Raw genomic sequence first — 115343 nt, forward strand, 5'->3', positions numbered from 1 at the left:
AGGCCCCTCTCGCGCCAGATGCGGGTGAGTTCGTCGTGCAGGACGTCGCGGGTGATGGCGTCCAGGGCGGCGAAGGGTTCGTCCATCAGCAGCAGTCGGCTGTCCTGGGCCAGGGCGCGGGCCATGGCGACGCGTTGGCGCATGCCGCCGGACAGTTCGTGGACCCGCTTGCCGTGGGCGCCGCCCAGGCGGACCAGCTCCAGCAGCTCCTCGGCCCGCACATGCCGCTCTGCCTTGGCCACACCGCGGAGTTTGAGGGCGAGTTCGATGTTCTTGCCGGCGGTGAGCCAGGGGAACAGGGCGTGTTCCTGGAACATCAGGGCGGGGCGGCCGTCGGTGGTGATGTGTCCGGTGGTGGGTTTGTCGAGGCCGGCGACGAGGTTGAGCAGGGTGGACTTGCCGCAGCCGGAGGCGCCCAGGAGGGTGACGAACTCACCCTGGGCGACATCGAGGGAGATGTCGTCGAGCACGAGCTGCTGTCCGGCCGGACCGGCGAAGGACTTCGAGACATGCTCAATATGAGCGGCGTGCTCCACCGACACATCCGTGTCGGCGGCCTTGGCGAGGGCGGTTGCCATGGTCGTCACCTCCTGGATACTCATCGGGACTCGTGCCTTACTTCACGCCGAGGCCGGCGTCGTCGGCCTCGGGTTCGCCCTCGGCCTTGAGGACCTTGTTGAGCAGGGTCAGGTCGTAGATGCCGGACAGGTCGGGCTCCTCCAGCAGCCCCGCCTTCACCGCGTGCCGCGCCTCGGTGTCGAGGCTGGCCGCGAGCGGATCGTCGAGGAACCGGATCGACGGCCATGCCGCGTCGACGACCTCGGCCGGGAGCGCCTTGCCGGTGTCCGTCCGCAGCTGCGCGTTGGCGGCGGTCTTCGCCTCCGCCGGGTTGGCGTTGATGTAGGCGTTGGTCTTCACCGAGCCGCGCAGCACCGCCTCGACGACGTCCGGGTGCTCCTTGAGGAAGTCCTGCCGGACGATGACGTTTGTGATCACGAACTTCTTGTCCGGCCACAGGTCGGCCTCGTCCAGCAGCACCTTCGCGCCCTCGGCGACCAGCTTCGACGCGGTCGGCTCCGGCACCCAGGCGCCGTCGACGGAACCGGACCGGTAGAGGTCGGGGGTGACCTTGTTGTCGGAGCGGACGACGGAGACGTCACCCTTGCCGCTCTGCGCGTCGACCTTCCAGCCCTGCTCGGCGACCCAGTTGAGGAACGCCACGTCCTGCGTGTTGCCCAGCTGAGGGGTGGCGATCCGCTTGCCCTTGACGTCCTTCAGGGACCTGATCTTCTCCGGGTCGACCACCAGCTTCACCCCGCCGGAGGCCGAACCGCTGATGATCCGCAGGTTCGTGCCGTTCGCCCTGACGTACCCGTTGACGGCCGGGGAGGGCCCGATCCAGCCGATGTCGATCGAGCCCGAGTTGAGGGCCTCGATCTCCGACGGCCCGGCGTTGAAGGCGGCGTACTCCGCCTTCGTACCGCCCAACTCCCGCTGGAAGATGCCCTCGTGGCGGCCCACCAGCGCGGTGGCGTGGGTGAGGTTCCCGAAGTAGCCGATCCGCACCGAGTCGAGGCCGCCGACCTTCGCCGCCCCGGGTATCGCCTGCTCGCTGTTCTCCACGGCCTGGGAGCCGTAGCCGCAGGCCGCGAGCGCGAGCAGCGGCAGCGCGGCCAGTACCGCGAGGGTACGGCGCAGGGCGGGGGTGGCAGGCACGGGAGGTGTTCCTCTCGGTGGCCCGGCACTCACGCCCTGCTCAGGCGCGGCCGGGGGGTCGGCAGACGGACGGGGGGCTGGTCAGCCGGCACATCGCGCGACCCCGCCCTGCCCGCTGCCGAGGGCGCCGCTGCCCACTCGGCCGCCCTCCTTGGCGAACGTCACGTAGTAATCGGTGGAGTTCATGGTCAGAAGTCCCAACCGTCGTCCTCGGCCTCGTCCTTGACGGGCTCCGGGGAGGCGAAGGACTCGCCGACCATGCCGGCGGTGAGCGTGGTGCCGTCGTTCGGGTCGATCAGGATGAACGAACCGGTGCGCCGCGAGTCGGCGTAGGAGTCGACGGGCAGCGGCTCGGCGGTACGGACCTTCACACGGCCGATGTCGTTGGCGACGAGCTGTCCCGGGTGCGGGTGCAGGGACAGGTCGTCGAGCGTGAGCCGGGACGGGATGTCCTTGACGATCGCCTTGACGGTGCGGGTGCCGTGCTTGAGCAGGACCCGGTGGCCGACGGTGAGCGGGGCATCGGCGACGTGGCACACGGTCGCCTCGATGTCCTGCGTGGTCGGCGGCGCGTCCTTGCTGGGCACGATCAGGTCGCCGCGCGAGATGTCGATGTCGTCCTCCAGCAGGACGGTCACCGACTGGGTGGTCCAGGCGACGTTGACCGGCTCGCCGAGCAGGTCGATGCCGGAGATCTTCGTGGAGCGGCCCGACGGCAGCACGGTGATCTGCTCGCCGACGCGGAACGAACCGGCCGCGATCTGACCGGCGTAGCCGCGGTAGTCGGGGTGCTCGGCGGTCTGCGGGCGGATGACGTACTGCACGGGCAGCCGCGCGTGGCAGTGGCTGAGGTCGTGGGTGACCGGGACGGTCTCCAGGTGCTCCAGCACGGTCGGGCCGCCGTACCAGTCCATGTGGGCGGACGGCTCCACCACGTTGTCACCGGCGAGTGCCGAGATCGGGATCGCGGTGACCTCGGGGACGCCCAGCTCGGTCGCGTACGCCGTGAACTCCTCGGCGATCGCGGCGAACACGGACTCCTGGTAGTCGACGAGGTCCATCTTGTTGACGGCGAGGACCACGTGCGGCACCCGCAGCAGGGCGGCCAGCGCGGCGTGCCGGCGGGTCTGCTCGACGACACCGTTGCGGGCGTCGATCAGGATCACCGTCAGCTCGGCGGTCGAGGCGCCGGTGACCATGTTCCGGGTGTACTGCACATGCCCGGGGGTGTCGGCGAGGATGAACCGCCTGCGCGGGGTGGCGAAGTAGCGGTAGGCCACGTCGATGGTGATGCCCTGCTCGCGCTCGGCGCGCAGACCGTCCGTCAGAAGGGCCAGGTCGGGGGCCTCCTGGCCACGGTTGCGGGAGGCGTGCTCGACGGCCTCCAGCTGGTCGGCCAGCACCGACTTGGAGTCGTGCAGCAGCCGGCCGACGAGGGTGGACTTGCCGTCGTCGACGGACCCGGCCGTGGCGAACCGCAGCAGGGTCGTCTCGGAGAGTTCCGTGGTCGTGCTCATGGTTAGAAGTACCCCTCGCGCTTGCGGTCTTCCATCGCGGCCTCGGACAGCTTGTCGTCGGCGCGCGTGGCGCCCCGCTCGGTGAGCCGGGACGCGGCGATCTCGGTGATGACCTGCTCAAGCGTCACGGCGTCCGAGTCGACGGCACCGGTGCAGGACATGTCGCCGACCGTGCGGTAGCGGATGAGCCGCTTCTCGACGGTCTCGCCGTCCTTCGGGCCGCCCCACTCGCCCGCGGTCAGCCACATGCCGCTGCGCTTGAACACGTCGCGCTCGTGCGCGAAGTAGATCTCCGGCAGCGCGATGCCCTCGCGGGCGATGTACTGCCAGACGTCCAGCTCGGTCCAGTTGGACAGCGGGAAGACCCGGACGTGTTCACCGGCCGCGTGGCGGCCGTTGTACAGGTTCCACAGCTCGGGGCGCTGGCGGCGCGGGTCCCACTGGGAGAACTCGTCGCGCAGCGAGAACACCCGCTCCTTGGCGCGCGCCTTCTCCTCGTCCCGGCGGCCACCGCCGAACACCGCGTCGAACCGCTCGCTCTGGATCTTCTCCGTCAGCGGCACCGTCTGCAACGGGTTACGGGTGCCGTCCGGGCGCTCCTTGAGCACCCCGCGGTCGATGTAGTCCTGCACGGACGCGACGTGCAGCCGCAGCCCGTGCTTCTCGACCGCGCGGTCGCGGTAGTCGAGCACCTCGGGGAAGTTGTGCCCGGTGTCCACGTGCAGCAGCGAGAAGGGGATCGCCGCCGGGGCGAACGCCTTCAGCGCCAGATGCAGCATGACGATGGAGTCCTTGCCGCCGGAGAACAGGATCACCGGCCGCTCGAACTCGCCCGCCACCTCGCGGAAGATGTGCACCGCCTCGGACTCCAGCGAGTCCAGGTGGGAGAGGGCGTGCGGGGTGTCCGTGCCCTCCTCGATCGAGGAGACGGTCGTCGTCATGCCAGGCCCCTTTCGCTGAGCAGGGCGTACACGGCCGCCGCGGACTCCTGCACGGTCTGGTTCTGCGACTCGATGCGCAGGTCGGGCGTCTCGGGCTCCTCGTACGGGTCGTCGACCCCGGTCAGCCCTGACAGCTCACCGGCGGCCTGCTTGGCGTACAGCCCCTTCACATCGCGTACGGAGCACACGTCGACCGGAGTGGCCACGTGCACCTCGATGTACGCCGCCCCGCTGTCCTGGTGGCGCTTGCGCACCGCCTCGCGGCTGTCGGCGTACGGCGCGATCACCGGCACCAGCGCCTTGACGCCGTTGCGGGCGAGCAGGTCGGCGAGGAAGCCGATGCGCTGCACATTGGTGTGCCGGTCCTCGCGGCTGAAGCCGAGGCCCGCGGAGATGAACTCGCGGATCTCGTCGCCGTCGAGCACCTCGACGCTGTGGCCCTCTTCGCGCAGCCGGCCGGCCAGCTCGTACGCGATCGTGGTCTTGCCGGCGCTCGGCAGACCCGTGAGCCAGACGGTGGCTCCGGTCGTCACGTGGTTCTCCTGAATCTCCGGAAACGGGGTCGTGGTCACAGGTGCAGCCCGCACTCGGTCTTGGCGCGGCCGGCCCAGCGGCCGGCACGCGCGTCCTCGCCCTCCAGGACGCGGCGGGTGCAGGGGGCGCAGCCGACGGAGGTGTAGCCGTCCATCAGCAGCGGGTTGGTGAGGACACCGTGCTCGGCGACGTAGGCGTCCACGTCGTCCTGGGTCCACTTGGCGATCGGCGAGATCTTGACCTTCTGCCGCTTCTCGTCCCAGCCGACGACCGGGGTGTTCGCCCGGGTCTCGGACTCGTCGCGGCGCAGGCCGGTCGCCCAGGCCGAGTAGCCCTTCAGGCCCCTCTCCAGCGGCTCGACCTTGCGCAGCTTGCAGCACAGGTCCGGGTCGCGGTCGTGCAGCTTCGGGCCGTACTGGGCGTCCTGCTCGGCCACCGACTGGCGCGGGGTGAGCGTGATGACGTTGACGTCCATCACCGCCTCCACCGCGTCCCGCGTACCGATCGTCTCGGGGAAGTGGTAGCCGGTGTCGAGGAACACGACGTCAACGCCGGGCAACGCGCGGGAGGCGAGATGGGCGACCACCGCGTCCTCCATCGAGGACGTCACACAGAAGCGCCGGCCGAAGGTGTCCGCGGCCCACTGGAGGATCTCCAGCGCGGAGGCGTCCTCAAGATCGCGGCCCGCCTGCTCGGCGAGCGCCTTGAGATCCTCGGTGGTGCGGTCTTCCTGAGTGGTCGTCATATCGCGTCTCCCCCTGCTTCGGTCTGCCGAACGCCCCGGGCCAGCAGGCCGAGGAACTTCAGCTGGAAAGCCCGGTTGCACGCCGCGCATTCCCACGCGCCGTGGCCCTGCTCGGACGGACGAAGGTCCTCGTCACCGCAGTAGGGGCAGTAGAAGGGGGCGGCCCGCTCGCTCATGACAGGGCCTCCTCGGAGGCACGAGCGGCCCACGTCGCGAAACGCTCGCCTTCCTCGCGCTCGGCCTGGAACCGCTTCAGGACCCGCTCGACGTAGTCGGGCAGCTCCTCCGAGGTCACCTTCAGACCGCGCACCTTGCGGCCGAAGCCGGCCTCAAGACCGAGGGCGCCGCCCAGGTGCACCTGGAAGCCCTCGACCTGCTCGCCCTGCTCGTTCAGGACCAGCTGGCCCTTGAGACCGATGTCCGCGACCTGGATACGGGCGCAGGCGTTCGGGCAGCCGTTGATGTTGATGGTGATCGGCTCGTCGAACTCCGGGATACGGCGCTCCAACTCGTCGATCAGGGAGGCGCCGCGCGCCTTGGTCTCGACGATGGCGAGCTTGCAGTACTCGATGCCGGTGCAGGCCATCGTGCCGCGCCGGAACGGGGAGGGCTTGGCGGTCAGGTCCAGCGCCTCCAGGGCTTCGACCAGCGACTCGACCTGCGTCTCCTCGACATCGAGGACGATCATCTTCTGTTCGACGGTGGTACGCACCCGGCCCGAGCCGTGCGCCTCGGCGAGCTCGGCGATCTTCGTCAGGGTGGCGCCGTCCACGCGGCCGACGCGCGGGGCGAAACCGACGTAGAACCGGCCGTCCTTCTGCCGGTGCACACCGACGTGGTCGCGCCAGCGCTCCACCGGCTGGGCGGGCGCGGGACCGTCGGCCAGCTTGCGCCCCAGGTACTCGTCCTCCAGGACCTGGCGGAACTTCTCCGCGCCCCAGTCGGCGACGAGGAACTTCAGGCGGGCGCGGGTGCGCAGGCGCCGGTAGCCGTAGTCGCGGAAGATCGAGATGACGCCCTCGTAGACGTCGGGGACCTCGTCGAGCGGGACCCAGGTGCCGAGCCGGACACCGATCTTGGGGTTGGTGGACAGACCGCCGCCGACCCACAGGTCGAAGCCGGGTCCGTGCTCGGGGTGGTGCACGCCGACGAAGGCGATGTCGTTGATCTCGTGCGCCACGTCCAGCAGCGGCGAGCCGGAGATCGCGGACTTGAACTTGCGGGGCAGGTTCGAGAACGCCTTGTTGCCGATGATCCGGCGCTGGATCTCGTCGATGGCCGGGCTGCCGTCGATGATCTCGTCCTCGGCGATGCCGGCCACCGGCGAGCCGATGACGACGCGGGGCGTGTCACCGCAGGCCTCGGTGGTGGACAGGCCGACCGCCTCCAGGCGGTTCCAGATCTCGGGCACGTCCTCGATGCGGATCCAGTGGTACTGGACGTTCTGCCGGTCGGTGATGTCGGCGGTGCCGCGCGCGAACTCCTGCGAGATCTCGCCGATGACACGCAGCTGCTCGGTGGTGAGCCGGCCGCCGTCGATGCGGACGCGCAGCATGAAGTACTCGTCGTCCAGCTCCTCCGGCTCCAGGATCGCGGTCTTGCCGCCGTCGATCCCGGGCTTGCGCTGGGTGTAGAGGCCCCACCAGCGCATGCGGCCGCGCAGGTCGTTGGGGTCGATCGAGTCGAAACCGCGCTTGGAGTAAATCGTCTCAATGCGTGTCCGCACATTGAGACCGTCGTCGTCCTTCTTGAACTGCTCGTTGCCGTTCAGCGGGGTGAAGTGCCCCGCGGCCCACTGGCCCTCACCGCGGTGACGGCTCACCTTGCGGCGGGGAGTCGCGGCAGCGGGCTTCTGCGGGGTGGCGGCCATGGTTGATACGTCCTTCGGGACAGGCGGGAAAGCGGCTCTGACCTGCGCATGTGGGCGCACGGCAGACGTGCGCGTCTTTGCGCAGGAAAGCAGGCAAAGGGGGAGGTGTCGGGCGAAGCTGAACGAGCTCTCAGCGCGCCGGACAGATGGCGCTGGACATGCGGCCGAGGTCGACGTGCCGCCGACTCACCAAGGCAATTCCAGTTCCAGACATGACGGAAGCGTGTCACGGCGATCTGGACACAGTCCAGCTTCGTCCATCATGCGGACACCCTTGTCCCGAAGAGCGAGACAAGGGTGTCCTTGGTCACACGGCGGGACCGATCCGCCTCGTGCAGGTCAGGCCGGGTACGCCCCGGGCCAGGGGCCGGTCACCGGCCGCTCCGGCTCCTCCTCGACCTTGGTGTCGAAGAGCTTGAAGCCCCGGCGCTGGTAGTTGGCCACGGCGTGCTCGCCGTCCAGGGTGCAGGTGTGCAGCCACACCCGCTTCGTCTGCGGCAGGCCCGGCCAGCGGTCCGCGAGGTCCCAGGCGCGGGCCGTGCCGTACGCCAGCAGATGGCCGCCGAGCCGCCGGCCGCGGAAGGCGGGGATCAGCCCGAACTGGAGGATCTCCACCGCGCCGTCCTCCTGCGGCACGAACTCCAGGTATCCGGCGGGAGTGCCCCGGTCGTACGCCACCCAGGTCTCCACGCCCGGCCGGTCCAGGTACTCCTGCCACTGCGCGTACGTCCAGCCGAGCCGGTCGGTCCAGCGGATGTCGCCGCCGACGGCGGCGTACAGGAAGCGGCTGAACTCGGGGGAGGGCACCTCGGCGCGGACGATCCGCACGTCGCCGTCCGGCGCGGCGGCCGGAAGGGCGTCGGTCGGCGAGGTCTGCTCCAGGGACCAGATGGTCACGGGGATGTTGCTCATGCCGTCAGGCAATCATCTATCCCAGCGATCTGTCGATCGTGTTCAGCGACAGCGAAAACAGCGTCCGCCCCGACTGCGACCAGACCTCGCCGGTCTCCTCCCAGTACGACAGGGAGGCCGAACGGGCGCTCCAGCAGCGGTGCGTGTCGTAGGAACCGCACCGGGCGGTCTCGGCGCCGCTCGCGCTCTGCCGCCACAGAGTGCCGCGCTCCTCGGCCGCCTGGGTCACGTACCAGCGGGAGCCGTACGACAGCACGCCGCCGAGCCGGTCCGCCCCCGTCTCGTACGCCTCGCTCGCGCTGCCGTCGGCGAGCAGCCCGGTGCGGTCCGGGTCCTTGCTGAACGCATAGCGCCACAGCCGGTCGCCGCCGCCGGCCACCAGGCTGTCGGGGGCGGTGCTGCGGTCGAGGGAGAGGGTGACGGGGTGGACCCCCCGGTAGGAGCCGACGGCCGGCAGCACGAAACGGGAGCCGTGCGCCGCCGTGCCCTCGCCGGCCGTGCGCTGGATGCGGTGCAGGTCGTAGACGTACAGCCCCTCGGCGGCGGTGACCAGCAGCTTGTCCTGGTACCAGACCATGCCGGAGACCGGCGAGGAAAGCGCGCGGTAGTCACGGCCGTCGTTCGTGGGGACGGCGAGGAGGGCCCAGGTGTAGCGGAGGCGGTCGGGGTCGGTCGCGTCGACGAAGGCGACCCGCGAGACGTCGTCGCGGGACCAGGCGGACAGGATCACACGGTGCTCGCCCCAGTGGCCGTCGTCATCGGCGTCCCCGGAGGTGGTGACCGCTCCGGCCCGCCAGGAGCGGGTGTCGGCGGCGTCGAAGCAGTACGCGCGGGTGGCGGCCGGGGCGACCGGCAGCGCCGTGCGCTCGGCCGTCGTGCAGCCGGCCGCGGTCCGCAGGGTGCGGTCGGCGGTGTCGAGCACGGCCTCCACACCGACGGGGCGGCCCATCGCCGCGGTCAGCCGGTCCAGGGAACGGTCCGGCGCGAGGTCCTCGTGCAGCCGCAGGGTGTCGAGCTCGGCGGCGGAGGTGATCCGGTCCAGCGCTCCGGGATCGTCGTCGACCGTGGCCTGCGAGGCGCTGATCATGGTGGCGGCGGCGGTGAGCGCGAGGGCGGTTCCGGCCAGCACACCGCGCAGCGCACGGCCCCGCTTGCGCCGTCGATGTCTCCCGCGATGCTTCATAAGGTCCTCCCGAGGCGGGCCAACTGCGCCTGATGATCCGTGCGTTGACCGAGGAGCAGGTGGGGTGGCCCGTAGGGGATGCTACGGCAGTACGGTGCGGCCGCGGACGAAGACCCCGCAAATACGTGGACGAAGACCCCGCACATACGCGGAAGATGCCACGGGGGAGCGTCAGGAAGCGCCCCGGTGGGCCGCAATTCCCGGCGCCGTGGAGTGCGGCAGCAGCTGCCGGGGGTCGTCCGGGAGCAGGAGCTCGATCTCCGCGTTCTCGCAGAAACGATACGGCCGGTGTTCCAGCAGCCCTCCGAGGTAACGCCGTACCCGGGACATCTCCGCCCGGACCGTCACCGTGCGGCCGGGATCGCCGAACATGTCCTCGGCCAGGGCCGCCGCACTGCGCCCGGAGCGGTGCAGGGCCAGCAGACAGAGCAACTCGGCGTGCCGGGGACTGAGTTCATGACTCCAGCTGCCCGCCGCCCCCGACACCGTCACCGACCAGCGGCGCGGCTGCGACAGATCCAGCACGATCCGCCGCTCCCCGCCGCCGGGCACCGGCTCGTCGTCCGGCCGCAGCAGCCAGCCGCCCGCCAGCGGCTCCACCGCGCACACTCCGAGCGGCGGCAGCCACCGACGGCCCGGCGACAGCGACTTGGGCAGCGCGATCCGGTTCGTGTACGGCATCCCGGTCACCGCGGCGGTCCAGCCGTCCCGGTCCACCACCAGCGCCCGGCCGGAGAACCGGGACAGCACCGGCGCCGCCACCGCGCGCAACCGCTCCAGCGAGCCCAGATGCAGCTCGCGCAGCCGGGCCTCGGCGAGCTTGGCCACCGAGTCCACCCAGGCGAGGGTGGCCGGATGCATGGTCTCCAGCGGCCCGCTGACGTCCACCACACCCAGCAGCCGCCCGTCCCGCGGATCCGTGATGGGGGCACCCGCGCAGGTCCAGCTGGTGTGCGTGCGCACGAAGTGCTCGGCGCCGAAGACCTGCACCGGCCGCCGCACCGCGGCCGGCGTGCCCACGCCGTTGGTGCCGACGACGTCCTCCCGCCAGTCGGCGCCGAGTTCGAACCCGAACCCGTCGGCCTTGCGCAGCACCGGCGCGCTGCCCTCCCGCCACAGCACCCGGCCGTCCTCGTCGGCCACCACCATGATGTGGTGCGTGACGTCCGCGACGGACAGCAGTCCCTCGCGCAGCACGGGCAGGACATGGCGCAGCGGGGTCGCCTCCCGGCGCCGCTGCACCTCCTCGCGGGAGAGCAGCCCCGATCTGAAGTCGTGGTCGGGGTCCACCCCGCCGCGCAGCATCCGCCCCCAGGACTCCTCGATCACCGGACGCGGGGCGACCGGCCCGCGCTGACCGGAGAGCGTGGCGTTGCGCACGTCGTTGAGCACCCGTGCGGCACGTGCCGCGTCGACGGCGGCCAGCTGCGTCACGTTCATCGGTGACAGCGCCACTGGTCCTCCCGGAGATGTGCTGTGTACTGACCGGTCGTCTCATAGTGCCGCCCGACCGCGGCGGAGGGGCACAATCCGCCCACAGGGGCGAACAAGTTGCAACCCCCTGCAACCCTGGTGGTCCGGCTTGGCCTGATTGAAACTTGAGCAATACCGCCCAGGCGGTGTTCGAGGCCTCGAACGGGCCAGTGCGGGGGATGGTGCCGTGTCGGCGCAGCATCATCCCCCGCCATCCGATGCGTTGGCGTCTGCGGGGCTGTCGGGGCTTGTCGCGCCCCACGCGGCGGAGCCGCACATCGACACAGCCCCGCGCCCCTGGGGCTCAGGCCTGCGGCCTGGCCCGATCCACCACCGACGCGAGATTCAGGGTGGACGGCAATGTGCCGAAGGCCGCGCCGCCGTCGCCTCCCAGACGCGACGCGCAGAACGCGTCAGCCACCTCCGGCGGGGCGAAGCGGACCAGCAACGAACCTTGGAGGACCAGGGCCAACCGTTCTGTCAGGCGCCTTGCCCGGGCCTCGATGCCGTCCAAATCGGCCAGTTCGGTGAGCAGGTCCTTGATGGCTCCGTCCAGGCGGTGGTCGGCGCCGCGGGCCCGGCCGACCTCCTGGAGGTAGGCGTTCAGGGCCTGCGGCTCGCGTTGCAGCACCCGCAGGACGTCCAGGGCCTGGACGTTGCCGGCGCCCTCCCAGATCGAGTTCAGCGGGGACTCCCGGACCAGCCGGGGCATGCCGGACTCCTCGACGTACCCGTTGCCGCCCAGGCACTCGGCCGCCTCCACCGCCACCGGCGCACAGCGCTTGGTCACCCAGTACTTGGCGGCCGGCACCGCGATCCGCAGCAGCGCCCGCTCCTGCTCGCCGCCGTCGTCGTAGGCCGCCGCGAGCCGCAGCGCGAGCGTGGTCGCCGCCTCGGACTCCAGCGCCAGGTCCGCCAGCACATTGCGCATCAGCGGCTTGTCGACCAGCTTCCCGCCGAACGCCTCGCGGTAGGTGCAGTGGTGGACCGCCTGGGCGACGGCCTGCCGCATCAGCCCCGCCGAGCCCAGCACACAGTCCAGCCGGGTCGCCGCCACCATCTCGATGATGGTGCGCACCCCGCGCCCCTCCTCGCCGACCCGGCGCGCCCAGGTCCCGGCGAACTCGACCTCGGCCGAGGCGTTCGACCGGTTGCCGAGCTTGTCCTTCAGGCGCTGGATGCGAAAGACATTGCGCGAGCCGTCGTGGAGCACTCGCGGCACCAGGAAACAGGTCAGGCCCTCCGGAGCCTGGGCCAGCACCAGGAACCCGTCGGACATGGGCGCCGAGCAGAACCACTTGTGCCCGGTCAGCTCGTAGGACTCGCCGTCGGGAAGGGGCCGCGCGGCCGTCGTGTTCGCGCGTACGTCGCTGCCGCCCTGCTTCTCCGTCATGGCCATCCCGAGCAGCGCCCCCGCCTTCAGGCCCGCGGGCCTGAGCTCCCGGTCGTAGACCGTGGAGGTCAGCCGGGGCTCCCACTCGGCGGCGAGATCCGGGTCGGTGCGCAGCGCGGGCACGGCGGCGTGGGTCATCGACAGCGGACAGCCGTTGCCCGCCTCGACCTGCGTCCACACCAGGAACCCGGCCGCCCGCCGCACATGCCCGCCCGGCCGCGTCCAGGCCGAGGTCAGTCCCGCGGCGACGCCCTTGCCGAGCAGCCGGTGCCAGGCCGGATGGAAGTCGACCTCGTCGACCCGGTTGCCGTAGCGGTCGTGCGTGCGCAGCCGCGGCGGGTTCTCGTTGGCCTGCACCGCCCAGTCCTGGAGCTGCGCCGAGCCGGCCGACCGCCCCAGCGCCGACAGATCGCCGTGCGCCTCCGGAAGCAGGTCCGGATCGAGGTGCCGTTCGACCGCCTCGGTCAGTGTCCGGTCGGCGCCGTAGACGTCGTATCCGACCAGCGGCGGGGGCTGGTTCGGCACGGTGTGGGGGTTGCCTGCCATGACTGTGAACCTACCCCTCCGTATGGGGGTGGTCACGTCGCCGACGCGGCGCCCCACGGGGCGGGACAGGAGCAGGCCGAACGGCGGATACCGTTAGGACGTGCAGCCAGCAAGTGAAACCCCCCACGGGCCCTCGGGCCGTCTCCATCGGGCGCGTGCCCTCTACCGGAACGTCTCGAAGCGCAGGACCGCCTGGCTGTTGCTCAAGGACACCGTCAACTCGTGCATCGAGTACCGGATCCTGGGTCTGGCCGCGGAGGCGGCCTTCTTCACCCTGCTGTCCGTGCCGCCGCTCCTGCTGAGCATGATCGGCCTGCTCGGCTACGTCGACGACTGGACCGGCACCGACACCATCAGCAGCCTGGAGGCCAACCTTCTGGAGGCCTCCCGCACCGTCCTGTCGGACAAGGGCGTCAGACAGATCGCGCAGCCGATCCTCGACGACGTGATGAAGGGCGGCCGCCCCGACGTCATCTCCATCGGCTTCCTGTTCGCCCTGTGGTCGGGCTCGCGCGCGGTGAACGTCTTCATAGACACCATCACCGTGATGTACGGCCTCGACGGCGTCCGCGGCATCGTCAAGACCCGGCTGGTCGCCTTCGTGCTCTTCCTGGTGGCCCTGGTGATCGGCTCGATCGCGCTGCCGCTGATGGTGGCGGGACCGGACGCGGTCCTCAACGTCCTGCCCTGGTCGGAGACGCTCGTCCAGGTCCTGTACTGGCCCGTCGTCATCCTGCTGTCCGTCGCCTTCCTGACGACGCTCTACCACGTCTCCGTGCCGGTGCGCTCGCCCTGGATCGAGGACGTGCCCGGCGCCCTGGTCGCCCTCGGCATGTGGGTACTGGGCAGCTTCCTGCTGCGCATCTACCTGACCAACACGGTCGAGGGCGCCACGATCTACGGCTCGCTGGCCGCCGCCGTCGCCGTCCTGCTGTGGATCGGTGTGTCCGCGTTCGCCGTCCTCGTCGGGGCCGCGGTCAACGCCGCGATCGACCGGGTGTGGCCGGCCGCCTCGACGGCCGCGGCCCGCGCCGCCAACGAGCGGCTGCGCGAGGCGCAGGTCGCCGAGTACGTGGCCCGGGCGGCCGCCCACCGCGAGGCCGCCCACGACGACCCGGACGACCCGGACATGCCCTCGGAGTTCCCCGAACGCTGGTCCCGCTTCCTGCCGCCGGAGGATGTGACGTCCCGGCTGCGGACCCATGTGAAGAGCACTCACCCACCGCACAAGCACGACGACTCCTGAGAGCCCCTACGCCTTCCAGGCCCCCGCCGCCGCGGCCTCCCGCACGAAGTCCGAGAAGTCGCGCGGCTCGCGTCCCAGCACCTCGCGGACCCCGTCGGTGAGACGGGCGTTCCGCCCGTCGAGCAGCCCCTCGAACACCTCCACCAGGAACTCCGCCTCCTCCTGAGGCACACCGAACCCGGTCAGCGCCTCGCCGTACGCCCGCGCCGGCACCGGCGTGTACGTCAGCCCGGTGCCCGTGGCCGCCGCGACCTCCGCGACCGCCTGCCGGAAGGACAGCAGCCGCGGCCCGGTGACCTCCAGCGTCCGTCCCACGTACCGTTCCCCGGACGCCAGGGCCGCCACCACGACATCCGCGATGTCCCGCACGTCGATGAACGGCTCCTGCACCTCGCCCGCCGGGAACACCAGCTCCCCGTCGCGCAACCCCTCCACCAGCGGCCCCTCACTGAAGTTCTGCGAGAACCACGCGGCCTGTACGACCGTCCAGTCCGCGCCCGACGACTTCAGCGCCTCCTCCGTCGGCAGCGCCTGCTCCTCGCCGCGCGCCGACAGCAGCACCAGCCGCCGTACGCCGATCCCCACGGCCTCCCTGGCCAGCGCCCCGACCCCCTCGGTCGCCGCCGGGGCGCCGACGTCGGACGGGTACATGAGGTACGCCGCGTCCGCACCCCGCAGGGTCTCGGCCCAGGTCGTCGGGTCCTCCCAGTCGAAGCCCGTGGACCGGGAGGCCTCCCGTACGTCCATCCCCGCCGCCCGCGCCGCCTCGGCCACCCGGCTGCCGGTACGGCCCGAGGCGCCGGTCACCACCACTGTCGTCTTCGCTGCGTTGTCCGTCATGCCTTCAGTCAACGGCCCCGCGCGCCAAGACCCCATCGCCGAAAGGCTCGTTCCCATGCGTGAGCGTCTACGCTGGCGGCATGGACGCGCTCACAGGGCTGCTGGAAGGCCCCCGCGCGCGCGGTGCCTTCATGATCCGTGCGTGCTTCGACCCGCCGTGGTCCGTGCGGATCGAGGACCGCGCCCCGCTGACGGTGATGCTCATGGTCCGCGGCGAGGCGTGGATCACGCCGGACGCGGGGGAGCCGGTCCGGCTCGGCGCCGGGGATCTCGCCATCGCGCGTGGTCCGGACCCGTACACCTGCGCCGACGACCCGGAGACCGCGCCGCAGGCCGTGATCCTGCCGGGCGGTGAGTGCTCCTACCCCGACGGCCGTCCCCTCAACGGCTCCATGGATCTCGGCGTGCGCTCCTGGGGCGACCGGCTCGACGGCTCGGCCGTGATGCTGATCGGCACCTATCTGTGGCAGGGGGAGGTCAGCGGGCGGCTGCTGGACGCGCTGCCGCCGCTGCTGACGCTCACGGCCGAGGTGTGGGACTGCCCGCTCACGCCGTACCTCATGGAGGAGATCGTCCGCGACGAGCCGGGCCAGGAGGTCGTCCTGGACCGGCTGCTCGACCTGCTGGTCATCGCCGCGCTCAGGGCCTGGTTCTCCCGGCCCGAGGCAGCGGCGCCGGCCTGGTACCGGGCGCTCGCCGATCCCGTGGTCGGGCGGGTGCTGCGGCTCGTCCAGGACGATCCGGCCCATCCCTGGACGGTGGCGTCCCTCGCGGCGAAGGCGGGGGTTTCGCGGGCGGCGCTGGCCCGGCGGTTCACGGAACTGGTGGGGGAGCCGCCGATGACGTATCTGACGGGGTGGCGGCTCGCGCTGGCGGCGGACGCGCTGCGCGACACCGACGACACGCTTGAGGCGATCGCCCGTCAGGTGGGGTACGGGAGCGCGTTCGCTCTGTCCAGCGCGTTCAAGAGGGTGTACGGGGTGAGTCCGCAGGCGCACCGGGGGAGGGGGGCGTAGGGCTTCGGCGGGTGCGGGTTCGTCGTGGTTGCTCGCGCCCACGCGGCGGAGCCGCATATCGATACAGCCCCGCGCCCCTGAAGGGGCGCGTTCCTCTTACCCTGGTCGTGTGTACACGGAGAGGACGTCCCGGCTGGTCGGTGCCGTCGCCTGGGCCAGCAGCTCGTCGGGGCTGGTGCTGCCCGATGGCTGCATGGACTTGATGTGGCATGCGGGGCGGCTGGTTGTCGCCGGACCTGACACTCGTGCGTACGTCGCCGGAGGTGACGGCGGCGCGTGGCTCGGCGTGCGTTTCCACCCCGGTGACGCGCCTGCCTTCCTGGGCGTTCCCGCGCATGAGCTGCGCGACCAGTGCGTCGACCTCGCGGAGCTGTGGCCCGCCTCGCAGGTACGACGACTCCGTGGCCGTATCGAAGGCGCAGCAGATCCCCTCACCGCGCTCGAAGACGTCGTACTGGAACGGGCCGCGCCGCCCGACCCGCTGCTACGACGACTTGTCACCGCCCTCGGCTCGGGCCGCCCCGTCGCCACCACCGCCGACGAACTCGGCCTCGGCGCACGTCAGTTGCACCGGCGCAGCCTGGCCGCCTTCGGCTACGGGCCCAAGACGCTGGCCCGGATCCTGCGGATGCGGCGGGCGCTTGAGCTGGCCCGGACCGGCGTTCCGTTCGCGGACACGGCGGTCCGCGCCGGATTCGCCGACCAGGCCCATCTGGCGCGGGACGTCAAGGAGTTGGCGGGGGTTCCGCTGGGGGAGCTACTGGGACGCCGGTAGCGGGGCGAACAGATCGACGCCGTTGCCGTCCGGGTCGTGGACGATTGCGTACCGCTGTCCCCACACCGCGTCCCACGGCTTGAGCTCGCCGTGGTGGCCGGCGCCCACCAGCTCCTCGTACACCGCGTCCACTTCGGCGGGCCCTTCGCACAGCAGGGCGAGCGAGGTCCGGCCTCCGCCGGTCGGTGCCTGCCAGCCGGGCAGGAAGGAGCGGACGGTCTCCTCGGTGTCGAGCAACAATCGCATGCCGCCCGGCAGTTCGGCCTCGACGTGCGGCTGCTCCTCTGAGCCCTCGGGGAACGTGAATCCGAGGCGACGGTAGAAGGCGAGGGTGGCGGTCATGTCGGAGACCACCAGGGCGATGGCATTGAGTCGTGGAGTCATGCGGCCACCGTAGGCAGGCGCCGGGCGGTGGGTCTTGAAGGAAACGGACACCTTCGGCGGGCTCAGCCGAACGTCACCGGACCCTTCGGTGTGTCCACCGTGAACGTGAGGGCCACCGGCCCCTCGGTCAGGTCGAGGGCGGTGCCCAGCGCGGCCAGCAGGGGCCTGATCTCGTCCGGGTCGGGGGCGCCGGCGGACAGGGACAACAGGGGAGTGACCGGCAGGCCGGACGCCGTCGGGTGGACCGAGGTGCCCCAGTCGATGAGGAACGGCACGAGACCGGAGGGGTGGGCCGTGTCGCCGTCGGTCAGGCGCCATTCCAGGAGCGTTCCGTCGGGCCTGCGGCGGCTCATCGCATGCGGTGGACCGGGGTCGTAGCCGCGGGCCCGGGCCGCCGCGACCGTCGCGTCGATGTCCGGCGTACTGATCGCCCAGGTCACGGTGCGCGGGACGGTCAGCCCGTCGACACCGAAGGGACGCGCATGGCCCGGAGCGGACTGTTCCGGGTCCGGGCCGACGATCTCCAGGTAGCTGGTGCCGCCCAGGGAGACCAGGTGGTTGCGGGTGCCCAGGCCGACATGAGCGCCGCCGGGAGCGGGGGTGACACCGGTACGCCGGGCGAAGTCGGCGACCGTTGCCGCCAGGTCCGGGGTCGCGAGGACGAGGTGGTCAAGGTGGGCCGGAATCGTGTTCATCGCTGAGGAGGCTACGCAGAATCCCGGCCGTAATGGAACAGGTGCGCGACCGGTCGCCGCCTTCACACGGCAGCCGTGCTGCCCCGCTCGACCAGCCGCGTCGACAACTCCGTCCGCGTACTCTCGGGCCGGTCCCCGTCCATCATCCGCACCAGCAGGCGCAGCGCCGTCGCCGCCATCTCCGCCAGCGGCTGCCGCACGGTCGTCAACGCCGGACTGAGCCACCGCGCCTCCGGCAGATCGTCGAACCCGACCACACTGACCTCGTCCGGCACCTTCAGCCCCCGTTCCGCAATCGCCTCGTACACCTCGAGCGCCATACGGTCCGAGCAGACGAAAACCGCGGTCGGCGGGGTCGGCAACTCCAGCAGCTCCCGCACACGACGCCGTGCGACCCCCTCGTCGAACCCGGCATGGCGCACGTACTCGGGCCGGTGCCGCACCCCCGCCGAGGCGAGCGCGGAACGGTACCCGGCCACCCGCGCGCTGCTGGACATCGTGCGCTGGGGACCGGCGATCACCGCGATCCGCTCGTGGCCGAGCGACAGCAGGTACTCCGTCGCCGTCACGCCGCCCTGCCAGTTCGCCGCGCCCACCGACACCACGCCCGGCGGTGGTTCGAGGACCGGGTCGATCATCACGAACGGGATGCGGTGCGCTTCCAGCCACCCGTACTGCGAGGGGGTGAGCTCGGCCAGGTTGAACAGCACTCCGGAGGAGCCGCGGGCGGTGAGCTTGTCCAGCCAGCCGCGCTCGTGGCGGCCGCCGGCGGTCCGGGTCAGCCCGGCCGAGACGACCACGTCGAGACCGGCGTCGTGCGCGGCCGACTCCACGCCGTGCAGCACCGCTCCGGACCAGGACGTGTCCAGCGAGTGCACCACGAGGTCGACGAGGCCGGGTGTTCTGACCGCGTCGAAGCGGGGTCTGCGGACGTAGCCGAGCCGGTCCAGCGCCTCGGTGACACGCCGGCGTGTCTCGGGGGCGACGTCCTCGCGGCCGTTGACGACCTTGGAGGCGGTCGGCACGGACACCCCCGCCTCGCGTGCGACGACCGCAAGGGTCGGCCCGGCCGTCATGTTCGCACTCCCCGTGCGGACCATCGGGAACCACCTCTCCGGCCCGCCCGAGGGCCATCGAAAGTTTCGACCAGCGCTGCTTGTCGCGGTCGGGGCACCGACCGGATAGTAAGCGCTCTCTACCCTAGGTTCGTCGCAAGACCTCGGGAAGAGGCCGGAGTTCGCAGGACCCCACGAGCTCCGGCTTTCGAAACCCCGAACAGGCGGGGAGGGGCTATCCGCAGGTGAGGCGGAACCCCATGAAGTCGGCCGTGAACGCCGCGTCGACGAGGTCCACGGCGTGGATGCCGGCCATCGCCCCGGTGAACCGCAGCCTGGACCCGTAGTCGTCGGAGAGCCTGGAGAAGTCCAGCGCGGGCCCGACAAGCGTCCGTGCCCCGTCCCTGACGTACCAGAACCGCGCCTCGGCGCCGTCGACCGTCACCCCGAGGGTCAGCGGTCCGCCCGCGTCGACGTCGACCACGGCGGCCGTCCGGGTGCCGAACTCCTCGCGCTCCACGAGCCGGAGAACCGTACGGCCCGCCTCCCGCCACTGCTGCCCGCGCTGCTCCTCCCCCTCGGGCTCCGCCCAGGTCAGATCAAGGGCCAGATACGCCTCCGTGCCGTACCAGAGCACCAGCCCCGCCGCCTGGGTGAACGTACGCGGACACGCCTCGACGGTGACCTCCGCCTCCGCCCGGTGCTCGGTGATCCGCTGCGCGAGCAGGCTGTGCGCCCACCGCGACTCCGGCCCGTGCCGCCCGCGCAGCCGGATCCGACCGGGCTCCGCCGCCGTGTCGACCCAGGACGGGTCGGGGGCACCGCGAAGAGTGCTCCAGGGCCAGGCCAAGGGGGCGGTGGGGTGGGGGTCTGGTGGGGTGGGAGATGTCGCCGCGTCCCGCCCCGGCCGGGCGGAAGGTGTCGGCACCTCCGGCTCCGCCCGGGCGGAAGGCGTTGGTACGTCCACCTCGACCGCCGGATGCGAACCCCCGTGCCGCATCCTCGGCCAGCCCTCCGCGTCCCAGGTCACCGTCTGGATTGCCGTCTCCCGGCCGAGCGGGCAGCGTGGGCCGTTCGGCGTTGCCAGCGGCCGGGCCGCCAGGTGGCTCAACACCCAGTTGCCGTCCGGCAATTGGACCAGCTCGCCGTGACCCGCCTTCTGCAGCGGAAGCGACGGGTCGTCCCGGGAGGTCAGCAGCGGCCGGTCGTCGAGCTCGTACGGCCCGGTCAGCTCGCGGCTGCGTGCCACCAGTACCCCGTGCTCGAACCCTGTGCCGCCCTCGGCCAGCACGAGGTAGTACCAGCCGTTCCGGCGCACCAGCTTCGGTCCCTCGACGAGTCGCTCGTGCTGGAGGAGCAGTCGGGTCTCACCGACCGGACTCAGCGTCTCGCGGTCCAGCTCGGTCATGACGATCCCGGCGAACCGCCTGCCTTCCGGGCGGTGGTCGTTCTGCAGATTGAGCAGCCACAGCCGGCCCTCGTCGTGGAAGAGCGCGGGATCGAAACCGTGGCTCGCGATCCGGCGCGGTGCCGTCCACTTGCCGCCCGCCTCCGTGGCCGTACTCACGTAGGTGTCCACGTCGAAGTACGGCGTCCCCACCGAGCGCACGATCGAGTACGTCACCCAGAACCGCTCCCCGTCCCAGCTCAGCGACGGCGCCCAGACGCCGCCGGAGTCGGGCACCCCGGCGAGGGAGCCGCCGGGGACCGCGCCCTCGACGTGGCCCGCGTACTCCCAGTGCGCCAGGTCGCGGGAGCGGTGGACGGGGATCGTCGGGAACCACTCGAAGGAACTGGTCGCCAGGTAGTACCAGTCGTCGACGCGCACCATCGAGGGGTCGGGGGCGAAGCCGCGCAGAACGGGGTTGTGCAGCCGGGTCACTTCAGCGCCCCCAGCGTCACGCCCGTGCGCCAGTAGCGGCGCATCGCGACCATCATGATCGCCATCGGGACGATGGAGAGCAGGGCACCGGTCAGGACCAGGCTCGTCAGGTCGACGCCGGACTCCAGACGCTTGCCGGACCAGTTGTACAGGCCCAGGTTGAGGGTCCAGTTCTCCTCGCCGCGCAACACCGTGAGAGGGAGGAAGAAGGCGTTCCACGTGTTCACGAATGCCAGCAGGAACACGGTCGCCCCACCCGTCGTCATCATCCGCAGCACGATGCTGAAGAAGATGCGCAGTTCGCCGGCGCCGTCGATACGGGCGGCCTCCAGCAGCTCGTACGGGACCGTGGCCTCGGTGTACACCTTCGCCAGGTAGACGCTGAACGGGTTGATCAGGCAGGGGATCAGCATCGCCCAGGGCGTGTCGACCAGCCCGATCTCCGAGAACAGCAGGTAGAGCGGCAGCGTGAGCAGCGCGATCGGGATCAGGAACGAGCCGACCACGCACGCGAACACCAGATTGCGGCCGGGGAACTGGAAGCGCGCGAGGCCGTAGCCCGTCGCAAGGGCGAGCAGCGTGCCGCCGAGGGAGCCGACACCCGCGTACAGGAACGAGTTGGCGGTCCAGCGCAGGAAGATGCCGTCCTCGTAGGTGAACAGCTGCTCCAGGTTGTCCCACAGGTGCCAGCCGGAGAACCACAGGCCGTTGGACTGGTACAGGCCCGTGCGGTCCTTGGTCGAGGCGACGATCAGCCACCACACCGGGAACAGGCTGTACATGCTGGCCAGCACCAGCCCGACGAGCAGGAAACGCTGGCCGCCGCGCGAACGGGCCGCCGGGTCCGGGCGGCCCAGGCGATGCACCGTGCGTGCCTTGACGCCGCGCTCTTCGGTGAGCGTCATCAGTCGGCCTCCCTCGAAGTGAGCCGGTAGAAGAGGAAGGAGGCGACACCGAGGATGAGGGCGAGCAGCACCGACAGGGTCGCGGCGTAGTGGTAATTCCCGGCGTTGAACGCCTGGTTGTAGATGATCATGATCGGGGTGAAGCTGTCGTCGACCGTCTGCGGGGTGACGTTCCGGAACAGCGCCGGCTCGTTGAAGATCTGGAGCATCTGGATGATCGAGAGCATGCCGGTCAGCACCAACGCGCCCCGCACGAACGGGATCTTGATACTGAGCGCGACACGCCACTCGGAGGCGCCGTCAAGACGCGCGGCCTCGAACAGCTCGCGCGGCACACCTTGCAGCGCCGAGTAGATGATCACCATGTTGTAGCCGATGCCGTGCCAGGTCAGCAGGTTGCCGATGGAGGGCCACACCATCGACGGCGCGAAGAAGTTCCAGTCAAAACCGAAGAACTCGCCGAGCGGGGTGAGCGGGCCCACGTCCGGGCTGTAGAGGTTCAGCCAGACGATCGCCGCGACCACGCCGGGGATCATGTACGGCACCAGCAGCAGGATCCGGAACCGGCTCGCCGCCTTCGAGGTCAGCGCGTCCAGCAAGAGCGCCAGCACCAGGCTGACGGCCAGCATCACGGGGATCTGCACACAGGCGAACAGCACCACGCGCAGGACCGAGCCCATGAACTTCGAGTCCGTCAGGCCCTGTTGGTAGTTGTCGAACCCGACGAACTCCTCGGTGGCACCGCCGAGCCCGAGCCCGGACTGCTGCTCGTGGTAGAGCGACTGGTAGACGGCGTAACCGATGGGGAGCAGATACAGAAAGACGAAACCGAGCTGGAAGGGCACCGTGAACGCGGCACCCTTCCAGCGCAGGGAGCGAATCATCGGGATCTGCCTCAGCCCTTGACGCTGATGCCGCGGGACTTCAGGTCGTTGACCGTCCACTCCTGCATGTGCGCCAGCAGCTCGGTCACGGTCTGCTCCTTGCTGACCACCTTGGCCCACCCGGCCTGCATCTCGGTGAACATGGCGGTCCAGTTGGGTCCGAAGGTCCAGTCCGTGGTGACCGTGCCCAGGCTGTCCTTCACCACGGTCTGCGCCGCGTCGTAGTTCTTCCCGAGCAGCTTCTCCGAGGTCGCCTCGGCGACGTACGCGTCACTGTCCTTGAGCGCCGGCATCACGCCGTTGCCGGTCTCCGGGCTGGCCATGGTCTTCACCGCACCGGTGTCGGTGGACATCCACAGCGCCGCCTCGGCGGCCTGCTCCTGGCTCTTGCAGTCCTTGGTCACCAGGGTCACGCTGCCGGTCAGGTTGGTGGGGGCCGGAGTCTTTGCCGCCTCGCCCGCGAACGTCGGCCAGGGCGAGAGCGCCCACTTGCCGAAGGACTTGGTGAAGTTCTGCACCATGCCGGCCTGCTGCCAGGTGGAGATCTGCCGGGTCGCGGTGCCGCCGTTGTCGTAGTTGCGCTGCACGGCCGCGTAGTCGGCGAAGGACAGCTTGGAGTTCAGGTCGTTGTCGATGATCTCCTGGATCACCTTGGCGGCCTTCAGCGTGCCCTCGTCCTGGAAGTCCACCTTCCAGGAGTCGCCGTCGATGGCGTACCAGTGCGCGCCGGCCTGCATGGCGAGCACCTCCAGGGTGCTCGGGTCCTCGCCGGCGTAGTTGGTGATCTTGATGTCGTGCTTCTTCAGCACCTTGCCCGCGGCGATGAAGTCGTCCCAGGTCTTCGGAGGTTCGATGCCGTACTTCTCGAAGAGGTCCGTGCGGTAGATCGTGAAGTTGGGCGCCGAGCTGGTGGGAACGCCGTACAGCTTGTCCTGGACCTGCGCGGTCGCCCAGGAACCGGCGTTGAACTCGTCCTTGCTGCCCTCGACGTACTGGGTGATGTCGGCGAGCGCGCCCTGCGAGACCCAGCTCGTCACGTACTCACCGGTGTTCTGCACGAGGCAGGGCGCGTTGCCCGCCTTGACGGCGTTGGTCAGCTGCTTCTGCATCGTCAGCTGGTCCGTGACCTTCGTGTACTTCAGCTGGATGTCCTTGTGGGAGGCGTTGAACGCCTTGACGACCGCCTCCTGGCCGTTGGCCCACCCCCAGAAGTCGAGGGTGACCGGACCGGACGAGTCCGAGGCGTCGTCCTCGGAGTCGGATCCGCCGCAGGCGGTGAGCAGACCTGTCAGCGCGATGCCCGCAACGGCGGCGGAAGCGAACCTTCTCCGGGGGCTGGTGAAGTTCATCTGACCGTGATCCTTCGGAATGGGAGGCGTTCTTGCGGAACGGCGGCGGCTCGGAGGGGGTGCCGGCCAGGAACGGCGGCCGGAGAACATCGGCTCGCGGTTGCGGGGGGTTGGCCAAGCAGAAGCTGTAGTAAGCGGTTGCAGGGACGGTAGGCCGACGCCTCTGCTCATAGCAAGAGGCAGGGGGCAAATTTGTTACGGCGGCTTGTCCGGCGGGTTAGCGCGGAGCGGGGGTCGACAGGACCCGCCATCGATTGCATATACGCAGCTCAGACATGCTGGAGCGGAGCTGCGTCCGGGCTCCGGGAACGCTCGCTACGGGTGTCCCGCAGTCGTGAAATTCCTTCGGAAAACGCTTACGTAACGATCGCTCACGACGTTTCCCAGGGTGGGTGCGAGGCCGCCGGAGGACGGCCCGCCCGGCTCAGCCGCGCCGCACGGGCGGCCGCACGGAGTTCCGTACGACGACATGGGTGCCCAGCACCAGATGCTCGCCGTCGCTGCCCTTGCGGCGTGCTCCGCCGCCCTCGCGCCGGTCCGCCACCGCACGCAGCGCGACCCGGCCCATCTCCTCGTACGGCACGTGCACGGTGGTCAGTTGGGGCGTCAGCTGCGAGGCCAGCGGAATGTCGTCGTAGCCCACGATCGACACGTCCTCGGGCACCCGCAGCCCGGCCGCACGCAGCGCCTGCATGGCACCGGCGGCGACCACGTCCGTCCCGGCGAGCACGGCCGTGAAGTCCGGTGTCTCGCGCAGGGCGGCCTCCACGGCCTCGTACCCGTGCTCGTAGTCATAGGGGCCATGCCGGACCAGCCCCGGTTCGAAGGGCACGCCGTACGCCTCGAAGGCGCGCTGCGCCCCCCTCAACCGGCCCTGTGCGGTGGTCAGTTCGGAATGCCCGGGCAGCACCAGCACTCTGCGGTGCCCGGCCGACAGCAGATGGCTGGCCATGGCATAGGCGCCGCCCTCGTTGTCGTAGTCCACCGTCGTGGCCGGCACATCACCCTCCAGCGGGGGGCGGCCCACCAGTACGAGATGGGAGCCGGCCGCGTCCAGGGAACGGGCGAAACGGGCCATGCGCAGCTGGTACTCGTCGTAGTCGTAGGCGCCACCGAGCAGCACCACGGCCGCCACGCCCTGCTGGCGCATCATGTTGACGAGCGCGAGTTCCCGCTCCGGGTCGTCGCCGGTCGTCCCCACCAGCGACAGCCAGCCCCGCAGCGTGGCGGCGCCCTCGACGCCCTTCGCGACATGGGCGAACGCCGCACCGGTGATGTTGTTGATCAGGATCGCCACCGTGGGCGTGCCGCCGCCGGCCAGCGACCGGGCGTGGGCGTTGGTGACGTAGTCCAGGTCCCGGACGACCTTCATCACCTTGCGGCGCAGGTCCTCCGACACCGGGTAGTTGCCGGACAGCACGCGCGACACACTCGCCACGGACACGCCCGCCCGCTCCGCCACATCCCGGATGGTGGCCCGACCGACGTCACCGGACGCCTTGCGCTGACTCACGCCTTACTTGCTCCTTCTTGATGGTCGGTCGCCTGCGGGGCGCTGTGTGCCGGTGTCGAGCGCACGACCGTGCTCAGCGCTGCGCGCCTGCGCGCGCTCGTGCGCTCGACACCGGCGCGCCCCTTCGGCTCCCTCCCGGCCGGTGGCCTGGGGACAGTGGCTGTTGGTGGGCCTGTGCCCTTGGTCGGTCGGCATGCGCCCATGTGGGTCAGGCCACTCTAGCCATGTCCGCGTGTCTCACCTCATGTGCCAGGGGTGCACCTGTCCTCAGGCGGTCCAGTTCCTCCACCACGATCCGGCCGAGTCGCTCCAGCTCGTTGCCGAGCGACCCCGCGATGTGCGGGGTGAGGAAGACGTTGGGCAGGTGGTAGAGGGGGGATCCGGCCGGCAGCGGTTCGGGCTCGGTGACGTCCAGGACCGCGTGCAGGCGCCCCGACACCAGCTCGTCGGTCAGGGCGTCCGGGTCGACCAGGGCCCCTCGGGAGGTGTTGATCAGCACGCCTCCGTCCCGGATGAGGGCGAGTTTCCCGCCGTCCAGCATCCGATAGGTCTCGGGGATGTCGGGGGCGTGCAGGCTCACGATGTCGCTGTTGCCCAACAGGTCCTCCAGGGAGGCGAGTTGCGCCCCGAGCGACGCGGCCTCGGCGGCGCTGACATAGGGGTCGTGCAGCAGCACCGTGAAGTCGAACGGCCGCAGCAGCTCCAGCACCCGTCGCCCGACCCGGGACGCCCCGATGATGCCGACCCGCCGGCCGACGTTCCCGGTGCGGGCCGTCTCCGCGGGTGAGGGATACGCATGCGTGCTGCGGAACCGCTCGCGATGGCTGAACGCGTCCTTCCCGGCGAGCAGGATCATCGCGAGCGTGTACTCCGCGACGGGCAGCGCGTTGCCGGTGACCGCGCTGGAAACGGTGATCCCGCGCTCCCACAGGGCCTCGCCGACCAGGGAGCGCACGGAGCCCGCGGCATGCAGGACGGTGCGCAGCCGGGGGACCGCGGCGAGGGTGCCGGTGTCCAGGTGCGGGCAGCCCCAGCCGGTGATCAGCACCTCGGCCCCAGCGAGCGCGTCGGCCGCCGCCGGATCGGTGAAGTCCCTTACGACGAGGGCCGGATCGAGGTCGGCCGCCTGGCGCAGCCGGGCCATGAGCGGCGGGGGGAACAGCAGGGGGAGGTGCACCGGATCCAACGCGAACACGGCCCGCGGCAGCTGGGGGCTGGGCATGAGTCTCCTGACATGCTGAGTGAGGATGAGGAAACATTTTCAGAAAGCGCCTTCTACCGTAGATCTGCCGGGAAGCGGCGGTCAATCGGTATGGCGGAGCCGGTGCTGAGGGGGTGGTCCATCTCCCGGGCGAAATCGGTTACCGGGTTTTCTCGCCGCGATGTCCCGGCACCGCCTCGCCCGCCGGCGGCACCGCGAGGGCGTCCGGGTCGTAGACGGGAGCGCTGCCAGGTCGATCCCGCCTACGGCGTCGGCATCGACGGCAACCGGTTCCCCCACTCCCTGTGTAGAAACCCTTTTCGAAAATCTGCCAAGACTCTTGACGTGCTCTGCTGACAGGAAGAAGCTCTGCCCCACTGCATGACAACCGGTTGCCGAACGCCGGTCACGGTCGCTCTCTCGATCCACGACCGACATGCCGAACGGATCGTCCAGCACACAGAGCAGGAGGTGGTGCGTCCATGCGCCCACATGCCGGGGCCCCGCTGAGCCGCCGCCGATTCCTCAGCCTCTCCGCGGGCGGTGCCGCGGCCGGCGCGGCGGCGCTGAGCGGCTGTGCCCTGCGGGTCGCCGGTGCCGCGACCGGCGGAGGCGAGAGCATCACCGTGATGGCCGAGCTCAACGACATCGGCCCGGAACTGGTCCAGCAGGCTCAGAAGGAGCTCGGCATCAGGATCACCGTGGTGAAGTACGACATCACCCGGCTGATCGCGATGCTCACCAGTGGCAACGCCCCGGACCTGATCCGCGGCATCGGCGCCCTCGACACGCCCTACTTCGTCGCCCGGGGTGTCGCCGAGAACCTCGACCCGTACTTCGCCAAGTCCACGATCCTCAAGGCCGACGACCTGGACCCGGCCAACGACCTGTGGCGCTACGACGGCACGACCCAGGGCAGAGGCCCCCGCTACGGCATGGCGAAGGACTTCTCCCAGGACTCCATGTTCTGGTTCAACACCGCGCACTTCGACAAGGCGGGCCTCGCCTACCCGTCCGAGACCGAGCCGATCACCTACGAGGAGTGGCTGGACAACGCCGAGCAGCTGGTCCAGCGCAAGAACGGTCAGACCACCGTCTACGGCGGCAGCTACAACGGCCTCGGCCTCGGCCCCCTCCTGGCCAACCTGACGGTCTCCGCCGGAGGCAGCCTCTTCACCGAGGACTTCGGCCGCGTCGACTTCACCAGCCCCGAGGCCCGCAAGGCCCTGGCCTGGTACATCGACTACGCCAGGACCAGGGTCGGGCCGAGCCTGATCCAGCCCAACCCCGACGCCTGGGACGGGCCCACCTATGTGGCCAACCGGATGGCCATGTCCGGCGCCGGTTACTGGCTCGGCGGCATGATCTACGCCGAACCCAAGGTGGCGGACATCTCCCGGCTCGCCCCCGCCCCCGTCTTCGAGGGCAGCCCGCGGGTCAGCTCCTGCCAGGGCGCCACCGGCTTCTGGATGCCGGCCAAGGCCCGCAACAAGGACGCCGCCTGGCGGGTCTTCGAGTGGTTCTTCGGCGAGGGGCCGGCCAAGGCACGTGCGGAGGGCGGCTGGGGCATCCCGAGCCTGAAGTCGCTCCAGCCGCTGATGCCGCACAAGGAGGAGTACCAGCAACGCGTCCTCAACGCGCAGCGGGCCGAACTCGAACACTTCTCGGTGACCCCGTTCACCCCCTACATCACCTGGAACGCGCTGGAAGCCCTCATCAACCAGGTCATCCCGGCGGCGATGAGGGGCGAGATGTCCCTCGACACCCTCGCGGGACGCCTCAACTCGACCGTCAACGAACAGATGAAGCACGGTAAGGAGCAGGTGGGATGACAGTCGGCCACATATCCGAGGCCGCCGATCGGCCCCGTACCGCCGCACGCTCCGGCACCGCACACCCCGCGCAGCGGCGGCCCCGCATCTCCATGACGGCCCGTCGACACCGGGCGTTCTACCGGTTCACCGCGCCCTGGATCATCGGCTTCCTGCTGTTGACCGTCGGCCCCATGGCGTATGCGCTGTGGCTGAGCTTCACCACCTTCGACGGCATCTCGCCCAACTGGCGCTACGTCGGCCTCGACAACTACCGCGAGCTGCTGAACGACCCGGTGACCTGGGACTCGCTGGGCCGTGCCGGCGTCTTCGCCATCACCTCCGTACCGTTGTCGATCGTCGCGGGACTCGGCCTCGCCGTCCTGGTCAACCGCCCGCTGAAAGCACGCGGGTTGTTCCGCACCCTGCTCTATCTCCCGGCCGTCGTACCGCCGGTGGGCGCGGGCCTCATCTTCAAGCAGCTCTTCAACCGGGACTCGGGCGCCACCAACGGCGTACTGAACATCTTCGGCATCGACGCCGTGGCCTGGCTCGACGACCCGTACGCCCGCTATGTGATCCTGATGGCGGTGCTGTGGGGCGCCGGAAACGTCATGATCATCTCGCTGGCCGGGCTCCAGGACGTACCCCGCGAACTCCACGAGGCGGCCCGCCTCGACGGCGCGAGCTCCTGGCGGACCTTCCGCAGCATCACCGTGCCGCTGCTCTCTCCGGTCCTGCTCTTCCAGGCCGTCACCGGGATGATCGCCTCGGTGCAGACGCTCCTGCCGCTGCTGATCGCCGCCGAACCCACACCCAAGGGCGTCACCGCGATCCCGCAGACCAACTACATGTACATGATGCACGTGTTCGCCGAGTACTTCGCGCTCGGCCGCTACGGCTACGCCTCCGCGCTGCTGTGGGTGCTCTTCGTCCTGATCCTCGCCGTGACCGGACTCATCTTCAAGGCCACGTCCGGAGTGGTGTTCTACAACGTCGACCCGGAGGCGAAGAAGTGACCGCCCTCACCCCGAAGAGCTTCGACGCCACGGCCCGGGTGCGGGTGCGCGCCTCCCGCCTCGTCCTCTACACCGTCCTCGTCGTCATCACCGGCCTGATGCTCGGCCCCTTCGGCTGGCTGGTCATCACCGGTCTCAAGACCACTCCCGAACTCGCCGCCTCCCCGGTGCACTGGCTGCCCGACTCCATCCAGTGGCACAACTTCGCCGACGCGTTCAACCAGATCGACTTCCTCGGCTACGCCCGCAACTCCCTGATCATCTCCCTGATCTACGCCACCCTCGTCACCCTCAGCTCCGCCTGGGTCGGCTTCGGCTTCGCCCGCCTCAACGCCCCCGGAAAGAAGCCCCTGTTCGGGATCCTGCTCGGCTCGATGATGCTGCCGCAGATGATCACGCTCTTCCCGACGTACCTCATCTTCGCCAAGCTCGGCATGGTCGACACCTACTGGCCGTGGGTGCTGTGGGGCCTGGCCGGTGCGCCCTATCTGGTCTTCCTCTTCCGGCAGTTCTTCGCCGGGATGCCGCGAGAGCTGGAGGAGGCCGCGATCGTCGACGGCTGCGGCTGGACCGGGATCTTCTGGCGGATCTTCCTGCCGCAGTCCGGGCCCGTGCTGGCCGCGAGCTTCGTGATCGCCTTCACCTGGAGCTGGGGCGACTTCCTCGCCCCGATGCTGCTGCTGTCCAGCGACCGCACCACGCTCTCCGTCGCCATCATGACCTCCTACGTCACCCCGGGCGGCCTGCCCGTGAACAACCTCCTGGCCGCCGGCTCCGTGATGTATGTCGTCCCCATCCTGCTGATCTTCCTGGTCGCCCAGCGCGGATTCGTCGCCGGGATGTCCACCACCGGACTCAAGTGACGTCCTGTCCGGTCGTAAGTGACGCCCAGTCAAACTCCTTTTTCTCCTAAGGACTTCTCCATGAACGACACCCAGAGCTCCGGCCTGTCCCGGCGCACGGTCATCCAGGCCGCGGGCGCCGCCGCTGCCGCCTACTCCCTGGTCGGCACGGCGGCCGGCACCGCCAGAGCCGACGACAGACCGGAGGCCGCCGACCGGCTGGTGGTCCACTCCGTGCCGGGCACCCTGCCGATCAACACCGCCTATGTCGTCAAGGCCCGTACCCCCGGCGGCCAGTGGAAGCCGGTGCCGGTCCTGCGCGCCACCACCAAGACCATCAACGAGAACACCGGCGGCGGCATCGTCCGCCCCACCTCGGTCGCCTCCCTCGACTTCACCGGCACCGTCGAGATAGAGGTCAAGTCCGCCAAGGGCACCATCGGCAGCGCCCGGATCCGCCCGCTGTCGTACGACATCCCGCACGAGGTGGCCGGCGACACCATCACCTTCAGCCTCTCCGAGCCGCGCAACCTCTCCATCGAGCTCGACGGCGACATCTACGGCAACCTCCAACTGCACGCCAACCCCGTCGAGAAGACCCGTCCCGAGGCGGACGACCCCGACGTCCTCTACTACGGCCCCGGTCTGCACACCCCCACGGGCGGCGTCGTGAAGGTGCCCAGCGGCAAGACGATGTACCTGGCCGGCGGCGCGGTGCTCAAGGCCCGCGTGGAGTTCGTCAACGTGGAGAACGCCCGCCTGCTCGGCCGGGGCATCATCTGGGACTCCGACGCCGCCACGCTGGTGCAGTACTCGAAGAACATCGAGATCGACGGCATCCTCGTCCTCAACCCCAAGTCCGGCTACTCCTGCACCATCGGCCAGTCCAAGCAGGTCACCGTCCGCAACCTGCACTCCTACAGCTCCGGCCAGTGGGGCGACGGCATCGACGTGTTCTGCAGCGAGGACGTCCTCATCGAGGGCGTGTGGATGCGCAACAGCGACGACTGCATCGCCCTGTACGCCCACCGCTGGGACTACTACGGCGACTGCCGCAACATCACCGTCCGCAACTCCACCCTCTGGGCCGACATCGCCCACCCCGTGAACATGGGCACCCACGGCAACCCCGAGAAGCCCGAGACCATCGAGAACATCGTCTTCAGCAACATCGACATCCTCCAGCACCGCGAACCCCAGGTCCTCTACCAGGGCTGCTTCGCCCTCAACCCCGGCGACAGCAACCTCATCCGGAACGTGCGCATCCAGGACGTCCGGGTCGAGGACTTCACCTGGGGCCAGCTGTTCAACATGCGCGTCATGGCCAACCGCTACAACGCCACACCCGGCCGCGGCATCCACGACGTGTACGTCCGCGGCCTGACGTACAACGGCAAGAACGAGCACATGCCGATCGTCGTCGGCTACGACGCGGACCGCGCGGTCAAGAACGTCACCTTCCAGAACCTCGCGATCAACGGCACCGTCATCCACCAGAAGATGCGCAAGCCGGGCTGGTACCTGATGACCGACATGGTGCCGATGTTCGCCAACGAGCATGTGCAGAACCTCCGCTTCCTGGACGCCGCCACCGAGGCCGGCGCCGCGGCCCCGGAGATCACCAGCGCTGCCACGGGCACCGCCACTGCACGGCAGGTCTTCAACCACCTCGTCACCGCCACCGAGTTGCCCGGCTCGTACGACGCCGCGGGCCTGCCCGACGGCCTGACGGTCGACAAGGCCACGGGCCTGATCTCCGGCATCCCGCAGGTGCCCGGCACCTACGAGGTCACCGTCTCGGCCACCAACGGCCTGGGCACCGCGACCAAGTCCCTCACGCTCACCGTGCAGCACCCGTAAGCCAGGAGTCACCTCTCGTGCATGCCCTCAGCCGACGGACGTTCCTCGGCGCGGCGGGACTCGCGGGCGTGGCCGGGAGCGGACTGCTGTCCGCCCTCGCCGCCACGCCCGCGTGGGCCCGGGCCGCCGACGCGACGTCCGCCTTCGCCCACCCCGGCCTCCTCCACTCCCGCGCCGACCTGGCCCGTATGGAGTCCGCGGTCGCGGCCGGCCGCGAGCCCGTCGCCGCAGGCTTTGCCGCGCTCGCCGCCGACTCCCGCTCCCAGCACACCTACGCCGTCCGCAACACCGGACAGATCACCACCTGGGGCCGCGGCCCCACCAACTGGACGAGCCAGGCCGCCGGCGACGCGGCCGCCGCCTACCAGAACGCCCTCATGTGGGCCGTCACCGGCGACGTACGCCACGCCGACAAGGCCCGCGACATCCTCGACGTCTGGGCCGCCTCCCTCACCGGCATCACCGGCGCCGACGGCCAACTCGGCGCCGGAATCCAGGGGTTCAAGCTGGTCAACGCCGCCGAGATCCTCCGGCACACCGGCTACGACGGCTGGCCCGAGGAGTCGGTCCGATGCTGCGAACGCTCCTTCACCGACGTCTGGTACCCGGCTCTGTCCGGCTACTGCCTCTACGCCAACGGCAACTGGGACCTCGCCGCCCTGCGCACGATCCTCGCCATCGCCGTCTTCACCGACAACCACGTGATGTTCGAGGACGCGCTGCGCTTCGCGGCCGCCGGCTCAGGCAACGGCTCGGTGCTGCACCGCATCGTCACCGCCGCCGGCCAGGGCCAGGAATCCGGCCGCGACCAGGCCCACGAACAACTCGCGCTCGGCCTCCTCGCGGACGCCGCCGAGGTCGCCTGGCAGCAGGGCGTGGACCTGTACGGCTTCGCCGACGACCGCATCCTCGCCAACTTCGAGTACTTCGCCCGCTACAACCTCGGCGACGACTCCGTACCGTTCACCCCCGACCTCGACCGCACCGGCAAGTACCTCAAGTCGGCCGTGTCCGACCGGCAGCGCGCGGTCTACCGCCCGCTGTGGGAGATGACGTACGCCCACTACACGGGCCGCCTCGGCAAACCCGCCCCCTACACACAGAAGATCGTCTTCCGGGGCACGGACGGAGCACGCGTCGTGGAGGGCTACCAGGAGGACCACCCGGGCTACGGCACCCTCACCTACGCCGGTACGGCAACGGCCGAGCCCACCGCACCGACGGCCCCGGCCGGAATCACCTCGGCGGGCGACGACCGTGCCGTCACCGTGTCCTGGCTGCCCTCCGCCTGGGCGACCGGCTACACGGTCCGGCGGTCCACCGGCCCCGACGGCGCGTACGAGCCGATCGCGACCGGCGTCGAGGCGCCGAGGTTCACCGACCACGACGTCCGCCCCGGCCGCACCTACTACTACACGGTCACCGCCGCCAACTCCCTGGGCAGCAGCGGGAGTTCCGCCTGGACCGCGGCCGCCGCCGGCCTGCCCGAACCCTGGTCGACCCAGGACCTCGGAGAGGTGAAGCGCCCCGGCTCCGCCGCCTTCGACGGCGAACGCTTCCTGCTGGAGGCGAGCGGCACCGCGCACACCTACCGGCTGGCACACCTGCCGCTGTACGGCGACGGTGTTGTCACCGCGCGTGTCGTGTGGCCGCTCAGCTCCCAGTACTCCAAGATCGGCGTCACCGTCCGCGACTCCCTCGACCCGGCCGCCCCGCACGCCGCCATGCTGATCCAGGGGCTGCCGCTGCACACCTGGAGCGGAGTGTGGAGCGTCCGCCCGTCGGCCGGCTCCAGGATCTCCGCCACGGGCAGCACCCCCGTGCCGCCCGCCCAGCAGAAGTCCATCACCAGCGACGCCTCGTTCCCCCTCTCCGACCTCGGCGAACTGCCCGAGTCGGCGACCCCGCTCGAAGCGCCGTACGTCGAGGGCGCGGGCGACGGCTACCGGCTGCGGGCCCCCTACTGGGTGCGCGTGGAACGCAAGGGCCGCCGCTGCACCGGCTCCATCTCCCCGGACGGCATCCACTGGACCGAAGTAGGCTCCACCGAGGTCGAGTTGGGCCGCGCGACGTACGCGGGCCTGATCCTCACCTCCTGCCTCGGCGTCGACCAGGAGTACGCCGAGACCGGCACCGGCGCCTTCGACAACGTCAGCGTGCGTTCCTCCACCGGCGAGGTCTGGCGCACCCAGCGCCCCACCCGCACCGCCACCGGCCTGCGGGCCGTCACCGGAGCCGACGCCGTAGAGCTGAGCTGGGCCGACCCCGACCTCTCGGCCACGTACACCGTGCTGCGGGCCACCGACCCGGCCGGCCCCTACGTCACCCTCGCGGGAGGCATCGCCCCGGTCGGCTTCGGCACCCGCCTGCGGTACGCGGACGCCACCGGCACACCGGGCGCGACCTACCACTACAGCGTCGTCAAGACCAACACCGACGGCCGCGGCCCGCGTTCGGCACTCGCCCATGCGGTGATGCCCACCCCCGCGAAGCCGGAGTTCACCTCCCCGGACACCGCGTTCGCGAACCGCGGCATCGAGTTCGGCCACCTCCTCACGGCCTCGCACGAGCCCACGAGGTTCACCGCCCAGGGCCTGCCCGAGGGCCTGCGCCTCGACCCCCGCACCGGCCTTGTCTCCGGAACCCCCTCCGAGACAGGCAGGTTCACCGTCACCACCACCGCCGCCAACGCATCCGGCACGGCCACCGCCGACCTCACCCTCACCGTCGCCACCCCGCCGCCCGCCCCCTGGACGTACGGCGACCTCGGCGACGTGGTCCTCGACGAACGCACCCTCGGCGCCTACGGCGTCGCCTACGTCGCCACCCCCGGCAGCACCGCCCACGAGGACGGGACCTTCGTGGTGCGCGGCGCCGGAACCGACCTGAGCGTCAACAACCAAGGAATGACAGGCCAGTTCGTACGACGCCCGGTGACCGGCGACTGCGAGATCACCGCCCGGCTGGTCTCCCGCACCGGCGCCACGGCCGACCGCGTGGGCCTGCTGATGACGAAGTCGCTGTCGCCCTTCGACCAGGCCGCCGGGACGATCGTCAGCGGCGGCACCACCGCCCAGCTGATGCTCCGCACGAAGGTCGCGGGACGATCGGCCTTCACCGGCAACGGCACGGCCCGACTCCCCGGCCTGCTGCGGCTGAAGCGCACCGGGACCGCCTTCACCGCCTCCTTCTCCACCGACGACGGCGCCACCTGGACCGCCCTCGCCTCCGGCGAGATCCCGGACTTCGGCGACGCCCCCTACTACGTGGGCCTCGTGGTCTGCTCACGCGACCCCCTGGCCCGCTGCACCACCGAGTTCGACGAGGTGAGCATCACTCCCCACTAGATCCCCCCAGGGATTGGAGATGCACGAATGAGCCGCACTTCCCCCCACCAGCATGTCCACGCACCAGAGTTGAGCCGCCGCGGTCTGCTCAAGGCCGCGGGCGGACTCACCGCCGCCGTCGCCCTGAGCACTGTGTCTGCCGTCACTACGGCGATCACCGCCACCCCGGCGGGCGCGGCACCCGCGACCTTCACCCACCCCGGCATGCTGCACAACTGGGGTGACATCAACCGTGCCCGGGTCAGGGTCGCCGCGGGCAACGACCCCTGGCTGTCCGGCTGGAACCGGCTGACCGCCAACGCCCACTCCCAGTCCACCTGGACGCACCGCGCCACCGACACGATCATCCGCGGCGGCGACGGCCAGAACTACCCGCAGCTCTACAACGACATCGCCGCCGCCTACCAGAACGCCCTGCGCTGGCACATCGGCGGCACCGAGGCCAACGCCCAGTGCGCGGCCAACATCCTCAACGCATGGTCGTCGACACTGACCACCGTCACCGGCAACGCCGACCGGTTCCTCGCCGCCGGCATCTACGGCTGGCAGTTCGCCAACGCCGCCGAACTCATGCGCGACTACGGCGGATTCGACCTGGCCCGCTTCCAGGAGATGATGGTCCGGGTCTTCTACCCCCTCAACAACCAGTTCCTCACCGGACACAACGACGCCTGCATCACCAACTACTGGGCCAACTGGGACCTGTGCAACATGGCCTCGATCATGGCCATCGGCATCCTCAACAACGACGCCGCCAAGTACGACCAGGCCGTCGACTACTTCAAGAACGGCGCGGGCAACGGCTCCCTCCGCAACGCGGTGCCGTTCCTGTACGGCAACGTGGACGGCTACGACCTCGGCCAGTGGCAGGAGTCCGGCCGCGACCAGGGCCACACGATCATGGGCATGGGCCAGATGGGCGCGATCTGCGAGATGGCCTGGAACCAGGGCGAGGACCTCTACTCCTACGACGGCCGCCGCTTCATGAAGGCCGCCCAGTACGTCGCCAAGTACAACCTCGGCAACGACGTCCCCTACACCACCTACACCTGGGGCAGCGGCCAGAACTGCGCCCAGCAGTCCCAGACGGTGATCGGCTCCGGCTCCCGCGGGCAGGTCCGCCCCGTCTGGGCGATGCTGCACTACCACTACAACCGGCGCCTGTACCTCGACGACAAGTACATCTCCCAGATGTGCTTCTCCGTCGCCCCGGAGGGCGGGGGAGGTGACTACGGCTCCACCAGCGGCGGCTACGACCAGCTGGGCTTCGGCACGCTCATGTACGCCAAGTAGCCGAACGCCGACGCCCTGCACCGGAATACATCGGCGGACTGTGGTGCTCTGATGTGAACGGTGCAGGAGCGTGGCGAAGGGCTGGTGGTCGCATGCCGGCGGACCGGACGAACCCCGTGGTCACAACGCCCCACGGGGCCGTACGCGGCAGGTACGAGCAGGGCATCGCGGTGTTCCGGGGCATCCCGTACGCGGCACCCCCCTTCGGACCCCGCCGGTTCCGCCCGCCGCTGCCGCCGGAACCCTGGGACGGTGTGCGCGACGCGGGGGCCTTCGGGCCCACGGCGCCGAAACCGCCGTACTCCGAGGTCTTCGCGCAGTATCTGTCCGACCCGGTCGTGCCCGGTGACGACTGTCTGAACCTCAATGTGTGGACGCCCGACCCGGACCCCGCAGCCCGGCTCCCGGTCCTGCTGTGGCTGCACGGGGGCGCCCTGACCAGGGGCTCCTCGGCCGTGCCCGTGTACGACGGGCGGGCCTTCGCCCGGGACGGGATCGTGCTGGTCTCCGTGAACTACCGGCTGGGGGTCGAGGGCTACGGGCTGTTCCCGGACGCCCCGGCCAACCCGGGACTGCGCGACCAGCTCGCCGCTCTGGAGTGGGTGCACTCCGCCATCGAGGCCTTCGGCGGTGACCCCGGCCGGATCACGCTGGCCGGGCAGTCCGCCGGGGCCATCAGCGCCGGGGCGCTGCTGGCCGCCCCGCAGGCCCAGGGCCTGGTGCGGCGCGCGATCCTGCAGAGCGGGCCGCCCGAGGCCGCCGACCGGGACAAGGTGCGGCGCATGGTGCGCCGTATGGCGACCCGGCTGAAGGTCCCCGCCACGGCCGCGGCCTTCGCCGACGTCGACCGTGAGCTGCTGCTGCGCACCCAGGCCGAGGTGGGCAGGCTCAGCAGCCCGGTGCTCGGCGGGCCGGCCTTCGGCATCGTCGAGGACGGCGATCTCGTACCGCGTGACCCCCTCGCGGCCCTGGTCGAGGGCGGGGCCGCCCGCGGCGTCGACCTGATGACGGGCTGGACCCGCGACGAGTACCGGCTGTGGCTGGTGCCCGGTGGCCTCCTGGAGCGCGTCGACCGGCTCGGCCCGGTCGCGCTGGCCGGCGCCATGGCCCGCTGCCACTGCGGCCACGAGGTGCCCCGCGGCTACCGCGCCCTGCACCCGGACGCCGGCACCGCCGAGCTCGTCGGCCAGATGGTCACCGACCACCTGCTGCGCCTGCCTCTGCACCGCCTGGCCGACGCCCGCCCCGACTCCTCGTACGTCTACGAGTTCGCCTGGCCGTCCAACCTGCCCGACCTCGGCTCCTGCCACGCCCTGGAGCTCGGCTTCGTCTTCGACACCGGCGACGCCCCCGAGTCGGCGAAGCTCGCCGGGCAGGGCTCGCCGAAGGAACTGTCCGAGGCGATGCACGGGGCGTGGGTGCGCTTCGTCCGGGACGGCGACCCCGGCTGGGCGCACTGGGACGCCACCCACCCGGTGCGGATCTTCGGCGAGGGCGCGCCGTACACCGCGCCCGGCCCCCGGGACCGGGAACTGGCCCTGTGGGCGGCGGACGAGGTCACTCCCGCGGAACCCACACGCGCATCGGCCCCGGCCGACGGTTCGCCCATGCGTAGTACGGAACTGCGGTCAGCCGTACGACGGCTCCGTCTGCCCGGCGTCGTCCGTCGGCGCTGATCACATCGACCCCGCCCAGCAGACCGGGTTCCTGCCGCACGGACAGCGGGGAGCCGGGCGGGAGGGTGAGCTCGTCGAAGGGCACGCCCGGTTCCTGGTCGACGCCCTCCAGGCAGTGCACGAGCGGCCCGCGTTCGATCGCCACGCAGCCGCGTACGGCGTCCACCCTCGGGTCGGGCGGGGTCAGCCGGGGGCTCAGGTCCAAGTCGACGACGAGCGTGTCCCCGGCCGCCCAGCGGCGGCGCACCCTCAGCCAGCCGGGGCCGGTCTCGGCCGGTGCCTCCCCGTCCGGGGCCGCGGCCGTGAAGTCCGTGCACCAGGACGGGATCCGCACCGACAGCGTCCACTCGGCCCGCGGCGCCTCCTCCACGGTGACCGCGATCCGCCCGTCCCACGGGTAGCCGGTCTCCACCCGGACCCGGCCGCCGCCCGCCTCGTACACACCCGTCGCGAACTGGTGCAGCTGCAGGCCCTGCGCGTCCCCGCTGACCAGGTAGTGGGGGAGCGAGGCCAGCAGGCGCATCACGTTCGGCGGGCAGCAGGCACAGCGGAACCACGGGGTGCGGCGGGCCGTCTTGTCGGCCTCGTTCGCGCCCTCGTACTCCTCGCGCACCTGGAGCGGATTGACGTACAGCCAGCTGTCGCCGTCGAGGCCGACGCCTGACAGGAAGCCGTTGTAGAGGGTGCGTTCGATCAGGTCGGAGTACTTCGCCTCGCCGGTCAGCAGGGCCATCCGCCACGACCACTGGATCGACGCGATGGCCGCGCAGGTCTCGGCGTACGCCCGGTCCGACGGCAGCTCGTACGGCTCCCCGAAGGCCTCGCCCTCGTGACGTGCGCCGACGCCGCCGGTGAGATACGTCTTCGCGGCCACCATGGAGTCCCACAGCCGCTCGGCCGTCGCGCGCAGCTCCGCGTCCCCGGTCTCCGCGGCCAGGTCCGCGACGGCCGCCAGCAGATACAGCTGCCGTACGGCGTGACCGGCGACCGCGTCGGCCTCGCGGACCGGCGTGTGGTCCTGCCAGTAGGCGCGGCCCAGGTGGGGGTTGAGGTCGGGGTCGAGCAGACCGTGGCCGCGGCGGTCGACGAAGTGGGCGGCGAGGTCCAGCCAGCGGCGCTCGCCGGTCTCGCGGTACAGCTCGACGAGTGCGGTCTCGACCTCGGGGTGGCCGCAGACGCCGTCGATCCGCCCGCCGGGGCCGAAGACCTCGTCGATGTGAACGGCGAACCGCTCGGCCACGTCAAGGAGTTCACGCCCGCCGGTCGCGCGGTGGTGGGCCACGGCGGCCTGGATGAGATGGCCCGCGCAGTACATCTCGTGGCCCCAGCCGAGTTCCTGCCAGCGGCGGTCGGGGCGGGCGACCTGGTAGTACGTCTGGAGGTAGCCGTCGGTGTCCTGGGCGGCGGCGAGCAGGTCGGTCAACTCGCTTATGTGCGCCGCCAGTTCCTTGTCGTCCGACCGGTCGGCGAGCTGCCAGGACGCCGCCTCAAGCCACTTGTGCACGTCGGAGTCCTGGAACGGAAAGTCCCCGACGAACTCCCCCGAACCGGCAGCGGCGGCACGGAGGTTGGTCAGATTCCCGGCCGACTCCAGCCGGGCCGGGCCCTGCGGGATGCTCACCTCGGCGTTTGTTCTGCGGCGGGCGGCCCAGAATCCGTCGGTGATGCGGGCGGCCGACGCGGGGCGCAGGGCGGTGTGCGCGCGGTCGGTGGGGCGGATCGGACCACTGCGCATGCTGGACGCTCCGGGGAATCGCCGACGGTAAACGCTTTCTACGGCCGTGAGCATAGGAAACAGAGCGAGCCGCGACAAGATCCCGGCGGCCCCGGAGTGCCCGGAGCGCTCAGGCCGGCGCCGCCACCGAGTCCCGTACCACCACGTGCGTGCCCAGCAGCAGATGCTCGTCCGGGTTCTCCGGGGTGCGGCCCAGCGCCGTGCGCACGGCCAGGCGGCCCAGCTCCTCGTAGGGGACGTGGACCGTCGTCAGTGCCGGGTGCAGATCGCGGGCGAACGGGATGTCGTCGTAGCCGGCCAGCGACACGTCGCCCGGCACGTCCAGGCCCGCCTCGTGCAGCGCGGTGAGCGCGCCGGCCGCGACCATGTCGGTGGCCGCGACCACGGCCGTGAACTCCAGCCCGTCCTTCAGCGCCTCGCGCATCAGCCGGTGGCCCGCGTCGCGGGTGAAGTCGCCGTGCAGTACGAGCGCCGGGTCGGGCTCCAGGCCTCGGGCCCGGTGGGCGGCGAGATAGCCCCGCTCACGGCCCTGCGCCGTGCTGTGGTCCGGCTTGCCGCCGAGGAACAGCACCCGGCGGTGGCCCTGGGCCAGGACGTACGCGACCAGGGCGTAGGCGCCGCCCTCGTTGTCGTACTCGATGACCGTGACCGGCGCGCCCGGGCCGAGCGGCGGCCGTCCGCACAGCACCAGCCGCGATCCGGCCGAGGCCAGTGAGTCGGCCATGCGGCGGGTGCGGTCGCGGTACTCGGGGGTGTCCGCCGAGCCGCCGACCAGGATCACGGCGGCGGCCCGCTGGGCGCGCATCATCTCCACGAACTCCAGCTCGTGCCGGACATCGCCCTCCGTGCTGCACACCAGGCACAGATGACCGAGCCGGGTCGCCTCCCGCTCCACACCGTGCGCCATGTGCGCGAACGACGGCCCGGTGATGTCCTCCAGCACGAACGCCAGCGTGGGCGTGCCCACGCCCGCGATCGCCTTGGCGCGCGCGTCCGCCACGTAGTCCAGGTCCCGCACGGCCCGCATCACACGGGTCCGGGTCGCCGAGCTCACCGGATACTCCCCGCCCAGCACCCGGGACACCGTCGACGCGGACACCCCCGCGCGGGCCGCAACGTCCCGGATCGTGCTGCGGCTCGCGCCCTCGCTCTTCCTCGTCACGCCTGCCTCGCCCCTCTCGCCCACCCCACGGGAACTGTGGCAACACGGATGACAACCGGTTCCCAGGAAGGGGAGGCTAGCAGGGGGGTGGGGCGTGAGCGAGGGGTGCGCCGGGCGGCGTACGGGGTGCGCTACGCCGCCGTAAGCGTCCGCGCGATCGACGTGATCGCCTCCGGGCCCACCCGGCAGCAGCCCCCGATGAGCCGCGCCCCGGCGTCCCGCCAGCCGCGGACTTCGTCGGCGGCGAAGCTGGAGCGGCCCCGCCAGGCGCGGGCCTCGGCGTCCCAGGCCTCACCGCTGTTCGGGTAGACGACCACCGGCTTGCCGGTGACACGGGCCGCGGTCTCGATCGCCCCTGCCACATCCTCGGGAGCGCAGCAGTTCACCCCGACCGCGATCACCTCGTCCACGCCGGCGGCCAGGCCGAACGCCTCCTCCAGCGGCTGACCGGCGCGCGTACGGTCGCCGGAGACCGAGTACGACAGCCAGGCCGGGACACCGAGTCCCCGCACCGCCCGCAGCAGTGCCGCGGCCTCGTCGGCGTCGGGCACCGTTTCCAGCGCCAGAACGTCGGGACCGGCCCCGGCCAGCACCTCCAGCCGGGGCCGGTGGAAACGCTCCAGCTCGGCCACGCTCAGTCCGTACCGGCCCCGGTACTCGGAGCCGTCGGCGAGCATCGCCCCGTACGGACCGACCGACGCCGCCACCCACAGCGGCCGCTCCGCCTTCGCCCGGCGCGCGGCCTCACGGGCCAGCTCCACGCTCAGGGCGAGCAGCCCGGCCGCCCCCTCACGGTCGATCCCGCGCTTCGCGAACCCCTCGAACGTGGCCTGGTAGCTGGCGGTGATGGCGACATCCGCTCCCGCCTCGAAATAGGCGAGATGAGCCTCGACGATCGCCTCGGGCCGCTCGGCAAGCAGCCGCGCCGACCACAGCTCGTCACTCAGATCGTGCCCGGCGGACTCCAGCTGGTTGGACATGCCGCCGTCGAGGACGACGGGACGGGTGGCGAGGGCTTCGGCGAGGGGGGTTGTGCTGGTCATGGGGTCGACGGTAGTCGAGGCGGGGCGGGGGCCCGGCATACGAGAGCTCCGCGCACTTTCCCCGTACGAAAGCACGGTGCGAGGATCGATCGCTGGACCCACACCTGACCGGGGGACGTAGTTGGACGTGCTGATCAGGCCTGCCAGGGCGACGGAAGCCGCGGCACTCAGCGACCTGGCACTGCGCTCCAAGGCGCATTGGGGCTATGACGCCGATTTCCTGGAAGCGTGCCGGGACGAGCTCACCGTCCACGCGAACGACGTCGTACGCCGACGCACCACGGTGGCCGACCGGGACGGTCACATCCTGGGCTTCACGAATCTCGTGGGAGACCCACCTGCGGGCGAGCTGGGCATGATGTTCGTCGATCCGCAGGCCATCGGCCAGGGGATCGGCCGCCTGCTGTTCGAGCACACCATCGCTGCCGGACGAGACCTGGGGTTCACCTGGCTCACGATCGACGCGGACCCGAATGCCGAACCCTTCTACCGCGCGATGGGCGCGGTACGCATAGGCAGCGTCCCGTCGGGCTCCATCGCCGGCAGAGTGCTGCCGCAAATGATCGTCACCATCCAGCCCTGAAGCGGCGCCGCTCGACGACCGTCCCGTCAGCCCGCCGAGTGTCGTCCTCCCCGGCGCCGGCCGGTGCCGCGGCCTCGTCTCACCGCCGGTACGACGAGGCCGATGAGCAGCCCGAGGGCGAGCACGTAGGGCCACCAACCCAGGCCGCTGCTACCGGTGTTCGCGGTGGGAGTGGCGGCGGCCGGGGCGCCGGACCTCGGCCGGTCGGTGGCGCTGGGGGAGGAGCTGGGGGCGGTGGCCGCGGTCAGGACGACGTCGTTGCCGTCGCCGCCGCGGTAGCTGATCCGGTACGTGGTGTCGGCCAGCTTCAGCTTCGTGCCCTGCTTGAGGCCGCGGAACGCGCCCTCGGTCCTGGCCCGACCCCGGTGGTCGAGGACGGTGATCCTCTTCGCGGACGGCCGCGAACCGGCGGCCGCGAGATCCAGGTCTCCGGCCAGCCGGACCGCGCCGCTCACCTTCAACGGCCGTCCCCCCAGCACCAGTTCACCCTTCGCGGTCTGCGTGTAGCCACCGGAGAGCGTCAGACCCCCCGCCACCACACCGTCGTTGGTCACGGACCCCCGCACCGTGCCCTTGCCGCTCAGCGTCGTCGCCACCCGAAGCCCCGAAGTGCCCGCGTCCAGGCGGGACTTGGCCGAGGTCAGCCGGACGGCCCTGCTTCGGGTGAGCGTCGCCCCGTCCCGCAGCGCGAGGGTGCCCTGCTCGACCGTCGTCGTACCGGTGTACGTCACCGCCGCGCCCGTCAGTGTCGTCGTCGCCGGGCCTGCCTGCACCAGCGATCCCGATCCGCCGACCTGGGACAGCGACACGGGCGTCGACCGGTTCTGCACGAACAGCGTGCCGTCGTTCACCACTTGGCGCCGGGCACCGCCCATCAGCAGCGAGCCGTCGCCCTGGCTCGACCCGAGCCGCAGCACCGCCCCCTTCTCCACGGTCGTGGAGCCGTCGTAGTACTGCTTCGCCGCGAAGGTCACGTCGTTCCCGGGCGTCCCGGCGATGACGACGTCCCCGGCGCCCGGCGCGGACAGCGTGTCGTGGAAGACGCCGCCGCCGATGGGGGCGCCGAGGGTGACGGGGCCGTTGTAGTCGAACGTCAGCCTTGAACGCTCGCGAGCCGCCAGCACGTTGATGTACACCGTCTCGGCCGTGCCCGGCATGAAGATCTTGTTCGTCGTCCCGTCGCCCCACTGCACGTTCGCGCCCTTGATGTTGGTGCCGCGCTTGTTGACGTTCTTGCGGGCGGGCGTCCAGTTCAGGGCGGGGTCGCTGAGCGAGGGGTCGGTGTCGCCGCCCTGGTCGGACCAGCTGTACTGGCCGGTGAGGACGACCTTGCTGCCGGGCCGCGACTGGATGTTGATGTCGCTGCCGTACTCCCGCTGGTAGAAGTCCATGCCCATGGTGACGGTCTGCCCGAGCGGGGTGTCGACGGTCCAGGTGCCCTGGTTGAGCACCTTGCGGACCTGAGGCAGGGAGGTGGCGTACTCGGGCCGCCCGGCGTTGACCTGAGTGCCGTTGTCGATGGTGCCGGAGAAGGAGTGGACGCCCGACAGATCCCAGGTGCCCCAGAGGAAACGCGGCTGCGTGATCAGACCACTGCCGCTGATGGTGCCGAGGTTGTAGGCGCTCTTCAGGGACAGCCGCAGGGTGCCGTCGACCCGGATGTTGTCCTGGTTGAGCCGGAACGCCGGGGTGTCGTAGGGGAAGTGGCCGATCAGCCCGGTCGTCCCGCCGTCGCCGTACTGAAGCGTCGCCCCCCGCTCGACGGTGACCGCGGGCGGGTCGGGGTTCGTCGTGGTGACGTACGGGTGGTTGCCGCCCTGCGTCGTCACCCGCTGCCGCTGCCGGGACTTCGGGAGCGTGAAGTCGCTGTCCCTGGTCAGCACCAGAGTCCCGGTGCCGCGCACGGTGAGCGTGCCCTCGCCGCGGAACACCCCGTCGTACGTCGTCGTCCCCGCGGGGACCGTGACGACCGTGTCGCCGGTGAGGGTCACGTCCCGGTCCGCGAGGACGGCGGCGGTGACGTCCCGGGGGCCGGCGGCCACGGCGGGGGGAGCGGTGATAGTCAGGGCGACCGCGGCGACGGCGGCTGCTGTCGTAAGGATGAGGCTGCGCACGTACTTGGAGACGCAAGCGGGCGGCGGCCGATAACAGAAATTCGGCGCGCCGCCCGTGCGGGACTCAGGAGCCGCGCGGGAACACCTCGAACGGTGTGCCGCCGGTCCACGTCAATAATGCGGCCGTCTTCGCGGAGGAACTCGTGGGCGCCGCGGAGCCTGGTCCGCAACCGCTCCTGCGTTGCGCGGCTGTCGAGGCGTACGTCGAGGGCCCCGGGCAGGCTGGTATCGGCTCGTCGCCCGGCCGGCAACTGCGCACCGTCAAGCCCTTGATGCCGGGCGATGAGCACGCCGAGGTCATAACGGCTCAGGGCATCCGGCCCAGCGAGGTGGAACACCCCGGCCGCCTCCGACAACGCGAGCTCCCACAAAGGCGGCGGCCAGGTCTTCGGCATGGACCGGGCAACGGATGTCGTCGGTGAACAGAACCCCGTCGCGGGTGCCGGCCACCAGGGCATGCACCGTGCGCTCGTGCCCGGACTGGCCGTGGCCGAGGATCAGCGAGGTACGGGCGACGACGGCACCGTTCACCAGCAGCCGTACCGCCGTCTCGGCGGCGGCTTTTGCGGCGCCGTACGGGGTGACCGGATCGGGCAGGCTGCTCTCGGCGTAGCGGACATGCGCGCCGGAGAACACCGCGTCGCTGGAGACATGGACCAGGCGGCAGCCTTGCTCGGCGGCAGCCAGCGCCACGCGGACCGCGCCGTCGGCGGTGACCGCCCAGTCGGACTGGCCGCTGGACGCGTTGACGACGACCGACGGGGCAATTTCGGCGATCAACCTGGCGACACACGCCGGATCCCGGACGTCGAGCTGATGCCAGGCGACCCCCGAGGCACTGCCGGGCCGGGAGGCGAACGTCGCGGCCGTGTCGTGCCCCGTCGCGGCGGCCTGGCGGACCAGTTCAGTTCCCAGAAAGCCACTGCCACCGATAATCAGGACTGCCATGGGCTGCCACGGTAGCGGAGGGGATCGGTGCTGGGTTGGCCTCGTGCGTCGGGGCCCGGCATCGCCTATCCCGGCCGAGGCAGAGCGACGGCCGTGCCATTCGCGTGCCAGATCGTGCGGGGAACCACGGGGGAGCGGCGGGGACTGGCAACGGGCGAGGTCATAGCCCGATCATCCGGACCTTGCTGCCGCACAGCCGGGTCATGTCATCGACATCCGACGTGAGGATGGCGACCGGGCCAGGCTGACGCAAGGCCGCTTCGGCGACGGTGGCGTCGATCGCGTACTTGTGTCCGTGCAGACCGGCGCCCTTGAGCAGTTGTGCCGCCGCCTTGGCCGCTGTCTCCGTGACCGGCTCCACCTTGACCCGGGAGAGAGCCCATTGCAGTCGGGGCAGGTTCACCCTGGCGTGACTCACCTCCACGATGGTGTTGGCGCTGACGACAAGGTCCGCTCCCATGCCGTGGAACACCTGGAACATCGCCAGAACCTTCCGGTCCTGCGCCATCCAGGCCGACAGCCCTTCGCTGTCCAGGACGACAGTCTCAATGTGCCCGCTCACGCGGCGCTCGCGCCGCCGGCGGCCTGCGTGGTACCGAAGATCCGCGCCCGCGCCTCGGCCAGCTCTTCCTCACTGAAGGCCCCGTGCTCGTCTGTGTGGCTGCGCAGGTCTGCCCCCAGAAGCTGGTGCCGGATCTGTCTGGCGACCGCTTCGGCCACGTAGCCGGAGATGTTGTCCGTGATCTTCTTCAGCTCCGCCACCTGCTCGGTGGGGAGTGTCACCGTGATGCGTGTGGTGTCAGCCATAGCGACAAGCATACTGCGGTATGCGCGCTACGTGCTCTCTGTTTCCCGCAGTCGGTCCAGTCAGCGGCAGTCGGGGCGACTGCCCGTTCGAGCAGGGGCTCGGCTGGACAGTTGTGCGACGCGCCGGTTCAGCGGGCCAGGTAGCGGTACGCCTCGATCCACTGCGAGCCCTCGGGGGCGGGTTCCGGCAGCGGCAGGTCCAGAATTCCGATGCCCTGTCGGACCGACCCCCGGGCGCAGCGTGCGACCACATGCCCGTCCTCGGCCGGATCGACACCGACCACGCTCACCTCGACGCCGAGAACAGTCGTAGTGAACGGCACGGCGAGGCCCTCCTCGATCATCGTGAAGAAGCCGGTGAGCTGCTCATCCTGGCCGTAGGCGTCGACGGTGGCCTCTTCGATCAACGCCTCCAGCGCGGCTGGGTCCCAGGTGCTCATGGCCTCACCGTAGCGCTGCACCGTACGGCTGAGGACCGGTGTGTTCAGCAGCGGCATATCCGCCGTGGCGCCATCGCCAGCAGTCAAGCCAAGGCCCGCGGTTGCCGGCGCGTGACGTTGCCTGGTGGGGTTCTGTAGTGAGCGGGCCAGGGGAGGGTCCGGCAAGCGACAGGGCGGAAGAGAGTGGCACGAGTCGTCGTACGAGAGCCGAGTACGGGCGCGAGGAGCGCACCGCCGCTCGCCCGGCAGGAAACATCCGCCTTCGGGAGGGAGCTGCTCGGCGCCGGCTGGGCGGCGGTGTTCCTGCCCGGTGAGCCCGCCCGCCTTGGGCGGCTGCTGCTGTGGAAGCCGCCCGGGGCAGCAGCCGGAGACCGTATGGCGCCCACCGGCCTTGAGACCGAGGTGGTGGAGCTGGTCCTGCCGCACAGCCGCTCGGTCAGGCGACGCAGGGTCGAGGGTTACGCGCTGCCTGTCGCCGTCGCTGTCTCCGCCCTGGCTGATGCGGAGCCGACGCATCCCTCCGGCGCCGCCTGGCAGGCCGCCACTCGCTTCGCGCTGCGGCTGCTCGCCGACGGCCGCCTCCACCCGGCCCTCACCCCCGCCGGTTACGACACCTGGCAGGTGGGTCCTTTTACCGCCGTCCAGCGCCAGACGCTGGACGCCCTGGCCGCCGCCTTCCCGCCGCACGCCCACTGTCTGCCCGAGCCAGGCCCTGCGCCCGTACGGATCACCGAACCGGGCGCGCTGGTACGCCAGTTCTGCGACGCGGTCGCCGATGATCTGGTCCGTACGCCGGCCGCGCCGCTCGCCATGGGAGCCCTGCCGTACGCCTGGCGCGAGGCCCGTGCCGTGCCCACCTTGCGTGAATGGGCCGAGGAAACCCAGGCGGCGCTCACCGCCGAGGTCGGTGTCTCCCTGCGCGTCGACGTACCCGAAGGACACCGACGGCAGTTCCGGGCCGTCCTGCAACTGCACACCGCGGCGGACCCGGCGCTCGTCGTCGAGGCCGCGCGGCTGTGGAGCGAGCCGGCCGAAGTGGAGCGGCTGCTCGGCCCGCGCGCCGAGACCGAGACCCTGCTCGCCCTGCGTCGCGGCGCCCGCGCCTGGCCCCCGCTGCGGAGGCTGCTCAACGATGCCGCTCCCGATCAGCTCCGGTTGACCGACGACGAAGCCTTCGAACTCCTCGGGGACGCCACGGACGCGCTGCGCGCGGCCGGTGTCGACGTGCACTGGCCGCGCGAACTGGTCAAGGCGCTCACCGCGACTGCGGAGATCGGGCAGCGCACCGCCCCCGGTTCCACCGCGGGCGGCCTGCTGGACACCGAGGCCCTCCTCGACTTCCGCTGGCAGGTCTCCCTTGGCGGCGAGCCGCTCACCGAGGCCGAGATGGATGCCCTCGCGGAGTCACGCCGTCCCCTCGTCCGGCTTCGCGACCAGTGGGTGGTCGCCGACCCGAAGCTGGTGGCCCGCGCCAGGCGCCGCCGGATGGAACCGCTCACCCCCATGGAGGCGTTGAACGCGGCGCTGACCGGTGAGGCCGAGCGAAGCGAGATGGGGGTCCCCCCGGCCGGAGGCTGGGGGAGGGACGGTGACCGGGTCCCCTGTGCGGCGGTCGGTGCGCTCGGCGACTTGGTCGCTCGTATCCGCGACCCCGAGTCCCGCACCCCCGTGCCCCAGCCCGCCGCCCTCAAGGCCACGTTGCGCGAGTACCAGAAGCGGGGCCTGGCCTGGCTGGCCGAGATGTGCGCACTCGGCCTCGGCGGCTGTCTCGCCGACGACATGGGCCTGGGCAAGACCATCACGTTGCTCGCTCTGCACCTGCACCGCCAGAGCGACCCCACCACCGCGGGCCCCACCCTTGTCGTCTGCCCGGCCTCCCTGCTCGGCAACTGGCAGCGCGAGGCCGCCAGGTTCGCACCGTCCACCCCCGTACGCCGTTACCACGGCGGTGACCGCCACCTGGGGGACCTGGCCGGCGACGAGATCGTCCTGGTCACCTACGGGGTGCTGCGCCGCGACCGCGAAGTGCTTGCCGAGACAGCCTGGTCGCTGGTGGCCGCCGACGAGGCCCAGCACGTCAAGAACCCCTACGCCGTCACCGCCCGCGAACTGCGCGCCCTGCCCGCCCGCGCCCGCGTCGCTCTCACCGGCACCCCCGTGGAGAACAACCTCTCCGAGCTGTGGGCCCTGCTCGACTGGACCACCCCCGGGTTGCTCGGCACCCTCACCGCCTTCCGTGACCGGCATGCCCGCGCCATCGAGGCGGGCGAGGATCCCGAGGCGGCCGAGCGCCTGTCCCGTCTCGTACGTCCTTTCCTGCTCCGCCGCAAGAAGTCCGACCCCGGCATCGCGCCCGAACTGCCGCCCAAGACCGAGACCGACCACGTCGTCCCGCTGACGGCCGAGCAGACCAGTCTGTACGAGGCACAGGTCCGCGAGACCATGGCGAAGATCGCGGAGTCGGAAGGCATCGCGCGGCGGGGTCTGGTGCTCAAGCTGCTCACCGCGCTGAAGCAGATCTGCAACCACCCCGCCCAGTATTTGAAAGAGCACAGCCTGCGCCAGTCCACCCCTCTGCGGGGCCGCTCCGGCAAGCTCGACCTGCTCGACGAACTTCTCGACACCATCACCGCCGAAGGCGAATCCGTGCTGGTCTTCACGCAGTACAAACAGATGGCGGCACTACTGGAGAGGCATCTCGCCGAGCGCGGCGTCCCCACTCTCTTCCTGCACGGCGGTACCCCCGTCGCGCGGCGCGAGGAGATGGTGGACCGCTTCCAGCGCGGTGAAGTGCCGGTGTTCCTGCTGTCGTTGAAGGCGGCGGGCACCGGACTCAATCTCACCCGCGCCGCTCACGTCGTGCACTACGACCGCTGGTGGAACCCGGCTGTCGAGGAACAGGCCACCGACCGCGCCTACCGCATCGGCCAGGACAAACCCGTCCAGGTACACAAGCTCCTCGCGGAGGGAACTGTGGAGGACAAGGTAGCGAAGCTGCTCGAAGCCAAGCGCGCCCTCGCCGACGCCGTGGTCGGCTCCGGCGAGGCAGCCCTCACCGAACTGTCCGACGCCGACCTCGCCGAACTCGTCGCCCTGGGAAGGCAGTCATGAGCCCCGCCGTCCCTGGCCCGCGCCGTGCGCCCGCCCGCGGTAAGCGAGCCTTCACCGCGACATGGTGGGGCCAGGCATGGGTGGCCGCCCTGGAGGGCTCCACCCTGGACGCCGGACGGCTCTCGCGCGGACGCACCTACGCCCGCCAGGGCATGGTCGGGCCGGTCACCATCGCCCCGGGCCAGGTCAAAGCCGCTGTCCAGGGCAGCCGCCCGCGCCCGTACCGCTCCTCGGTCCACCTGCCCGTCCTCACCGACGCCCAGTGGGACACCCTGCTCGACACGATCGCGGCCCGCGCCGGGCATCTCGCGGCACTTCTCGACGGCGAGATGCCCGGCGAACTCGTGGACGACGCCCGGCACGCGGGCGTCCCGCTGCTCCCACTGCCCACCGAGCTCGATCCGGAGTGCTCCTGCCCCGACTGGGGATATCCCTGCAAGCACGCTGCCGCGCTCTGCTACGCCGTCGCCGCCACCATCGACGCCGACCCATTCGTGCTCTTCGCGCTGCGCGGCCGCGGTCCCGAGGAGGTCTTCGCCCGACTGCGCGCACTCCGTACGGCAGCACAGGAGACTGCCGCCCCACCGGCACCGGCCGGCATCCCGGCTGCCGCCGCGTACGCCCGCTGGGCCGAAGAGCCCCCCGAACTGCCCGAACTTCCGGAGCCCGCCGTCCACACCACAGCCCTGCCCGTCCCCCCGCCACCCGGCACCGGCCTGGCCGCCGCGGACCTGGAACGCCTCATGGCCGACGCCACCGCGCGCGCCGCCCGGCTCCTCGCGGGCGACACCGCCGACCTGCACCTGACCCAGCACCAGGACGCCGTGCGCATCGCCGCGAGCAACCCCGGACCCGAGTGGTTCCACCACCTGATCCAGAACACCGGCGCCAAACCCACTGTCTTCGCGCGCCTCACCCGCGCCTGGCGCCACGGCGGCCCCACGGGCATCGCCGTCGCCGAACAGCCCCACACCCCCGACCCGACGGTGATGAAGGCCACCCGCACCGCCCTGGACGCGGCCCTCGCCGAGATGACCGACTCCCCCGCACACCTCAGAACCTGGCGCAACCGCCTCACCCTCACCCACCACGGCATCCAGCTGCGTCTGGGCCCCGACGCCCGCTGGTACCCCTACCTCCAGGACGACGACGGCGAATGGTGGCCCGCGGCACCAGCCGACACCGACCCGGTCACCGCGCTCACCGCGGCCTGGTCGCAGAATGGGGAGTAAGGGAGGCGATTCCCCGCTGACCAGGAACCACGAGCAGAAGCTGGACACACTCACGCTGCTCCACTTCCGTGATTGCAGTTCTGGTTGCATTCACCGGCGTACAGCACCGTGCAAAACCCCCGCCGGGACCAGCTGCACCGCAGGTCAGGACGTTGCCGTACGCCCCAGAACCCCCAGACGAACATTTGGAAAGCGTGCGTCATCGAGCCCGGCTCCGACGTGAGGCGTTGTCAGAGGCTGGTGACATCGTGCCGACATGGACACACTCGGCCGGCGTACGTCGTATTGCGACGGGGGAGCCGGGAGACGGAGTCCCGAGTGGAGCTGTGATGCGGTACAGCTGCAGAGCCCTATGACCACGGTGAGTTGATTCAGCGCGGCCACGGATCAGGTGAGGGTAGGAGTCCAAGCGGGCGGCGGCCGATAACAGAAATTCGGCGCGCCGCCCGTGCGGGACTCAGGAGCCGCGCGGGAACACCTCGAACGGTGTGTCGCCGGTCCACTGGAACTCGCCCGCGGGCAGGCAGTTCTGCTCGGGGTCCGTGCCGAGGCCGTCGCAGTGGTCCTCGCTCAGGCGCAGGAAGGTGACGACGGTGTGCTCGCCGAGGCTTCGCGGGGGGAGGGAGGGGGAGGCCGGGATGGAGAACGGCCGGCCGCTCGGCTCGGTGAAGCCGGTCCGCAGGACCTCCCGGCCGAAGACGAAGGTCCGCTCCTGGGGCGTTCCGCGGTCCACGACGTAGCGTGCGCCCTCGAACTTCGCGTTGAAGTCCTCGATCGGGGCCTCCTCGCGCGGCTCGTACCCGTCCGGGTACACGGCGTCCTCCGGTCCGCTCGCCGTCGCCCAGCTTGGGCCGACCCGGGACCAGCGCTCACCGGCCAGCGCCTCACGGCAGGGCGGCGGGCCGATGACCCGCTCCCGGATGCCGAGGAGCTCGTTGATGTTGATCTCCTCGTACACGCAGTTGTGGTCCGGCGAGGGCTGCGCCTGGGCGGTGCCGGCGCCGGCCAGGGTCGTCGCCAGCGCGGCGGACACCGCGGCCGCCAGGAACCGGGCTCGTCTCATGGGGGGCTCACCTTTCGGTGCGGGGGTCGGACAGTGGTTCCAGCCGACCACGTCCACCGGGCCCCGGCTTCTTTCAGCTGACCGATCGAGTGAGGGCCCGACAGTAACCGCTTGCTTTTGCTCCGTCCGACCCGTTGACCTCCCCGCGGCGCGCCCGTAGCTTTCAGCCGTTCGTAATGACAGATGTCGTTCGTTATCTCGAACAGATCCCCCTGAGAGGCAGTACGCATGAGCCGCGATCACGATCTGCCCCAAGTCCCCAGCCGCCGACTGCTGCTGAAGGGCGCCGCGGCCGCCGGCGCCCTCGCCGCCGTTCCGGCCCTCCCCGGCGTCGCCCACGCCGCCGCACCAGCCGCACCGTCCCCTAAGGCAGCCCCGTACGTGAACCCGCTCGTCCCCAACCGCGCCGACCCGCACATCCACCGTCACTCCGACGGCTTCTACTACTTCACGGCCACCGCGCCGGAGTACGACCGCATCATCCTGCGCCGCTCGCGCACCCTCGCCGGACTCACCACCGCCGCCGAGTCGGTCATCTGGCGCAAGCACGCGACCGGCAACATGGGTGCGCACATCTGGGCGCCGGAGATCCACCGCATCGGCGGCAAGTGGTACATCTACTTCGCCGCGGCGCCCGCCGAGAGCGTGTGGGACATCCGGATCTGGGTGCTGGAGAACGCCAACCCCAATCCGTTCCAGGGCACTTGGGTGGAGCGCGGGCAGCTGAAGACGCAGTGGGAGACCTTCTCCCTGGACGCCACCACCTTCACCCACCGCGGCACCCGCTATCTCTCCTGGGCCCAGCACGAGCCCGGCATGGCCAACAACACCGCGCTGTGGCTGTCGAAGATGGCCGACCCGTGGACACTGACGGGGCCTCAGGTGCGGCTCTCCACACCGGAGTACGACTGGGAGTGCATCGGCTACAAGGTCAACGAGGGCCCGTCGGTCATCGCCCGCAACGGGCGGCTGTTCATGTCGTACTCGGCCAGCGCCACCGACTTCAACTACTGCATGGGCCTGCTCACCGTCGACGCGGACGCCGACCTGATGAACCCCGCCAACTGGTCCAAGTCCCCGACGCCGGTGTTCACCAGCAATGACACGACCCAGCAGTACGGCCCCGGCCACAACTCCTTCACGGTCGCCGAGGACGGCCGCACCGACGTCCTCGTCTACCACGCCCGCCAGTACAAGGAGATCGTCGGCGACCCGCTGAACGACCCTAACCGGCACACCCGTGTCCAGCCCCTCGGCTGGAACCCCGACGGCACCCCGGACTTCGGCATACCCGTGGCCGACACGGCGAAGGAGAGTGCGTGACATGAGACGTGCGTACGCGGTTCTGCTCGCCCTCTGTCTGGCCCTCGTCGGCGCCCTGGTCATCGCCGGGCCCGCCCAGGCCGCACCGCAGACGATCACCAACGGCACGCAGTTCACCGACACTTCGGGCAACCCCGTGCACGCCCACGGCGGCGGTGTCCTCAAGGTCGGCTCCTACTACTACTGGTTCGGCGAGCACCGCAACGCCGACAACACCTTCCGCTACGTCGACGCCTACCGTTCCAGCGACCTGAAGAACTGGGAGTTCAGGAACCACGTCCTGACCGAGGCCAGCGATCCCGAGCTGGCCACCGCCAACATCGAGCGGCCCAAGGTCATGTACAACGCGTCCACCGGCAAGTTCGTGATGTGGATGCACAAGGAGAACGGCGTCGACTACGGCGAGGCCCGCGCCGCCGTCGCCGTCTCCGACACCGTTGACGGCAACTACACCTGGCAGGGCAGCTTCCGTCCGCTCGGCACGCACATGTCCCGGGACATCACCGTCTTCGTCGACACCGACGGCACCGGGTACATGGTCTCGGCCGCCCGGGAGAACTACGACCTGCACATCTACCGGCTGACCGCCGACTACACCGGCATCGCCGCCCTGGTCGCCGACCCCTGGCACGGCGGCCACCGCGAGGCCCCCGCGCTGTTCAAGCGGAACGGCGTGTACTTCATGCTCACCTCGGGCGCCACCGGCTGGAGCCCCAACCAGCAGCAGTACTCGACCGCGACCTCCCTGTCCGGCCCGTGGACCGCCATGGCCAACGTCGGCGACTCCACGGCCTACGGCTCACAGACCGCGTACGTCCTTCCTGTGCAGGGGACTTCGGCCACCTCCTACCTGTACCTGGGCGACCGCTGGGGCAACTCCTTCGGCGGGACCGTCAACGACTCCCGGTACGTGTGGCTGCCGCTGACCTTCCCGACCTCCACCACGATGTCTATGTCCTGGTCGCCGGAGATCACCGCCGACACGGCCACCGGCTCGGTCAGCGGCACGAGCGCCACGTACAACACGCTGATCGCCCGGCACTCGGGCCGGTGCGCGGACGTGATCAACCAGTCGCAGTGGCCGGGCGGCCAGATCAAGCAGTACGACTGCAACGGCGGCAGCAACCAGAAGTACTGGTTCAAGTCGCTCGGCGGCGGCTACTACCAGCTGATGGCCCGGCACAGCTCCCTGTGCGTCCAGGAGAACGCCGGCACGGTGACGCAGGAGACCTGCAACGCCTCCGCGACGAACCAGCAGTGGTCGCTGACCACCACCGGCTCCTACGTGGGCGTCGTCTCCCGCGCCACCGGCGAGTGCCTGGACGTGAACGGCGCGTCCACCGCCAACTCCGCCGCGATCATCACGTACACCTGCAACGGAGGGACCAACCAGCAGTGGACGCGCGGGACCTGATGTCGGGTCAGGAGAGCAGGTCGATCGCGTCGATCGACGTGCCCGCGCTGAGATAGGACGTCGTCCCCGAACCGCTCACCACGTAGATCTTCAGCGTGTTGTAGGCGCTGGTGTCCGTCAGCCAGGCGGACGCCGGCACGCTGTAGCTGAAGGTGTTGTTGTTGCCGCGGTACGAGCCGTTGGTCAGCGACCGCGTGTTCGGCTGGGTGGGCGGCGAGGGGATGGCGGAGGTCCAGGTGTCGTTGACGACGACCTGCGGCCGGCCGTTGGCGTAGGCCGTCGTCACGCCGATCCGCAGGGTGTGCGCGGCGGCGGCCTGCGCGGCGGTCAGCTTGAAGTACACGATGATGCCGCTGTTGACGTCCTTCCACAGGTAGCAGGGGAAGGCGGAGGTCTCGGTCCCGCTGCCGATGACGACGTTGCCGGTCCAGGCCGCGGCGCGGACGTCCGACGGGTGCGCGTACGTCATCAGGTCGGCGTTCTTGAAGCCCTTCGGCGTGCCGTTCCAGTCGCCGATCCGCCAGATCGCGCTCGCGTTGGACGGGTCGTTCGAGGACGGGATCGCGATCGTGTTCAGGGTGGTCGTGCCGCCCGCGGTGACCGTCACCGAGGTGGTGTACACGGCGAGTTCGTCCTTGAAGACGGTCAGCGTGTACGTGCCCGGCAGCACTCCGGTGATGGAGAAGTAGCCGTCCGAGGCGCGCGCCGAACCCCAGTACTGCGCCGAGGAGTTGGCAAGGCCCACGGTGTACGCGTAGGCCGTGTTCCGCCCGCTGATGCCGACGCCGGCCACCCGGCCCCGGCCGCTCGCGGAGACGTATCCGGACAGGCCGAGCGAGTCGGCCCACGAGGTGGTGAGGGTGCCCGGGTACAGGGCGGAGGAGGGGGCGCCCCCGTCCGTGAGGGCGATGACGTAGGGGCCCTGGAGGCCGAAGCGCTCGGCCTCGGTCTGGTTCTGGCCGTAGTAGAGGATCTCGTACAGGCCGCCGCCGTCCGCGCTCTGGTGGCGCAGCAGGGAGCGGTAGAACGGGCCGCCGGAGGCCTTCTCGTGGTTGCTGCGGACGATCCACAGGCCGACGCTGCCGGTGGACCAGCCGACGTAGTTGTAGTCCATCACCCGCAGCTTGGAGTAGTGCTTGGAGCGGGTCTGGCCGTCGGACTTGGCGAACACGTCCGAGGCCTCGATGGTGGTGGGCGCGTAAGTGTAGGAATCGGGCTCGTCGTTGAGGAACAGGCCCTTCTTGACGCGCAGGATGAAGCGGGTCGCCGAGACGGACGTGTCGGCCTTGTTGGTCCACACGTAGATGTTGTTCTCGCCGCTGCGGGCCGCGTAGTAGTGCCTGAGCGTGCCGTAGGTGACGGAGACCAGGATCGTCGAACCGGACTGGGTGATGGTCACCGTGGAGCTGCCGAGACCGGACTCGATGTGCGAGTTCTTGCCGTCGTAGCCCTGGTACTCCACGCCCCGGTAGACGAGCGAGGACAGGTCGCCGTTGGATTTGCTGACCTTGAAGACGAGGTTGGCGCCGGTGTCGACGACGTAGTTGGTGCCGTCGTCGCTCCAGCCGAAGGCGGCTGCGGAGGCGGTTCCGGCGAGGGCTGCGGTACCGGCCGCGGCTGCCGCGCCGAGGACGAAGGTGCGGCGGCCGAGCGGGCTGTCCGAGACGGATCCGGACATGGGGGGACCTCCTAACGGGAGGTTACGGGGATGCGGGTGTCAGGCAGAGTGACAGTTGAATCGATTTCGCGAAAGGGCTTTCACACGCTTGGGGTTGGCAATCTTGTGAAATCTGGCCAAGGGCTAGAAAGCGCTTGCCGCAAGGGGTACGGTCCACGGCCAGGACTGGTTCGAGTGACGGAGGAGCCGCGAGTGAGACGTTTCAACCTGGCCGTTGTGGCGGCCGTGACCCTGGGCACCGCCCTGTCCGCCGTACCGGCCCAGGCGCAGGAGGACGGCGCGGCACTCGGCATCGACAACTGCACCGCCACCGCCTGCCACTTCGACGTCCCGCCCGGCACCTACGACGTGAAGGTGCTGCTCGGCGGCGAGACGGACTCCAGCACGAGCGTCACCGGCGAGACCCGGCGCTCCCTGCTCCCCGAGACGGTCGCCCCGGCCGGCGAACGGGTCGCCCGCAGCTTCACGGTGAACGTCCGCACCCCCGAGGGTGAACCGACGGGCGCGGCCGGAACCGCCGGCCTGGACCTGACGATCGGCGGGGCGGCACCCGCCCTGGCGGACATCCGGGTGACGCCCGCCCGGCACGCCCGCCAGATCTTCCTCATCGGCGACTCCACCGTCTGCGACCAGCCCGGCGACCCCTACACCGGCTGGGGCCAGCAACTCCCGCAGTACCTGCGCAAGGGCCTGTCCGTCGCCAACTACGCCGACTCCGGCGAGAGTACGGTGACCTACCTGGGGAACCCGCAGCTGTGGGCGACCGTCCAGCCGCAGATCCGGCCCGGCGACCTGGTCCTGATCCAGCTCGCCCACAACGACAAGACCACCGACGAGGCGACCTACCGGGCCAACCTTCAGTCCCTGGTGGCGGGCGTGCGCGACCAGGGCGGGGAACCGGTGCTGGTCACCCCGATCGTCCGGCGCTGGTTCAGCTCGGACGGCACCCTGAACAACAACACCGCGCTGCTCGTGAACGGCCTCGGCGTGGACCACCCGGCGGTCATCCGCTCGGTCGCCGCCGCCGAGAACGTTCCGCTGATCGACCTGACCGCGAAGACCAAGGCGGTCGTCGAGTCGCTCGGTACCGAGGGCTCCAAGTCCCTGTACCTCTACAACGAGAAGCGCGACAACACCCACACCTCCGTGCGCGGCGCCACCACGTACGCGGAGCTGGTCCGCGACGAACTCGTCGCCCTGCATCTGGTGCCCGAGGGCCTGGTACGGGTGGGATGAACCCCTGGGGCGCCCCGACCGGAACCGGGGCGCCCCAGGCCACCGTGGGAAGGAAGACCGCACACCATGCAACTGCCGCCCGAAGACCGCACGTCGAGCCCGCGCACCGGCTTCACCCGCGCCCACTGGGAGGCCGCGGCCGACGCCCTGCTCGCCGCCGTCGAGCCGTACGCCACCGACGACCGCGCCCTGTACCACCTGCCCGGCGACCGGCAGAGCTGGTCCGGCCGCCTCTCCGACGGCCTGGAGGGATACGCCCGTACGCTGCTGCTGGCGGCCTTCCGCCGCGACGAGACGGCACTTGAGCGCTACGCCGACGGACTCGCGGCCGGCGTCTCGGGCGCCTGGCCGCGCATCGAACACCACAGCCAGCCCCTGGTGGAGGCCGCCTCCGTCGCCCTCGCCCTGCGCCTGACCCGCCCCCTGCTGTGGGACCGGCTGGACGACGGCGTACGGCAGCGGGCGGCCGGCTGGCTCGGCGACGCACTGACCGCCGAACCCTGGCCGTGCAACTGGGAGTTGTTCCCGGTGACCGTCGGCGGCTTCCTCGACTCGGTCGGGTACGAGCCGGAGGCCTCCCGCAAGGCCGTCGACCGCGGACTCGAACGCATCGAGCAGTGGTACCTCGGGGACGGCTGGTACACCGACGGCGACGGCCGCAAGTTCGACTACTACAACGGCTGGGCCATGCACCTGTACCCGGTGCTGCACGCCTGGCTGGCGGACGACGAACGGCTGCTGGATCTCTACGGCGGCCGCCTGAGGCGCCATCTGGAGGACTACGCCCGCCTGTTCGGCGCCGACGGCGCCCCCATGCACCAGGGCCGCTCCCTCACTTACCGCTTCGCGACCACCGCCCCGCTCTGGCTCGGCGCCCTGACCGGCCGCACTCCGCTCGCGCCGGGCGAGACACGCCGGCTGGCCTCCGGAGCGCTGCGGTACTTCCTCGACCGGGGTGCGGTGGACGAGCGCGGTCTGCTCAGCCTGGGCTGGCACGGCCCGGACCCCGCCGTCCTGCAGAACTACTCGGGCCCGGCGTCCCCGTACTGGGCCAGCAAGGGCTTCCTCGGCCTGCTCCTGCCGGCGGACCACGAGGTGTGGACGGCGACCGAGGAGCCGGCACCGGTGGAACGGGGCGACGAGGCGCACCCCATCGGACCACCCAACTGGCTGCTCCAGTCCACGAGTTCGGACGGCCTGGTCCGCCTGCACAACCACGGCAGCGAGGACGTCCGCTACGACCCCTACTACACCCGGCTCGCGTACTCGACGGCGACGGAGCCCTCACCCTCGTACGACAACAGCGTGATCGTCGGCGACGATCCGAGCCGTACGGGGATCGAGCCGCTGGGGGTGGGCGACGGCTGGGCGGCGTCCCGGCACGAAGTGTCCTCCGGGGCCCGGGTCACCAGCGTGGTGCTGGTGCGCGGTGCGGTGGAGGTGCGCGCGCATCTGGTCGAGGGGGCGGAGCCCGGCACGCCGGTGCGGGTGACGGGGTGGGCGGCGCCGGACGGCGTACGGGCCGAACTGCTGCCCGCCATCGGCCTCGACGACACTCTCAGCGGCGCCACCGCAGAGGACGCCACCCTCTTCGTCGCCCTGGCCCGGCTTACCGCGGAGCAGCATCCGCGTCCGCTGGCGGACCTGGTGTCGGTTGCCGCGACGGGCACGGAGCTGCGGGTGACCTGGGCGGACGGCACCCTGACGGACCTGGACGTGCGTGTGCCCCGACCGGGACAGGCCCGGCCGGGGCACACGGCGGAGGATCAGATCACGGGTCGATGACGACCGTGCAGTTGTAGGTGCCGGGCGGCAGGTTCGGGAAGGTCGCCGACGTGGGCGTCACGTTGGTGGCCGTCCTGCCGTTGCAGGAGAACGTCGACTGGGTCGCGCCGGTCACCTGCGGGTTGGCGGTGATCACGACGTCCGTCAGCGGCGTGTTGCGGAAGGAGACCGTCTCGCCGTTGTACGGGTTGTCGTTGCAGTTCGCCTTGGTGTCGACGACGACTTCCTTGGGCGCGTTGTCCGCGTAGCCCGCGTGGTCGCCCTCGGTCACCGTGTACGTGCCGAACGGCAGGTTGTTGAAGCAGGCCTGCCCGTTGGCGTCGGTCGTCGCCGTGGCGCCATTGTTGAGTGTGAAGGTGATGCCCTCGTGCGCGTGGTCGCCCGGACCCGAAGCGGCGTGCTTACGGGTCTTGGTGACGCGGATCGCGCCCATCTGGCGGGGGTCGGAGAAGTTCAGCGTCTGCGTCTCGTTGGCGACGACGGTGACGTGCTGGTCGGGCGCCGGGTCGTGGCCCGCCGGGACGAGCGTCTCGTGCACCCAGTACTCGCCCTGCGGCACGTCGTCGATGGTGCAGGTGCCGTCCACGGTGGTGCACTTGAACGTGGTGATCGTGTCCTCGTCACCGCGCATGCCGCCGGTCGGGGCGTTGTCCTTGTAGAGCGTGAACTCTGCTCCGTCGAGCGCCTCGTCCAGGTCGTCCGTCTTGTTGATCTGCACGCTGCCGCAGTTGGAGATGTTGACGCTCTGCGGCGGGATGAAGTCCTTCAGCGCCGAGTTGAAGGAGTCCGAGGAACGGCTCTTGAGGTAGGCCGAGGCGAAGGACCGGCAGGTGGTGCCGTTGCCGCCGAGCACCGCGGCCAGGCTGATCTGCGCCTCGCCGAAGGTACGCGGGTCCAGCTCGCCCAGTCCGTCACTGTTCTCGGCCAGGATCTCGCTGGTGTTGATCGAGGCGGCGGCCCGGACCGGCGGGGTGGTCAGATTGGTGGCCGGTCCCCAGGCGGTGCCCGACCAGGTCCGGATCGAGATGGTCGGCTTGGTACCACCCTGCGACAGGTCGTAGGTGATCAGAATGTCGCCGGCGGTACGTTCGGGGGTTACGCCGTTCGCGGTGAGCGTCTCGGACTGGTTGAACTCGAAGTCCATGTTCGTGGTGCCGGTGGGCTCCTGGACCCGGCTCCAGAACAGGTTGAGGAAGCCGGTCGTACTGGCGCCCTCCTGGTAGACACCGAAGTGCCGCAGATCGCTCTTGTTCGGCGGGATACCGCCGTCGACGATCGTCGGGACCTCGGTGTCCTCCTTGGCCCCCTGGCCGAACGAGGTGTCCTCGGCGCCGATGGCGTTGTCCGGGACGCGGATCTCGTTGACGGTCTCCCAGTCGTCGGGGCTGTTGGGGTTGTCGACGATGAGGTTGGCGTTGGTGTCGATCTCGAAGTCGCTGCCGGTCAGGCTGGGCGGCGGCGCCTGGGCCGTGGCCACCGTGGCGGTGAGCAGGCCACCGGCGAGCGCGACGGCCGTCGCGGCCGTCCTGAAGGCCAGCGATCTGCGGCGCCCATGCCGCTTGGCCGACCGCACGGGAACGTGCTGGTAATCGGTCACTTCATGTCCTCCCGAGGTGCGTTGCTGCCCAGAATTGGTAGCACGACGAAAGGATGTGTTCACCGCATTCTTGCGGCGGGGAGAATTGGCGCCCACTCGTGTCGGTGAATATGAGCGCCGTTCAAACCATTCTCCATATGAAGGAATTGGTGGGTTATTCGGTCAGGGCTTGAGGCGGGCCACCTTGAGGGTGGTCGTAGGGGGCGTGAGGGGCGTCTGTGACGCGGGTGCTCACGCTTGTTCGCGCCCTGGAACTAGCTGTTCCGGTCGATGAGCCGAAGATGCCCAGAAAGTGGCAGCCCGGTCCTTGCTGTACGGGGCGGGGGGTGCATTCACATGTTCGGTGGTCTTGATGTTCGACAGATAAATGACCATTCCGGGTCCGGAATTTCGGTCGTCTTCGGCTTGACCGTCCAGCCGCGGCCGCTCGCGTCGTCCAGGTTCTCCGCGCCGGAGGTGGCGCCGCAGGAGGCGAAGGCGCACGAGTTCGTCGTCCGCTGGGCGGAGAGTACGGAGATCCTGGTCCGGATGGCGGACGGGCGGGGCGAGGTCGGCCGTTGAACTCCTTTCGGTCGACGGGCAGTTACGTGCATTGGCCGGGTACGCAGGGTGGCCCCACCGCTACAGTCTTGCCAAAGGTTGGCGGGGGACGGGGTGGGGCTGCAGGTGGGTCGGAGATTCTTCCTGGCGCTGGGCGTCGGCCGGTACTGTCACCTCCCGGCGGACGAACAGCTCCGGAAGGTGCCGTCCGACGTCCGGGCGGTCCGCGAACTCTTCGAAGGCTTTGGGTACCAGGCGGTTCTGCCCGGGCTCGGCGAGTACGACGGGGCGGAGCAGATACGTCAGAAGCTGCGCCACTGGTCGGTGGATGCGGGACTGACGCGGGACGACGTGCTGGTCGTCTACTTCGCGGGGCATGGCCTCGTCCAGGACAGGGACCGGCACTACCTGCTCTGCTGGGACTCCCAGGACGAAGAAGTGGCCACCACCGCGCTCGCGACCGAGGATCTCGTGCGCATCCTGTGCCGGGGCGAACTGCGCCATCTGTTGCTGATCCTGGACACCTGTTCCGCGGGCGCGGGCAGCGCCGAGGCCGCCGCGCTCGCCCTCCAGGCTATCGCCCACCGGCACACCGGCACCGGCGGATCCACCGGCCTGTGGTTCCTGGCCTCTGCCCGCCGCAAGGACGTGGCTGAGGACGGGCTCTTCGTCAGTGCGCTGCGCACGGCCGTGGTACTCACCACGGAACGCACCGGGCAGCGCCAGCAGTACCTTGACCTCACCGAACTGGTGAAGGCCGTCAACGAGACCTTTGAGACGGGCGGGCGGGGCCAGCGTGCCGAACTGGCCGGCGGCCTGGTGACGGGGCTTGCGCCCTTCCTGCCCAACTCCGGCTATCGGGAGGCCCTTCCGCCCGTCGGGACGGACCTTGGGGTGCAACGCCGTTTTGTGGCACAGGACTTGGTGGACCACTTCGGGCCGCGCTCACGGGGCGTGGAATTCGAGTCGGAGCACGGCCTGTACTTCAGCGGACGCACCCGTGTCCTGGCCGAACTCACCGAGTGGCTGACCGCCGATGAGGGCGACGGTATGGGGCGGGTGGTTACCGGCCGACCCGGGTGCGGCAAGTCGGCGGTCCTCGGCAGGGTCGTCGCGCTGGCGGACCCCGAGTACCGTGCCCGGTTCGACCTGACGAGCCTCGACCCCGCGACCGTCGTCCCGGCGGGATGTGTCACGGCTGCCGTGCATGCACGCCACAAGCGCCTCGACGAGATCGTCGAGCGGATCGCGGGCAATCTCGGCGTGGCCGTCGACGGCGCGGCTGCCCTGCTCCAGGAACTCACCCGGCGGGGCCGCAAGGGGCCGCCGGTCGTCATTGTCGTGGATGCGGTGGACGAGGCGGGATCCGACACCGCGGCTGATGCCGGGGGACACGGCGAACCGCGGCGGATCACCCGCGAGCTGCTGCGCCCGATGTCCGAGATACCGGGCGTACGGCTGCTGGTGGGGACGCGTCCCGAACTCGTCACCCCGCTCGGCCCCACTTTCCTCTGCGTGGACCTGGATCGCCCCGGCTACCGGGCGGAGCGGGACGACGTCGCCGGATACGTCACCAAGATGCTGCTCGCCACGGAGGAGCCCGAGGTGCAGAGCCCGTACCGGGACCGGCCCGAACTCGCGGCGGCGGTCGCGAAGGGCGTGGCCGCGAAGGCTGCAGGCGTGTATCTGTACGCCAGGACGACGGCCCGCACCCTACGCTCCGACCGTGCCGCCGTCGACATCTGCCGCCCGGGCTGGGCCGACGACCTGCCCAGCGAGATCGGGGAGGCCTTCGACGACTACCTGGCCCGCTTCGGCCCCGACGAGTCCCGGGTGCGGCGCATGCTGCTCGCTCTTGCCTTCTCCGAGGGCACCGGTCTGCCCAGGGGCCGGATCTGGACGACGCTGAGCACCGTGCTCTCCGGGATCGACTGCACCGAGGCGGACGTCTCTTGGTCACTGGACGTCGCCGAGGCGTATGTAGCGGAGGTGGTCGACGACGACCGCCGCTCGGTGTACCGGCTGTACCACAAGGCGCTGGCCGAGCATCTGCGCAGGACGGCGGGGCGGGCGACCTCCGAGATCCAGAGCGCCGTGGTCGACGCTCTCGTGTCCGTGGTTCCGGGCGGGCGGGAGTGGTTCGCGGCGCCTCCGTACGTACAGCAGCACCTGGCCACACATGCTGCTGCCGCCGGTCGGCTCGGGGAGCTGATCGAGGATCCCGGGTTCCTGCTTTCCTGCGAACCCCTTGGTCTCTTACGGGCGTTGGCCTCCATCGGCGGAGACGCGCCCCGGCACATCCGCACCGCCTACGAGCAGGTCGCGCACCGGCTCACCGCCGACTGGCCGCTAGGTGCCCGCGCGGCGGACCTGCAACTGTCGGCGAGGCGATGCGGCGCGGACGAACTCGCTGACCGCATCGAGAACTTGGGCGTCGACCTGCCCTGGACGGCGCGCTGGGCGTGGTGGTCGGCCGGCGGCACGCACCGGCTGCTGAGCGGCCACGAGCAGCGCGTCGACTGCGTCGCCGTGGGCGACCTCGACGCACGGCCCATCGCCGTGACTGGGAGCCCCGACGCGACGGTACGGGTGTGGGACCTCACGACACAGCGGCAGATCGGAGAACCGCTGGCGATGGAGGTGGCGGTGAGCGCGATCACCATCGGTGAACTCGGCGACTACACCCTGGCACTGGCCGGGGGAGTCGACGGGACGGTCCGAGTGTGGGACCTGTCGGCGGGACAGCCGTACGGTGAGCCGCTGACCGGGCACACCAACCAGATCCGGGCGATCAGGACCGGCTTCCTGGCCGGCCGGCCCGTCGTGCTGACGGCCAGCGACGACGGCACGGCACGGCTCTGGGACCTGCGCGATCGACGGCAACTCGGTGCCGCCCTGTCCGGACACCGCAGGTCGGTTCAGGATGCGGCCCTGTGCGACATCGACGGACACACGGTCGCCGTCACCGGCGGGTACGACAAGACCGTACGGGTCTGGGACCTCACCGATGTGCCGCGCGGCGGCGATGCGTGCATGGACGGCGCGCCCCTCATCGGACCGGCGGGGGCGGTGACGACCTTGTGCGCAGCGGAGGTCGACGACCTGGGGACCGTCCTGCTCGTAGGGGACAGGACCGGGATGCTCAGCCTGTGGGATTTGGCTGCGAGGCGGCAGATCGGGGAACCGGTGGTCGCGCACCGCTACCATCGGGGAAGCGGAGTGGAATCCGCGGTGACTGGCCGGCACAAGGGCCGTACCGTGGCCCTCACCGCCGGTCGCCAGGAGGTGCGGTTGTGGGATCTGGCGACGCTGCGGCAGCTCCGCTCTCCGCTGCGCGGCCACGCCGACGACATTCGCGCGGCCGCCCTGACCAGTCTTGCGGACGCGTCCTTGGCAGTGACGGTCAGTCGCGACCGGACGGCTCGGATCTGGGATCTGTCTGCCGATCAACCGGACGAGGCACACAGCGGCCAGGTGGACTGCGTCGCCATCCACGACGACCGTGGCCGCCCTCGGGCGATCACAGGCGGGGCTGATGGCACGGCGCGCCTGTGGGACTTGCGGACACAGTCCCAGCTCGGCCGTCCGATGGAGGGACACCAGGGCCGGGTGAGCGCGGTGGCCCTGGGGACGGTGAGGGGGCGGACCGTCGCCGTGACGGGCGGCCAGGACACCAACGTCATGTGCTGGGATCCGTTGACCGGCCGGGCCGAGGGCCCGCCTCTGGCGGGGCACACCAACGTGGTGTGGTGCGTCGCGCTCGGTGTGCTGGACTCGGCCGCCGTCCTGATCAGCGGTAGCGAGGACGGGACGGTACGGATCTGGGACCACGCCACACGGCGCCCGGTGATTCCGCCTCTCTCCGGACACATCGGTGGCATCCGGTACCTCGCCGTGCGCAGTGTCGGGCGCGAGCTGGAGATCGCCGTCGCAACGGTGCTCGACCACGCTTATGTCTGGCGAGTCGGTGCTCGGGAGCCATGCACACCAGAGGCGTGTTTCAACCTCAGGGACCTCTCGCTGAACGCCGAAGCCCTGGGTGTGGCCTTCTGGGGGGAGCGGCCCGTAGTGCTGTCCACACGGGAGGGCAACGGCGTCCACGTGCACGACATCGTGACGCGCTCCCCCGTCAGCGGTCCGCTGGTCGGCCACACCAACGCAGTCCTGGCCGGCACCCTCGCCCAGGTCGGTGGGGCCACCTTGGTGGCTTCAATTGCCTACGACAACTCCGTGCGCGTATGGGATCTGGACAGCGGGGCGTCCCTGGGACAGCCCCTGGAGGGACTGGCGAACTACACGGCAGAGGGCACGCAGCGGTGCCGGGCGCCCGCCCTGGGCACTGTGGACGGGACGCCCGTGGCGGTGGCCGCCTACACCCGTGAGGTGCGGGCCTGGGACCTCACCACGATGACTCCCCTGGGAGAGCCGCTGTGCGGCGCGGACCGCAGCGTGGCCTCAGCCGACATCGTGTCCGCTCCCGACGGCCGGGCGACGGTGGTCACCGGCAGCCGGTACAACGGTATCCGCGTGCACGCGCTGGAGGACGGGCAGCAGATCGCACCACCCATCCCCTCGGCCAACTACGCGCTCTACAGCGCCGTGAGCGCTCGTCTGGACGGCCGGACGGTCGTCGTGACGAGCAGTTGGACAGAGGCGGACATCTGGGTCGTCGAGCCACGTCAACGTCTCGGCCGCCGGTTCGGCACCTGCTGGCAGGCCTCCCTGCACAGCCTCGACGGCAGTGCGTTGGCGGTGTCGGTGGCGGGCGACTTCGCTCTGCACGCCTGGGACCTGGGCACCCAGGCCCCCGTGTGCCCACCGATGACCGGCCATACAGCGCAAGTGATCGCCCTGCGCTCCGGACCGCCCGGAGCCGAACACCTGCTGGCCAGCGCCGCGTTGGACGGGACCGTCCGGCTTTGGGACCTGCGCACCGGCGAACCCGTGCGCGAACCGATCGCGGACCACGCCATGGGCGCGTTCAGCGTGGACTTCCTCCGCCTCGACCGGGATGTCGTGGTGTCGGGCGCAGGCGACGGCCGACTGCGGTTCCGGGACCTTGCTACGGGGGTCGCCACGGGCCCCGAACTTGAGCCATTCCCCTCCCCGGTCCGCGCCCTCGAAGCGGCCGAGATCCGTGGCGTTCCCGTGCTCATCGCGGGCGACGCCTTTGGCGTACTGCGGGTCTGGGACACGCGTTCCGCCGACTGGACCGCGGAACTCGACGTCGGTAGCCGGGTCAACGCCGTGGCGGCGGCCACAACGGGCCACGTCTGCCTGGCCACGGAAATGGGCGTCGTCGTCCTCGGCCTAAACGTCGCCGACCCGCCGGACCCCGCCGGAGGCCGCCCATGAGCCGCATCGTTCTCGTCCACGGCATAGCCCAGCAGTACAAGGGCGCCGAGACGCTCCTCACGAACTGGTACCCGGCCCTCAGCGACGGCATGGCCCCGGCCGCCGTCGCACGTCAGGACGTTGCCATGGCGTTCTACGGCGACCTGTTCCGCCCCAGTGGCCACCGCGGGCAGGGGGACCCCGAACTGGACGCCACGGACGTCGAGGAGGGCCTGGAGCGTGACCTACTGCTGGCCTGGTGGCAGGCGGCGGCGGAGACGGAGGGGCAGGTCGCGGGGCCGGAAGTCGCGGCACGCGTCCGCACCCCGTACCTCGTGCAGCGAGCCCTGGACGCCCTCAGCCACTCGGCCTTCTTCTCCGGGGTTGGGGAGCGGCTGATGATCCGCGACGCCCGCCATGTGCGCCGCTACTTCACCGAACCCGACACACGGGCCGCAGTCCAGGACCGCTTCCTGTGCACACTGACCGACCGCACCGAGGTCGTCCTGGCCCACTCCCTCGGCACAGTGGTTGCGTACGAGGCGCTCTGCGCCCGCCCGGAGCTGCGGGACCTGACCCTGATCACCCTTGGCTCGCCGCTGGCAGTCCACGGGCTGGTTCTGGACCGGCTGGTGCCGGCGCCGGTGGGCGGGCACGGACGCTGGCCGGCCCCGGTGAAACGCTGGACCAACATCGCTGACCGCGGTGACATCGTAGCCCTCAGCAAGGTGCTGGCGCCCGTGTTCGGCGACCGCGTCACGGACGTCCTGGTGCACAACGGAGCCAAGGCTCACGACGCCCGGCCGTACCTCACGGCGAAGGAGACCGGGAGGGCCGTGGTCGCGGGCCTGACGTCTCCCGGCGCACAGTGAACCGTGCACGGAGAACTGCGGACATCGACCTGGGAGGACGAGCGTGCCCTTGGAATTCGGGCTGTGGCGGGTGGACGGCCGGCCGGCGCGGGTGACGGCGCCGGCGATGCCGCTCGAAGCGCGGCTGGAGGATCTGATCGAGGCCGAACCGGCCATCCTGGGTCGGCCGTTGCTGCTCATCGGGCGACAGGTGCCCACTGATCACGGCAAGTTCGTCGACCTGCTCGGCCTGGATGCCGAGGGCGGGCTGCACATCCTGGAGCTCAAACGAGACCGCACGCCCAGGGAGGTGGTGGCACAGGTCCTGGACTACGGGTCGTGGGTGCAGCACCTCACCAACGAACAGGTGCGGGAGATCTACGCGGCGTACGCACGCCGCCGCGGACTGCCCGAGGAACTGGACGAGGTCTTCGCCCGGGAGTTCGGCGGCAGCCCGCCCGAGGCGCTGAACGGGGCGCACACGCTGACCGTCGTCGCGGGCGAGATGGACGCGGCGACCGAGCGCATCGTCACGTATCTCGCCTCGGGCTACGACGTACCGATCAACGTCCTGTTCTTCCGCTACTTCGAGGACGACGGCCGTTCGTACCTGGCGCGCGCCTGGCTGGGCGAGGACACTGAGTCGGCCGCCCCGCTCACCGGCCCTAAGGGCCGCGGCAAGCGGGAGCCGTGGAACGGCACGGACTGGTACGTCTCCTTCGGCGACGACGACACCGGCCACCGCAGCTGGGAGGACGCCAGGAGCTACGGCTTTGTCTCGGCGGGCGGCGGGGACTGGTTCTCGCGCACGCTGCGGTCTCTCCCGCTCCAGGCCCGGGTGTTTACCCACATACCGAAGTCGGGCTACGTGGGGGTCGGCACCGTGTCCGGTGCGCCGCAGCCCTTCGACGAGGCCGTTCTGACCTTCGACGGCGAGCCGCGGCGCATGGCAGAGCTTCCTCTGAAGGGCCGCTACCGGGCTGGGGACGAGCCGGCCGATCCACTCACGGACGGGGCTGCGGATGTTCGTGAGTGGATCGTTCCGGTGCGGTGGAACCAGACCGTGCCGCGCCCTCAGGCGTTCTGGCGGGCGGGACTCTTCGCCAACCAGAACTCCGCCTGCAAGCTGCGTGCGAGGTTCACCATCGAGGAGGTGTCGCGGCACTTCGGCGTCGACTGAGCTCAGGGTGCCAGCCGTGCGATCCGGAGCTTCGTCGACGTCGGGGAGGCACCCGTGAGGGCCTTCGCGTACGACGGGGTCACCGGGACGTATGCCCAGGTCAAGGTGCCGTTCTTCTGGACCGCTATGTCGCCCGTGATACGCGCGCTCACGACCTTGTCCGCGCTCCGGAACGTGCCGTTCCAGTCGATGAGCCGGAAATGTGTGCCCGTGAAGGTGCCGGTGCAGGTGCCGTTCGCGCACTTGGCGTCCTTCAGGGACTCCCAGGAGAGCAGCAGCCGGTCCTTGCCGTACGGGGCGAGCCGTACATTCACATGTTCGGTGGTCTTGGTGTTCGACAGATAGACGGCTTTTCCGGGTCCTGAGTTCCGGTTCTTCATAAAGGCGACCGCCACCTGGTGTGTGGCCGTCTTCGGTTTGACCGTCCAGCCGCGGCCGCTCGCGTCGTCCGGGTTCTTCGCGGCGGAGGCGGCGCCGCGGGAGGCGAACGCGGTGGCGTAGCGGCCGGTGGAGGACTTCACCAGGTCACCGGTGCGGCCGGGATACGTGCCGCCGCAGTAGCCCGCCCAGCACTGCTCGCGCTGTACGACGGGGGCGGTGTCGGGCGCGCCGATCCCCGTCGAGACGAACAGGCCCGAACGCCAGTCGTCGAAGCACAGGGAGGTGAAGGCGCCCGTCTTCTCCGGGTGCAGGGCGATGCCCTCGTTGTGGCTGCACCCCCAACTCCAGCCGCCGCTCAGCTTCTTGCCCTTGGCGCTGAGGTACGACAGCTTGTCGCCGAAGTGGCCGTCGGCGAAGCCGCCCGCGCCGTGCACGACGAAGTAGGCGCCGTACTTGGTGCCGTTCCAGGTGAGCTGGCCGTCCAGGAGGGGAGCGGTGTCGTTCGTGGCGGTGCCCGTGAGCTTTGTCGTCCAGGTCTTCTTGCCGCCCGTGTAGCGGACGATCGCCGCCGCCGTCTCCTTCCACTTGTTGGTGTCGGAGACCCGGGTCAGCAGGGCGAAGCCGTCGTCGTGCGCGACCAGGCCGCCGACCTCCTTCGCGCCCTTGACGACCGTGTCCGTGCCCGACCGCTTTCCGGCCGCGGTCAACGGGGTGACGTGGATGCCGTCGGAGGCGGGCCAGGCGACGCGCAGGGTGCCGTTCGGGGCCGTCGCCGTCGCGGTGCGCGTCCACTCCCGTGTGTTGTTGTAACCCGCCGACAGATAGGGGAACTTGGCCGGGAGGGTGACCGAGGTGGTCGTCACGGCGAGGGTCGGGGACGTCGTCGCCGCGCCGGCGGTCGCGTACCACGCCCCGGCGAGCAGTCCGGCGGCCGCGAGGGCGCCCACGGCGGGCTTGCGGGCCGCGCGGATCCGGCGGTGGCGGGTCGGCGTCGTGCGTCGTGCAGTTGTCATGCCTCGTGGTTGCCGCCGGGGGTGGGAAGGTTGCCGTTATCGCGTTGCCCGGGACGCCCGCAGCGCGTGAGAATCCCGCGCATGACTTCCTTGATCCGGCACACCACCATCGACAGCACCGACGCCTATGGACTCGCGGGCTTCTGGTCCCAGGTCCTGGGCCTGCCCGTGCACGAGGACGACAAGCCCGGGGACGAGGAGGTGCTGATCGAGGAGGCGCGGGTGCTCTTCGTGACGGTGCCCGAGGCCAAGGCCGTCAAGAACCGGCTGCACTTCTGCCTCCAGCCGGAGGACCGCACCCGCGACGAGGAGGTCGACCGCCTGCTCGCCCTGGGCGCCACCCTGTTCGACGACTGCCGCAACCCGGACGGCACGGGGTGGGCGGTCCTGGCCGATCCCGAGGGCAACGAGTTCTGTGTGTTGCGGAGCGCCGCGGAGCGGGCGGCGGGCTGAACACTCTTCGGCGGGGGCCGAAGGGAAGGCCGCCTATCGTCCCCTCATGACTGCCTTCGCCCGCCTCCACCACGCCGAACAGCCCCTCCTCCTGCCCAACGCCTGGGACCACGCCTCCGCCCTGGCCCTGGCCGCCGAGGGCTTCCCGGCCGTCGGCACCACCAGCCTCGGCGTCGCCGCGGCGGCGGGGCTGCCGGACGGGGCCTCGGCGACCCGGGACGAGACGCTTCGGCTCGCCCTGGTGCTCGGCGGCGGGCCCTTCCTGCTCTCCGTCGACGCGGAGGGCGGTTTCAGCGAGGACCCGGACGCCGTGGGCGAGTTCGCGGGTCAGCTGGCGGCCGTCGGAGCCGTCGGCATCAACCTGGAGGACGGACTGGGGTCCGCCGGCCGGCATGCCGCGAAGATCGCCGCCGTCAAGCAGGCCGCACCGCACCTCTTCGTGAACGCGCGCACCGACACGTACTGGCTGGGGGAGGGGGACGAGCTCGACACCCTGCGGCGCCTCGACGTCTACCAACAGGCGGGCGCCGACGGCGTGTTCGTCCCCGGGCTGACCGATCCCGTACGGATCGCCGCCCTGGTGAAGCGCCTCGACGCCCCCCTCAACCTCCTCTACTCGCCCACCGGCCCGACCCTCCCGCACCTCGCCGACCTCGGCGTCCGCCGGGTCAGCCTCGGTTCGCTGCTGTACCGGCGGGCGCTGGGGGCGGCCGTCGAGACACTCGCCGAGATCCGGGCCGGCCGGACGCCGGGCGGTGCGACACCGACGTACGACGAGGTACAGACGCTTACGTACCGGCCGGAGTGACCGGCTCGCCGCTCAGCGTCCGTGCGAGGCGGTCGGCGAACTCGGCCGGGTGCTCCATGATGCCGAGATGCCCGCCCGGGAACTCCACGAAGTCGGCCTGCGCGTGGTCCGCGATGAACTCGGCCGTACGGTAGAGGAGTTGGCCGCGGGAGTCCGTTCCGGCCGCGACGGTCAGCCGGGGGGAAGCGGCCAGGTCGGGAACGTGGGCCGTGAAGGGGACCAGGACCCGGGTGAGGGAGAGCACCATGGGATTGGTCAACTCCTCCTCGGCCGACAGCGGTTCGCCCTCAGGGAGCTGGTCCGGCTGTCGCTCCGCCAGTCCCGCGGTCATACGGGCCGCGGCCGCCGCGAGTCCGTTCGCGCGGTACGTGTCGTGCACCTCGCGGAACATGGCCTGGTGCCGGGCGCCGTCGGGCAGCAACCCCACGCACGGGGGCTCGTGCGCGACGACGTGCCGCAGCCGTTCCGGATGCCGGGCGCGCAGGTCGAGCGCCACGACGGCGCCCGCGCTGGTGCCGAGGACGTTCGCTTCCTCGCCCTCGGGCAGCACCTCGTCGAGCACGCGTCGTGCCCTGTCGCTCCACGACGGCACCCGCTGCTCGGGGACGGGCAGGCCGAGGCGGCCGTGGGCGAGGCCGAGGGGGTCGAAGGTGATGACCGTGAAGCGGTCGGTGAGCGCCTCCGTCATGGGCTCCAGGCCCATCGGGTGGCCGGCGCCGCCCGGTATGACGAGGAGCGCGGGTCCGCTGCCGCGGACGTCGTAGTGCAGTGTGTCAGTCATGGTCCCTCTCCTGGCGTGGCCAGTGTTCGAGTGTGATGTGCAGGGCCTCGACCGCCCGGTCCCAGGAGGCCTGGACGGAGCGAGAGGCGCCGAAGCCGCCGGTGGACTCCAGGGCGCAGTAGCCGTGGAAGGTGGCGCGCAACAGGCGTACGGCGTCGGTGAGATCGGGTTCGTCGAGGCCGTAGCCGCGGAGCATGCCGTAGGTGATCTCGGCGGTGCGGCGCAGGGCCGGGGCGTCGGCCACCAGGGCCTGGTCGATGTGGATCTGCGTGGCGGCGTACCGGCCGGGGTGCTGCAGGGCGTACTCCCGGTAGGCGCCCGCGAAGGCGGTCAGCGCGTCCTTCCCGGACCGCCCCGCGACCGCCACCGCGATCCGGTCGATCAGCTCCGCCCCGGCGCGCAGCGCGAGCCGGGTGCGCAGGTCCTGGAGGTTGCGCACGTGCGAGTACAGACTCGCGTCCTTCACGCCGAACCGGCGGGCCAGCGCCGACAGGCTGACCCGCTCGAAGCCCACCTCGTCGGCCAGTTCGGCGGCGGCCGCGGTGATGCGGTCGGGCGTGAGACCTGCGCGGGGCATGGGGCGACCTCCGAGGTTCCTGTGGGTGCTAGCCGCTGGCCTAGGGTATCTAGGAACTCGGAGATCCGCCCGGTTTTACCAGCCCCGTCTCGTACGCCAGTACCACCGCCTGGGCGCGGTCGCGCAGGGCGAGCTTCGCGAAGATGCGGGCGACGTGGGACTTGACCGTCGCCTCGCTGAGGGTGAGATGGCCGGCCAGTTCCGTATTGGACAGGCCGCGGCCCATCAGGGTGAGGACCTCCAGCTCGCGGGGGGTCAGGGCGGACAGGTCGGTGGGGACCGAGGGGGGATCGGGCGTCGCGAAGCGCTCCACCAGGCGGCGGGTGATGGAGGGGGCCAGCAGGGCGTCGCCGGTGGCCACCAGGCGTACCGCCGCGGCCAGATGCTCCGGGGTGACGTCCTTGAGGAGGAAGCCGCTCGCCCCGATCGACAGGGCCGTGTAGACGTAGTGGTCGAGGTCGAAGGTGGTCAGCATCAACACCCGGCAGTCCGGGAGCTGTTGGAGGATGCGGCGGGTGGCTTCCAGGCCGTCCATGTTCGGCATGCGGATGTCCATCAGGACCACGTCGGGGCGGAGTTCGCGGGCGAGGGACACCGCCTCCACACCGTCCGCGGCCTCGCCCACCACTTCGATGCCGCGTGCGGTCAGGATCAGCCGGAAGCCGGTCCGGATCAGGGTCTGGTCGTCGGCCACGAGCACCCGGGGCGCCGTCACGGGCGGTCCAGCGGGATACGCGCCCGGACCCGGTAGCCACCGCCGAGACGTCGACGGGCGTCCAGGTCACCGCCGTAGACCGCGACCCGCTCCCGCAGGCCCAGCAGGCCGCGGCCCGTGCCCTCGCGCAGCCGCGGTGCCGGTCGGGGCGGGGTGCCGCCGGTCAGCACGCTCGGGCCGGTGTTCAGCACTTCCACGCGCAGCGCGTGCTCCGCGTAGCGCACGGTGACCTCGGCCTTGCCGCCGTCGCCGTGCCGCAGCGCGTTGGTCAGCGCCTCCTGGATGATGCGGTAGGCGGTCACGTCCACGCCCTCCGGCAACGGGCACACCTCGCCGGAGATCCGCACCTCGACGGGGAGCCCGGCGAAGGAGATCCGGTCGACGAGCGCGCCGAGCCGGTCCAGGCCGGGCTGCGGGGTCAGGTCCACGACCTCGCCCGCCGGGCCCGGGTCGGTGTCCTCGCCGTCCGGCGACGGAGCCAACACGCCCAGCAGGTGCCGCAGTTCGGTCATCGCGCCGCGCCCGGCGTCCTCCACGGCCCGCAGGGCCGCCGTGGCCTCGTCCGGCATCGTGGCCAGTACTTCCCGGGCGGCCCCCGCCTGCACCACCATGAGGCTGACGTTGTGGCTCACGATGTCGTGCAACTCCCTTGTGATACGGTCCCGTTCGGCCGCGATCGCGGCCTGGGCGGCACTCTCCCGCTCCCGCTCCAGCAGCCAGCCCCGCTCGCCCACGGCCCGCTGCCAGCGCCTATGGGTCCGCACCAGGGCCACGGCCAGCCCCACCACGGCCGCACACGCCGCCACCAGCCCGTTCGTCTCCCAGTCCCACACGGCTCCACCTTGGCAGACGATCACCGCGGCCGCATCGGCCCACAGGCCCAGGACCTGCATCCCCAGGATGAGGAGCCGGGTGAGGTGCCACCCCGGGAGGGATGTCCCGGCCCCCGGACTGCCCCTAGCGTCCTGCCCATGGTCACAGAAGTCAGCAGGGCAGAGGCCGTCGTACGGCTCGACGGTGTGCGCAAGGAGTACGGGGAGACGACCGCGCTGGACGGGGTGTCGCTGGAGATCACGGCGGGGGAGGCCGTCGCTGTGATGGGGCCGTCGGGGTGCGGGAAGTCCACCCTGCTGAACATGATCGCCGGGCTGGACCGGCCGACCGGCGGCTCGATTGTGGTGCACGGCGAGAACGTGGGGGAGCTGAGCGAGAAGGGCCTATCCCTCTACCGGCGCCGCCGCATCGGCATGATCTTCCAGTTCTTCAACCTCCTCGACGATCTCTCCGCGCTCGACAACGTCGCCCTGGCCGCCCAGTTGACCGGCACCCCGGCCCGGCAGGCCCGCCGCCGCGCCCTGGAGCTGTTCGACGAACTCGGCATCGCCGACCGCCGCAACGCCTACCCGGCGGTGCTCAGCGGCGGCGAGCGGCAACGCGTCGCCGTGGCACGGGCGTTGATGAACCGGCCCGCCCTGCTGTTGGCCGACGAGCCGACCGGCGCCCTCGACAGCCGCGCCGGCGAGCAGGTGATGGACCTGCTCATCGACCTCAACCAGATCGGCCAGACGCTGATCCTGGTCACCCACGACGAGCACCTCGCCCGGCGCTGCGCCAGCCGGCTCGTCGAGTTCGCCGACGGCCGGGTGACCGGCGAGCACACCCTGGAGCCGTCCGTATGAGGGCCGTGTGGCGGGCCGCCCGCGCGGCGGTACGGCGGCGCAGACTCCAGACGGTCGTCATCGCGCTGGTGACCCTGACCTCGACGGTGGCGCTGGTGGTGGCGCTCGGGCTGCTCGACGCCGCCTCCGCCCCGTTCGACAAGGCCTTCGGCAAGCAGCGCGGCCCCCATGTCGTGGCCGCCTTCGACCCCGCGGCGGTCTCCGACGACCGGCTGTCCCGCGCGGCCGACCGGCCCGGGGTCGAGGCGGTCGCCGGGCCGTTCGCCCAGGCCTCGGTCGAACTCAACTCCAGATCCATGGAGTTCGGGCTCGGCGCCGAGATCACGGTCGTCGGCCGCGCCGAACCCGGCGGCCCGGTGGACCGGCTGGACGTATGGGCCGGCCGCTGGGCCACCCGGCCCGGGGAGATCGTCGTGAACCGGAACGCGGACTGGCTCCCGGACGACCTGGGCAAGAAGATCGAGATCCCCTCCGGTCCGACCCTCACCGTCGTCGGCTTCGCCGCCGACCTCAGCCGCACCGCGGACGCGTGGGTCGCCCCCGAGCAGATCGAGGCCCTGCACCCGAGGACCACCCAGATGCTGTTCCGCTTCGACGACGCGGGCAGCGAGGACCGGCTGCGCGCGGAGCTGGCCGCGGTCACCGACGGACTTCCGGCGGACGCGCTCACCGCCTCCCGGTCCTACCTCACGCTCAAGGAGCAGGTGAGCAGTTCGGCCCGCGCCTACACCCCGTACCTGATGGCCTTCGGCATCCTCGGCATCGCCGTGGCGGTGCTCATCATCGGCAATGTGGTCAGCGGGGCGGTGATCTCCGGGTTCCGGCACATCGGCGTGCTCAAGGCGCTGGGCTTCACCCCCGGACAGGTCGTCGCCGTCTACCTCACGATGATCTCCGTCCCGGCGGTGCTCGGCTGCGCGCTCGGCACCGCACTCGGCAACGCGCTGGCGCGCCCCTTCTTCGAGTTCGTCTTCTCCGGGCCCGACGCTGGGGTCTTCCACGACAGCGTCTCCGTCGCGCCCTGGGTGAACGCAGTGACCCTGCTCGGCATGCCCGCCGTCTGTGTCCTCGCCGCGCTCGCGCCCGCCGTACGCGCCCACCGGATGTCGGCGGCCCGGGCGATCAGCGCGGGCAGCGCGCCCCGCGCCGGGCGCGCCCTGGGTCTCCAGCGCAGGCTGGCCGGCAGCCGCCTGCCGCGCGCACTGAGCCTGGGCGCGGGGCTGCCGTTCGCCCGGCCGGGGCGCAGTGCGCTGACGCTGGCCGCCGTGGTCCTCGGCGTGACCACCGTGACCTTCGCGACCGGCCTCGCGACCACGATGGACCGGTTCGGCAGCGCGGGTCGCGACGCCTACCAGGTCACCGTGTACATGGGGAAGTACAAGGACGGCAAGGAGCTGCGCCCAGAGCACAGTGACCGTCAACTCCAGAGTCTGCTCGCCGAGTTGCCGGGCGCGAGCGAGGTCACCGCCCGCGCCGACATCGAGGCCCGCATGGCGGGTTCCGTGAACCAGGTGATGATCGAAGCCCACCGGGGCGACAGGATCGGTCTGGACAGCGTGCTCACCGAGGGGCGTTGGACGCGCGGCCCCGGAGAGATCGTCGCCGGGTCCGCCTTCCTGCGGCAGAACGGTGTGCGGGTCGGCGACCGCCTCCGGCTGGAGAAGGGCGACCGGGCCGAGAAGGTGCAGGTCGTCGGGGAGTACATGGCGAGCGACGCCCGCATGGTCGTCGTCGACTGGTCGACCTTCACGACCCTGGCCCCCCGCGAGAAGCCCATCGCCTACCACGTCAAGCTGGACGACGGCACGGACCCGGCCGCCTACGCACGTGCGGCGGCGGACGCCGACTCCGGCGTCAACCCGGTGCCGCGGGGCCCCAACACGGTCACCCAGACCATCATCGGCTCCGCCACCGCGCTCACCCTGATGCTCGCGCTGGTCTCCGGCCTGGGCGTCTTCAACACGGTCGTCCTCAACACCCGTGACCGGCGCCGGGACCTGGGCATGCTGAAGTCCATCGGGATGACCCCGCGCCAGGTCACGACGATGACGGTGACCTCGATGGCCGTCCTCGGCGCCGTCGGCTCCCTACTCGGCGTCCCCCTGGGCATGGCGGGCTACGAACTCGTCGTCCCGCGGATGGCGGACGCGGTGGACATCACCCTGCCCCCGTACATGACGGACGTCTGGCAGGCCCCGTCCCTGGCCGGACTGGCCTTCGCGGGCCTGGCCATCGCGGTACTCGGCGCCCTCGTCCCGGCACGGCGAGCCGCACGGCTGACGGTTGCGGAGGTGCTGCGCAGCGAGTGACGGGGGAGGGGGGCCGGGGGGCGGTGCAGCCCCGGCCCCCCTCCCGGCTCAGCGGATCGGCGCGTACAGCACGCCCAGCTTGTCGATCTCACTGCCCGAGCGTCCCGTGAAGCCGACGATCTGCCAGCCCGCCGGTGCGGTGAAGGTCCTTGCGTCCGACGTGGCCGTACCGGCGGACAGCGTCCGGCCCTTGTCCGTGGCGAAGGCCGCCGAGAAGATCCGGGTACGGCCGTCCTTCTGACCCTGTGTCAGCTTCACCGAGGTGAGGTGCTCGCCGGAGGCGAGGGTCAGGGAGGCCGCGGTGCCGCCGGTGCCGCCGTGGCTCAGCGTCGTACCGCCGTCGTGCGTGAGCGACACCGCGTCCAGGCGGGCGGCGCCGCGCAGGGTGAGGGTGCGGGGCGACGGGGTGCCCGGCAGGTCGTCGGCGTCGTTGAAGGCCGTACCGTGCGGGCCGCCGAAGAAGTCGCTCGCCCGCAGCGAGGAGTTGACGGTGTAGGAGAAGTCGACCGTGTGCGGGAAGTGGTCGGAGAGATGCTCGCCGTCGGAGCGCAGGAACGACGCCCACTCGTTGTGGTAGCGGGTGGCGTCCAGGGACACCAGGTCGTTGCCCCGGTACAGGACCTTGTCCACGACCTCGCAGTCGTCCGTCGGGGCGGCGGCGTCGCAGACCAGCGCGTCGCTCCCCTGCGCGGGCGGCGTACCACCCTTGACCAGGTCCACCCACGGGTCGTTGAGGCCGTTCTCGGAGATCAGCGTGCGGATGTTGTCGCCCGCGCGCGTGTACCGCGTGTTCGTGTCGCCCATGACGATCACGGCGTTGCCCGAGGAGTTCGCCTGGATGAAGTCCGACAGCTGCTCGATGTTGGCGCGGCGCGCGGCGAGCGCCGCGTCCGTGGTGTCGGCGTTGGTGTGGACGTTGTACAGGTCCACGAAGACGCCCTCGGCCAGCCGGACCCGGGCCAGGGTGAAGCCCTTCGGGGTCAGGCAGTCCGCGTTGGTGCAGTCGGTCCAGTCGACCCGCTGGAAGTCCTCGAAGGCGCGGTCGGACAGCGTGTTCAGGCCGTCGCCGAAGCCCGCCCCGCCGCTGGTCGGCGTGCGGTACGGGTGGGTGTCGTTGGCGTACAGCGAGGCGTGGTAGTTGAAGTCCTCCTGCACGTTGACGAGGTCGTACGGGGCCAGCCGCTGCCCGATGAGCGGCGTGTTGGTCTCCGGGTCGCTGTCGCCCAGGCCGAGCGGGAGGCCCGCGATGTTGTAGGTCAGGACGTTGAACGTGCCGGACGTCGCGGCCGACGCGGGGGACGCGCCGGTGGCGGCGAGGCCGGTCAGGGCCAGGGCGGCGGCTGTGAGGGTGCCGAGGAGTCGTCTCATGGTGGGGGTGTCTCCGGAGGACGGGAACGTGAGCAACGCTCAGGTTCAGGGTCAACCAGTGTGACGGACAAGGGCACTTGGGAAAACAGTGAGTGCCGGTGCGAGTGGCCGCGCCCGGGCCGCCCGCTGCTCACCCCGCGGTCGTTCAACGTTCATGTTTCGCCTCGATCCTCCACACGCGGCGTGCTCGCGTCGCGGAAGGCAGCGGTACCAGGAGGCACTTCATGGGGCACGGACATCACCACCACCATCACGGGCACGATCACGAGCCGGCGTCGGCGCTGCCCGCCGCCTTCGACACCTCCGTCCCCGACGAGGCCCTGACCCCCGAGCAGCAGTCGCGCCGCACCCTGCTGCGCCGGGCCGGGCTCCTCGGCGCGGGCCTCGCCGCCGCGAGCGTCCTCACCCCGCAGACCCCCGCCGCTGCCGCCACCGGCGGCCGTAGAACGGGCGGCTTCCTGTGGCTGGCCGGCGACCACCACATCCACACCCAGTACAGCAGCGACGGCAAGTACCGCGTCGTCGACCAGGTCCGCCAGGGCGCCAAGCACGGCATGGACTGGCTGGTCATCACCGACCACGGCAGCGCCACGCACGCCAAGATCGGCGTGGAGAAGGTCAACCCCGACATCCGCGAGGCCCGGGACGCGTACGAGGACACCCTCGTCTTCCAGGGCCTGGAGTGGAACATCCCGGCCGCCGAGCACGGCACGGTCTTCGTCCACCCCGGCCAGAACGAGGTCTCCGTCCTCAAGCAGTTCGAGACCGACTACGACGGCAGCGTCAAGGGCGCCTCCGACTCCACGCCCGCCAACGAGGCCCTCGCCATCGCGGGCCTGAACTTCCTCGCGGAGCAGGTGCAGCGGCGCAAGGTCAAGGACGCGCTGATGCTCGCCAACCACCCCGCGCGGCGCGGCGTCGACTCCCCGCACGAGATCCGCGGCTGGCGCGACGCGACCGGCGCCGACCGGCAGATCGCCGTCGGCTTCGAGGGCGCCCCCGGCCACCAGGCCGCCGGCCTGCCCACGCCGCTCGGCATGGCCCGCGCCCGCGGCATCTACGACAACAACCCCAGCGCCAACTCCTTTGCCGGCTACCCGCCGGAGAGCTACCGCACCTGGGGTGGCTTCGACTGGATGACCGCCACCGTCGGCGGCCTGTGGGACAGCCTCCTCGCCGAGGGCAAGCCCTGGTGGATCACCGCCAACTCCGACTCCCACCAGGTCTACGCCGACACCGCCGTGCGCGGCCCGAACAGCGACTTCAACGCCAACGGCCGGTACGAGGACCCGGTCTACGGCGGGAAGATCGACGTCACCCAGGGCGACTACTGGCCCGGCCAGTACAGCCGTACCCACGTCGGCTCCGACGGCTTCTCCTACGCCGCCGTCATGGACGGCATCCGGGCCGGCCGGATCTGGGTCGACCACGGGCAGCTCATCAGCGGCCTCGACGTCCGTGTCTCCGGCGGCAGCCGCTGGGCCACGCTGGGCGGGGCGCTGCATGTGCACAAGGGCACGAACGTCACGCTGACCGTCGACATCGCGCTGGCCGGCGGCCCCAACTGGGCGGGCTTCCTGCCGAAGCTGGCGCGCGTCGACGTCATCCAGGGCGATGTGACGGGCGCGGCGGCGGACAAGGACACCTTCGCGGCGCCGACCGCCAAGGTCGTCAAGTCGTACGAGGTGAACAAGGCGTCCGGCACCGTGCGCCTGACGTACGAACTCGGCCGTGTGGACCGGCCGTTGTACGTCCGGCTGCGCGGCACCGACGGCAACCGGTCCGCCGTCGGCGCGCTGGGCGCGGCGGTCGACCCGGCGGGCCCGGCCATCGACGTCGTCGGTGACGCCGACCCGTGGGTGGACCTGTGGTTCTACTCCAACCCGGTGTGGGTCCTGCCGTCGTGACCTCCTCGTACGCCCTCACCCTGGACCCGGGGCTGAGGGACCTGCGTGCGGCGGATCATCTGCTGCACATGCTGGCGGCCGAACTCGACCTCCCCGAGGGCGCGTTCGGCTGCACGCACCTGGTGCGCGGGGACCGGCCGCGGGTGGCCCTCTCCCTCGCGCTGCCGTCGGAGCCGCTCCTGCGCACCGCCCGGGAGCGGCTCACGGCCCGGGGCCACGCGGTGACGCCCGGCGTCCCCGACGCGGTGGGCCGGGCGGTGATCTACCCGGGCGTCACCGCGCTCACCGGCACGCTGGCCCTCGCGGAGGTGCCTGCCCGCTCGGCGATCGACCGCGTGACCGTGCTCGGGGCGCCCGGCCGGCCGGCCCCGGAGACCCGGCTGCTGACCCGGGACCACGTACGTCCGCAGTGGCAGGACGGCGCACTCGTCCTGACCGCCATGCCGGCCGTCGGTGGCACCCTCGTCCCCTTCGAGGTGCCCGAACCGACGCCGTGCTGCGCGGACCACTGAAGCCACCTCCCCGAGCGGACACCGGGCGGATGTACTCGGCCCGGTGTCCGGTCGGCCGCATGCTGGAGCCCTTGACGGTGCGGCCGAGGAGGGTGCATGACCTGGTGGATCTCGCTGGTCGGCGCGGTGGTGGTCATGGTCATCCTGCGCGATGTGTTCCACACCCTGTGGCACCCGACCCGGCACGGAGGGCTGAGCCGGGTCGTCATAACGGCACTGTGGCGGCTGTCCGCCCGCACCAGTCCCCGACGGCGCGCCGCGGGAGTCGCCGGGCCGCTCGGCATGGCGTGCGTGGTGGCGATGTGGACCTGCGGGGTGGCCGTGGGCTGGGCGCTGGTCTACTGGCCGCACATGCCGGAGGGCTTCGTCTTCTCCGGTGGGCTGGAGCCGGCCCAGCACTCCCGGCCGGTGGACGCCCTCTACATCTCCCTGGTGATCGTGGGCACCCTCGGCCTCGGTGACATCGCCCCGGCGGAGGGCTGGCTGCGGGTCGTGGCACCGCTGGAGGCGTTGATCGGATTCGCGCTGCTGACCGCCACCGTCTCCTGGGTCCTCGGCATCTTCCCCGCCCTCGCCCGGCGCCGGACGCTGGCCCTGCGCATCCGCCATCTGCGGCGCGCCGGACTGACCGACGCGGAGTTGCACTCCGACGCGGGAGCGAGGGTGCTGGACATGCTCGCCGCCGACATCGCCCGGGTCAGCGTCGACTTCGCCCAGTACCCCGAGTCGTACTACTTCCACGACGGCACCGGCGACACCGCGCTCGCCCCGAACATCGGTTTCGCCGCCGACCTGGCCGCCCGGACCCGGCACTCCCGACACCCCGGCACCCGCATCGCCTCCGCCGTACTCACCGCCGCCCTCGACGACCTCGCCACCGTCCTCGACGAACGCTTCCTGCATACACAGGGACAACGGCCCCAGATCCTGACGGCGTACGCGCGGGACCACGGCGCAGAGGCCCCTCACTCCAGCGAGCGTGGCTGACCGAAAACAACCCCCGTACAGAATCTGAGAGTTGCCTCTCACAATTTATGAGAGAACACTCTCATGTCATGGACTCCGGCAACCGTCTCGGCGACATCGAGATCACCGACCCCAAGACCATGCGGGCGCTCGCGCACCCCGTACGGCTCGCCGTCCTGGAGCGTCTCCAGCGGTACGGCCCCGCCACCGCCACCCAGCTGTCCGGGCATGTGGGTGCCACGCCCTCCGTCACCAGCTGGCACCTGCGGCATCTGGCGGGCTTCGGGCTGGTCCGGGACGCCGAGGGCGGGACCGACCGCCGGGAGCGGCGCTGGGAGGCGGTGGCGCGGGGCTTCCGGGTGGGGGTGCCGGAGGACGACGAGGGCCGGGCGGCCGCCCTGGTGCTGGCGGGGGAGATGTTCGCCCGTACCGCGGAACTTCCGATGCGGTGGATCACCGAGACCGCGCCGGGGCTCGAACCCGAGTGGGCGCGTGTCGTGGGGGCCAACAACACCCGGATCGTCGTCACCCCCGACGAACTGGCCGCCCTCAAGGACGCGTTCGAGGAACTCGTCGCGGTCTACGCGATGCGGGATCCGGCCGATGTGCCGGACGGTGCCAGAGGTGTCCGGCTGCTCGGGTACGCGCTGCCCGAGGCCGCGCAGTGACGGGCACGGTCACGGTCGGACCGTCGCTGTGGCGGGACCGGCGGTTCCTGCGCTTCTGGGCCGGGCAGACCGTCTCGCAGTTCGGGGACCGTGTCTCCGAACTGGCGCTGCCGCTCATCGCCGTGGGTGTGCTGCACGCCTCCGCCGGGCAGGTGGCCCTGCTGACCGCGCTGGTGTGGCTGCCGAACCTGGCCGCTCTGCTGCTGGGGGCGTGGGTCGACCGGCGCGTCGGCAAGCGCCGGCTGATGGTGGTTGCCGATGTGGTGCGCGCGGCCGTGCTGCTGACGCTGCCGGTGGCCTACGTCCTCGACGCGGTGACGCTCGGGCAGTTGTACGCGGTGGCGCTGCTGACCGGTGTCGCGGCCGTCGTCTTCAACACGGCCTACTCGGCCGTCTTCGCGCATCTCGTGCCGCCCTCGGCGTACGTGGACGCCAACAGCAAGCTCAGCGCCAGCCGTTCGGTGTCCTACGTCGCCGGTCCGGCCGCCGGCGGCGGGCTCGTGCAGGCCCTCTCCGCGCCCGTGGCGGTCGTCGCCGACGTCCTGTCCTTCCTGGCCTCGGCGGTGCTGGTGGGGCGGGTCCGGGTCGACGAACCGGCGGTCGTCGGCGGTCCCCGCACCTCGCTGCTGCGGGAGGCCGGAGCGGGGCTGTCGTTCATCGTCCGGCACCCGGTGCTGCGGGCGAGCCTCGGCTGCGCCACGACCGTCAACTTCTTCACCTTCCTTGCCGGCACCGGGCTGCTGGTGCTGTTCGCCGACCGAGTGCTCGAACTCGCCCCGGGGGTCATCGGGTTGGCGTTCGGGATCGGAGCGAGCGGGGGTTTCCTCGGGGCCGTGGCGGCGCCCGCGATAGCGCGACGGATCGGCGTGGGCCCCAGCATCGCGGTGGGCTCGGTGCTGTTCCCCGCACCCTTCGCGCTCGGCGCCGCGGCCGACGGCTCACTCGTGCTCCGTGCCGGCGTCCTGGGCGGCGCCTACTTCCTGTCCGCCTTCGGCGTGATGCTGTTCGACATCAACCTCAACTCGCTCCAGGCGTCCGTCATCCCCGACGGACTGCGCAGCCGGATCGCCGGGGCCTACAGCACCGTCAACTACGGCATTCGCCCCCTGGGCGCACTGACCGGCGGAGCGCTCGCGTCCCTGATCGGGCTCCGCGGGACGCTGGTCGTCGCCGCCGTCGGCGGGGCCCTGTGCGTGCTCTGGCTGTTGCCCTCACCGATCCTCCGCATCCGCTCCCTGAACGGACCGACTGATACCGCGTACGGGCAAACGTGAGATGCGACACACTGTCAAAGTGACTGCTGTGGCGTCACGTTCGCGCAAATGGCGTTCGGAGTTCTTCGGTTCCGACAGAGTCCCAGTTCGGCGGGGGTGGCGGTGAGCGACCGCAAAGCCGGGGCTACCCAACAGTAGGCGGAGGGCTACCTTCCGTTAGAAAGATCTGTTCGACGGGCTGCACGTTTGCCGGGGTGGATCCGCTTATCTGTTTTCCAGAGCAACGAGGCTCTAGGTGTCCGGCCCGCGACGACACGGGGGACGGAGCGGTACGGCACCGACGGAAAGCGAAGGAATACATCCACTGTGAACTACGACGTAGTCAGCCTTGTGCTGGCCATCGCCGCCGCGGCGCGGTCGTACGCGCCCGACGTGTGGTTCTTAGTGCGACGCCTCCTCGGCGCCGGAGTCCGCATCGGGGCCGCCGCCCTGAGCGACCAGCCGCAGCCCGCCGCAACACCCGCCCCCACGGCCTCCCGCACCCTGGGAGGCAGCCGATGACCAGCCCCACCCCCGACCCGGCAGGACCCACCATCCCCCCGCCCCCGTCCGTCATGCCGCCCGAGTTCTGGGCGTTCCAGGCCCGCTACGACCGGGCGCTGTTCGAGTACAGCCGGATCCACCTCGGCAACCCCGTCGCGGCCCGCCGACTGGTGACCAGCACCTTCGTCTACCTGGCCACCGTCTGGGGGCGTTTGAGGGTGATGGACAACCCCGGCGCGTACGCCTGGGCGCTGTTCAAGCAGCGGGTGCACACCGAACTCGCGGCGCAGGGCCGCAGTCCGGCCACCACCGAGACCCTGGCCTTCGCCCGGGCCATCAGCGCCGCCAGCGCGCCGTTGCTCGGGGCTTTCCGCTCCTCCTTCCACGCCGAGTACGGACAGGAGATCGCCGAACTGGAGGAGGGCATGGGCCTGTACCGGGAGATGACCCGGCTGAGCGAACGCCACTTCGACGTGCTCGTCCTGCGCGACGCGCTCGGCTTCGACACCCGTGAGACCGCCCTGATCCTGGGCATCAGCGAGGCAACCGTCCGCTCCACCCGCCGCACCGCCAAACACCGGCTCGCTGCCGCCATGGGGTACCGGACCGACGCCACCGCCGACGACGACAAGGAGTGACCCACCCATGAGCCGCACCCCGCGCAGCATCGAGGAGGCCCTGAGCCGGGCTCGCGTCTTCCGCGGCGAGTACACCGACGCCGACCTGGAGTCCGCCCGGCACGGCGTCGCCCGCCACCTGCACGAGCTGCGCTGGGTGCGGTTCTTCCACGCCGCTCTGCCGACCGGCGGCGGACGGGCCCACCCGGCACCCGCCGCCCTGCACGAACAGGCGGCGCACGACCTGCGCCAGCTGTGCCGCGGCACCGTCCACCACGACGGTGCCGCCCACCGCATCACCGCCTTCGACGCCAGCCGCGACCCCGACGGCGCCCTGCCCTTCGCCTGTCTGCTCTACCTCGCCGACCAGGAGGAGGGCGCCCAGTTCTGGTGGCAGTACGGCGCCGGCGCCGGCAGCGTCACCGCCGCGCTGTGCCTGTACCTGCTCCACCTGCGCCACGGCGACATGCGCGACGCCCAGCACTGGGCCGACCAGATCCACCGCCTCAACGGCATCGGCTGGAACGGCTACACGCCCGTCCCGCACCACGCGGTCACCGACGGCGGCCCCACCGTCCACTACACCCTGCCCGCCCCGCCCCCCGGCCTGTCCGAACGCGCGCTCAAAGACGCGGTGCACGACCTCGCCGCCCCCTACGACGGCGGCCTCGGCCCCGTTCCGCAGCCGATCCCCGCCCTCGCCGACCACTGGGAGGACCTCGTCACGACGTGAGGCCGCACCCCGCCCGAAGGGCGCCGAGCGCCGACCAGGCCGCCGCCTCCTCCTGCGCGTCGAACTCCAGCCGTGCGCCGTCGGGGGCGAGGACGACGTAGGACACGGCGAGGTACGACAAGGCCCCCCACTCCTCCTGCACATGAGCCCGGGCCAGCACCCGGCCGCACGGCTCGCAGGAGATCCACGGCACCAGCACCGCCTCCCCGGCGGGGTGGGGAATCGTGTCCCGGGCCCCGTCCTCGAAGACCCGCAGCCGCGCCGGCCGCCCGGTGCCGCACGGCAGCGCCGCGATCCCCGCGCCGAGCTGGTCCCACTCGCCCCACTGCTCGGCCATCACGGCGAGTTCGGCCCGCTCCGGCTCACCCACCGTCAGCCCCTGTTGGAGCAGGCGGTCCACCAGGACGTGCAGGCCCGCCTCCTGCTCCCCGATGTCCCAGCAGCCCTGTACCTCGTCGACGTCCCCGGCGTCCGGCAACAGCCGGGCGAGCCGGGACCACACGACGCCCTCGGCGGCGTACGCCCGAGCACGCTGATCCTCCATTCGGCCGAGAGTAGCCCGGCGCGGATCCGTCACCCGGGCGGGGGGAAGTGTGCGCGCCACTTGGCCCACCGCACGGCCCACTTGAGGAAACCGCCGTACCGGATCCGGACGCTGAGCACATGTCCACTCTCCTCTCCCGGCTGTGCACCGCAGCCGTGTGCGCCTTCGGGCTGGTGGTCGCCACGCCCGGCGGCGCGCTCGCCGCCCCCGGCGACCTCGACCCCTCCTTCGGCGACGGCGGCAAGGTCTACGTCTACAACGGCCTCGTCTCCACCGGATACGACCTCGCTCTCCAGTCCGACGACAAGATCGTCACCGTCGGTCTCAGCCAGGACGCGGGCTGGCTCACGACCGACTTCTCCGTCATGCGGCACCACACCGACGGCAGCATCGACACCTCCTTCGGCACCGGCGGCGAGGTCCTCACCGACTTCGACGGCGCCGAGGACTACGCGAACGCGGTCGTGGTCCAGGGCGACGGCCGGATCGTCGTGGCGGGATCCAGCAACTACGCCTTCGCGCTGGCCCGCTACAACCCGGACGGCAGCCCGGACACGGGCTTCGGCACGGACGGCCGGCTCACGACGGACCTCGGCGGCCCGAGCGAGGTGCAGGCCGTCGCCGTGCAGAGCGACGGGAAGATCGTGGCCGCGGGCCGGGCGGGCGGTGCCTTCGCGGTGGCCCGCTACCTCCCCGACGGCGGCCTGGACCCCGCCTTCGGCGACGGCGGCCTGGTGACCACGTCGTTCGAGGCGGGCGGTGCGGCGGGCCAGGACCTCGCCCTCCAGCCCGACGGCCGTATCGTCGTCGCGGGCCGCGCGGGAACCAGCGGCTCCGACTTCGCACTCGCCCGCTATAACACCGACGGCAGCCTGGACACCGGCTTCGGCACCGGCGGCCGGGTGACCACGGCGTTCGCCGGGGAGGAAGAGGTGCGCGGAGTGGCGGTGCAGCCCGACGGCCGGATCGTCGCCGCCGGACGCACCGGCTTCGACGTCGCCCTGGCCCGCTACAACCCCGACGGCACCCTGGACTCGGGCTTCGGCACGGGCGGCCGGGTGACCACGGACTTCGGCGGCACGCTGGAGGCGGCCCACGACCTCGTGCTGCAGCCGGACGGAAAGATCGTGACGGGCGGTGTCCGCAGCACCGACTTCAACCTGGTGCGCTACAACACCGACGGCAGCCTCGACAGCGGCTTCGGCAGCGGCGGCCGGGCCAGCGCCGACTTCACCTACTACGACGAGATCTTCGGCGTCGCCCTCCAGGACGACGGCAACATCGTCACGTTCGGCAGCAGCGGAGACGACCGCGGCCTGGTCCGCTTCCTGGGCGGCACGGCGACCCCGCCGCCGCCCGGGGTAGACCTGTCGGTCACCAAGTCCGGCACGGCCACGGTCAGCATCGGCGACCGGGCGACGTACACGGTGACGGTCACCAACACGAGCACGACCATCGCGGCCACGGGCGTCTCCCTCACCGACACGCTCACGGGCCCCGCGGGCACGGTCATCTCGGCAACGCCCTCCCAGGGCACCTGCACCACGGCCGTGTCCTGCACCCTGGGCACCCTCGCCCCGGGCGCCCAGGCCACGGTGACGGTCGTCGCCGAGCCGCGGGCCACCGGCACCCTCACCCAGCAGGCGACGGTGAGCGCCACCCAGACCGACCCGACGACCGGGAACAACACCGCCACGGTCACCACCACCGTCAACAACGCCCGCGGCTGCACCCGCATCGGCACCAGCGGCAACGACACCATCACCGGCACCTACGGCGCCGACGTCATCTGCGGCCTCGGCGGCGACGACAGCATCAACGCCAGCTACGGCTACGACACGGTGTACGGCGGGTACGGCAACGACAGCCTGAACGGCAGCTTCCACGACGACACGCTGAACGGGGGGCCCGGCAACGACAACCTGATCGGGAGCTACGGCAACGACCGCCTGAACACCGTGGACAACGTGTCGGGCAACGACACGGCGAACGGGGGCTACGGCAGCGACACCTGCACGACCGACACGGGGGACACCCGCATCAGCTGCCCGTAGGGGACGGCGTCAGGGCCGGGCCCGCCGACCTGGCGGTGCCCGGCCCTGACGTCGCTCAGATCGCCTCCGAGAAGGTGAAGGAGAACGTGGTCGGCTCGGCCCGCAGGTGGTACTGCGGCAGCGGGCCCGGGCCGCAGGACTGCGAGCCGATGCCGTGCTGGCCGTGGTCGAGGTTGACCCAGACCGTGTCGCCCGGCACGAGGTCCGTCAGGTGCCCCGCGGCGTCCAGTTGCTCGCTGGTCCAGCGGCGCGCGCTGAACCAGAACTCCGGGTCGCCCTCGACGCGCAGACCGCCGAGCTCCACCCAGCGGACGTCGGCGCGCGCGCCGTTCTCCTGCGGGCGGACGTACGGGGTCTGCAGGTCGTCGACGGAGGAGTGCCAACGGCCCAGCCTGGAGGCGGACTTCGTGTCGGGATAGGCCTCGCCGGGGCCGCCGCCGAACCACTGCACGGCATCGGCGTTCGCGAGCCCGAACCGGATGCCGAGCCGGGGCAGCGGCACCGTCCAGTCGCCCTCCGGCGTCACCGACACGGTCAGCCTCAGCCGGTCGCCGTCGGAGGTCCAGCGGTAGACCGTGCTCAGGCCGAACTCCCGGGCGGCGGGCGCCACCCGGGTCCGCACGGTGAGCGCGTTCTCGCTCAACTCGACGCCGTCCAGGCGGTGTTGCATGCGGTGCAGGCCGAGCGTGCGCCACAGCGTCCCGTAGCGGGTGTCAGACTGCCACTCCGCGCCCTCGTCGTTGTCGGTGGGCGCCCGCCACACGTCCAGACGGGGCGCTGTCACCGCCACGTCGCCGACGGTCTTCAGCGCGCCGGTGCGCGCGTCGAAGGAGGCCCGGCCGAGGTGGATCAGGCGGTCACCGGCGTCCGGGCGGCCGCTCGCCGCGACGGACGGCTTCACCCGCCCGGTCACGGGGAGTTGGGCCCACGCCACCTCGTGGTCCTTCGCCGCCCATGTGGTGTCCGCGGCCAGCAGCGCCCGTACCGTCCACTGCGCCTCGCCGCCCCGGCTGTCGGGCGGCTCGGGCAGCTTCACGTCGGCCGACTCGCCGGGCGCCAGCGCCGGCACCGACAGCGTGCCCGACTCCACGGTCTCGCCGTCCACCTGGTACGACCACTCGAAGGCGAGCTCCGACAGGTCGGCGAAGTCGTACTTGTTGACCACGCGTACGGTGCCGTCCGCGCCGTCGCCCTCGATCCGGACCGGCTCGATGACCTTCTTGTACTCGACGAGCCCCGGCGACGGTGTCCGGTCCGGGAAGACCAGCCCGTCGCAGACGAAGTTGCCGTCGTGCAGCTCCTCGCCGAAGTCGCCGCCGTAGGCGAAGCCCAGCCCGGGGTGGCGGATGCCGTGGTCGATCCACTCCCAGACGAAGCCGCCCTGGATCCGCTCGTACTTCTCGAACAGCTCCTGGTAGTCGGCGAGCCCGCCGGGGCCGTTGCCCATGGCGTGCCCGTACTCGCACTGGATGAAGGGGAGTTGACGCCGCTTGTGGGTGCCGCCGTCCAGGCCCTGGCCGATTGTCTCGACCTCGGCGTGGAAGGCGTACATCCGCGAGTACACGTCCGTGTCCCGGCAGTTGATGTCACCCTCGTAGTGCACGAGCCGCTCGGGGTCCCGGCCGCGGATCCACTCGGCCATCGCGGTCAGGCCGCGCCCGGTGCCGGCCTCGTTGCCGAGGGACCAGAAGACGATCGACGGGTGGTTCTTGTCGCGTTCGACCATCCGGGCGGCGCGGTCCAGCAGGGCCGGGGTCCAGCGGTCGTCGTCGGAGGGGTTGTCCCGCCAGCCCTGCTCGGTGAAGCCGTGGGTCTCCAGGTCGCACTCGTCGATGACCCACAGGCCGTACTCGTCGCACAGGTCGAGGAAGGCCGGGTGCGGCGGGTAGTGCGAGGTGCGGACGGCGTTGAGGTTGTGCCGCTTCATCAGCAGCACGTCCTCGCGCATGGTCTCCAGGTCCAGGGCGCGGCCCCGGTCCGGGTGCCACTCGTGCCGGTTGACGCCCCTGAACAGGACCGGCCTGCCGTTGACCTTGATCAGGCCGTCCTCCAGGGCGACCGTACGGAAGCCGATCCGCAGCGGGACGCGCTCGCCCTCGGTCGCCAGCACGCCGTCGTACAGCTTCGGCGTCTCCGCGGTCCACGGCTGGACGGCCACCGTCGCCGACTCGCCGGTGGCGATGTCGATACCGAGGTCCGGGACGCTCACGCGGCCGTCGACGTCGGAGTCGACGCGCAGGGTGCCCTCGCCGGTGACATGGTCGTAGGAGGCGTGCGCGAAGAAGTCGAGGGCGCAGCCCGCCGGGCGGTGCAGCAGGGTGACATCACGGAAGATGCCCGGCAGCCACCACTGGTCCTGGTCCTCCAGGTAGGAGCCGGCCGACCACTGGTGCACACGGACGGCGAGCACGTTGCCGCCCGGCCTGAGCAGATGCCCGACCGCGAACTCGTGCGGCAGGCGGGAGCCCTTGAACTCGCCGATGTCCGTGCCGTTCAGCCAGACGCGGGCGCAGGACTCGACGCCGTCGAAGCGGAGGGTCGCGCCGCCGTCCGACGGCCAGTCCTCGGGCAGGTCGAAGACGCGCAGATGGTCACCGGTGGGGTTCTCCGTCGGGACGTGCGGCGGGTCCACCGGGAAGGGGTACAGGTGGTTGGTGTAGATGGGGGCGCCGTGTCCCTGGAGGACCCAGTGGCCGGGGACCGCGACCTCGGCCCAGTCCCCGGCGTCGTACCCCTCGGCGGCGAACGCCTCGTCCTCGGCGTCCGCCGTCGCCGACAGGCGGAACCGCCAACTGCCGTTCAGGGAAAGGGATTTCGCGTCGGACGTCGGATACCAGGCGCGGGGTGGGAGGGCCCCGCTGCCGGGGGAGACGTCCTCGACGTAGTCGGCGGAGGGGGAGGTGGTGCGGAAAGACATCGGTCTCCAGGTCTTGAGAGGAGGGCGTCAGCCCTTGATGCCGGTCTGCGCGACGCCCTGCACCAGCCAGCGCTGGAGGAACAGGAACACGAACACCAGGGGCAGGATGGAAATGGCCGTGGCCATGAAGATCAGATGGAAGTTGACTGTCTGGTTGGTCATGTACGAGGAGAGCGCGACCTGGACCGTCCACGCCTCCTGGTCCTGGCCGATGACCAGGGGCCACAGGAAGGCGTTCCAGCCGCTGATGAAGGTGATGGTCGCGATGGCCGCGAAGAAGTTCAGCGAGTTGGGCACCACGACGCGCCAGTACGCGCCCCAGTAGCCGAGTCCGTCCACCCGCGCCGCCTCCTCCAGTTCCTTGGGGAACCCGAGGAAGTACTGCCGGAACAGGAAGCAGGTGAAACCGCTGAAGAGGCCCGGAATGACGAGTCCGCGCAGGGTGGAGACCCAGCCGAGCGACGAGACGAGGACGAAGCTCGGCACGAAGGTGACGGCGGTCGGGACCATCAGGGTGACCAGGACGGCGTAGAAGATCTTGTTGGCGTGGCGGTACGGGATGCGGGCGAGGCCGTACCCGGCCAGCGAGCACACCAGCAGGGTGCCGATGGTGTGCAGCACGCCGACGACCGCGGAGTTCCACAGGGACTGGCCGAAGGGGACCGTGGGGTCGTCGAAGAGCTCGGTGAAGTTGCCCCACTGGATGTCGGTGGGGAAGAACTTCCAGTTCTCGCCGGTGATCTCGGCGTCCGTGGACAGGGCGTTGCGGACGATCAGATAGAAGGGGACGAGGAAGAGGAAGGCGGCGAAGCCGGTGGCGGCGTACAGGCCGGCGGAGCCGACCACGCTGCCGCGCTTGATCCGCCGCGGTTTGCCGGTGGTGGGCGTGGTGGTGGTCACTTGGACTCCTCACCCCTTCCGAAGCCCATGATCTTCCCCTGGAGCAGGGTGACCATACAGATCAGCAGGGTCAGGATCATGGCGCCCGCGCTGCCGGCGCCGTAGTCCTGGTTCTCGCCGAGGGCCGTGTAGTACAGCTCGACCAGCGGGGGACGGCCCCAGGTGGTCTTGGCGAGCAGGTTGAAGAACTCGTCGAAGGCCTGGTAGGCGGCGACGAGCAGCAGCAGGATCACGGCGGTGGAGGTGGCCCGCAGCTGGGGCAGGGTCACGTACCGGAAGGTCTGCCAGCCGCGCTTGGCGCCGTCGATGGCCGCCGCCTCGTACAGCTCCTGCGGGATGTTCTGCAGGGCCGCCAGGAAGAGGATCATGTAGAAGCCGGACTGGAGCCAGAGGCGTACGGTGACGATGACCAGCCAGTACCAGGGCGGGTTGGGGTCGGCCAGCCAGGCGATGTTCTCCACGCCGAACCAGCTCAGCACGGTGTTGGCGAGGCCGAAGCGGACGCCGCTGAAGACGGACATCTTCCAGATCAGCGAGGCGGCCACGAAGCTGACCGCCGTGGGCAGGAAGAACACCGACCGGAAGAACGCCTTCATGAAGCGGATCCGGTGCACCAGCAGCGCCAGGCCCAGCGAGAGCGCCCAGGTGATGGGCACGACGATGGCGGCGAAGACGGTGAAGGTGATGAGGGACTCGACGAACTTGTCGTTCGTGAGCATGTACGAGTAGTTCTCGAACCCGATGAACTCGCTGGGAGTGACGGTGTAGCGCGCCTCGAAGAAGGAGAGGTACGCGCTCCAGCCGATCGGGATGTAGACGAAGATCACGAGACCGATGAGGAACGGTCCGGTGAAGAGCCAGAAGTTGAGGGTGCGCCCGCGGACCCCGCGCCGCCGCGGGACCACGGGGGTCTCGTCGGCGGCGGGGCTCTTGGCGACACCGTGCGCGGTGGTCGTCGACATGTCGTGGTGTTCTTTCCGCCGGCCTATCCGAAGAGCTTCTTGAGCTCGCGGTTGACCGTCTTGTCGGCCTTGTCGAGCGCCGCCTCGGGGTTGCCGCCCTTGCGCACGGTGTCGGCGACGACGCCCTCAAGGGCGACGATCATGGCCTGGGTCCAGGCCGGGTTGTCGAAGTGCCCGAACTCGTTGAAGAGCTTGACGCCCTCCGCGGCCAGACCCGACTTGAGCTTGTCGGCGGACTGGGCGAGGGAGGTGCGCGGCGGGATGTGGAAGCCGTAGGACAGCGCCCAGTCCTCCTGGTACTGCTGCTGGTCGAGCCACAGCCACTTGACGTACTCCTTCGCCTCGTCCAGGTGCTTGGACTTGGCGTTGACGAACATCGACCAGCCGCCGTTGGTGACCGCCTGCTTGCCGGCCGACCCCGAGGCGGGGAAGGGGATGATGCCGACGTCGTCGCCGAGGGCCTTCTCGATCACCGGCATCGCCCACATGCCGCACCACTGGATGGCCACCAGGCCCTGGGTGATGGCGGAGGGGTCCCACCAGTCGGCGGGCGCGTCCAGGAGCATGTGGCCGTCCTTGAACATCGTCCGCAGCTTGCCGAGACCGTCGGCGACCGCGTCCGTGTGGTACGCGATCTGGTTCTTGTCGTCGAGGGTGTCGGCGCCCGTCGACCAGATCAGCGGGTTCATCACCGGGGTGACGGAGTTGCCGAGGAAGACGCCCTTGACCTTGTCGGTGGTGAGCTTCGCGGCCGCCTCGACCAACTCGTCGAGCGTGGTGGGCGGTTCGATGCCCGCGTCGGCCAGCATCGACTTGCGGTAGTAGAAGAACTGCGGGTCGTCGATCATACGGACGCCCCATATCTTCCCGTCGATGGTGTGCGAGGCGATGTCGGCCTGGTTGAAGTCGTCCTTGACCGGGTTGATGATGTCGCTCAGATCGGCCACCTGGCCGCTGCGCACCAGCTGGATCTGCGGGTGGAACTCGAAGACGTCCGGCGCGTTCTCGGTGAGCAGGGCGGAGAACAGCTTGCTCTCGAAGTTCGTTCCGGTGATCCACTGCGTGGTCACGTTCGCCTTGTCGTAGGCCTTCGCGTACTTCTTGATCGCCTGCTCGGTGCCCGCCTCGCCGTAGGCGTGGAAGTACTGCACCAGATTGGTGCCCGAACCCGACCCGCCTCCACGGCCGTTGTTGCCGCCGCACGCGGCCAGTCCGCCGGTGGCGGCCAGGCCCATGGCGGCTCGCAGAACAGTGCGGCGGTCCCAGTTGCGGTTGCTCGATGCCGACATGCTGACGTCCTTGTCTCTCGTACGGCTTGCGGCTCCACGGCTTTCGCCAGGTGGCTCAATTCAGGTTGCGGTGCGGGACGTTAACCTTCGGCTAAGGCTTCGGCAAGGGGTTGAACGAAGTCTGTTCGAAGCGTTGTTTACGGTTCGGGATACCGGACGTGACGGGGTTGCGGGCCGCCGCACCAGCGGCCCGCAACTCCCTCTCAGACGTGCTGTGTCACTGCCGGAACCAGGCTTGGTTGGCCCCTCCGTTGCAGGTCCACAGGCCTACCCTGCTGCCGTCGGCGGTCGCCTGCCCGCCGACGTCCAGACACTGCCCGGACGCCTCGCTGACGATCTGCCCGTTGGAGTTCAGCAGCCAGCGCTGGGAGGGGTCACCGGTGAACTCGGCGGAGGTCGCAAGACCCGAACTCCCGGCCGTCAGATAGCCGTTCACGCCCTTCAACGCGCCCTTCGCGTCGTACGACCACTCCTGGCCCGCGCAGGTGCTGATCGCCGCCCCGGAGGAGTCCGCAGTCAGGCACTTGCCGGACTGCTGCCCCTTCCAGGCGCCGGTGACGGCCGAACCGCCCTGGCCCTTCTGGTCGAGGACGTACGTCGTGATGGAGCGGGCCGGCAGCGACGCCGACATCGTGCCGCCGCTGACGGACGGCTTCGCGACGTGCGCCCAGTCCTCGGTGGCCGACGTCCGCACGCCCTGCGAGGCGCGCAGCGGGGTGTCGCTGTTGAAGTGCAGATCCAGCGAAGTGCCGGTCGTGTTGTGGTTGTTGACCACCACGACCCACTTGCCGTTCCGGTCGTAGGTGCTGACTTCGACACCGTCCGGGACGCCGGTCACGTTGTGCATGACGGAGCCCGGCTTCACGAACTTGCTGTACTGGCCGAGCGCGTAGTACCGCTTGGTGAAGTACAGGGTCTGGTTGCCGTTGGCGGCGTAGTCCGGGTCGTAGTAGATCAGGCCGTCGTTCCAGCCCTCGTCGTTACGGGCGTACGGGTCGCTGCCGATCATCTCGGACAGGGCCACCCACCAGTGGAACGCCGAGTCGTGGGCCGTCGCGAAGTCCTTGTACATGATCCGGGACAGGTTCAGACCGCCGTCGATGGTGGGGTCGTACTCCTGCGCCCAGCCCGTGCCGCCCTTGCCGAAGCAGCAGATCTCCGTCGACCAGGACTCGATGCCGACCTTCTTCGAGGTCTCGTAGACCTTGGCCCGGTTGGCGTCGCTGGGGTTGTCGTAGGTGTGGTGGGCCAGCTTGTCGACGTACTGGGCGGTCCCCGGCTGCGAGATCCACTGCGGGACCTCGTCGTTGAACTTCACCGTGCTGGTGGACTCGTCGGCGATGATGCCGGTCCGCTGCCCGCGCGCGTCCTGCTCGGCGCCCAGCGCCCGCACGATGTCGTCGCGCTGCGGGACGTCGACGAGCATGCCCTCCTGGCCGCAGGAGTCGAAACTGTTCGTCGGCTCGTTGAAGGGGCTGATGTAGTCGAACTTCTGGCCCAGCTTCGCGAAGTGGTCGGTGACGTCGGCGACATACTCGGCGAAGTCCTGCTCGTTCTCCGCCTTCAAGTAGCCGCCGCAGCTCTGGCCGTTCGTCTTCCACTCGGCCGGCGCGCTGTTGACGAAGGCCACCAGGTCCTCCACGCCGTACTTCGCGGCGTAGGCGAGGAAGGTGCGGCCGCCCTTGTCCTTGGTCCAGTCGTAACTGCCGTCGTCGTTTCGGAAGTCCTCCGGGGCCCGGGACGGCGTGGTGACCGCCGTGCCGCCACCGCCGATGTTGTAGCGGTAGTTGCTGAGGTCCAGGCCCTCGGAGGAGAACAGCAGCTCGGCGACCCGGGCTTGCACCTTCGGGTCGAAGTTCTTCAGGTCGTTGACCCACCAGGCGCCGGAGGCACCGATGTTGTCGATGGTCTGAGCGGCGTGCGGTGAGACCTCGGCAGCCATGGGGGTTGCGGCCGAAGCGGTGGGGGCGGATATGAGAGGACCGGCGACAGCGAGCGCGGCTGCCACTGTCAGGAGAGCCGGTCTCCTCGGGTGGGGGTGAGTCACGTGCATCCCTTCCGTCGTCATGAAGGCGGTGCGGTACGGCTCCTTGCGGGGGTGGTGCGTTTGGACTGCCTCTGCCCGACTGACTGCAGTGCCCCTTCGAGCGCGAACGTCGCCGCGCCCAGGCACACCGGGTCGGTGGGGATCGGGGAGAGGACGATCTCGGTTGCGGCCATCGGCCGCGGCAGCGCGTGCCGGGCGACGGCCTCGCGCACCTCCGCGACCAGCGGCTCGCCGAGGGCGGTCGCCACCCAGCTGCTGAGCACGACCACCTCGGGGTTGAACAGGTTGACCAGGTCGGCGATGCCGGTGCCCAGGTAGCGGACGGTGTCACGGACCACCTTGAGCGCCACCGGGTCGTGCTCCTGCACGCCCCGGGCCAGCGCGGCGATGGTGGCCGTCTGGTCCTCCGGGTGCAGCAGTGCGCTGTCGGCGCTCAACTCCCGCAGGGTGAGCATGATTCCGGACGCGCCGACATACGCCTCCACACAGCCGTGCTTGCCGCAGCGGCACAGGCGGCCGTCCAGGACGATCGTGGTGTGGCCCCACTCGCCGGCGCTGTTGCTGACGCCCCGGTGCAGCGCCCCGCCGAGGACGAGCCCGGCGCCCACCCCGGTCCCGAGGTTGACCACCACGGCGTCCCCGCGCCCGCGCGCGGCACCGAACCACAGCTCGGCCACCGCGGAGGCGCGCAGCGGGTTGTCCAGGTACAGCGGGTAGGCGATGTGCTCGGTGAGCAGGTCCAGCAGCGGCACTTCGTGCCAGTCCCAGTTGGGCGCGTACTCCGAGGTGCCGGTGGCCCGGTCCACCTGCCCCGGCACGCTCACGCCGACACCGAGTACCCGCGCGCCCTCGATCCCGGCCTGCGCGACCACCGAGCCGACGGCGGCGGCCACATGGCTGACCACCTGCTCGGGGAGGCTCTCGCCGGGGCGGACGTCCTCCTCGGCGCGGGCCAGGACGTTCAGCGCGAGGTCGAACAGCTCGACATGGACGTACGTCTCCGCGATGTCGACGCCGATCAACGCGCCCCCCGACGCGTTGACCGCGACGAGACCCCGGGGGCGGCCGCCCGCCGAGTCCTCGAAGCCCACCTCCGTGATCATGCGGAGGTCGAGCAGCTCGCCGACGAGCGTGGCGACCGTGGCCAGGCTCAGTCCGGTGGCGGCCGCCAGCTCCTGCCGGGAGGTGGGCGACGCGGCGATGATCTGGCGCAGCACCTCGTAGCGGTTCGCGGTGCGGATGTCACGTGAGGTGCCGCGCTTCATCGAACTTCCCCCACTTTTCTGCTCTGGGCGCGTTGACGGTCTTTTCTGCCGGGGGTCCGGGGGTTGTCCCCCGGGAGAGCACAGCACCGGATCGTCCCCCAGTCCCTTCGGCTCGGCTCAGGCCGGAGCGGCATCGGCACCGGCGCGGCGCAAGGCTATGGGCTGCGGGGGACTTTCGACAAGGGGTTAGGAAAGGGGGTTTATAAAGTCAGTCTCCGAGGACGTTCTGCACGAAGGCGTTGGCGAACTTCCCCTCCGGGTCCAGCTCATGCGCCAGCGACCGGAAGTCGTCCAGCCGCGGATACCGCCCGCGCAGCACCTCGGCCGGCGTGGTGAACACCTTCCCCCAGTGCGGCCGTGCGTCCAGACCCTCCAGCGCCTCCTCCAGTCGGCGCAGCACCGGCAGTACCGCCGCCGTGTCCTCGACCCAGGTGAAGTGCAGCGCCACCGTCTCCCGCCCGTACGACGGGCTCAGCCACTGCTCGTCGGCGGCCACCGTGCGCACCTCGCAGGTCTGGAGCACCGGTGCGATCGTCGTACGGACCGCGTCCAGCGCATGCAGCGCGTCCAGGGCGTACGGCCGCGGCAGCAGGTACTCCGACTGGAGCTCGGCGCCGCTGCTCGGGGTGAACTCCGCCCGGAAGTGCGGCAGTCGCTCGTGCCAGGGCCCCGGTACGCCGAACTGTTCGGTGCAGTTGACCGCGGGCATGCCCGGCACCGGGTGCATCTGCTCGGTCGCGGGCGCGGCCCATGGGAAGTCGGGCAGCGGCTGGTCGGTGCGCCGCTTGAGCCACACCTGCCGGAAGCCGGGCGCACGCCAGTCCGTGAACAGGCTGACGCTGTAGGCGGCCCGCGCCACGGTCTCGAACTCCAGTCGTTCCAGGGGGAGTTCGGTGAACACATACTGCTCGACCTCGAACGCCGGCTCCAGGTCCAGGGTCAGCGCGGTGACCACCCCGAGCGCACCGAGCGAGGTCACTGCCCCGCCGAACCGGGCGTCCGTACGCCCGATCCGCCGCGTCGAGCCGTCCGCCGTCACCAGCTCCACCTCGCGCACGGCCGAGGCCAGCGGCCCGTTGGCCACGCCCGAGCCGTGCGTCCCGGTCGCCACCGACCCCGCCACCGAGATGTGCGGCAGCGACGCCATGTTGGGCAGCGCCAGCCCGTGCGCGTGCACCATCCGGGCCAGCTCCGCGTATCGCACGCCACCGCCGACCCGTACCGTCCGGCCCTCCGTGTCGACGTCGATCCCGTCCGGCAGCCCGGCCAGCGACAGCAGGACGCCCTCGGCGCCCGGCTCGGCGATCTCGTTGAACGAATGCCCGCTGCCCAGCACCCGCACCCGCGCGCTGTCGGCCACCAGGGCCCTGAGCGCGTCGAGCGAGTGCGGGCGGTGGAGCTCCTTGGCGGTGTACGTGATGTTGCCCGCCCAGTTGGTCACGGTCCCGGTCATCGGAGCACCCCTCCCCTTCCACTGATTTCGTTGTGGTGGTGCCTTGAGGTCACTGTTTCCGCAATCGCGGTCGCCCTTGGCGTGCGATTTCGGTAGTTTCCTGGGTATGACCTCGCAACCGTTCCCCGCCACTCTGCCGCAGACCGACCTCACCCGGCACCGCCGCCTGCGCGAGCAGGGCAGCCTTGCGAGGGCCGATCTCGACGCGATCCTAGACGCCGGTTTCGTCTGCCATCTCGGCGTGCTGCTCGACGGCCGGCCGCTCGTCGTCCCGACCGTCTACGGCCGTGACGAGCGATGGCTGTACGTCCATGGCTCGGTCGCCAGCCGCAGCCTCGCCGCCGGATCCCCGGTGTGCGTGACCGTCACTCATGTCGACGGGCTCGTCCTCGCCCGGTCCGTCTTCGAGCACGGCGTGAACTACCGGAGCGCCGTCATTCACGGCGAGGCCCGCCAGGTCACCGACCCCGAGGAGAAGCTCGAAGGCCTGCGTCTGCTGACCGAACACGCGGCGCCGGGGCAGTGGTCGTACGCCCGCCGCCCGAACCGTAAGGAGCTCGCCGCCACCACCCTCCTCGCGGTCTCCCTCGAACACGCCTCGGTCAAGATCCGCACCGGCGCGCCCGAGGACGGCGACGGCCCCGACGCCGAGCTGGGCCTGTGGGCCGGAACGCTGCCCCTGACCACCACCTGGGGCGCACCGGTGCCCGACCCGCTGCTGCCGTCGGACACCCCCGTCCCGGAGCACATCGCGCGCCACGAGGGGACCCGGCACGGGTGACGCGCAGGCGGGGGCATACCGTGAGGAGTCGAACGCCTGAGCCGGGAGGAGACACGGGATGGGCAGCCGTACCGCGCTGGTCGAGGATCTGATGGAGCGCTTTCCGCATGTACCGCGGGAGGCCGTCTTCAAGGAGGACCTGCTCCGCGGAGGTGTCGCCTTCGACCCGTCCGCGCTGAGCGACAACGAGTCCGGCGAGGTCAAGCCGAAGTCGTACTTCATCTTCTCCTTCGACCACGGCACCCTGCCCGAGCTGGGCGAGGCGGCGCTGCGCCGTCCGCCCGAGGAGATCATCCTCACCGGCGGGCCGTACGACCTGCGTCGGACGGTCGTCTCGGTGCGCGTGAACCCGTCGTCGCCGTACCGCGTGGCCGCCGACGACGACGGCATGCTCGGGCTCTACCTCGACGGCAAGCGCATCTCCGACGTCGGGGTGCCGCCCATGCCGGAGTACTACCGGCACACCCTCGCCAACGGGAAGTCCGTCATGGAGGTCGCCCCGACCATCCAGTGGGGCTACCTGATCTACCTGACCGTCTTCCGGGTCTGCCAGTACTTCGGTGCCAAGGAGGAGTGCCAGTACTGCGACATCAACCACAACTGGCGCCAGCACAAGGCGGCCGGGCGGCCGTACACGGGCGTCAAGGACGTGGAGGAGGTGCTGGAGGCCCTGGAGATCATCGACCGCTACGACACCGCCAAGGCCTCCACGGCCTACACGCTCACCGGCGGCGCCATCACCAAGACGGTCTCCGGGCGCGACGAGGCCGACTTCTACGGCCACTACGCCAAGGCCATCGAGGAGCGCTTCCCGGGCCGTTGGATCGGCAAGGTCGTCGCCCAGGCGCTGCCGCGTGACGACGTGCAGCGGTTCAAGGACTACGGCGTGCAGATCTACCACCCCAACTACGAGGTGTGGGACGAGTACCTGTTCAAGATGTACTGCCCGGGCAAGGAGCGCTACGTCGGCCGCGACGTGTGGCACAAGCGGATCCTGGACTCCGCGGAGGTCTTCGGCGCGCGCAACGTGATCCCCAACTTCGTGGCGGGCGTGGAGATGGCCGAGCCCTTCGGCTTCAAGACGGTCGACGAGGCGATCGCCTCGACCACCGAGGGCCTGCGCTTCTTCATGTCGCAGGGCATCACGCCCCGCTTCACCACCTGGTGCCCCGAGCCCACGACCCCGCTCGGCAAGGCCAACCCGCAGGGTGCGCCGCTGGAGTACCACATCCGGCTGCTGGAGGCCTACCGCGCCACCATGGAGGAGTTCGGCCTGTCGTCCCCGCCCGGTTACGGCGAGCCCGGCCCCGGCCGTGCCGTCTTCTCCGTGAGCTCTTTCATGGACAGCCTGCCCGCGGAGGAACCCTCCGCAGTGTGACGGGTGATGAACAAGGTGTCGCCGGGATCCGTACAACAGGCTGGAGTCGAGGGTCCCGGCGGACGCGTGTGACATCTGAACAGTGCGCTTGTCAGTTGTGTCGATGACGTGAAAAGCTCGTGTTCTGCCGCGAGGTTCCCCCCAACTCCTTTGCCAATATGGCGAGTTGACCTCGCTCGTGGATGCAGGAGACCCATGCCCGACCTGCCGACTCCCCAGGACGCCACCGAGGCCGCGCTGTTCTCCGAGTGCTGGGACGCCGTGCTCTCGTACGCCGACCTGTGCACGGCCGGCTCCACCGCCGCCACCGAGCTGGCCCGCCAGGCGTTCGCGGCCGGTATGCGCGAGCTGCGCGCCGCCGAGGACCACGGCGTCCGGGGCGGCCGCCGCTCACCCCGTCTGCCCCGAATCCCCTTGCTGCTCAGCGCCGTTCGCGCCACCGCGGCCGACTGGGAGGAGGCGGGCAAGGGCCACGCGCTCGACCCCGACCTGCGCCTGTGGCTCCACTCGGACAAGGCCGCCCGCTACACGGCCCCGCCCTCCGGCCGCCCGCTCGCCCTGCGCGCACTGCGCGACATGCAGCAGCCCGACGCCGAACTGCTGTGGCTCGCCGAGGTGGAGGCGCTGCCGCTGACTGCCGTGGCCCGCCGGCTCGGCCTCGACCCTGCCACCGTTTCCGACGAACTCGCCCAGGTGCACGTCCTGTTCCGGGACCGCTGCCGCCGCAACCACCTCGACGCGCCGAAGGACCCGCAGTGCCGCGGCTACGTCCGCCTCCTCGACGCGGTCACCCGCTCGCCCGTCGCCGAGACCCCCGAGGATCTCTCCCGCCATCTCGCCCGCTGCGCCGACTGCGCCGAGGCCGCCGCCTGTCTGCGGCTGCACGGCGTCGGCCTGCCCGCCGCCCTCGCCGGGGGAGTGATCGGCTGGGGCGGCCTCGCCTACCTGGAGCGCCGCCGCCGCGCCGCCGAGGTACGCCTCGGCGCCGGCCGCCCCGACACGCCCGACACCGAACGCGACCCCGCCGCGCAGAAGGGACGCGTCGTACGCAACGGCCTCCTCGTCGCCGCCGTCCTCGTCTCCCTGCTCGCGCTCGCCGTGTCGATGATGCCCTTCGGCAGCACGGACGACGGAGCCGCGGCGGGCGGCGACCCCGGCGACCGCCAGCCGGTGGCCGACCCCGCCCCCACCCTGACGTCGTCGTCCCCCACCCGGTCCCCCTCCGACACCCCGCGCCCCTCCGCGAGTGAGAGCGACGCGAAGAACCCGCCCGCCCACAAGGACCCCGACCCCGAACCCCAGGGCACCCACACCACCACCGCCGCCGACCCCGAAACCAGCGCGCCCGCGACCTGCCGGGTCCGCTACGACCTGATCAACCAGTGGCCCGACGGCTTCCAGGTCACCGTCTCCGTCACCACCGAACGCCCCCTCGACACCTGGCGCGTCGCCTGGTCCTTCCGCGACGGCCAGCAGGTCGGCCAGATGTGGGACGCAAGCTTCACCCAGAACGGCTCCCGCGTCACCGCCACGGCCGCCGACTACAACAAGACGGTCCCCGCCGACGGGACCCTTGCCTTCGGCTTCATTGCCTCGTGGCAGGGCAAGAACTCACCCGCGCGCGACTTCGAACTCAACGGGCGGGACTGCACCTTGGCCTGAGGCCGAAAACATGTTGACGCGCCGCCGAGGCGTCGGGCTACAGTGGCGGCGCAGCACAGAAGTGCGTGCGAGACGAACGAGTGTGACGAGGAGGTGTCGACCGATGGCTGTCTTTGCGATGAGCGCTACCCGCATCCAGGAATCCATCAAGTCCACCTCCGTGGCCGTCGGCTGACCTCAACTCCTTTTGCCGGGGCCACCCTTTGAAGGGTCACCCTTGACTTCCCTCTCTGCTGCTTTTTCCGCGCTCGCTCCCTACGGCTGGGACGACGCATGGGCGGACGAGTTCGCCCCCTACGACGCCGAAGGACTGCTCGCCGGGCGGGTCGTCCGGGTGGATCGCGGGCAGTGCGACGTCGTCACTGCCGATGGGCTGGTGCGCGCCGACACGGCGTTCGTCACGCCGCACGACCCCATGCGGGTCGTGTGCACGGGCGACTGGGTCGCCGTCGAACCGTCGGGCAACCCGCGTTATGTACGGACGTATCTGCCGCGCCGTACCGCCTTCGTGCGCTCCACCTCCTCCAAGCGGTCCGAGGGGCAGATCCTCGCGGCCAACGTCGACCATGCGATCGTCGCCGTGTCGCTGGCCGTCGAGCTCGACCTCGGCCGCATCGAACGGTTCCTGGCGCTGGCCTGGGAGTCCGGGGCGCAGCCGGTGGTCGTGCTCACCAAGGCGGATCTGGTGCCGGACGCGGCGACGCTCGCGCATCTGGTGCAGGACGTCGAGACGACGGCGCCGGGCGTGCCCGTGCTGACCGTCAGTGCCCATCTCGACGAGGGGCTGGACGTCCTCGCCGCGATCGTCTCCGGCGGTACGGCCGTGCTGCTCGGGCAGTCCGGTGCGGGCAAGTCCACGCTCGCCAACGCGCTGCTCGGCGAGGACGTCATGGACGTACAGGCCACGCGCGACATGGACGGCAAGGGGCGGCACACGACGACCACCCGGAATCTGCTCGCGCTGCCCGGCGGGGGTGTGCTGATCGACACCCCCGGGCTGCGGGGCGTCGGGCTCTGGGACGCGGGGAGCGGGGTGGGGCAGGTCTTCTCCGAGATCGAGGAGCTCGCCCGCAACTGCCGCTTCCACGACTGCGCCCACGAGAGCGAGCCCGGGTGCGCGGTGCAGGAGGCCGTCGACGCGGGCGAGCTGCCGCACCGGCGGCTGGAGAGCTACCGCAAGCTCGTCCGCGAGAACCAGTGGATCGTCGCCAAGACCGACGCCCGCGTACGCGCCGAGATCAAGCGGGACTGGAAGCGGAAGGGGGCGCAGGGAAGGGCGGCGATGGAAGCGAAGCGCAACGGCTGGCGGTAGCGGACGTCACGTCCGAATCCCGCTAGCAGCAGTCCTTCACGTCACCGAGACTTGATGGCGTGATGGACGAGGACACCAGGTACGAGGCGGTACGCAGCCGGGACGCCCGTTTCGACGGCGAGTTCTTCTTCGCCGTCGAAACGACCGGCATCTACTGCCGCCCCAGCTGCCCGGCGGTCACCCCGAAACGCCGTAACGTGCGCTTCTTCACCACGGCCGCCGGGGCCCAGGGCTCGGGGTTCCGGGCCTGCCGCCGCTGCCGCCCGGACGCCGTCCCCGGCTCCGCCGACTGGAACGCCCGCGCCGACGTCGTGGGCCGGGCCATGCGGCTGATCGGCGACGGCGTGGTGGACCGCGAGGGCGTCTCCGGTCTCGCCGCACGCCTCGGCTACAGCCCCCGGCAGGTCCAGCGGCAGCTCACCGGTGAGCTCGGCGCCGGACCCGTCGCCCTGGCCCGGGCCCAGCGCGCGCACACCGCCCGCACGCTGCTGCAGACCACGGACCTGGCGATCACGGAGATCGCGTTCGCGTCCGGGTTCGCCAGCGTCCGCCAGTTCAACGACACCATCCGGGAGGTGTACGCGCAGACACCCAGCGAGCTGCGGGCCGCCGTACGCTCCGCCCGCCGCGCCGCCACCCCGACGGCCGGGATCCCGCTGCGGCTGGCCCACCGGGGGCCGTACCGGTCCAGGGCCGTCTTCGACCTGCTCCAGGCCGAGGCGGTGCCCGGCGTGGAGGAGGTGAGCGGGGCCCCCGATCGGCGCACCTACCGCCGTACCCTGCGGCTGCCGCACGGCACCGGCATCGTCGCGGTCGAGGAGCGGACCGGGACGGTACGGACCGCCTCCGGCGCCCACCCGGGCGGCTGGCTCGACGCCCGTCTGCACCTCACCGACCCCCGTGACCTCACCACCGCCGTGCAGCGACTGCGCCGGCTGTTCGACCTCGACGCCGACCCGTACGCCGTCGACGAACGGCTCGGCGCCGACCCCCGGCTCGCCCCGCTCGTCGCCGCCCGGCCCGGACTGCGCTCACCGGGCGCCGCCGACCCGGAGGAACTGGCCGTGCGGGCGCTGGTGGGGCGGGCCGAGGCCGAGCGGCTCGTGCGGCGGTACGGCAAGACACTGGACGCCCCCTGCGGCGGCCTCACCCACCTCTTCCCCGAACCGGCCGTCCTCGCCGAGGCCGAGCCGGACGGCCCCGCGGGCCCGCTCGCCACCGCCCTCGCCGACGGCGCCGTACGACTGGATCCGGGCGCCGACCGGGACGAAGCGCAGGAGGCGCTGCTCGCCCTGCCCGGCCTGGACCCCCGCACGGTCGCCGTCATCCGTACCCGCGCCCTCGGGGACCCGGACGTCGCCCCGGCGGGCGCCGACGTCCCCGACAGCTGGCGCCCCTGGCGCTCATACGCCCTGCAACACCTGCGTACCGCAGGGGAGTTGGAGTAACCATGACCACCCACTGGACGACCGTCGACAGCCCCGTCGGCCCGCTCCTCGTCACCGCCGACCCGTCCACCCGCGCCCTGACCTCCCTCTCCGTGCCCGGCCAGAAGGGCGGTCGCACCGTCCAGGACGGCTGGCGCCAGGACCCGGCACTGTTCCGGGACGCCGAGGAACAGCTCGCCGCCTACTTCGCGGGCGAGCTGAAGGAGTTCCGGCTGCCGCTGCGCGCCGAGGGCACCGAGTTCCGCAGGAAGGTCTGGGCCGCCCTCGACACCGTGCCCTACGGGGCGACCACGACGTACGGCGAGATCGCCGCCCGGATCGGCGCTTCCCGGGCGGCCGTACGAGCCGTCGGCGGCGCGATCGGCGCCAACCCGCTGCTGATCCTCCGCCCCTGCCACCGGGTGATCGGCGCCGACGGCTCCCTCACCGGCTACGCGGGCGGCCTGGAACGCAAGACGGCGCTGCTCACCCTGGAAGGCGCTCTCTGAGCGGGCCGGGTGAAGCCGGCGCAGCGCTCAGTCCTCCAGGCCCCAGCTGTGGATCCACCGCGGGCGGATGCGGATCACCTCCTCGCTGAAGTGCGGGCCCAGGTCGTGCGGGCCGGTCAGGAGCTCCGCGTCGCCGCGGATCTCGATGCCGCGCACCTTCCACGGGCGCACGCTGACGACGTCGTCGACGACGAGCGACACCTTCGGGTTCCGCTGGAGATTGCGCCACTTCTTGGTGGTGCCCATGGCGTGGCCGCCGACCAGGATCGTGCCGTCGTCCCGCGGATGGAATCCGACCGGGTTCGCCTGCGGCTGCCCCTGCGGGTCGACGGTGGCCATCCGCCCCAGGCGCTGCGACTTCAGATACCTGCGCTCGGCCTCGCTGAGTTCCGTCATGGGGCCAGCCAAACACGACCGCCCGCCCCGCACATCGGATCCTCGCCCTAGGCCGTAGGCCCTACGTCACCCCCAGATCACCGCGCCCAGCCACGCCCCCGCGATCAGCAGACAGGTGAACAGCTCCGCCAGCACGCTGGAGCCGCCCGAGCGCATCGCCGTCCGCAGTGCCGCCATCGCCTCGGCGTGACGGCCAAGGCGCAGGCGTTCCTCCAGGTAGATGCCGCCCATGAAACCGGGGATCGCACCGAGCACGGGTATCAGGAAGAAGCCCAGGAACGCGCCCGAGCCGGCGTAGACGCCCATCCGGCGGGTGGCGCCGCTCTGCCGCAGCCGTCGGGGCGGCAGGGCCCAGCGCACCACTTGGGAGAGGAACAGGGCGACGGTCGCCCCGACCAGCACCCACCACGCGATCGCCTCCGGATCCTTCAGCGCCCACCACAGGACCCCGGCCCACACCAGCCACGATCCCGGCACGCCGGGCACCAGTACCCCGCACAGGCCGAGCAGGATGACCATGCCGACCAGCAGGAGATCCCACGCTCCCATCTGTCCAGGGTGCCGGAGCCCGGGGGAACGCGCAGGTCAGCGGTTCCGGGCCACCCAGCCCCGCTCGTAGGCGTGCCAGCCCAGCTGGAGCCGGGTCGACACCCCGGTCAGCTCCATCAGCCGTTTCACCCGGCGCTGCACGGTCCTGAGGCCCAGGTCGAGCTGCTTGGCCACGCTCGCGTCGGTCAGCCCCGCCAGCAGCAGCGAGAGCACCTCCAGATCGGTGGCGTCGGGGCCGTCGGGCTCCTCCTCGCTCACCCCGGCCGCCCCGAGCCGGAGCGGCAGCGCGTCCCGCCACACCGACTCGAACAGCTCGGACAGCAGCTCCAGCAGACCGCTCGCGTGCACGACCAGCGCGGCGGGCTCCGCGGCCCGCGAGACGAGCGGCACCAGGGCCAGCGAGCGGTCGGCGACCACCAGCTTGGTCGGCACCCGGTCCACCACCCGCACCTGCTCGTCCCGGCCCAGCGCGGCGGACAGCTCGGTGATCCCGTGCGGCAGGTCGAACACCGAGCGCTCGACCACCACCCGGTAGCGCACCCCGCGGTCGGTGGCCTGCTCCTCCGCGTCGTTGTCCGTGCCGGACACGACGACCGGGTTGCCGGTGACCAGCGCGCACACCTCCTGGCTCGCGCCGAGCTGGATCTGGAGGAACCGCTGGGCCACCGCGTCCGCGCCGGTCACCACCTCGACCAGATCGTGCACGCCGGGCTCCGAGGCCGCCGCCCGGTACTCCTCCGCCAGCAGCGCCGCCGCCAGCTCCGCCTTCTCCAGCTCGTGCCGCCGCTGGGTGAGCAGCGCACCGAGCGCCACCCCGGGCGGGGCCGCGACCCAGCGCCCGGGACGGGCCGGCGACTGGGCGGCGAGACCGTGCCGCTCCAGCCGGCGCAGGGCGCGTTCGGTGTCCGGCTCGCCGAGCGTCAGCCGCCGCGCCAGAGCGGAGACGTCCGCCGCGCCCACCGACACCAGCGCCCGGTACGCCGACTCGTGCGTCTCGTCCAGACCTATCGCTGCCAGCATCGCTCTCCCCAGGTCCGTGGCGGGAAACAGCCACGGCGCATAACCGCCTCGGCACATCATCGCCGTACCCCCCGTCACTCTGCCAAGGTGACGCCACCGCAGCATCAACCACCGCCCGTAATGCCCGCCTTGGGCCTTTGGCCTGCGCGTTCACTCCCGCGGGCACGCGGCGACACGGGAAGAAGGCGATCTTGGGGAGAGCGATACCGAGGACGGCCCTGGGCGTGGCGACCGCCGCCGTCCTCGCCGTCACGACAGCCGTACTACCCACGCACGCGGCCGAGGACCGGCCCGGACCGCTGACCGGCAGCCGGGCCAACCCCGGCACGGGTTCCGTCGTCACCCTCGTCACCGGCGACCGCGTCCTCGTCACCAAGGACGGGGCCGTCGTCCTGCCCGGCACCGACGGCACCACTCCGTTCACCCAGACCCGCCAGTCCGGCGGCGACCTGTACGTCTATCCCGAGGGCGCGATCGAGGCGATCGCCGCCGGCCGGGTCGACGAGGAGCTCTTCAACGTCACCGGCCTGGTCCGCCAGGGCTACGACGACGCGCACAGCGAGACCCTCCCGCTGATCGCCACCTACGCCGGCGCCGCACCCCGCTCCGCCCCGCGCGGCGCCGAACGCGGACTCGCCCTGCCGTCCATCGACGGCCTCGCCCTCAAGGCGGACAAGACGAAGGCCGCCGACTTCTGGTCCGAGGTCAGCCGGGCCCGCAGCGGGGTCGAGAAGCTGTGGCTCGACGCCAAGGTGGAGGCCGCCCTCGACCGCTCGACGGGGCAGGTGCACGCCCCCGAGGCCTGGGCCGCCGGCTACGACGGCAAGGGCACCAAGGTCGCCGTCCTCGACACCGGCGTCGACACCGACCACCCCGACCTCAAGGGCCGCATCGGCGCGTCGAAGAACTTCACCGACTCCGCCGACGCCAACGACCACGACGGCCACGGCACCCACACCACCTCCACCGTCGGTGGCACGGGCGCGGCAAGTGAAGGAAAGAACAAGGGCGTTGCGCCCGGCGCCGAACTCCTCAACGGCAAGGTCCTCAACGACTACGGCTACGGCGAGACCTCCTGGATCATCGCCGGTATGCAGTGGGCGGTCGACGAGGGCGCCGACGTCGTCTCCATGAGCCTCGGCAACCCGGCCCGCACCGACTGCTCCGACCCGATGGCGCAGGCGGCCGAGGAACTCGCCAAGTCCAGCGAGAACACCCTTTTCGTCATCGCCGCGGGCAACACCGGACCCGGCAACAACACGGTCTCGTCCCCGGGTTGCGCCCCCGGCGTGCTCACCGTCGGCGCCGTCGACCGCGACGACACCACGGCCTCCTTCTCCAGCCGCGGCCCGGCCTACGGCTCCCACACCCTCAAGCCCGAGATCACCGCCCCCGGCGTCGGCATCTCCGCCGCCAACGCGGGCGGCCGCGGCGTGTATGCCTACCAGTCCATGAGCGGTACGTCGATGGCGACACCGCATGTCGCGGGCGCCGCCGCGATCGTCAAGCAGCGGCACCCCGACTGGACCGCCCGGCAGATCAAGGCGGCCCTCGTCTCCTCCGCCGAGACCGGCATCCCCGGCGACGTCCGGGGGACCGGCGGCGGACGCCTCGACGTCGAGGCCGCGGTCGGACAGAAGGTGCTCGGTGCAGCCGCCGTACAGGGCGGCACGTTCAACTGGCCGCAGGACGCGAGCGACCGGACGACGGTCTCCGTGCCCTACACCAACACCACAGACAGGGCGGTGGAGTTGAAGCTGTCGGTGGTGGGAGTCACCGGCAACGACGGCTCCACCGTCCGCTCGCCGATCGCCCGCCTCACCGACCGCACGGTCACCGTCCCGGCGGGCAAAACGGCCGAGGTTCCGCTCTCGGTCGACCCGACGGCGACCCTGAAGGCCGCCCAGTACGGCGACATCACCGGGCGCGTGCTCGCCACGGCCGAGGGGGTGAGCGTCTCCACTCCGTTCGCGCTCTATGTGCAGCCCGAGACGGTCACCGTGCGCGTGAAGCTGATCGACCGGCTCGGCAGGCCCGCCGCCGACGGCTCCTCCGTCGACCTGATCGGCACCGACGAGGCGAGGGGCGAACGCCGCTTCAACGACGGCGCGACCGACCAGACGTACACGGTCCGGCCCGGCAACTACTACCTCTCCTCCTTCATCGCGACCCCCGACGCCGAGGGCGCCCCGCTCAACTCCCTGTCCTTCCTGGCCCGTCCGCAGCTGGAGATCCGCGAGGACACGACGGTCGTCCTCGACGCACGCAAGGCCCACCGCCTGAACATCCGCACGGACAAGCCGTCCGAACTCCGCGGCGCCACGCTCGGTTTCGCCCGCTCGTGGGACGACACCTGGCTGCACGCCGGCACCGCGGCCGGCGGCCGGTCCCTGCGCGGCTACTACGCCTCCGTCACCGGCAAGGTGACCGACGGCGACTTCGAGTTCGACAGCTTCTGGCGCGCCGCCGCCCCGCAGATCACCGAACTCGCCGTCGTCGGCGGCCCGTCACTGCATCCGACCACCGCGACGGTCGGCTCGGCCAACCTCGACGGCACCGGACAGGCGGCCTTCTTCGACGCCAAGTCCGGGACGGCAGAGGAACTTTCGGGAGCGTCCGGAAAGATCGCGCTGGTCAAGCTGCCCGAGGGCGAAGGTGCACTTGGGGCGGCGACGCGCGCGAAGGCGGCCGGCGCCGTCGCCCTCCTCCTGTACCGCGACGCACCCGGCCGCTGGTACCCGTCGGCCGGATACGCCGGAAGTCCGCTGCCCCTCCTCGCCGTTCCCACCGAGGAGGCGACGGCCCTGCTCGCCGCCGGGGACGTGACCCTGCGCTGGACGGCCACGGCCAAGAGCCCCTACCTCTACAACCTCGCCTTCCCGGAGGCCGGCCCGATCGGCTCGGCCCGCACCTACCGGGTGCGCGACGGCCAACTGGCCGCGACCAGGACGACGTACAACTCGATGGCGGGCGCCGCCACCGACCACATCGACCTGGAGACCGCGGTCCGCCCGAACGGACTGGTCGCCTACTTCAGCGGCCTGGAGACCGTCCCCGCGCCCTTCACCCGCACCGAGTACCACACCACCGGCGGCACCGCCTGGGGCCAGGACGTCTCCAGCAGCTTCCCCTGGGGCGAGTTCATGATCGACCCCGCGCGGACGTACGAGGAGGGCGAGCGCGGCACCGAGGAGTGGTACGGCGGGGTCCTCGCGCCCGCCACCCCGCTCGACGACAGCGGTGAGCCGGTGCTGGCCGCCGAACGCCAGGGTGATCTGATCGGCGTTGCGCCCGGCTTCTGGGGCGACAGCCAACACCAGGGCGTCCAGGGCGGTTTCGGTGACATCGGCAGCATGGTCCTGAAGCGGAACGGCGAGACGATCGGCGAAAGCGCCTGGCCGTTCGGGGTGTTCACGGTCCCGGCGGAGGAGTCGGCCTACGAACTCACCCTCAACACGGCCAAGTTCGGCTCACCGGCCCGGGTGTGGCAGCGGTCCACGAGCACGACCACCACCTGGTCCTTCCGCTCGGCCCTCGACGAGGACGTGTACTCGCAGGGCATCCCGCTGCTCTTCCCGCGCTACGAGCTGCCCGAGGACGGCCTGAAGACCCTCCCGGCGACGGACGGTCAGCGGATCGTCCTCACCGCGACGGGCCATGCCGGCTACGAGCCCGGCGAACTGACCGAGGTCCGGCTCTCCTACTCCTACGACGAGGGCGAGACCTGGACCGAGGCCCGCACCGAGCGGCGGGACGGCCGGTGGGAGGCGGTCGTCGAGCACAGCGGAGCGACCGGGAAGCAGGTCACGCTCAGGGCCGAACTGACCGACGCGAAGGGGAACTCGGTCAGCCAGACCGTGATCCGGGCCTACGACGTGCGCTGACCCGTCACCCAGGCGTCGCCGGGCGGTTCTCCCGTGGGGGGTGGGACCGCCCGGCGACTCGTTCCTCCCGTTATCGCAACCCCGTTCGACCCCTCACTCGATTTTCGGCTTGCCCCGTTTTCATACGCCCCGGGCGGTGGACAATATGGGGCATGAGCCAGCAGGGGGGAACGCCCACCGGTCACGAGGACGACTGGTGGAGGCAGCTGTACGACGACTCCACGCAGGACACCGGCCCCACCGCGGCGCCGGACTCACTGGACGACAGGTTCGCCTCGGCGGCCGGAACGGTGGGAGCCCGCGCCCCGGAGCGGACGCCCGTGGTGCCGACGCCCCGTGCCGCACCGGGGGCGGCGCCCGTCCTGGAGAACGACGGCATCCCGCCGGCGCCGGGCAGCGCAACCGACCCCCCGCCCGCGCCCACGCCGGGCACCGACCGGGCAACCCCCGCCGTCGACTACGTAGGCTCCGGACCGCCCACCTATGACGCCGAGCCCACCGCTCTGCCGCCCGCCGACCCCGACGACCTGGACGATCTCGTCGCGGACACGGTGCTCGACGGGGCCCGGTACGGAGCCTGCACCCTGCGTGCCGTCTCCCTGCGCGGCGACTCCGCCCGCTACCGGGGCGAACCCCGCCGCGACTCCCTCCTCACCGCCCGCTTCGGCACCGGCGAGAACGCCCTGCTCCTCGTCGCGATGGCGACCGGCGCCCGCGCCACCCCCGGCGCCCACCGCGCCGCCGCCGAGGCCTGCCACTGGATCGGCCGTGCCGTCGGCCGCAGCCACGCCCGCCTCGCCGCGGACATCCGCGCCGCCCGCCGCGGCGACCTCAAGTCCGGCCTGCACCGCCTCACCGACCGCAGCCTCGGCAAACTCCGCGCCAGCGCCGCCGAACAGGGCGTCGACCCGGAGGAGTACGCGGCCACCCTGCGCTGCCTCCTGCTGCCCGCCGACCCCGACTGCCGCACCCGCGTCTTCTTCGGCGTCGGCGCCGGCGGCCTGTTCCGGCTGCGCGACGGCGAGTGGCAGGACATCGAGCCCCGCGTCACCGACGTCGTCGGCGAGGCCGTCGTCGGCTTCGGCTCGCTCCCGGCCGAGACACCCGAGGGCGACCGCCTCACCATGGACCTGGGCATCCCGACACCCCCGAGCCCCTACGAACCGGCCCGCCCCCCGGAACCACCCCGCGAGCCCTTCCGCTTCCGCGCCTCGGTCGCCCGCCCGGGTGACACGCTCCTGATGTGCACCGGCGGCCTGGCCGAACCCCTGCGCGGCGAGGCCGAACTGGCCCACCACCTCACCGGCCGCTGGTCCGGCCGCACCCCGCCGGGCCTCGCCGCGTTCCTCGCCGACACCCAGGTCCGGGTCAAGGGCTACGCCGACGACCGTACGGCCGCAGCCGTCTGGGAGGCCTGACCGAGCGGACAGCGCGGGCTCTCAGGGGTTGTACGGCCCCCACTGGCGGGTGGCGGTGTCGTAGCCGTAGCGCGGCAGGCCCTCGATGGCCGTCGTGCGGAACGGGCGGCCGTCGTCGCCGATGGTGACCGTGCCGGTGCGGCCCTGCGAGGACCAGTCCAGTTCGAGGTACCAGCGGCAGTCGCAGCCCCCGGTCCGGGCGCTGACCAGCAGCACCTCCGGATCTTCGGCGGACACCCGGTAGGGCAGGCGCATGGCCGGGATCGTCGTACCCGAGTCGTTGCCGTCGACCGGGCGGGCGAGGGGCCGGTCGATGTCGAGGTCGACGTCGAAGTAGCGCGGGGTCACCGCCCCTCCGCACCCCTGGTCCATGGCATAGGCGTTGCCCTCGGCGGGCGCCGACCGGCCCACGACGCGTACCCGCAGGGCCTCAAGGACCACGGCCGTGGACGTCCGCCCCTGCACCGAGATCCGCACCATCGTCTCCCGCCCGTGCACCGCGCCCTCCGCCGCGGCCCAGCTACCGGCGTCCTGCGGGGCCGGAGGCGGCGGGACCTGGGCCGGCGGCCTGGCGATGACGTAGTCGTGGCCGCAGCCCTGGGCCCAGACCTGGGAGTCGGCGGTCCAGGTCAGCGGCGCACCGGCCACCGGCTCGCCCTGCGCGGACGGGGCGCCGCTGCTCTCCTCGGCCTCGGGCGTGCGCGACGGCTTCGCCGTACTCCCGTCCGAGGGG

The 115343-nt window shown here is 71.0% G+C and carries 93 protein-coding genes and 1 pseudogene (1 of these 94 running past the window's edge); 42 read left to right on the plus strand and 52 right to left on the minus strand.

Going from position 1 to position 115343, the window contains the following annotated elements; all coding sequences use genetic code 11:
• The 13 genes from AB0Q90_RS29270 to AB0Q90_RS29330 form a co-directional block, all read right to left on the minus strand.
• A partial coding sequence (locus tag AB0Q90_RS29270) for an ATP-binding cassette domain-containing protein (protein WP_363158682.1) occupies positions 1 to 578 on the minus strand: 578 nt, incomplete at its 3' end.
• Positions 579 to 615: 37 nt separating this feature from the next.
• On the minus strand, positions 616 to 1716 hold the full coding sequence (locus tag AB0Q90_RS29275; protein ID WP_363158681.1) for an aliphatic sulfonate ABC transporter substrate-binding protein: 1101 nt from the start codon (positions 1714 to 1716) through the stop codon (positions 616 to 618).
• Positions 1717 to 1904: 188 nt separating this feature from the next.
• Positions 1905 to 3233: a GTP-binding protein gene (locus AB0Q90_RS29280; protein ID WP_363158680.1), complete on the minus strand. Its 1329-nt coding sequence runs from the start codon at positions 3231 to 3233 to the stop codon at positions 1905 to 1907.
• 2 nt (positions 3234 to 3235) lie between these two features.
• A complete protein-coding gene (cysD, locus tag AB0Q90_RS29285; protein WP_363158679.1) occupies positions 3236 to 4174 on the minus strand; it encodes a sulfate adenylyltransferase subunit CysD in 939 nt (312 codons plus the stop codon).
• Entirely contained in the window at positions 4171 to 4761 is a 591-nt protein-coding gene (gene cysC / locus AB0Q90_RS29290; RefSeq protein WP_363158678.1) for an adenylyl-sulfate kinase, read from the minus strand. The genes cysD and cysC overlap by 4 nt, the downstream gene beginning before the upstream one ends.
• On the minus strand, positions 4743 to 5453 hold the full coding sequence (locus AB0Q90_RS29295) for a phosphoadenylyl-sulfate reductase (RefSeq protein WP_363158677.1): 711 nt from the start codon (positions 5451 to 5453) through the stop codon (positions 4743 to 4745). The genes cysC and AB0Q90_RS29295 overlap by 19 nt, the downstream gene beginning before the upstream one ends.
• Complete coding sequence (locus tag AB0Q90_RS29300; RefSeq protein ID WP_363158676.1) at positions 5450 to 5629, minus strand: hypothetical protein; 180 nt, start codon at positions 5627 to 5629, stop codon at positions 5450 to 5452. The genes AB0Q90_RS29295 and AB0Q90_RS29300 overlap by 4 nt, the downstream gene beginning before the upstream one ends.
• Entirely contained in the window at positions 5626 to 7323 is a 1698-nt protein-coding gene (locus AB0Q90_RS29305) for a nitrite/sulfite reductase (RefSeq protein WP_363158675.1), read from the minus strand. Before AB0Q90_RS29305 ends, AB0Q90_RS29300 begins: the two co-directional genes overlap by 4 nt.
• Before the next feature lie 130 nt (positions 7324 to 7453).
• Positions 7454 to 7537 carry a putative leader peptide gene (locus tag AB0Q90_RS29310; protein WP_310591794.1) on the minus strand — a complete coding sequence of 28 codons (84 nt, stop codon included), beginning with the start codon at positions 7535 to 7537 and terminating at the stop codon, positions 7454 to 7456.
• A 125-nt stretch (positions 7538 to 7662) separates the two neighbouring features.
• Positions 7663 to 8235 carry a GNAT family N-acetyltransferase gene (locus AB0Q90_RS29315; protein WP_363158674.1) on the minus strand — a complete coding sequence of 191 codons (573 nt, stop codon included), beginning with the start codon at positions 8233 to 8235 and terminating at the stop codon, positions 7663 to 7665.
• 16 nt (positions 8236 to 8251) lie between these two features.
• Complete coding sequence (locus AB0Q90_RS29320; protein WP_363158673.1) at positions 8252 to 9418, minus strand: hypothetical protein; 1167 nt, start codon at positions 9416 to 9418, stop codon at positions 8252 to 8254.
• A 171-nt stretch (positions 9419 to 9589) separates the two neighbouring features.
• Positions 9590 to 10858 carry a GAF domain-containing protein gene (locus AB0Q90_RS29325; protein ID WP_363158672.1) on the minus strand — a complete coding sequence of 423 codons (1269 nt, stop codon included), beginning with the start codon at positions 10856 to 10858 and terminating at the stop codon, positions 9590 to 9592.
• 337 nt (positions 10859 to 11195) lie between these two features.
• Positions 11196 to 12830, minus strand: a complete 1635-nt coding sequence (locus tag AB0Q90_RS29330) for an acyl-CoA dehydrogenase family protein (protein ID WP_363158671.1) — start codon at positions 12828 to 12830, stop codon at positions 11196 to 11198.
• 100 nt (positions 12831 to 12930) lie between these two features.
• Here AB0Q90_RS29330 and AB0Q90_RS29335 point away from each other — a divergent pair, with 100 nt between their 5' ends.
• Complete coding sequence (locus AB0Q90_RS29335; protein WP_363158670.1) at positions 12931 to 14076, plus strand: YihY/virulence factor BrkB family protein; 1146 nt, start codon at positions 12931 to 12933, stop codon at positions 14074 to 14076.
• A gap of 6 nt (positions 14077 to 14082) precedes the next feature.
• On the opposite strand, the gene AB0Q90_RS29340 is transcribed toward AB0Q90_RS29335, so the two are convergent.
• On the minus strand, positions 14083 to 14916 hold the full coding sequence (locus AB0Q90_RS29340) for an NAD(P)H-binding protein (RefSeq protein WP_363158669.1): 834 nt from the start codon (positions 14914 to 14916) through the stop codon (positions 14083 to 14085).
• An 80-nt stretch (positions 14917 to 14996) separates the two neighbouring features.
• Between AB0Q90_RS29340 and AB0Q90_RS29345 the strand changes: the two genes are divergently transcribed.
• Positions 14997 to 15932, plus strand: a complete 936-nt coding sequence (locus tag AB0Q90_RS29345; protein WP_363158668.1) for an AraC family transcriptional regulator — start codon at positions 14997 to 14999, stop codon at positions 15930 to 15932.
• Between the two features lie 109 nt (positions 15933 to 16041).
• Positions 16042 to 16707, plus strand: a complete 666-nt coding sequence (locus AB0Q90_RS29350) for a helix-turn-helix transcriptional regulator (protein WP_363158667.1) — start codon at positions 16042 to 16044, stop codon at positions 16705 to 16707.
• Here the strand turns inward: AB0Q90_RS29350 and AB0Q90_RS29355 are convergent.
• From AB0Q90_RS29355 to AB0Q90_RS29395, 9 genes are all read right to left on the minus strand, one after another.
• Entirely contained in the window at positions 16690 to 17091 is a 402-nt protein-coding gene (locus tag AB0Q90_RS29355) for a VOC family protein (protein WP_363158666.1), read from the minus strand. The genes AB0Q90_RS29350 and AB0Q90_RS29355 overlap by 18 nt on opposite strands.
• A 62-nt stretch (positions 17092 to 17153) precedes the next feature.
• The gene (locus AB0Q90_RS29360) at positions 17154 to 17786 is read right to left on the minus strand and encodes a VOC family protein (RefSeq protein ID WP_363158664.1); all 633 of its coding nucleotides are present in this window, start codon (positions 17784 to 17786) and stop codon (positions 17154 to 17156) included.
• A 62-nt stretch (positions 17787 to 17848) separates the two neighbouring features.
• Positions 17849 to 18886 (minus strand): substrate-binding domain-containing protein, encoded by a 1038-nt coding sequence (locus tag AB0Q90_RS29365; protein ID WP_363158663.1) that lies wholly within the window; start codon positions 18884 to 18886, stop codon positions 17849 to 17851.
• Between the two features lie 190 nt (positions 18887 to 19076).
• Complete coding sequence (locus AB0Q90_RS29370; RefSeq protein WP_363158662.1) at positions 19077 to 20723, minus strand: family 43 glycosylhydrolase; 1647 nt, start codon at positions 20721 to 20723, stop codon at positions 19077 to 19079.
• On the minus strand, positions 20720 to 21628 hold the full coding sequence (locus AB0Q90_RS29375; RefSeq protein ID WP_363158661.1) for a carbohydrate ABC transporter permease: 909 nt from the start codon (positions 21626 to 21628) through the stop codon (positions 20720 to 20722). Before AB0Q90_RS29375 ends, AB0Q90_RS29370 begins: the two co-directional genes overlap by 4 nt.
• A complete protein-coding gene (locus AB0Q90_RS29380; RefSeq protein WP_363158660.1) occupies positions 21628 to 22512 on the minus strand; it encodes a sugar ABC transporter permease in 885 nt (294 codons plus the stop codon). The genes AB0Q90_RS29375 and AB0Q90_RS29380 overlap by 1 nt, the downstream gene beginning before the upstream one ends.
• 11 nt (positions 22513 to 22523) lie before the next feature.
• Positions 22524 to 23861 carry an extracellular solute-binding protein gene (locus tag AB0Q90_RS29385; protein ID WP_363158659.1) on the minus strand — a complete coding sequence of 446 codons (1338 nt, stop codon included), beginning with the start codon at positions 23859 to 23861 and terminating at the stop codon, positions 22524 to 22526.
• Between the two features lie 424 nt (positions 23862 to 24285).
• Positions 24286 to 25374, minus strand: a complete 1089-nt coding sequence (locus tag AB0Q90_RS29390) for a LacI family DNA-binding transcriptional regulator (protein ID WP_363158658.1) — start codon at positions 25372 to 25374, stop codon at positions 24286 to 24288.
• A gap of 208 nt (positions 25375 to 25582) precedes the next feature.
• Complete coding sequence (locus tag AB0Q90_RS29395; RefSeq protein ID WP_363158657.1) at positions 25583 to 26596, minus strand: hydroxyacid dehydrogenase; 1014 nt, start codon at positions 26594 to 26596, stop codon at positions 25583 to 25585.
• A 461-nt stretch (positions 26597 to 27057) separates the two neighbouring features.
• Here AB0Q90_RS29395 and AB0Q90_RS29400 point away from each other — a divergent pair, with 461 nt between their 5' ends.
• From AB0Q90_RS29400 to AB0Q90_RS29430, 7 genes are all read left to right on the plus strand, one after another.
• Positions 27058 to 28407, plus strand: a complete 1350-nt coding sequence (locus AB0Q90_RS29400) for an extracellular solute-binding protein (protein WP_363158656.1) — start codon at positions 27058 to 27060, stop codon at positions 28405 to 28407.
• Positions 28404 to 29405: a sugar ABC transporter permease gene (locus AB0Q90_RS29405; protein ID WP_363158655.1), complete on the plus strand. Its 1002-nt coding sequence runs from the start codon at positions 28404 to 28406 to the stop codon at positions 29403 to 29405. Before AB0Q90_RS29400 ends, AB0Q90_RS29405 begins: the two co-directional genes overlap by 4 nt.
• Positions 29402 to 30268, plus strand: coding sequence for a carbohydrate ABC transporter permease (locus AB0Q90_RS29410; RefSeq protein ID WP_363158654.1), 867 nt, complete (start codon positions 29402 to 29404; stop codon positions 30266 to 30268). Before AB0Q90_RS29405 ends, AB0Q90_RS29410 begins: the two co-directional genes overlap by 4 nt.
• A gap of 60 nt (positions 30269 to 30328) precedes the next feature.
• Positions 30329 to 32107 carry a putative Ig domain-containing protein gene (locus tag AB0Q90_RS29415; RefSeq protein WP_363158653.1) on the plus strand — a complete coding sequence of 593 codons (1779 nt, stop codon included), beginning with the start codon at positions 30329 to 30331 and terminating at the stop codon, positions 32105 to 32107.
• 17 nt (positions 32108 to 32124) lie between these two features.
• Entirely contained in the window at positions 32125 to 35454 is a 3330-nt protein-coding gene (locus tag AB0Q90_RS29420) for an alginate lyase family protein (protein WP_363158652.1), read from the plus strand.
• 27 nt (positions 35455 to 35481) lie between these two features.
• The gene (locus tag AB0Q90_RS29425; RefSeq protein WP_363158651.1) at positions 35482 to 36747 is read left to right on the plus strand and encodes an alginate lyase family protein; all 1266 of its coding nucleotides are present in this window, start codon (positions 35482 to 35484) and stop codon (positions 36745 to 36747) included.
• A 92-nt stretch (positions 36748 to 36839) separates the two neighbouring features.
• On the plus strand, positions 36840 to 38423 hold the full coding sequence (locus AB0Q90_RS29430; RefSeq protein ID WP_363158650.1) for a carboxylesterase family protein: 1584 nt from the start codon (positions 36840 to 36842) through the stop codon (positions 38421 to 38423).
• Here AB0Q90_RS29430 and AB0Q90_RS29435 read toward each other — a convergent pair.
• From AB0Q90_RS29435 to mmuM, 3 genes are all read right to left on the minus strand, one after another.
• A complete protein-coding gene (locus tag AB0Q90_RS29435) occupies positions 38305 to 40158 on the minus strand; it encodes a beta-L-arabinofuranosidase domain-containing protein (protein WP_363158649.1) in 1854 nt (617 codons plus the stop codon). The two genes, AB0Q90_RS29430 and AB0Q90_RS29435, sit on opposite strands and share 119 nt — an antisense overlap.
• 109 nt (positions 40159 to 40267) lie before the next feature.
• Positions 40268 to 41320: a LacI family DNA-binding transcriptional regulator gene (locus AB0Q90_RS29440; protein WP_363158648.1), complete on the minus strand. Its 1053-nt coding sequence runs from the start codon at positions 41318 to 41320 to the stop codon at positions 40268 to 40270.
• 131 nt (positions 41321 to 41451) lie between these two features.
• Positions 41452 to 42363 (minus strand): homocysteine S-methyltransferase, encoded by a 912-nt coding sequence (gene mmuM, locus AB0Q90_RS29445; RefSeq protein WP_363158647.1) that lies wholly within the window; start codon positions 42361 to 42363, stop codon positions 41452 to 41454.
• Between the two features lie 121 nt (positions 42364 to 42484).
• Between mmuM and AB0Q90_RS29450 the strand changes: the two genes are divergently transcribed.
• Entirely contained in the window at positions 42485 to 42946 is a 462-nt protein-coding gene (locus tag AB0Q90_RS29450) for a GNAT family N-acetyltransferase (RefSeq protein WP_363158646.1), read from the plus strand.
• Between the two features lie 26 nt (positions 42947 to 42972).
• On the opposite strand, the gene AB0Q90_RS29455 is transcribed toward AB0Q90_RS29450, so the two are convergent.
• The 5 genes and pseudogenes from AB0Q90_RS29455 to AB0Q90_RS29475 all read right to left on the minus strand — a co-directional run bounded on the left by AB0Q90_RS29455 (position 42973) and on the right by AB0Q90_RS29475 (position 47255).
• Positions 42973 to 45060 carry an autotransporter-associated beta strand repeat-containing protein gene (locus AB0Q90_RS29455; protein WP_363158645.1) on the minus strand — a complete coding sequence of 696 codons (2088 nt, stop codon included), beginning with the start codon at positions 45058 to 45060 and terminating at the stop codon, positions 42973 to 42975.
• A 134-nt stretch (positions 45061 to 45194) separates the two neighbouring features.
• Positions 45195 to 46008, minus strand: a pseudogene (locus AB0Q90_RS29460) (sugar nucleotide-binding protein); the annotation flags it as partial.
• 160 nt (positions 46009 to 46168) lie between these two features.
• A complete protein-coding gene (locus tag AB0Q90_RS29465) occupies positions 46169 to 46570 on the minus strand; it encodes a DNA-binding protein (RefSeq protein ID WP_363158644.1) in 402 nt (133 codons plus the stop codon).
• Positions 46567 to 46815 (minus strand): hypothetical protein, encoded by a 249-nt coding sequence (locus AB0Q90_RS29470; protein WP_037678403.1) that lies wholly within the window; start codon positions 46813 to 46815, stop codon positions 46567 to 46569. The genes AB0Q90_RS29465 and AB0Q90_RS29470 overlap by 4 nt, the downstream gene beginning before the upstream one ends.
• Positions 46816 to 46943: 128 nt before the next feature.
• Positions 46944 to 47255 (minus strand): hypothetical protein, encoded by a 312-nt coding sequence (locus AB0Q90_RS29475; RefSeq protein ID WP_363158643.1) that lies wholly within the window; start codon positions 47253 to 47255, stop codon positions 46944 to 46946.
• Positions 47256 to 47528: 273 nt separating this feature from the next.
• Here AB0Q90_RS29475 and AB0Q90_RS29480 point away from each other — a divergent pair, with 273 nt between their 5' ends.
• Positions 47529 to 50366: a DEAD/DEAH box helicase gene (locus AB0Q90_RS29480; protein ID WP_363158702.1), complete on the plus strand. Its 2838-nt coding sequence runs from the start codon at positions 47529 to 47531 to the stop codon at positions 50364 to 50366.
• Positions 50363 to 51598, plus strand: coding sequence for an SWIM zinc finger family protein (locus AB0Q90_RS29485; protein WP_363158642.1), 1236 nt, complete (start codon positions 50363 to 50365; stop codon positions 51596 to 51598). The genes AB0Q90_RS29480 and AB0Q90_RS29485 overlap by 4 nt, the downstream gene beginning before the upstream one ends.
• A 457-nt stretch (positions 51599 to 52055) precedes the next feature.
• On the opposite strand, the gene AB0Q90_RS29490 is transcribed toward AB0Q90_RS29485, so the two are convergent.
• Complete coding sequence (locus AB0Q90_RS29490; protein WP_363158641.1) at positions 52056 to 52661, minus strand: hypothetical protein; 606 nt, start codon at positions 52659 to 52661, stop codon at positions 52056 to 52058.
• A gap of 228 nt (positions 52662 to 52889) precedes the next feature.
• Here AB0Q90_RS29490 and AB0Q90_RS29495 point away from each other — a divergent pair, with 228 nt between their 5' ends.
• Together AB0Q90_RS29495 and AB0Q90_RS29500 are read left to right on the plus strand one after the other, a co-directional pair.
• Positions 52890 to 53984 carry a glycoside hydrolase family 43 protein gene (locus tag AB0Q90_RS29495; protein ID WP_363158640.1) on the plus strand — a complete coding sequence of 365 codons (1095 nt, stop codon included), beginning with the start codon at positions 52890 to 52892 and terminating at the stop codon, positions 53982 to 53984.
• A gap of 1 nt (position 53985) precedes the next feature.
• A complete protein-coding gene (locus AB0Q90_RS29500; protein ID WP_363158639.1) occupies positions 53986 to 55398 on the plus strand; it encodes an RICIN domain-containing protein in 1413 nt (470 codons plus the stop codon).
• Positions 55399 to 55405: 7 nt separating this feature from the next.
• On the opposite strand, the gene AB0Q90_RS29505 is transcribed toward AB0Q90_RS29500, so the two are convergent.
• Positions 55406 to 57076 carry a rhamnogalacturonan lyase B N-terminal domain-containing protein gene (locus AB0Q90_RS29505; protein ID WP_363158638.1) on the minus strand — a complete coding sequence of 557 codons (1671 nt, stop codon included), beginning with the start codon at positions 57074 to 57076 and terminating at the stop codon, positions 55406 to 55408.
• A 192-nt stretch (positions 57077 to 57268) separates the two neighbouring features.
• On the opposite strand from AB0Q90_RS29505, the gene AB0Q90_RS29510 reads away from it, so the two are divergent.
• Together AB0Q90_RS29510 and AB0Q90_RS29515 are read left to right on the plus strand one after the other, a co-directional pair.
• A complete protein-coding gene (locus AB0Q90_RS29510) occupies positions 57269 to 58312 on the plus strand; it encodes a rhamnogalacturonan acetylesterase (protein ID WP_363158637.1) in 1044 nt (347 codons plus the stop codon).
• Positions 58313 to 58378: 66 nt separating this feature from the next.
• On the plus strand, positions 58379 to 60097 hold the full coding sequence (locus tag AB0Q90_RS29515; protein ID WP_363158636.1) for a DUF2264 domain-containing protein: 1719 nt from the start codon (positions 58379 to 58381) through the stop codon (positions 60095 to 60097).
• Here the strand turns inward: AB0Q90_RS29515 and AB0Q90_RS29520 are convergent.
• Positions 60084 to 61694: a prealbumin-like fold domain-containing protein gene (locus AB0Q90_RS29520; protein WP_363158635.1), complete on the minus strand. Its 1611-nt coding sequence runs from the start codon at positions 61692 to 61694 to the stop codon at positions 60084 to 60086. The two genes, AB0Q90_RS29515 and AB0Q90_RS29520, sit on opposite strands and share 14 nt — an antisense overlap.
• Before the next feature lie 405 nt (positions 61695 to 62099).
• Here AB0Q90_RS29520 and AB0Q90_RS29525 point away from each other — a divergent pair, with 405 nt between their 5' ends.
• The 4 genes from AB0Q90_RS29525 (at position 62100) to AB0Q90_RS29540 (ending at position 69599) form a co-directional block, all read left to right on the plus strand.
• Positions 62100 to 62255, plus strand: coding sequence for a hypothetical protein (locus AB0Q90_RS29525; protein ID WP_363158634.1), 156 nt, complete (start codon positions 62100 to 62102; stop codon positions 62253 to 62255).
• A 105-nt stretch (positions 62256 to 62360) separates the two neighbouring features.
• The gene (locus AB0Q90_RS29530) at positions 62361 to 67589 is read left to right on the plus strand and encodes a caspase family protein (RefSeq protein WP_363158633.1); all 5229 of its coding nucleotides are present in this window, start codon (positions 62361 to 62363) and stop codon (positions 67587 to 67589) included.
• Complete coding sequence (locus AB0Q90_RS29535; protein ID WP_363158632.1) at positions 67586 to 68440, plus strand: hypothetical protein; 855 nt, start codon at positions 67586 to 67588, stop codon at positions 68438 to 68440. The genes AB0Q90_RS29530 and AB0Q90_RS29535 overlap by 4 nt, the downstream gene beginning before the upstream one ends.
• 43 nt (positions 68441 to 68483) lie before the next feature.
• A complete protein-coding gene (locus tag AB0Q90_RS29540) occupies positions 68484 to 69599 on the plus strand; it encodes an endonuclease NucS domain-containing protein (protein WP_363158631.1) in 1116 nt (371 codons plus the stop codon).
• A 2-nt stretch (positions 69600 to 69601) separates the two neighbouring features.
• Here AB0Q90_RS29540 and AB0Q90_RS29545 read toward each other — a convergent pair whose 3' ends face one another.
• Complete coding sequence (locus tag AB0Q90_RS29545; protein WP_363158630.1) at positions 69602 to 70993, minus strand: hypothetical protein; 1392 nt, start codon at positions 70991 to 70993, stop codon at positions 69602 to 69604.
• 81 nt (positions 70994 to 71074) lie between these two features.
• Between AB0Q90_RS29545 and AB0Q90_RS29550 the strand changes: the two genes are divergently transcribed.
• Both AB0Q90_RS29550 and AB0Q90_RS29555 read left to right on the plus strand, forming a co-directional pair.
• A complete protein-coding gene (locus tag AB0Q90_RS29550) occupies positions 71075 to 71446 on the plus strand; it encodes a VOC family protein (protein ID WP_363158629.1) in 372 nt (123 codons plus the stop codon).
• A 46-nt stretch (positions 71447 to 71492) separates the two neighbouring features.
• Positions 71493 to 72254 (plus strand): isocitrate lyase/phosphoenolpyruvate mutase family protein, encoded by a 762-nt coding sequence (locus AB0Q90_RS29555; RefSeq protein ID WP_363158628.1) that lies wholly within the window; start codon positions 71493 to 71495, stop codon positions 72252 to 72254.
• On the opposite strand, the gene AB0Q90_RS29560 is transcribed toward AB0Q90_RS29555, so the two are convergent.
• The 4 genes from AB0Q90_RS29560 to AB0Q90_RS29575 are packed head-to-tail and all read right to left on the minus strand — an operon-like array spanning position 72235 to position 75220.
• Entirely contained in the window at positions 72235 to 73035 is an 801-nt protein-coding gene (locus tag AB0Q90_RS29560; protein WP_363158627.1) for an alpha/beta fold hydrolase, read from the minus strand. The two genes, AB0Q90_RS29555 and AB0Q90_RS29560, sit on opposite strands and share 20 nt — an antisense overlap.
• Complete coding sequence (locus AB0Q90_RS29565) at positions 73028 to 73612, minus strand: TetR/AcrR family transcriptional regulator (protein ID WP_363158626.1); 585 nt, start codon at positions 73610 to 73612, stop codon at positions 73028 to 73030. The genes AB0Q90_RS29560 and AB0Q90_RS29565 overlap by 8 nt, the downstream gene beginning before the upstream one ends.
• A 49-nt stretch (positions 73613 to 73661) precedes the next feature.
• A complete protein-coding gene (locus tag AB0Q90_RS29570) occupies positions 73662 to 74327 on the minus strand; it encodes a response regulator transcription factor (RefSeq protein ID WP_363158625.1) in 666 nt (221 codons plus the stop codon).
• Positions 74324 to 75220 (minus strand): histidine kinase, encoded by an 897-nt coding sequence (locus tag AB0Q90_RS29575; RefSeq protein ID WP_363158624.1) that lies wholly within the window; start codon positions 75218 to 75220, stop codon positions 74324 to 74326. Before AB0Q90_RS29575 ends, AB0Q90_RS29570 begins: the two co-directional genes overlap by 4 nt.
• A gap of 78 nt (positions 75221 to 75298) precedes the next feature.
• Here AB0Q90_RS29575 and AB0Q90_RS29580 point away from each other — a divergent pair, with 78 nt between their 5' ends.
• On the plus strand, positions 75299 to 76006 hold the full coding sequence (locus AB0Q90_RS29580; RefSeq protein WP_363158623.1) for an ABC transporter ATP-binding protein: 708 nt from the start codon (positions 75299 to 75301) through the stop codon (positions 76004 to 76006).
• Positions 76003 to 78315 (plus strand): FtsX-like permease family protein, encoded by a 2313-nt coding sequence (locus AB0Q90_RS29585; protein ID WP_363158622.1) that lies wholly within the window; start codon positions 76003 to 76005, stop codon positions 78313 to 78315. The genes AB0Q90_RS29580 and AB0Q90_RS29585 overlap by 4 nt, the downstream gene beginning before the upstream one ends.
• Positions 78316 to 78363: 48 nt before the next feature.
• Here AB0Q90_RS29585 and AB0Q90_RS29590 read toward each other — a convergent pair whose 3' ends face one another.
• Positions 78364 to 79683, minus strand: coding sequence for a jacalin-like lectin (locus AB0Q90_RS29590; protein ID WP_363158621.1), 1320 nt, complete (start codon positions 79681 to 79683; stop codon positions 78364 to 78366).
• 224 nt (positions 79684 to 79907) lie between these two features.
• Between AB0Q90_RS29590 and AB0Q90_RS29595 the strand changes: the two genes are divergently transcribed.
• From AB0Q90_RS29595 to AB0Q90_RS29630, 8 genes are all read left to right on the plus strand, one after another.
• Positions 79908 to 81590, plus strand: coding sequence for a PHP domain-containing protein (locus tag AB0Q90_RS29595; protein ID WP_363158620.1), 1683 nt, complete (start codon positions 79908 to 79910; stop codon positions 81588 to 81590).
• Complete coding sequence (locus AB0Q90_RS29600) at positions 81587 to 82102, plus strand: hypothetical protein (protein WP_363158619.1); 516 nt, start codon at positions 81587 to 81589, stop codon at positions 82100 to 82102. Before AB0Q90_RS29595 ends, AB0Q90_RS29600 begins: the two co-directional genes overlap by 4 nt.
• A 96-nt stretch (positions 82103 to 82198) precedes the next feature.
• Positions 82199 to 83089: a potassium channel family protein gene (locus AB0Q90_RS29605; protein ID WP_363158618.1), complete on the plus strand. Its 891-nt coding sequence runs from the start codon at positions 82199 to 82201 to the stop codon at positions 83087 to 83089.
• Positions 83090 to 83157: 68 nt separating this feature from the next.
• Positions 83158 to 83736, plus strand: a complete 579-nt coding sequence (locus AB0Q90_RS29610) for a helix-turn-helix domain-containing protein (protein ID WP_363158617.1) — start codon at positions 83158 to 83160, stop codon at positions 83734 to 83736.
• Entirely contained in the window at positions 83733 to 85010 is a 1278-nt protein-coding gene (locus tag AB0Q90_RS29615; RefSeq protein ID WP_363158616.1) for an MFS transporter, read from the plus strand. Before AB0Q90_RS29610 ends, AB0Q90_RS29615 begins: the two co-directional genes overlap by 4 nt.
• A gap of 306 nt (positions 85011 to 85316) precedes the next feature.
• Positions 85317 to 85511, plus strand: a complete 195-nt coding sequence (locus AB0Q90_RS29620) for a hypothetical protein (protein ID WP_363158615.1) — start codon at positions 85317 to 85319, stop codon at positions 85509 to 85511.
• A complete protein-coding gene (locus tag AB0Q90_RS29625; protein ID WP_363158614.1) occupies positions 85508 to 86131 on the plus strand; it encodes a sigma-70 family RNA polymerase sigma factor in 624 nt (207 codons plus the stop codon). Before AB0Q90_RS29620 ends, AB0Q90_RS29625 begins: the two co-directional genes overlap by 4 nt.
• A gap of 7 nt (positions 86132 to 86138) precedes the next feature.
• Positions 86139 to 86843 (plus strand): hypothetical protein, encoded by a 705-nt coding sequence (locus AB0Q90_RS29630; protein ID WP_363158613.1) that lies wholly within the window; start codon positions 86139 to 86141, stop codon positions 86841 to 86843.
• On the opposite strand, the gene AB0Q90_RS29635 is transcribed toward AB0Q90_RS29630, so the two are convergent.
• Complete coding sequence (locus tag AB0Q90_RS29635) at positions 86833 to 87387, minus strand: hypothetical protein (protein ID WP_363158612.1); 555 nt, start codon at positions 87385 to 87387, stop codon at positions 86833 to 86835. The genes AB0Q90_RS29630 and AB0Q90_RS29635 overlap by 11 nt on opposite strands.
• A gap of 119 nt (positions 87388 to 87506) precedes the next feature.
• Between AB0Q90_RS29635 and AB0Q90_RS29640 the strand changes: the two genes are divergently transcribed.
• On the plus strand, positions 87507 to 89441 hold the full coding sequence (locus AB0Q90_RS29640) for a calcium-binding protein (protein ID WP_363158611.1): 1935 nt from the start codon (positions 87507 to 87509) through the stop codon (positions 89439 to 89441).
• 55 nt (positions 89442 to 89496) lie between these two features.
• Here the strand turns inward: AB0Q90_RS29640 and AB0Q90_RS29645 are convergent, their stop codons facing one another.
• The 7 genes from AB0Q90_RS29645 to AB0Q90_RS29675 all read right to left on the minus strand — a co-directional run bounded on the left by AB0Q90_RS29645 (position 89497) and on the right by AB0Q90_RS29675 (position 100274).
• Positions 89497 to 92358 carry a glycoside hydrolase family 2 TIM barrel-domain containing protein gene (locus AB0Q90_RS29645; RefSeq protein ID WP_363158610.1) on the minus strand — a complete coding sequence of 954 codons (2862 nt, stop codon included), beginning with the start codon at positions 92356 to 92358 and terminating at the stop codon, positions 89497 to 89499.
• Between the two features lie 27 nt (positions 92359 to 92385).
• A complete protein-coding gene (locus AB0Q90_RS29650; RefSeq protein WP_363158609.1) occupies positions 92386 to 93258 on the minus strand; it encodes a carbohydrate ABC transporter permease in 873 nt (290 codons plus the stop codon).
• Positions 93255 to 94220, minus strand: coding sequence for a sugar ABC transporter permease (locus AB0Q90_RS29655; RefSeq protein ID WP_363158608.1), 966 nt, complete (start codon positions 94218 to 94220; stop codon positions 93255 to 93257). Before AB0Q90_RS29655 ends, AB0Q90_RS29650 begins: the two co-directional genes overlap by 4 nt.
• Positions 94221 to 94243: 23 nt before the next feature.
• Positions 94244 to 95509 carry a sugar ABC transporter substrate-binding protein gene (locus AB0Q90_RS29660; protein WP_363158607.1) on the minus strand — a complete coding sequence of 422 codons (1266 nt, stop codon included), beginning with the start codon at positions 95507 to 95509 and terminating at the stop codon, positions 94244 to 94246.
• A gap of 217 nt (positions 95510 to 95726) precedes the next feature.
• A complete protein-coding gene (locus AB0Q90_RS29665; RefSeq protein WP_363158606.1) occupies positions 95727 to 97562 on the minus strand; it encodes a glycoside hydrolase in 1836 nt (611 codons plus the stop codon).
• 11 nt (positions 97563 to 97573) lie between these two features.
• A complete protein-coding gene (locus tag AB0Q90_RS29670; RefSeq protein WP_363158605.1) occupies positions 97574 to 98821 on the minus strand; it encodes an ROK family transcriptional regulator in 1248 nt (415 codons plus the stop codon).
• Between the two features lie 208 nt (positions 98822 to 99029).
• Entirely contained in the window at positions 99030 to 100274 is a 1245-nt protein-coding gene (locus AB0Q90_RS29675) for an FAD-binding protein (protein WP_363158604.1), read from the minus strand.
• A 106-nt stretch (positions 100275 to 100380) separates the two neighbouring features.
• On the opposite strand from AB0Q90_RS29675, the gene AB0Q90_RS29680 reads away from it, so the two are divergent.
• The 6 genes from AB0Q90_RS29680 (at position 100381) to AB0Q90_RS29705 (ending at position 107343) form a co-directional block, all read left to right on the plus strand.
• Positions 100381 to 101055: a pyridoxamine 5'-phosphate oxidase family protein gene (locus tag AB0Q90_RS29680; protein ID WP_363158603.1), complete on the plus strand. Its 675-nt coding sequence runs from the start codon at positions 100381 to 100383 to the stop codon at positions 101053 to 101055.
• Between the two features lie 58 nt (positions 101056 to 101113).
• Complete coding sequence (locus AB0Q90_RS29685; protein WP_363158602.1) at positions 101114 to 102433, plus strand: radical SAM protein; 1320 nt, start codon at positions 101114 to 101116, stop codon at positions 102431 to 102433.
• Between the two features lie 195 nt (positions 102434 to 102628).
• Complete coding sequence (locus AB0Q90_RS29690) at positions 102629 to 104095, plus strand: cellulose-binding domain-containing protein (RefSeq protein WP_363158601.1); 1467 nt, start codon at positions 102629 to 102631, stop codon at positions 104093 to 104095.
• A gap of 217 nt (positions 104096 to 104312) precedes the next feature.
• Positions 104313 to 105407 (plus strand): ribosome small subunit-dependent GTPase A, encoded by a 1095-nt coding sequence (rsgA, locus tag AB0Q90_RS29695; protein ID WP_363158600.1) that lies wholly within the window; start codon positions 104313 to 104315, stop codon positions 105405 to 105407.
• A 62-nt stretch (positions 105408 to 105469) separates the two neighbouring features.
• Complete coding sequence (locus tag AB0Q90_RS29700) at positions 105470 to 106855, plus strand: AlkA N-terminal domain-containing protein (RefSeq protein WP_363158701.1); 1386 nt, start codon at positions 105470 to 105472, stop codon at positions 106853 to 106855.
• A 2-nt stretch (positions 106856 to 106857) separates the two neighbouring features.
• Positions 106858 to 107343, plus strand: coding sequence for a methylated-DNA--[protein]-cysteine S-methyltransferase (locus tag AB0Q90_RS29705; RefSeq protein WP_363158599.1), 486 nt, complete (start codon positions 106858 to 106860; stop codon positions 107341 to 107343).
• Positions 107344 to 107370: 27 nt separating this feature from the next.
• Here the strand turns inward: AB0Q90_RS29705 and AB0Q90_RS29710 are convergent, their stop codons facing one another.
• From AB0Q90_RS29710 to AB0Q90_RS29720, 3 genes are all read right to left on the minus strand, one after another.
• Positions 107371 to 107739 carry a PPOX class F420-dependent oxidoreductase gene (locus tag AB0Q90_RS29710; protein ID WP_363158598.1) on the minus strand — a complete coding sequence of 123 codons (369 nt, stop codon included), beginning with the start codon at positions 107737 to 107739 and terminating at the stop codon, positions 107371 to 107373.
• A 66-nt stretch (positions 107740 to 107805) separates the two neighbouring features.
• A complete protein-coding gene (locus AB0Q90_RS29715; protein ID WP_363158597.1) occupies positions 107806 to 108288 on the minus strand; it encodes a DUF456 domain-containing protein in 483 nt (160 codons plus the stop codon).
• A gap of 36 nt (positions 108289 to 108324) precedes the next feature.
• Positions 108325 to 109308 (minus strand): helix-turn-helix domain-containing protein, encoded by a 984-nt coding sequence (locus AB0Q90_RS29720; protein ID WP_363158596.1) that lies wholly within the window; start codon positions 109306 to 109308, stop codon positions 108325 to 108327.
• Between the two features lie 191 nt (positions 109309 to 109499).
• On the opposite strand from AB0Q90_RS29720, the gene AB0Q90_RS29725 reads away from it, so the two are divergent.
• Positions 109500 to 113192, plus strand: a complete 3693-nt coding sequence (locus AB0Q90_RS29725; protein ID WP_363158595.1) for a S8 family serine peptidase — start codon at positions 109500 to 109502, stop codon at positions 113190 to 113192.
• Positions 113193 to 113344: 152 nt separating this feature from the next.
• Positions 113345 to 114610 (plus strand): protein phosphatase 2C domain-containing protein, encoded by a 1266-nt coding sequence (locus AB0Q90_RS29730; RefSeq protein WP_363158594.1) that lies wholly within the window; start codon positions 113345 to 113347, stop codon positions 114608 to 114610.
• Between the two features lie 21 nt (positions 114611 to 114631).
• On the opposite strand, the gene AB0Q90_RS29735 is transcribed toward AB0Q90_RS29730, so the two are convergent.
• A protein-coding gene (locus AB0Q90_RS29735; RefSeq protein WP_363158593.1) for a helix-turn-helix domain-containing protein crosses the window boundary here: on the minus strand, positions 114632 to 115343 show its 3' portion. The gene runs 563 nt beyond the window's last position; only the last 712 of its 1275 coding nucleotides appear in the window; its start codon lies beyond the right edge, outside the window; its stop codon occupies positions 114632 to 114634.

This window comes from Streptomyces sp. NPDC079141 (assembly GCF_040686775.1).
GTDB lineage: Bacteria > Actinomycetota > Actinomycetes > Streptomycetales > Streptomycetaceae > Streptomyces.

Coding starts and splice junctions, on each gene's coding strand:
- AB0Q90_RS29280 (WP_363158680.1), bottom strand. CDS start 3,233: ATGAGCACGACCACGGAACTCTCCGAGACGACCCTGCTGCGGTTCGCC.
- cysD (WP_363158679.1), bottom strand. CDS start 4,174: ATGACGACGACCGTCTCCTCGATCGAGGAGGGCACGGACACCCCGCAC.
- AB0Q90_RS29295 (WP_363158677.1), bottom strand. CDS start 5,453: ATGACGACCACTCAGGAAGACCGCACCACCGAGGATCTCAAGGCGCTC.
- AB0Q90_RS29300 (WP_363158676.1), bottom strand. CDS start 5,629: ATGAGCGAGCGGGCCGCCCCCTTCTACTGCCCCTACTGCGGTGACGAG.
- AB0Q90_RS29305 (WP_363158675.1), bottom strand. CDS start 7,323: ATGGCCGCCACCCCGCAGAAGCCCGCTGCCGCGACTCCCCGCCGCAAG.
- AB0Q90_RS29310 (WP_310591794.1), bottom strand. CDS start 7,537: ATGTCTGGAACTGGAATTGCCTTGGTGAGTCGGCGGCACGTCGACCTC.
- AB0Q90_RS29315 (WP_363158674.1), bottom strand. CDS start 8,235: ATGAGCAACATCCCCGTGACCATCTGGTCCCTGGAGCAGACCTCGCCG.
- AB0Q90_RS29320 (WP_363158673.1), bottom strand. CDS start 9,418: ATGAAGCATCGCGGGAGACATCGACGGCGCAAGCGGGGCCGTGCGCTG.
- AB0Q90_RS29325 (WP_363158672.1), bottom strand. CDS start 10,858: ATGAACGTGACGCAGCTGGCCGCCGTCGACGCGGCACGTGCCGCACGG.
- AB0Q90_RS29330 (WP_363158671.1), bottom strand. CDS start 12,830: ATGGCAGGCAACCCCCACACCGTGCCGAACCAGCCCCCGCCGCTGGTC.
- AB0Q90_RS29340 (WP_363158669.1), bottom strand. CDS start 14,916: ATGACGGACAACGCAGCGAAGACGACAGTGGTGGTGACCGGCGCCTCG.
- AB0Q90_RS29345 (WP_363158668.1), top strand. CDS start 14,997: ATGGACGCGCTCACAGGGCTGCTGGAAGGCCCCCGCGCGCGCGGTGCC.
- AB0Q90_RS29355 (WP_363158666.1), bottom strand. CDS start 17,091: ATGACTCCACGACTCAATGCCATCGCCCTGGTGGTCTCCGACATGACC.
- AB0Q90_RS29360 (WP_363158664.1), bottom strand. CDS start 17,786: ATGAACACGATTCCGGCCCACCTTGACCACCTCGTCCTCGCGACCCCG.
- AB0Q90_RS29365 (WP_363158663.1), bottom strand. CDS start 18,886: ATGGTCCGCACGGGGAGTGCGAACATGACGGCCGGGCCGACCCTTGCG.
- AB0Q90_RS29375 (WP_363158661.1), bottom strand. CDS start 21,628: ATGACGCTCACCGAAGAGCGCGGCGTCAAGGCACGCACGGTGCATCGC.
- AB0Q90_RS29380 (WP_363158660.1), bottom strand. CDS start 22,512: ATGATTCGCTCCCTGCGCTGGAAGGGTGCCGCGTTCACGGTGCCCTTC.
- AB0Q90_RS29385 (WP_363158659.1), bottom strand. CDS start 23,861: ATGAACTTCACCAGCCCCCGGAGAAGGTTCGCTTCCGCCGCCGTTGCG.
- AB0Q90_RS29395 (WP_363158657.1), bottom strand. CDS start 26,596: ATGCCCAGCCCCCAGCTGCCGCGGGCCGTGTTCGCGTTGGATCCGGTG.
- AB0Q90_RS29400 (WP_363158656.1), top strand. CDS start 27,058: ATGCGCCCACATGCCGGGGCCCCGCTGAGCCGCCGCCGATTCCTCAGC.
- AB0Q90_RS29405 (WP_363158655.1), top strand. CDS start 28,404: ATGACAGTCGGCCACATATCCGAGGCCGCCGATCGGCCCCGTACCGCC.
- AB0Q90_RS29415 (WP_363158653.1), top strand. CDS start 30,329: ATGAACGACACCCAGAGCTCCGGCCTGTCCCGGCGCACGGTCATCCAG.
- AB0Q90_RS29425 (WP_363158651.1), top strand. CDS start 35,482: ATGAGCCGCACTTCCCCCCACCAGCATGTCCACGCACCAGAGTTGAGC.
- AB0Q90_RS29430 (WP_363158650.1), top strand. CDS start 36,840: ATGCCGGCGGACCGGACGAACCCCGTGGTCACAACGCCCCACGGGGCC.
- AB0Q90_RS29435 (WP_363158649.1), bottom strand. CDS start 40,158: ATGCGCAGTGGTCCGATCCGCCCCACCGACCGCGCGCACACCGCCCTG.
- mmuM (WP_363158647.1), bottom strand. CDS start 42,363: ATGACCAGCACAACCCCCCTCGCCGAAGCCCTCGCCACCCGTCCCGTC.
- AB0Q90_RS29470 (WP_037678403.1), bottom strand. CDS start 46,815: ATGGCTGACACCACACGCATCACGGTGACACTCCCCACCGAGCAGGTG.
- AB0Q90_RS29475 (WP_363158643.1), bottom strand. CDS start 47,255: ATGAGCACCTGGGACCCAGCCGCGCTGGAGGCGTTGATCGAAGAGGCC.
- AB0Q90_RS29485 (WP_363158642.1), top strand. CDS start 50,363: ATGAGCCCCGCCGTCCCTGGCCCGCGCCGTGCGCCCGCCCGCGGTAAG.
- AB0Q90_RS29490 (WP_363158641.1), bottom strand. CDS start 52,661: ATGAGACGAGCCCGGTTCCTGGCGGCCGCGGTGTCCGCCGCGCTGGCG.
- AB0Q90_RS29495 (WP_363158640.1), top strand. CDS start 52,890: ATGAGCCGCGATCACGATCTGCCCCAAGTCCCCAGCCGCCGACTGCTG.
- AB0Q90_RS29500 (WP_363158639.1), top strand. CDS start 53,986: ATGAGACGTGCGTACGCGGTTCTGCTCGCCCTCTGTCTGGCCCTCGTC.
- AB0Q90_RS29505 (WP_363158638.1), bottom strand. CDS start 57,076: ATGTCCGGATCCGTCTCGGACAGCCCGCTCGGCCGCCGCACCTTCGTC.
- AB0Q90_RS29515 (WP_363158636.1), top strand. CDS start 58,379: ATGCAACTGCCGCCCGAAGACCGCACGTCGAGCCCGCGCACCGGCTTC.
- AB0Q90_RS29535 (WP_363158632.1), top strand. CDS start 67,586: ATGAGCCGCATCGTTCTCGTCCACGGCATAGCCCAGCAGTACAAGGGC.
- AB0Q90_RS29545 (WP_363158630.1), bottom strand. CDS start 70,993: ATGACAACTGCACGACGCACGACGCCGACCCGCCACCGCCGGATCCGC.
- AB0Q90_RS29550 (WP_363158629.1), top strand. CDS start 71,075: ATGACTTCCTTGATCCGGCACACCACCATCGACAGCACCGACGCCTAT.
- AB0Q90_RS29555 (WP_363158628.1), top strand. CDS start 71,493: ATGACTGCCTTCGCCCGCCTCCACCACGCCGAACAGCCCCTCCTCCTG.
- AB0Q90_RS29560 (WP_363158627.1), bottom strand. CDS start 73,035: ATGACTGACACACTGCACTACGACGTCCGCGGCAGCGGACCCGCGCTC.
- AB0Q90_RS29565 (WP_363158626.1), bottom strand. CDS start 73,612: ATGCCCCGCGCAGGTCTCACGCCCGACCGCATCACCGCGGCCGCCGCC.
- AB0Q90_RS29575 (WP_363158624.1), bottom strand. CDS start 75,220: ATGCAGGTCCTGGGCCTGTGGGCCGATGCGGCCGCGGTGATCGTCTGC.
- AB0Q90_RS29580 (WP_363158623.1), top strand. CDS start 75,299: ATGGTCACAGAAGTCAGCAGGGCAGAGGCCGTCGTACGGCTCGACGGT.
- AB0Q90_RS29585 (WP_363158622.1), top strand. CDS start 76,003: ATGAGGGCCGTGTGGCGGGCCGCCCGCGCGGCGGTACGGCGGCGCAGA.
- AB0Q90_RS29590 (WP_363158621.1), bottom strand. CDS start 79,683: ATGAGACGACTCCTCGGCACCCTCACAGCCGCCGCCCTGGCCCTGACC.
- AB0Q90_RS29595 (WP_363158620.1), top strand. CDS start 79,908: ATGGGGCACGGACATCACCACCACCATCACGGGCACGATCACGAGCCG.
- AB0Q90_RS29605 (WP_363158618.1), top strand. CDS start 82,199: ATGACCTGGTGGATCTCGCTGGTCGGCGCGGTGGTGGTCATGGTCATC.
- AB0Q90_RS29610 (WP_363158617.1), top strand. CDS start 83,158: ATGGACTCCGGCAACCGTCTCGGCGACATCGAGATCACCGACCCCAAG.
- AB0Q90_RS29625 (WP_363158614.1), top strand. CDS start 85,508: ATGACCAGCCCCACCCCCGACCCGGCAGGACCCACCATCCCCCCGCCC.
- AB0Q90_RS29630 (WP_363158613.1), top strand. CDS start 86,139: ATGAGCCGCACCCCGCGCAGCATCGAGGAGGCCCTGAGCCGGGCTCGC.
- AB0Q90_RS29635 (WP_363158612.1), bottom strand. CDS start 87,387: ATGGAGGATCAGCGTGCTCGGGCGTACGCCGCCGAGGGCGTCGTGTGG.
- AB0Q90_RS29640 (WP_363158611.1), top strand. CDS start 87,507: ATGTCCACTCTCCTCTCCCGGCTGTGCACCGCAGCCGTGTGCGCCTTC.
- AB0Q90_RS29645 (WP_363158610.1), bottom strand. CDS start 92,358: ATGTCTTTCCGCACCACCTCCCCCTCCGCCGACTACGTCGAGGACGTC.
- AB0Q90_RS29655 (WP_363158608.1), bottom strand. CDS start 94,220: ATGTCGACGACCACCGCGCACGGTGTCGCCAAGAGCCCCGCCGCCGAC.
- AB0Q90_RS29660 (WP_363158607.1), bottom strand. CDS start 95,509: ATGTCGGCATCGAGCAACCGCAACTGGGACCGCCGCACTGTTCTGCGA.
- AB0Q90_RS29665 (WP_363158606.1), bottom strand. CDS start 97,562: ATGCACGTGACTCACCCCCACCCGAGGAGACCGGCTCTCCTGACAGTG.
- AB0Q90_RS29670 (WP_363158605.1), bottom strand. CDS start 98,821: ATGAAGCGCGGCACCTCACGTGACATCCGCACCGCGAACCGCTACGAG.
- AB0Q90_RS29675 (WP_363158604.1), bottom strand. CDS start 100,274: ATGACCGGGACCGTGACCAACTGGGCGGGCAACATCACGTACACCGCC.
- AB0Q90_RS29680 (WP_363158603.1), top strand. CDS start 100,381: ATGACCTCGCAACCGTTCCCCGCCACTCTGCCGCAGACCGACCTCACC.
- AB0Q90_RS29685 (WP_363158602.1), top strand. CDS start 101,114: ATGGGCAGCCGTACCGCGCTGGTCGAGGATCTGATGGAGCGCTTTCCG.
- AB0Q90_RS29690 (WP_363158601.1), top strand. CDS start 102,629: ATGCCCGACCTGCCGACTCCCCAGGACGCCACCGAGGCCGCGCTGTTC.
- AB0Q90_RS29700 (WP_363158701.1), top strand. CDS start 105,470: ATGGACGAGGACACCAGGTACGAGGCGGTACGCAGCCGGGACGCCCGT.
- AB0Q90_RS29705 (WP_363158599.1), top strand. CDS start 106,858: ATGACCACCCACTGGACGACCGTCGACAGCCCCGTCGGCCCGCTCCTC.
- AB0Q90_RS29710 (WP_363158598.1), bottom strand. CDS start 107,739: ATGACGGAACTCAGCGAGGCCGAGCGCAGGTATCTGAAGTCGCAGCGC.
- AB0Q90_RS29715 (WP_363158597.1), bottom strand. CDS start 108,288: ATGGGAGCGTGGGATCTCCTGCTGGTCGGCATGGTCATCCTGCTCGGC.
- AB0Q90_RS29720 (WP_363158596.1), bottom strand. CDS start 109,308: ATGCTGGCAGCGATAGGTCTGGACGAGACGCACGAGTCGGCGTACCGG.
- AB0Q90_RS29730 (WP_363158594.1), top strand. CDS start 113,345: ATGAGCCAGCAGGGGGGAACGCCCACCGGTCACGAGGACGACTGGTGG.